General features: G+C 35.7%; 96 protein-coding genes and 2 riboswitches (2 of these 98 cut by a window edge). Of the genes, 14 read left to right on the plus strand and 82 right to left on the minus strand.

Features of this window, described 5'->3' with window-relative positions; translation table 11 throughout:
* The 3 genes from BKP37_RS09810 to BKP37_RS09815 all read right to left on the minus strand — a co-directional run.
* Positions 1-329, minus strand: the 5' portion of a protein-coding gene (locus BKP37_RS09810; RefSeq protein ID WP_071309432.1) for a cell wall hydrolase. 103 nt of this gene lie to the left of the window's left edge; only the first 329 of its 432 coding nucleotides appear in the window; the start codon lies at positions 327-329; the stop codon falls past the left edge of the window.
* A 400-nt stretch (positions 330-729) separates the two neighbouring features.
* Positions 730-873, minus strand: coding sequence for a hypothetical protein (locus BKP37_RS20100; protein WP_169823126.1), 144 nt, complete (start codon positions 871-873; stop codon positions 730-732).
* Positions 874-1443: 570 nt separating this feature from the next.
* Complete coding sequence (locus tag BKP37_RS09815; RefSeq protein WP_071309433.1) at positions 1444-3333, minus strand: ABC-F family ATP-binding cassette domain-containing protein; 1890 nt, start codon at positions 3331-3333, stop codon at positions 1444-1446.
* Between the two features lie 155 nt (positions 3334-3488).
* Between BKP37_RS09815 and BKP37_RS09820 the strand changes: the two genes are divergently transcribed.
* A complete protein-coding gene (locus BKP37_RS09820) occupies positions 3489-3809 on the plus strand; it encodes a DUF4870 domain-containing protein (RefSeq protein ID WP_071309434.1) in 321 nt (106 codons plus the stop codon).
* A 194-nt stretch (positions 3810-4003) separates the two neighbouring features.
* On the opposite strand, the gene BKP37_RS09825 is transcribed toward BKP37_RS09820, so the two are convergent.
* The 5 genes from BKP37_RS09825 to BKP37_RS09845 form a co-directional block, all read right to left on the minus strand.
* On the minus strand, positions 4004-4210 hold the full coding sequence (locus BKP37_RS09825; RefSeq protein ID WP_245712493.1) for a hypothetical protein: 207 nt from the start codon (positions 4208-4210) through the stop codon (positions 4004-4006).
* Positions 4185-5954 (minus strand): phosphomethylpyrimidine synthase ThiC, encoded by a 1770-nt coding sequence (gene thiC, locus BKP37_RS09830; RefSeq protein WP_071309537.1) that lies wholly within the window; start codon positions 5952-5954, stop codon positions 4185-4187. Before thiC ends, BKP37_RS09825 begins: the two co-directional genes overlap by 26 nt.
* 323 nt (positions 5955-6277) lie before the next feature.
* A riboswitch (TPP riboswitch) is annotated at positions 6278-6392 on the minus strand.
* A gap of 185 nt (positions 6393-6577) precedes the next feature.
* Positions 6578-7258 carry an LrgB family protein gene (locus BKP37_RS09835; protein WP_211271440.1) on the minus strand — a complete coding sequence of 227 codons (681 nt, stop codon included), beginning with the start codon at positions 7256-7258 and terminating at the stop codon, positions 6578-6580.
* A complete protein-coding gene (locus tag BKP37_RS09840; protein WP_071309436.1) occupies positions 7239-7631 on the minus strand; it encodes a CidA/LrgA family protein in 393 nt (130 codons plus the stop codon). The genes BKP37_RS09835 and BKP37_RS09840 overlap by 20 nt, the downstream gene beginning before the upstream one ends.
* 297 nt (positions 7632-7928) lie before the next feature.
* On the minus strand, positions 7929-9527 hold the full coding sequence (locus tag BKP37_RS09845; RefSeq protein WP_071309437.1) for an aspartate:alanine exchanger family transporter: 1599 nt from the start codon (positions 9525-9527) through the stop codon (positions 7929-7931).
* Between the two features lie 230 nt (positions 9528-9757).
* On the opposite strand from BKP37_RS09845, the gene BKP37_RS20105 reads away from it, so the two are divergent.
* The 3 genes from BKP37_RS20105 (at position 9758) to BKP37_RS09855 (ending at position 11516) form a co-directional block, all read left to right on the plus strand.
* Positions 9758-9916 carry a hypothetical protein gene (locus BKP37_RS20105; RefSeq protein ID WP_169823127.1) on the plus strand — a complete coding sequence of 53 codons (159 nt, stop codon included), beginning with the start codon at positions 9758-9760 and terminating at the stop codon, positions 9914-9916.
* 122 nt (positions 9917-10038) lie between these two features.
* Positions 10039-10686 (plus strand): futalosine hydrolase, encoded by a 648-nt coding sequence (locus BKP37_RS09850; RefSeq protein WP_071309438.1) that lies wholly within the window; start codon positions 10039-10041, stop codon positions 10684-10686.
* Positions 10683-11516: a 1,4-dihydroxy-6-naphtoate synthase gene (locus BKP37_RS09855; protein WP_071309439.1), complete on the plus strand. Its 834-nt coding sequence runs from the start codon at positions 10683-10685 to the stop codon at positions 11514-11516. The genes BKP37_RS09850 and BKP37_RS09855 overlap by 4 nt, the downstream gene beginning before the upstream one ends.
* 212 nt (positions 11517-11728) lie before the next feature.
* Here BKP37_RS09855 and cobA read toward each other — a convergent pair whose 3' ends face one another.
* The 4 genes from cobA to BKP37_RS09875 all read right to left on the minus strand — a co-directional run bounded on the left by cobA (position 11729) and on the right by BKP37_RS09875 (position 17821).
* A complete protein-coding gene (gene cobA, locus BKP37_RS09860; protein ID WP_071309440.1) occupies positions 11729-13201 on the minus strand; it encodes a uroporphyrinogen-III C-methyltransferase in 1473 nt (490 codons plus the stop codon).
* Between the two features lie 199 nt (positions 13202-13400).
* Positions 13401-13727, minus strand: a complete 327-nt coding sequence (nirD, locus tag BKP37_RS09865) for a nitrite reductase small subunit NirD (RefSeq protein ID WP_071309441.1) — start codon at positions 13725-13727, stop codon at positions 13401-13403.
* A 38-nt stretch (positions 13728-13765) separates the two neighbouring features.
* Positions 13766-16198, minus strand: coding sequence for a nitrite reductase large subunit NirB (nirB, locus tag BKP37_RS09870; protein WP_071309442.1), 2433 nt, complete (start codon positions 16196-16198; stop codon positions 13766-13768).
* 114 nt (positions 16199-16312) lie between these two features.
* Positions 16313-17821: a NarK family nitrate/nitrite MFS transporter gene (locus BKP37_RS09875; protein ID WP_071309443.1), complete on the minus strand. Its 1509-nt coding sequence runs from the start codon at positions 17819-17821 to the stop codon at positions 16313-16315.
* Between the two features lie 738 nt (positions 17822-18559).
* Between BKP37_RS09875 and BKP37_RS09880 the strand changes: the two genes are divergently transcribed.
* Entirely contained in the window at positions 18560-20005 is a 1446-nt protein-coding gene (locus BKP37_RS09880) for a D-alanyl-D-alanine carboxypeptidase family protein (RefSeq protein ID WP_071309444.1), read from the plus strand.
* Positions 20006-20141: 136 nt separating this feature from the next.
* Here the strand turns inward: BKP37_RS09880 and BKP37_RS09885 are convergent, their stop codons facing one another.
* The 8 genes from BKP37_RS09885 to BKP37_RS09920 all read right to left on the minus strand — a co-directional run bounded on the left by BKP37_RS09885 (position 20142) and on the right by BKP37_RS09920 (position 28725).
* The gene (locus tag BKP37_RS09885; RefSeq protein ID WP_071309445.1) at positions 20142-20363 is read right to left on the minus strand and encodes a YdbC family protein; all 222 of its coding nucleotides are present in this window, start codon (positions 20361-20363) and stop codon (positions 20142-20144) included.
* Between the two features lie 33 nt (positions 20364-20396).
* Positions 20397-21386, minus strand: a complete 990-nt coding sequence (locus BKP37_RS09890) for a sodium-dependent bicarbonate transport family permease (protein WP_071309446.1) — start codon at positions 21384-21386, stop codon at positions 20397-20399.
* A gap of 453 nt (positions 21387-21839) precedes the next feature.
* On the minus strand, positions 21840-22040 hold the full coding sequence (locus BKP37_RS09895; RefSeq protein ID WP_071309447.1) for a hypothetical protein: 201 nt from the start codon (positions 22038-22040) through the stop codon (positions 21840-21842).
* A 99-nt stretch (positions 22041-22139) separates the two neighbouring features.
* Entirely contained in the window at positions 22140-22739 is a 600-nt protein-coding gene (locus BKP37_RS09900; RefSeq protein WP_071309448.1) for a response regulator transcription factor, read from the minus strand.
* Positions 22736-23878 carry a sensor histidine kinase gene (locus tag BKP37_RS09905; protein WP_071309449.1) on the minus strand — a complete coding sequence of 381 codons (1143 nt, stop codon included), beginning with the start codon at positions 23876-23878 and terminating at the stop codon, positions 22736-22738. Before BKP37_RS09905 ends, BKP37_RS09900 begins: the two co-directional genes overlap by 4 nt.
* A gap of 162 nt (positions 23879-24040) precedes the next feature.
* Positions 24041-25111 (minus strand): Delta(5) desaturase DesA, encoded by a 1071-nt coding sequence (gene desA / locus BKP37_RS09910; protein ID WP_071309450.1) that lies wholly within the window; start codon positions 25109-25111, stop codon positions 24041-24043.
* 242 nt (positions 25112-25353) lie between these two features.
* On the minus strand, positions 25354-25899 hold the full coding sequence (locus tag BKP37_RS09915; protein ID WP_071309451.1) for a shikimate kinase: 546 nt from the start codon (positions 25897-25899) through the stop codon (positions 25354-25356).
* Positions 25900-26385: 486 nt separating this feature from the next.
* The gene (locus tag BKP37_RS09920; protein ID WP_071309452.1) at positions 26386-28725 is read right to left on the minus strand and encodes a bifunctional diguanylate cyclase/phosphodiesterase; all 2340 of its coding nucleotides are present in this window, start codon (positions 28723-28725) and stop codon (positions 26386-26388) included.
* A gap of 645 nt (positions 28726-29370) precedes the next feature.
* Here BKP37_RS09920 and BKP37_RS09925 point away from each other — a divergent pair.
* The gene (locus BKP37_RS09925) at positions 29371-30192 is read left to right on the plus strand and encodes a formate/nitrite transporter family protein (RefSeq protein WP_071309453.1); all 822 of its coding nucleotides are present in this window, start codon (positions 29371-29373) and stop codon (positions 30190-30192) included.
* A gap of 1195 nt (positions 30193-31387) precedes the next feature.
* On the opposite strand, the gene BKP37_RS20495 is transcribed toward BKP37_RS09925, so the two are convergent.
* The 7 genes from BKP37_RS20495 to BKP37_RS09955 all read right to left on the minus strand — a co-directional run bounded on the left by BKP37_RS20495 (position 31388) and on the right by BKP37_RS09955 (position 39341).
* Entirely contained in the window at positions 31388-31504 is a 117-nt protein-coding gene (locus BKP37_RS20495) for a DUF6254 family protein (protein ID WP_245712494.1), read from the minus strand.
* A 135-nt stretch (positions 31505-31639) separates the two neighbouring features.
* Positions 31640-32743: an ABC transporter permease gene (locus tag BKP37_RS09930; protein ID WP_071309454.1), complete on the minus strand. Its 1104-nt coding sequence runs from the start codon at positions 32741-32743 to the stop codon at positions 31640-31642.
* The gene (locus BKP37_RS09935; RefSeq protein ID WP_071309455.1) at positions 32744-34009 is read right to left on the minus strand and encodes an ABC transporter permease; all 1266 of its coding nucleotides are present in this window, start codon (positions 34007-34009) and stop codon (positions 32744-32746) included.
* 15 nt (positions 34010-34024) lie between these two features.
* Entirely contained in the window at positions 34025-34960 is a 936-nt protein-coding gene (locus BKP37_RS09940) for an ABC transporter ATP-binding protein (protein ID WP_071309456.1), read from the minus strand.
* 178 nt (positions 34961-35138) lie between these two features.
* Positions 35139-35774, minus strand: coding sequence for a response regulator transcription factor (locus BKP37_RS09945; protein ID WP_071309457.1), 636 nt, complete (start codon positions 35772-35774; stop codon positions 35139-35141).
* Positions 35774-36889, minus strand: coding sequence for a sensor histidine kinase (locus BKP37_RS09950; protein ID WP_071309458.1), 1116 nt, complete (start codon positions 36887-36889; stop codon positions 35774-35776). The genes BKP37_RS09945 and BKP37_RS09950 overlap by 1 nt, the downstream gene beginning before the upstream one ends.
* Positions 36890-37286: 397 nt before the next feature.
* Positions 37287-39341, minus strand: a complete 2055-nt coding sequence (locus tag BKP37_RS09955) for a sensor domain-containing diguanylate cyclase (protein WP_071309459.1) — start codon at positions 39339-39341, stop codon at positions 37287-37289.
* Positions 39342-39846: 505 nt separating this feature from the next.
* On the opposite strand from BKP37_RS09955, the gene BKP37_RS09960 reads away from it, so the two are divergent.
* On the plus strand, positions 39847-40788 hold the full coding sequence (locus tag BKP37_RS09960; protein WP_071309460.1) for a DMT family transporter: 942 nt from the start codon (positions 39847-39849) through the stop codon (positions 40786-40788).
* 300 nt (positions 40789-41088) lie between these two features.
* Here the strand turns inward: BKP37_RS09960 and thiM are convergent, their stop codons facing one another.
* Positions 41089-41892, minus strand: a complete 804-nt coding sequence (gene thiM, locus BKP37_RS09965) for a hydroxyethylthiazole kinase (RefSeq protein ID WP_071309461.1) — start codon at positions 41890-41892, stop codon at positions 41089-41091.
* Positions 41893-42282: 390 nt separating this feature from the next.
* Here thiM and BKP37_RS09970 point away from each other — a divergent pair, with 390 nt between their 5' ends.
* The gene (locus BKP37_RS09970) at positions 42283-43101 is read left to right on the plus strand and encodes a cobalamin-binding protein (protein ID WP_071309462.1); all 819 of its coding nucleotides are present in this window, start codon (positions 42283-42285) and stop codon (positions 43099-43101) included.
* An 86-nt stretch (positions 43102-43187) separates the two neighbouring features.
* Here BKP37_RS09970 and BKP37_RS09975 read toward each other — a convergent pair whose 3' ends face one another.
* The 11 genes from BKP37_RS09975 to BKP37_RS10025 form a co-directional block, all read right to left on the minus strand.
* The gene (locus tag BKP37_RS09975; protein ID WP_071309463.1) at positions 43188-43616 is read right to left on the minus strand and encodes a bifunctional adenosylcobinamide kinase/adenosylcobinamide-phosphate guanylyltransferase; all 429 of its coding nucleotides are present in this window, start codon (positions 43614-43616) and stop codon (positions 43188-43190) included.
* The gene (locus tag BKP37_RS09980) at positions 43571-44203 is read right to left on the minus strand and encodes a histidine phosphatase family protein (RefSeq protein ID WP_084034641.1); all 633 of its coding nucleotides are present in this window, start codon (positions 44201-44203) and stop codon (positions 43571-43573) included. The genes BKP37_RS09975 and BKP37_RS09980 overlap by 46 nt, the downstream gene beginning before the upstream one ends.
* On the minus strand, positions 44155-44916 hold the full coding sequence (cobS, locus tag BKP37_RS09985; protein ID WP_071309465.1) for an adenosylcobinamide-GDP ribazoletransferase: 762 nt from the start codon (positions 44914-44916) through the stop codon (positions 44155-44157). Before cobS ends, BKP37_RS09980 begins: the two co-directional genes overlap by 49 nt.
* Positions 44913-45464 (minus strand): bifunctional adenosylcobinamide kinase/adenosylcobinamide-phosphate guanylyltransferase, encoded by a 552-nt coding sequence (locus tag BKP37_RS09990; protein WP_071309466.1) that lies wholly within the window; start codon positions 45462-45464, stop codon positions 44913-44915. Before BKP37_RS09990 ends, cobS begins: the two co-directional genes overlap by 4 nt.
* Entirely contained in the window at positions 45461-46546 is a 1086-nt protein-coding gene (cobD, locus tag BKP37_RS09995; protein WP_071309467.1) for a threonine-phosphate decarboxylase CobD, read from the minus strand. The genes BKP37_RS09990 and cobD overlap by 4 nt, the downstream gene beginning before the upstream one ends.
* A 10-nt stretch (positions 46547-46556) precedes the next feature.
* Positions 46557-47555 carry an adenosylcobinamide-phosphate synthase CbiB gene (gene cbiB / locus BKP37_RS10000; protein ID WP_245712495.1) on the minus strand — a complete coding sequence of 333 codons (999 nt, stop codon included), beginning with the start codon at positions 47553-47555 and terminating at the stop codon, positions 46557-46559.
* Positions 47545-49023, minus strand: coding sequence for an adenosylcobinamide amidohydrolase (locus BKP37_RS10005; RefSeq protein ID WP_071309468.1), 1479 nt, complete (start codon positions 49021-49023; stop codon positions 47545-47547). Before BKP37_RS10005 ends, cbiB begins: the two co-directional genes overlap by 11 nt.
* 6 nt (positions 49024-49029) lie before the next feature.
* A complete protein-coding gene (locus tag BKP37_RS10010; protein WP_084034642.1) occupies positions 49030-50094 on the minus strand; it encodes a FecCD family ABC transporter permease in 1065 nt (354 codons plus the stop codon).
* A complete protein-coding gene (locus BKP37_RS10015; protein ID WP_245712496.1) occupies positions 50060-51049 on the minus strand; it encodes an ABC transporter substrate-binding protein in 990 nt (329 codons plus the stop codon). The genes BKP37_RS10010 and BKP37_RS10015 overlap by 35 nt, the downstream gene beginning before the upstream one ends.
* A gap of 214 nt (positions 51050-51263) precedes the next feature.
* Positions 51264-51457: riboswitch (cobalamin riboswitch) on the minus strand.
* 83 nt (positions 51458-51540) lie between these two features.
* Complete coding sequence (locus tag BKP37_RS10020; RefSeq protein ID WP_169823128.1) at positions 51541-52479, minus strand: sugar ABC transporter substrate-binding protein; 939 nt, start codon at positions 52477-52479, stop codon at positions 51541-51543.
* Positions 52480-52770: 291 nt separating this feature from the next.
* Entirely contained in the window at positions 52771-53673 is a 903-nt protein-coding gene (locus BKP37_RS10025) for an AraC family transcriptional regulator (RefSeq protein ID WP_245712497.1), read from the minus strand.
* A 178-nt stretch (positions 53674-53851) separates the two neighbouring features.
* Here BKP37_RS10025 and melA point away from each other — a divergent pair, with 178 nt between their 5' ends.
* Positions 53852-55177, plus strand: coding sequence for an alpha-glucosidase/alpha-galactosidase (gene melA, locus BKP37_RS10030; protein WP_071309470.1), 1326 nt, complete (start codon positions 53852-53854; stop codon positions 55175-55177).
* A gap of 420 nt (positions 55178-55597) precedes the next feature.
* Here the strand turns inward: melA and BKP37_RS10035 are convergent, their stop codons facing one another.
* The 14 genes from BKP37_RS10035 to BKP37_RS20505 form a co-directional block, all read right to left on the minus strand.
* Positions 55598-56158: a CBO0543 family protein gene (locus BKP37_RS10035; RefSeq protein ID WP_071309471.1), complete on the minus strand. Its 561-nt coding sequence runs from the start codon at positions 56156-56158 to the stop codon at positions 55598-55600.
* Positions 56159-56473: 315 nt separating this feature from the next.
* On the minus strand, positions 56474-56761 hold the full coding sequence (locus BKP37_RS10045) for a DUF3231 family protein (RefSeq protein ID WP_071309473.1): 288 nt from the start codon (positions 56759-56761) through the stop codon (positions 56474-56476).
* Between the two features lie 860 nt (positions 56762-57621).
* On the minus strand, positions 57622-58308 hold the full coding sequence (locus BKP37_RS10050; RefSeq protein ID WP_245712498.1) for a DNA alkylation repair protein: 687 nt from the start codon (positions 58306-58308) through the stop codon (positions 57622-57624).
* A gap of 322 nt (positions 58309-58630) precedes the next feature.
* Positions 58631-60100, minus strand: coding sequence for a sucrose phosphorylase (gtfA, locus tag BKP37_RS10055; RefSeq protein WP_071309474.1), 1470 nt, complete (start codon positions 60098-60100; stop codon positions 58631-58633).
* Positions 60101-60113: 13 nt separating this feature from the next.
* A complete protein-coding gene (locus BKP37_RS10060) occupies positions 60114-61070 on the minus strand; it encodes a carbohydrate kinase family protein (RefSeq protein ID WP_071309475.1) in 957 nt (318 codons plus the stop codon).
* A gap of 382 nt (positions 61071-61452) precedes the next feature.
* On the minus strand, positions 61453-63120 hold the full coding sequence (locus tag BKP37_RS10065) for a glycoside hydrolase family 13 protein (RefSeq protein WP_071309476.1): 1668 nt from the start codon (positions 63118-63120) through the stop codon (positions 61453-61455).
* Between the two features lie 24 nt (positions 63121-63144).
* On the minus strand, positions 63145-63825 hold the full coding sequence (locus BKP37_RS10070; RefSeq protein WP_071309477.1) for a YesL family protein: 681 nt from the start codon (positions 63823-63825) through the stop codon (positions 63145-63147).
* A gap of 22 nt (positions 63826-63847) precedes the next feature.
* Positions 63848-64666, minus strand: coding sequence for a carbohydrate ABC transporter permease (locus tag BKP37_RS10075; protein WP_071309478.1), 819 nt, complete (start codon positions 64664-64666; stop codon positions 63848-63850).
* Entirely contained in the window at positions 64666-65526 is an 861-nt protein-coding gene (locus BKP37_RS10080; protein WP_071309479.1) for a carbohydrate ABC transporter permease, read from the minus strand. The genes BKP37_RS10075 and BKP37_RS10080 overlap by 1 nt, the downstream gene beginning before the upstream one ends.
* 104 nt (positions 65527-65630) lie before the next feature.
* On the minus strand, positions 65631-66932 hold the full coding sequence (locus tag BKP37_RS10085; RefSeq protein WP_071309480.1) for an ABC transporter substrate-binding protein: 1302 nt from the start codon (positions 66930-66932) through the stop codon (positions 65631-65633).
* A gap of 1369 nt (positions 66933-68301) precedes the next feature.
* The gene (locus BKP37_RS10090; protein ID WP_071309481.1) at positions 68302-69258 is read right to left on the minus strand and encodes an aldolase catalytic domain-containing protein; all 957 of its coding nucleotides are present in this window, start codon (positions 69256-69258) and stop codon (positions 68302-68304) included.
* Positions 69259-69889: 631 nt separating this feature from the next.
* Positions 69890-70258: a hydroxyisourate hydrolase gene (gene uraH, locus BKP37_RS10095; RefSeq protein WP_245712499.1), complete on the minus strand. Its 369-nt coding sequence runs from the start codon at positions 70256-70258 to the stop codon at positions 69890-69892.
* Between the two features lie 7 nt (positions 70259-70265).
* Entirely contained in the window at positions 70266-70598 is a 333-nt protein-coding gene (gene uraD / locus BKP37_RS20500) for a 2-oxo-4-hydroxy-4-carboxy-5-ureidoimidazoline decarboxylase (protein WP_342707785.1), read from the minus strand.
* Positions 70562-70780, minus strand: a complete 219-nt coding sequence (locus BKP37_RS20505) for a 2-oxo-4-hydroxy-4-carboxy-5-ureidoimidazoline decarboxylase (protein ID WP_245712500.1) — start codon at positions 70778-70780, stop codon at positions 70562-70564. The genes uraD and BKP37_RS20505 overlap by 37 nt, the downstream gene beginning before the upstream one ends.
* A 470-nt stretch (positions 70781-71250) precedes the next feature.
* On the opposite strand from BKP37_RS20505, the gene BKP37_RS10105 reads away from it, so the two are divergent.
* Positions 71251-72678 carry a flavin-containing monooxygenase gene (locus BKP37_RS10105; RefSeq protein WP_071309482.1) on the plus strand — a complete coding sequence of 476 codons (1428 nt, stop codon included), beginning with the start codon at positions 71251-71253 and terminating at the stop codon, positions 72676-72678.
* Positions 72679-72948: 270 nt separating this feature from the next.
* Here BKP37_RS10105 and BKP37_RS10115 read toward each other — a convergent pair whose 3' ends face one another.
* The 4 genes from BKP37_RS10115 to BKP37_RS10130 form a co-directional block, all read right to left on the minus strand.
* Positions 72949-74064 (minus strand): RNA-guided endonuclease InsQ/TnpB family protein, encoded by a 1116-nt coding sequence (locus BKP37_RS10115; RefSeq protein ID WP_071309484.1) that lies wholly within the window; start codon positions 74062-74064, stop codon positions 72949-72951.
* 544 nt (positions 74065-74608) lie between these two features.
* Positions 74609-76030 carry a PTS transporter subunit EIIC gene (locus tag BKP37_RS10120; RefSeq protein ID WP_071309485.1) on the minus strand — a complete coding sequence of 474 codons (1422 nt, stop codon included), beginning with the start codon at positions 76028-76030 and terminating at the stop codon, positions 74609-74611.
* On the minus strand, positions 76023-77717 hold the full coding sequence (locus tag BKP37_RS10125) for a glycoside hydrolase family 13 protein (protein WP_071309486.1): 1695 nt from the start codon (positions 77715-77717) through the stop codon (positions 76023-76025). Before BKP37_RS10125 ends, BKP37_RS10120 begins: the two co-directional genes overlap by 8 nt.
* Positions 77718-78148: 431 nt before the next feature.
* A complete protein-coding gene (locus BKP37_RS10130; protein WP_071309487.1) occupies positions 78149-79141 on the minus strand; it encodes a LacI family DNA-binding transcriptional regulator in 993 nt (330 codons plus the stop codon).
* 283 nt (positions 79142-79424) lie between these two features.
* On the opposite strand from BKP37_RS10130, the gene BKP37_RS10135 reads away from it, so the two are divergent.
* Both BKP37_RS10135 and katG read left to right on the plus strand, forming a co-directional pair.
* Positions 79425-79844, plus strand: coding sequence for a response regulator transcription factor (locus tag BKP37_RS10135; protein WP_071309488.1), 420 nt, complete (start codon positions 79425-79427; stop codon positions 79842-79844).
* A gap of 977 nt (positions 79845-80821) precedes the next feature.
* Complete coding sequence (gene katG, locus BKP37_RS10140; protein WP_071309489.1) at positions 80822-83041, plus strand: catalase/peroxidase HPI; 2220 nt, start codon at positions 80822-80824, stop codon at positions 83039-83041.
* A 266-nt stretch (positions 83042-83307) separates the two neighbouring features.
* On the opposite strand, the gene BKP37_RS10145 is transcribed toward katG, so the two are convergent.
* From BKP37_RS10145 to BKP37_RS10215, 15 genes are all read right to left on the minus strand, one after another.
* Positions 83308-83514 (minus strand): hypothetical protein, encoded by a 207-nt coding sequence (locus BKP37_RS10145; protein ID WP_071309490.1) that lies wholly within the window; start codon positions 83512-83514, stop codon positions 83308-83310.
* Between the two features lie 226 nt (positions 83515-83740).
* Positions 83741-85126 (minus strand): 23S rRNA (uracil(1939)-C(5))-methyltransferase RlmD, encoded by a 1386-nt coding sequence (rlmD, locus tag BKP37_RS10150; RefSeq protein WP_071309491.1) that lies wholly within the window; start codon positions 85124-85126, stop codon positions 83741-83743.
* Positions 85127-85429: 303 nt separating this feature from the next.
* Positions 85430-86230 carry a hypothetical protein gene (locus BKP37_RS10155; protein ID WP_071309492.1) on the minus strand — a complete coding sequence of 267 codons (801 nt, stop codon included), beginning with the start codon at positions 86228-86230 and terminating at the stop codon, positions 85430-85432.
* Entirely contained in the window at positions 86231-86758 is a 528-nt protein-coding gene (locus BKP37_RS10160) for an RNA polymerase sigma factor (RefSeq protein ID WP_071309493.1), read from the minus strand. It abuts the gene before it with no gap.
* Positions 86759-86989: 231 nt separating this feature from the next.
* The gene (locus BKP37_RS10165) at positions 86990-87910 is read right to left on the minus strand and encodes a diacylglycerol kinase (protein WP_071309494.1); all 921 of its coding nucleotides are present in this window, start codon (positions 87908-87910) and stop codon (positions 86990-86992) included.
* Positions 87911-88182: 272 nt separating this feature from the next.
* Entirely contained in the window at positions 88183-89037 is an 855-nt protein-coding gene (gene ehuA, locus BKP37_RS10170) for an ectoine/hydroxyectoine ABC transporter ATP-binding protein EhuA (protein WP_084034644.1), read from the minus strand.
* A 37-nt stretch (positions 89038-89074) separates the two neighbouring features.
* Positions 89075-89743 carry an ectoine/hydroxyectoine ABC transporter permease subunit EhuD gene (gene ehuD, locus BKP37_RS10175; RefSeq protein WP_071309545.1) on the minus strand — a complete coding sequence of 223 codons (669 nt, stop codon included), beginning with the start codon at positions 89741-89743 and terminating at the stop codon, positions 89075-89077.
* A 3-nt stretch (positions 89744-89746) separates the two neighbouring features.
* A complete protein-coding gene (gene ehuC, locus BKP37_RS10180) occupies positions 89747-90394 on the minus strand; it encodes an ectoine/hydroxyectoine ABC transporter permease subunit EhuC (RefSeq protein WP_071309495.1) in 648 nt (215 codons plus the stop codon).
* Positions 90395-90521: 127 nt separating this feature from the next.
* Positions 90522-91391 (minus strand): ectoine/hydroxyectoine ABC transporter substrate-binding protein EhuB, encoded by an 870-nt coding sequence (gene ehuB / locus BKP37_RS10185; RefSeq protein WP_071309496.1) that lies wholly within the window; start codon positions 91389-91391, stop codon positions 90522-90524.
* 24 nt (positions 91392-91415) lie between these two features.
* The gene (locus BKP37_RS10190) at positions 91416-92861 is read right to left on the minus strand and encodes an aldehyde dehydrogenase family protein (RefSeq protein ID WP_071309497.1); all 1446 of its coding nucleotides are present in this window, start codon (positions 92859-92861) and stop codon (positions 91416-91418) included.
* Between the two features lie 23 nt (positions 92862-92884).
* A complete protein-coding gene (locus BKP37_RS10195) occupies positions 92885-93931 on the minus strand; it encodes a homoserine dehydrogenase (protein WP_071309498.1) in 1047 nt (348 codons plus the stop codon).
* A gap of 22 nt (positions 93932-93953) precedes the next feature.
* Positions 93954-95189 (minus strand): M20 metallopeptidase family protein, encoded by a 1236-nt coding sequence (locus BKP37_RS10200; protein WP_342707784.1) that lies wholly within the window; start codon positions 95187-95189, stop codon positions 93954-93956.
* Between the two features lie 16 nt (positions 95190-95205).
* A complete protein-coding gene (locus BKP37_RS10205; RefSeq protein WP_071309499.1) occupies positions 95206-96414 on the minus strand; it encodes a cystathionine gamma-synthase family protein in 1209 nt (402 codons plus the stop codon).
* Positions 96415-96435: 21 nt separating this feature from the next.
* Positions 96436-97404: a cyclodeaminase gene (locus BKP37_RS10210; protein ID WP_071309500.1), complete on the minus strand. Its 969-nt coding sequence runs from the start codon at positions 97402-97404 to the stop codon at positions 96436-96438.
* A gap of 3 nt (positions 97405-97407) precedes the next feature.
* Positions 97408-98601, minus strand: coding sequence for a M24 family metallopeptidase (locus BKP37_RS10215; RefSeq protein WP_211271441.1), 1194 nt, complete (start codon positions 98599-98601; stop codon positions 97408-97410).
* 371 nt (positions 98602-98972) lie between these two features.
* On the opposite strand from BKP37_RS10215, the gene eutB reads away from it, so the two are divergent.
* A complete protein-coding gene (gene eutB / locus BKP37_RS10220; RefSeq protein WP_071309501.1) occupies positions 98973-99965 on the plus strand; it encodes a hydroxyectoine utilization dehydratase EutB in 993 nt (330 codons plus the stop codon).
* An 83-nt stretch (positions 99966-100048) separates the two neighbouring features.
* The gene (locus BKP37_RS10225; protein ID WP_071309502.1) at positions 100049-101659 is read left to right on the plus strand and encodes a PucR family transcriptional regulator; all 1611 of its coding nucleotides are present in this window, start codon (positions 100049-100051) and stop codon (positions 101657-101659) included.
* 66 nt (positions 101660-101725) lie between these two features.
* Here the strand turns inward: BKP37_RS10225 and gatB are convergent, their stop codons facing one another.
* The 10 genes from gatB to pcrA form a co-directional block, all read right to left on the minus strand.
* Positions 101726-103159 carry an Asp-tRNA(Asn)/Glu-tRNA(Gln) amidotransferase subunit GatB gene (gatB, locus tag BKP37_RS10230; RefSeq protein ID WP_071309503.1) on the minus strand — a complete coding sequence of 478 codons (1434 nt, stop codon included), beginning with the start codon at positions 103157-103159 and terminating at the stop codon, positions 101726-101728.
* 15 nt (positions 103160-103174) lie between these two features.
* Positions 103175-104632: an Asp-tRNA(Asn)/Glu-tRNA(Gln) amidotransferase subunit GatA gene (gene gatA / locus BKP37_RS10235; protein WP_071309504.1), complete on the minus strand. Its 1458-nt coding sequence runs from the start codon at positions 104630-104632 to the stop codon at positions 103175-103177.
* A 14-nt stretch (positions 104633-104646) separates the two neighbouring features.
* On the minus strand, positions 104647-104937 hold the full coding sequence (gatC, locus tag BKP37_RS10240) for an Asp-tRNA(Asn)/Glu-tRNA(Gln) amidotransferase subunit GatC (protein WP_071309505.1): 291 nt from the start codon (positions 104935-104937) through the stop codon (positions 104647-104649).
* A 245-nt stretch (positions 104938-105182) separates the two neighbouring features.
* On the minus strand, positions 105183-106715 hold the full coding sequence (locus BKP37_RS10245) for a flotillin lipid rafts scaffold protein FloT (RefSeq protein WP_071309506.1): 1533 nt from the start codon (positions 106713-106715) through the stop codon (positions 105183-105185).
* A gap of 13 nt (positions 106716-106728) precedes the next feature.
* On the minus strand, positions 106729-107262 hold the full coding sequence (locus BKP37_RS10250) for an NfeD family membrane protein (RefSeq protein ID WP_071309507.1): 534 nt from the start codon (positions 107260-107262) through the stop codon (positions 106729-106731).
* A gap of 9 nt (positions 107263-107271) precedes the next feature.
* Entirely contained in the window at positions 107272-107943 is a 672-nt protein-coding gene (locus BKP37_RS10255; protein ID WP_071309508.1) for a PspA/IM30 family protein, read from the minus strand.
* A 249-nt stretch (positions 107944-108192) separates the two neighbouring features.
* The gene (gene putP, locus BKP37_RS10260) at positions 108193-109674 is read right to left on the minus strand and encodes a sodium/proline symporter PutP (RefSeq protein WP_211271442.1); all 1482 of its coding nucleotides are present in this window, start codon (positions 109672-109674) and stop codon (positions 108193-108195) included.
* Positions 109675-110197: 523 nt separating this feature from the next.
* Entirely contained in the window at positions 110198-111391 is a 1194-nt protein-coding gene (locus BKP37_RS10265; protein ID WP_071309510.1) for a CamS family sex pheromone protein, read from the minus strand.
* 127 nt (positions 111392-111518) lie between these two features.
* Positions 111519-113519, minus strand: a complete 2001-nt coding sequence (gene ligA, locus BKP37_RS10270) for an NAD-dependent DNA ligase LigA (RefSeq protein ID WP_071309511.1) — start codon at positions 113517-113519, stop codon at positions 111519-111521.
* Positions 113520-113579: 60 nt separating this feature from the next.
* On the minus strand, positions 113580-115343 hold the 3' portion of the coding sequence (pcrA, locus tag BKP37_RS10275; RefSeq protein WP_071309512.1) for a DNA helicase PcrA. The gene runs 477 nt beyond the window's last position; 1764 of the gene's 2241 nt are visible here — the last part of the coding sequence; its start codon lies off the right edge, out of view; its stop codon occupies positions 113580-113582.

The following is a 115343-nucleotide window of genomic DNA, read 5'->3' on the forward strand; positions in this document are numbered from 1 at the left end:
CATGGTCCATCTGGTCTAAAGAACCATAATGAGAATTCAGCTGGATGATGACGTTCCCCTTTAATTAACCTATCTACTAAACGCAATTCATGTTCTCGCGCTGGTTGGTAAAAGTAACCATGAAGGACCGCCTCAAATCCTCCTGGTGATTGAAATGTCATTTCCGGTACTGTTCTAATATGAACAAAATCAAGACATGTTGAACGAACACGATTAACCATAACATTACCCGCTTTAAGCATCCCTAAATCGCCTTCACCTTCAGCCTCGGCTCGTATTAGCCTTGCCAACATTTCGCGATCTTTTTGATTTACTTTAATGACTGCCATCTATTCACCCCACTTATCAAGTTCATATATAAAATATAGGGTTTTATCTAATTTTGTGCTTATTTTTTTAAAAAATAGGCTCCGTGAAGAAGGAGACGTGCTTTGGTCACGAGCAGCTGCTCCTGTGCCACTCCCGTTTGCTCGTTGCAAAGTAACTTCAAAGTAATGAAATGGCGGGCTTTGAAAGAAGCCGCTCTTTGGCTTCCGAAAAGAACTAAAGTAACCAAGCTCGTAGGCACTTGTGCTAGACAGTTTCCAAGTAAGAAATTTCCTTATTTCACAAAAAAAGCTACCTCTAGTGTTTATATCACCAGAGATTGCTTTTGTTTTATTACTTATTTTTTCCTCTTTAAAAATATATCAAGTATTTCCTATCAGAATTTTAGATAGATGTTATAACCTAACTATTATCTCTATTAGCATCTTTGTATTCTAAAAATTGCAGATCTGTAACTTTCATAAACCTACTGTCATCAGGAATGTACTTCTCTTTTATTTGTCGACAGGTTTCAACCATATTTTTTAACGTTAAATAATGTGTCAAACCTTTCACTCCTTAAGCTGAAACTTGCTAAAATTAGCTTAGATGATGCAAAGTAAAATCTACACTCGCTGACTGGTGTATCCTTTCCAATTTCATGGACAGGCACCATATTCATTTTTTTTCATAATATATATGAGGAGGAGACACCCACATGCCATTTGAATTATATAGGGAGGTTATTATATTAAAGGGTAGCTCATATATCCTTCATTTATAGCCTCCTGAATGCTCTATGTACAAGAATAAGAGTAGATCGACTTTCCCTTTTCGCAGTTCATAGGAAGGATTTACAATTTAAGACAAGCCCATCCTGTTACAAGATTTTATTTAGAAACAATTAAATTGAGTAAATATATCCGGTTTAAATGAATCATTTTTTTATACAATTTAGAGAACTAACGTTACGGTCTCTCATTAGTTTAGTATCAGAAATGATAAAGAGAATGAAACTCTTTTATTTTTATGGAACGAGATGTAAGACTGTTTCAATAAGCTTCAGTTTAATTAGGATACGCGCTAATGATTGCCAAAAGGGACCTAACCTCAGTTAGATCCCTACCCTACAAAATATCAACTATTCTCAATCTCTTCAACTAACAATGACAGCTCTTCCCACCGTTCCATCGCTAATTCTAGTTCAACTTCTACGTCTTTTTGTTTTGCAAACAATTCATTAATACGTCCAATGTCACTGCCTGCTTCAACAATTTCCGCTTCTAAATTTGATTTCTTTTCTTCTAAAGCAGCAATGCGGTCTTCGATAGTATCCCAATCTTGTTGGTCTTTATAGGATAACTTTTTCTTTCGTTCTTTCCGTGGTTGCTCCTGTTTTGTCGCCTGTGTGACTGCTGAAACCATCTCTTGTCGTTCTTTTTCCTTCTCCATGTATTCAGAATAACTTCCTTGAAAACGACTTATAGTCCCATTATTAAATACAAGCAAACGATCCACTACTCTATCTAAAAAATAGCGATCATGTGAAACCGTAATTACTACTCCAGGGAATCCTTCTAAATAGTCTTCCAAAATACTCAATGTTTGAATATCTAGGTCATTCGTAGGTTCATCTAAAAACAATACGTTAGGCTCAGTCATTAATATTTTTAACAAGTAAAGACGACGGCGCTCTCCGCCTGATAAACGACGAATATACGTCCATTGCATCGCTCTTGAAAATAAAAATCGTTCAAGCATTTGCTCTGCTGTAATAGTTTGACCATTTGAAGTATGAACAACCTCGGCAATTTCTTTAATGTATTCAACAACACGTAAATCACCATTCATCTCTTCGTCACCTTGAGTATAGTAACCAATCTTTACTGTTTCTCCTACTTCAAGCATCCCACTATCAGGCTCCAAACGTCCAGCAAGAATATTTAATAACGTCGATTTACCACTCCCATTTGGACCAATGATACCGAGCCTCTCTCCAGGTACAACTAAATAACTAAAATCATTAATAAGATTCGAACTCCCAAATGCTTTAGCTATTCTCTCGACTTCAATAACTTTGTCTCCAAGACGCTTCGAACCAATTGAAAATTCAACATTTTGTTTAGCCACAGGTCCTTTTTGTTCCTTCAGTTCTTCGACTCGATGAATTCTTGCTTTTTGCTTTGTTGTTCGAGCCTTTGCACCACGGCGTAGCCATGCCAATTCTCTCCGTAACGTATTTTGGCGTTTTTCTTCATTTTGTTCCTCAATAATTTCTCGTTCAGCTTTCTTTTCTAAAAAGACCTCATAGTTTCCTTCGTACGTATATAATTTCCCAAGATCTAATTCAAAATTTTGATTCGTGACTCGGTTTAAAAAATAACGGTCATGGGTAACTAACAGCATTGCACCTTTATACTGAGATAAAAAAACTTCCAACCATTCAATCGTTTCATTATCTAAGTGGTTTGTCGGCTCGTCTAATATTAGGAGATCAGCCTTTTGTATTAATGCTTTTGCGATCGCAACACGTTTTTTTTGACCACCCGATAATAGTGCAACGGATTTAGAAAAGTCGGTAATCCCTAGTCTAGTTAAAACCGTCTTTGCAACGGTATTTGCCTCCCAAGCCTCTAATTCATCCATCTTTTGTTGCTTTTGTAAAAGTCGCATTTGCAACTTTTCACTCTCTGGTTCTTTTTCTAACTCGGCAATAGCTGCCTCATATTCCCGCATCGCAACCATAATTGCTGAATCTCCAAAATAAATTTGCTCCAATACAGTCAATGAACTATTTAACTCCGGCTGCTGAGGTAAATATTCAATATGAAATTGATTAGCATGTGTGATCTTACCTTTGTCGTATGACTCAATTCCAGCTAATATCTTTAATAGGGTTGATTTCCCTGTTCCGTTTACTCCTATAAGACCAATTCGATCTCTTGATGAAATTGTAAAAGAAAGATCATCAAACAACGTTTTATCTCCATATGTTTTATGTAAATTCTCTACTGAAAGAATACTCATGAAACCATCCTTATCTATATACGTATATTAATCTAAATACAATAGTTCTATTATAGCAAATCTACATTATAAATGATGAGTAAGCAAAAGTATTTTAAAGAAAAAAGGTACATTAACTTATTTTATGAATAAAAATAGGTTAAGGAGGTGATTTAATGGTTGAAAAAGATGAGCGTACGTTAGCCATGCTGATTTACCTTATTAGCTTTTTCACAGCATTTATTGGCCCACTCCTCATTTGGTTACTAAAAAAAGACGAGTCACAATTTATCGATCACCATGGTAGAGAGTATTTTAATTTCTTAATTTCGTTTACGGTTTACTCAATTATTAGCGCGATATTAATCATTATCGTCATTGGTGCTTTTCTTCTGGCCATTGTCGCAATTGGTGCATTTATATTGACTATTGTAGCTGCAATTAAGGCCTATGAAGGGGATTACTATCGTTTTCCATTTATCTTCAGAGTATTATAAAGATTACATTACTAGTCTAATTAGAACCTTTCGTTTACCTTTCATAATCACTAACCGGTGGATAAAGCAAAAAACAACAGTAATTACTACTGCTGCTTTTTTGCTTTATCTTTTTAGTTTCCGTTAAGGTACTTATCCCATTCTTAAGGTAAAAAAGTTACTATCTCAAAATTTTAGAGAAACATTAAGAATATTTAATAATAAACACTTTCCGTCCATTTACATTTGCGACATTTTCGCATTAACTCTGTTTCAACAAAATCATGAGAACAATTATTTTGAATAGTTTTTAACTCATGTTGTAGCTGCTTCTTTTTCATATCTAGAATTTGAATTTCCGCATTAATTCTTTTTACCTGTTCAATATTGTTACTATTATTTATAGATCTTTGCTCCATCATTGAGGAACTCCTTTGCTTTAAGCTTCATTCCTTCGTCAATGATCTTAGCATCCGATTTTCCTTGTTCATTCGCAGAGTTTCTAATATCATGAGAAATTCTCATCGAGCAAAACTTTGGTCCACACATAGAGCAAAAATGGGCAGTTTTAGCTGCTTCTACTGGAAGAGTCTCATCATGGAATTCTCGTGCACGTTCTGGATCAAGAGAAAGGTTGAATTGATCATGCCAGCGGAACTCAAAGCGTGCTTTTGATAAAGCATCATCTCGTTTTTGAGCACCTGGATGGCCTTTTGCTAAGTCAGCTGCGTGAGCCGCAATTTTATAAGTAATAACCCCTTCTCGAACATCTTCTTTATTAGGTAACCCCAAATGTTCTTTTGGTGTTACATAGCATAACATGGCCGTTCCATACCAACCAATCATCGCCGCACCTATCGCTGATGTAATATGATCATAACCTGGAGCAATATCTGTTGTAAGTGGGCCTAATGTATAAAATGGTGCCTCTTTACAAATTTCAAGCTGCTTATCCATATTTTCTTTAATTTTATGCATTGGTACGTGTCCTGGACCTTCGATAATAACTTGAACATCATGTTTCCAAGCAATTTCTGTTAACTCTCCTAATGTTTCTAGTTCAGCAAACTGAGCATCATCATTAGCATCAGCAATTGACCCTGGGCGTAAGCCATCTCCTAAGGAAACAGCAATATCATACACTTTAAGAATTTTACAAATTTCTTCAAAGTGAGTATACAAGAAATTTTCTTCGTGGTGTGCTAAACACCATTGTGCTAATATTGAACCACCACGAGAGACAATTCCAGTCATTCGATTAACTGTCATAGGAATGTAGCGAAGTAATACTCCCGCATGAATGGTAAAGTAATCAACACCTTGTTCCGCTTGCTCTATTAACGTGTCACGGTACACTTCCCAAGTAAGATCCTCAGCAATCCCATTCACTTTTTCTAAAGCTTGATAAATAGGTACCGTCCCTACAGGTACTGGGGAATTACGAATAATCCACTCCCGTGTAGTATGAATATTTTTACCCGTTGATAAGTCCATAATAGTATCCGTACCCCAACGAGTTGCCCATGTCATTTTTTCTACTTCTTCTTCAACTGACGAAGTAACCGCAGAATTTCCGATATTAGCATTAATTTTCACATGAAAGTTCCGTCCAATAATCATCGGCTCACTTTCTGGGTGATTAATATTGTTAGGAATGATCGCGCGCCCACGAGCAATTTCTTCACGGACAAATTCTGGATCCAAATTTTCTCTAATCGCTACAAACTCCATTTCAGGAGTTATAATGCCTTGTTTTGCATAATGCATTTGCGTCACACATTTTCCATCTTTGGCACAAAGCGGTCGGCTACTTGTGTTTGGAAACCACTCAAGGTTTGCGCGTGGGTCGTTTTCTTTAAAACCATTATCTTCAGGTTTTATTTCACGCCCATCATACTCCTCCACATCATTACGCTCTAAAATCCATTGTTTTCGAATTGGGGGTAACCCTTTACGAACGTCAACTTCATAGCTCGCATCCGTATAAGGACCACTCGTATCATATACACGAACGGGGGGGTTCTCTGAATTCCCTGCAATTCCAGTAGTCGTTGAAAGCTCAATTTCCCTCATAGGTACTTGAATATCCTTTCTTGATCCTTCAACATAAACTTTTTTACTTGCTGCAAATTGTGACTTTAATTCAATAGACATTTCTTTTTGCATCGACAACGTAACTTCCTCCTCAAATTAAAATTTGTGACTGAAGATACACCAACTATAAAGGAAATGATTTTTCTATAAGTAAACTTAGCTATACACCAGTTTTTATTGGTAAAAGCCTTAGCTTCACCTATACTATTATCCAAATTTTATACTTTTTAATAGATTGAAATTCATAATCGAAAATTAACCTATTCAGCTAGATACAATATTGTGGCGTAAAATCTATAAGTATAAAATAAAAAATCGGGCTCTGAATACAGAACCCGATTGGATGTAAGAAAAATCAAAGAAAGCGACAAAAGATATACGTATTCCTGTCAACCTTCTTGTTTTTACTACTTCCCTCCGCTGGTATCATCCAGATCAGGTTCCAAGGGTCAAAGAATTTAACGCATTCTTTTCTCAATCCAAGCATTATGGACTCCCCTAGTAGACTTTTCACTATTATCATAACGTAATTCTTATAAAATTAATACCAAAACTTACTAAATTTCTAAAAAAAATTTAATTTTTTTAAAATTCACTCTACTAAAAGGATGCCATAATTTATAAATACGAACCACATAAATCTATATCTAGTTACAAACGCCCAAAATTAACTAGATACAGTATTCAGTAGGGGCTTATATAAATAACGGAATGATTATCGGAACAACGACAGAGGTAAAAATAGCCGCTAACCCCATAGCTACTCCAGCTACGGCACCTTGTAATTCTCCTTCTACAGCAGCTTGTGCAGTCCCTTGACCATGGGAAATCGTTCCAAGTGATAAACCTCTTGAAAGTGGGTGGTCAATTTTTGTTACACTCATTAACCACGGACCTATCATCGTTCCGAGTACACCAGTAGCAACAACAAATGCCGCTGTTAATGCAGGGTCACCCCCAATAAGCATTGAAATTTCCACCGCAACTGGCACTGTTACTGATTTTACACTTAATGAAGCTACCAACTCGCTAGAAAGCGTAAAAAGCTTCGCTAAAAATACAGCGGCTAAAATCGTTGACAGTGTACCTAAAATCATACCCACTAAAGCAGGACCACTATGTTTCTTAATAATTTCACGATTTTTGTATAAAGGGACGGCAAGGCCAACTGTTGCAGGTCCTAACAAAAAAGTCATGATATCTTTTGCTAATGTATAATCCTCAAATGTTAATCCAAAAGAAAGTAACACTACAATAATAACTGTTGTACTAAAAAAAACAGGAGTGGTAAAAGGAGATGGATACCTTTTTCCGACTTTTCTAGAAAGGAGATAAGCACCTACTGTAATTGCAATACTAAATAGGGTGACGCTCATGTTCAACATTTTCACCTTCCTTCTTCTTTGCTAGTGTCTGAGATATCATTCCTGTAACATAAATACCAATAGCAGCACTGCCAATTACAATGATAGCTAGAGTAATACCATGTTGTATAAATAGACTACCAAAACTCATCAATCCAACTGCAATCGGTATAAAAAAGAATGCTAAATGCTTAATTAATAAAGATGAAGCCTCCTCTACCCATCTTAATGAAACAACACCAGTCAATAAAAGAATAAATAACATTACCATTCCTAATACATTTCCCGGTATAGGCAAATTGAATGTATTCACTAGAAAATATCCTAACTCATTTAAGAGCCAAAGAAAAAATAACTGAACGATGACTATGAGTGCTTTTTTCATACAACAAAACTCCCCTAATAACGTTTAATTAAATTATTTTAACATATTTTATAAACCTAAAAAAACTTGGTTTTTCTAAATATTAAACGAGTGCGCTAAAGCTAGACAGTTTCTAAGTTAGAACTTTATAAATTCTTCTGTAAAAAAAATAAGAGACTAATTAAAATAGTCTCTAAATTTCGTGAAATTTCTGATTTTTCACGGTATATCTCTTATGGTTTCCAATTTTGGATAAGAGTACTCTTCTTCAAAATGTTTATTAGATTAGAAAAGTACTTGTCGAAAGTATTCATTCCCCTACAAAATCAATACTAATAGTTGTGAAGCTATCGAGATAAAAATTAAAGCAATAGGGTAAGCCGCAGCATAAGCAATCGCAGGATCCTCTGTATCTATCAAATTGTTACAAGCTCCTAACCCTGGTGTACTCGTCATTCCACCACAAATTGCCCCTAATGAATGGATAATACTTAAATGAAATAGTTTTTTTGCAATAATAAATGCTGTAATTAACGGAACAATCGTAATAATTGCACCACCAATAATTAATACAAAACCCTCTTTTTCAATGACTTCCACTAAACCTTGACCAGCAGTTGTGCCCGCTCCTGCTAAAAATAACACAAGACCAATATCCCTAATAACTCGATTAGAAGGTTGATAAAATCTCGCTTTTATTGGTCCTAATTTTCCGAAATGACCAATAATAATAGCAACTAATAATGGCCCTCCTGCGACTCCTAACGTCATAGTCCCTAGCCCGGGCAAGTGAATAGGAATCATTCCTACAAGAATACCGATTAATAAAATGATACTTATTGAGAAAATATGCACATTTACTTCTTGATGTTGCTTTGCCCCAAACAATTCCTGTACTGCTTTAATTCTTTCTGGACTACAAACAACAGATAGTACATCCCCACGTTCAAAGCGCCACTTTGAACTAGGATTAAATTCATATCCTCCTCTTTCTAATCTAGTAACAGTAACACTATATTTTTCTCGTAATTTTATTTCTCGTAGATTTTTCCCAATCATTTCTTGGCAATCAACAACGACACGATGCATCTTTAAGTTTTCTCTAAAATTAACATTAGATGTTACTTCTGAACCAACAGCCACCTCTAATTTAGATAAGTCCTCAGGGTAACCCACAGCAATTATTTCATCCCCCTTTAATAGAACTGTATCATTTCTTCCAAGAAAATTACGATCTCCCCTAATTACACGACTAATTACCGCATTACTCTTAATCATTGATTGTAGTTCTTTTAACGTTTTTTTATGGATATTATTTTTTTCTATAGCTATAGCCATTTTTTTGAGAGAACTTTTATGTTTAACAGGACTGAGAGTTTTGTGTAAATCTTTGCGTAAATCAACTTTTAAAACTTTCGGAAACAGTTGAACGAATAGGACAACAGCAATTACTCCAAAAGGATAAGCAATTCCGTAACCTACTGACACAATTGGGTCATTGGTCGCCTCTAGAGCCGCAGCTAATCCAGGAGTACTTGTCAAAGCACCAGTCATCAAACCAATTGTCAACGGTGCCGAAAGATTAAAAAGCTTACCTACTAAAATGGTCGTTAAACATGCTATAACAATAATTAAAAATCCTAAAATTCCAAATACTAACCCACTACTTTTAATCATCCGAAAAAATCTTGGTCCAGCTTGCAGTCCTACTGCAACTATAAACAAACTTAATCCTAGATTTTGAACGACAGCAGGGATTTGATATCCATAATGTCCTAACACCATACCAAAAAGCAATACTCCTGAAGCTCCCAAATTTATCCCCTTATACTCTACCTGCCCAATAAATGAGCCTATAAATAAAACGAAAAAGATAAGTATTAAAGGTTCTGATAACAATGATGATATGCCAAACATTTTATAACCCTCCAGGTTTAAAATTAAATTTGATTATACCGGTGATTAATTATAGCAGACCTACCAAATAATATTTCTATTTTTTTTTACAACTTAAGTACTTTTCCTTAATGTAAAGGTTTACTTTTCGAAATTGTAAAAATTATTAGTGAACACCTACCAGCATCTGGTTATATTTGTAAAACATTGGAGATCATAATTAATAGAAAAGTAGAAAGGATGTTTTTAATTTGGACCACTTTGATAAGTTAAGCAAAGCTGTTATGAAGGAAAAAATACACGAAAAGTTTCTCACCGGAAAAATGGCAACTGAGGAAATGGAAAAAGAAATTCGTAGCATTGGTGAAAGAATAAAAAACAGTAACAAACAACGAAAAAACAATTTGTAACTAAGTAAGAGATTTAGACGACATGTTTGTGGACTTAAGCCTTTACATGATGGAAAGAAATAAGATACCTTTATAGTGGGATGAATTCTACATACCAATCATTCCGAAGAAGGAGAAATTTTATGAATGGAAAAGTACTAATTATGACAGCTGTTAAAGCTGAACAAGAAGCTGTGTTACGTGGACTAAATGGTGACAGTAGGTTTGATGTTATTGTAGCTGGGGTCGGACAAGTAGCTGCAGCAATCACTACAACAAAAGCACTAGCAACTTCCAATTTTCATGTAGTAATTAGTGCTGGTATCGGTGGTGGTTTTCGTAATCAAGCAGAAACTGGTTCAGTTGTAGTAAGTTCTGAGATCATTGCTGCTGACCTTGGCGCCCAAACAGTTGATGGGTTTAGTATGGTTGAAGAATTAGGTTTTGGTTTTTCTCGGGTCTCAGTAGACCGGGAATTAGTTATTAATGTAACGGATACATTAAAGAATTCGGGAATGATTGTTAAAACAGGGCCCATTCTTACTTTATCTACTGTTACTGGAACCGAGGAAACTGCCCAAGAGTTAGCTGCGCGATTTTCGGGTGCCACTGCTGAAGCTATGGAAGGGTTCGGAGTTGCCTCAGCAGCTAAAGAATTTCACATTCCCTGTTTAGAAATTCGGACGATCTCAAATCCAGTTGGTCCTCGTGATCGAAGTGCCTGGAAAATAAAAGAGGCACTAGAAGCACTAGAAAAAGTAAGTTCAATATTACCGGAGGTGCTAAATTGAAGATTGTATTTTCACCTTGTCCTAACGACACCTTTATTTTTCACGCATTAGTACATGGCTTAATTCCAGGAACCCCTAAGTTCGATGTTACTTATGCAGACATTGATGTAACAAATAAACTAGCTGTACAAGAAAATGAATTTGATATATTAAAAATATCTTATGCCGCCCTACCGTGGGTACAATCTGATTATGCTTTGCTACCTTGTGGCGGGGCACTAGGACGTGGTTGTGGTCCTCTAGTTTTATCAAAAGATAATTCTTCTGACCCTTCCGTCCTTTCTGGTAAACGGGTAGCTGTCCCAAGTGAACGCTCAACAGCATATTTACTATTTCGATTATGGGCAGCCGAGAAAGTGCCTGGTGGTGTAAGAGAAATAGTTGTCATGCCATTTCATGAGATTATGCCGGCGGTTCGCAATGGATCGGTTGATGCAGGCTTAGTTATTCATGAAGCACGTTTTACTTATCAAACATATGATTTGTCACTCCTCACTGATTTAGGAGAATGGTGGGAAAACGACACTGGTTTACCTATTCCACTTGGAGCAATTATCGCCCGTCGCACATTAGATTTAGATGCTTTGGCTAACTCGATCCGCCAATCCGTAGAATATGCTTGGAAAAATCCCGATGCTTCTTTAGATTACGTCATGTTTCACGCCCAAGAATTATCTCCTGAAGTTGCTCAAGCCCATATAGATTTGTATGTAAATAAATTTTCTGCAAACTTAGGGAAAGATGGCTTCGCAGCTGTCGAAGCATTACTTGGTCGTGCTGCAAAAGAAGGGTTAGTTCCAGAGCTAGATTTAAAAGCATTAAAGGTGTAATTATAATTTTATAATTAAAGTGCATCCGACTATGGATCGCGCTTTTTTTGTCGTTTATAACTTAGCTCACTTTCTTGTTTTCGTAATTTCACCTTCGAGTTTCAAAGATTTACTGTCTAGTCCATTACAACGTCCACTCATCCATATTCAAACTATCATCTATTTATTAACTCAAACAGGAAAAAAGCATTGGCACAATGACCACTGCTCCTTTACTGCAATACTTTTTGAGATGTTAATGTTTTTATTAATTCATCGATAGAAGGCTTTGATAAACAGTCATCAACTTTCAAGCCCGCAACTTGTGCTGCTTGATAAGATTTTCCACCAAATGTAATGATTGTTTTATTAGCGAAATACTCCTTCGAATTAATTTTATTTTCCTGTAAAGTATTCATAAAAACTTCTACTGATTTTGTACTAGGAAAAATAACTGTATTCACCATTCTCTCCGCTTCAAGTCGGCGTAAAGTCTCTATCGACTGTTCAACAAATTTTGTTTGATGCAAGGCCAGATAGTCCAAACGTCTATTAAGTGGTACCGGTGCACGGTCACTTGTTTTACCACCAATCATTAATAAATTACTAGAAAATGATAGTTCTGAATCAGGTTGAGACGTACAACCATATTTTTTTAAAGCATTTTCAGTTTTTATCGATTTCGCAAAAAACGTTCCTTGTATAGAACGGATATCCATGCCATATAGTGAAAGTGCTTCAAAAAATAAATCTACACTTTTTGGACACGTAAATAAAATTTGCTTGTAATGAGTAACTTTTTGAAATTTTCTCTTCGTGCTTTTATCAAAAAGCAAAGACTGAGACTCGAAACGAGGAAATTGAAATACATCTGCACCAAGATTTGTTAATTTTTGAGCAACTTCTCCTTCTCCCGCTGTTGTTCTTGCTAAAACAATGCTTTTGCCATAAAGAGTTTTTTTCTCAAACCACTTCAGCTTCTCTCTTAGGGAAACAACTGAACCTACTAGTGTAATAGCTGGATTTTGAAAACTTTCCTCTTCTGCTTTTTGGCTAATTGTTTGTAGTGTGCCTTCCAATGTTTGTTGATGACCATATGTCCCCCATTGGATTAGGATGACAGGGGTTTGTTTAGATTTCCCATGTCTTATTAGTTGACTTGTAATATAGTCTAAATTACCAATTCCCATGTAAAAAGCGATCGTATCAATTCCATTAGCTAAACTTTTCCAATCAATATGAGGCTTTCCATCTTTTGACTTATCATGTCCAGTTACAACCGCAAAAGAGGTAGCATAATCTCGATGGGTGACAGGAATACCGGCGTACGAACTTGCGGCAATTCCAGAAGTAATACCTGGCACTATTTCAAATTCAATTTCATTTTGTGCAAGTACCTCAGCCTCTTCCCCAACACGTCCAAATACGCTTGGATCTCCACCTTTTAGCCTTACAACTGTTTTGCCTTGTTTACTTTTCGTAACGAGAAGTTCATTAATCTTCTCTTGTCTTACTATATGTTGTTTAGGAAGTTTTCCGCAATAGATTAATTCCACTCCTACTGGGGCTTCCTCTAATAACAATGGATTAACAAGCCGATCATATAAAATAACATCGGCCTTCTGAATACATTGTAACCCTTTCACTGTAATTAGTTGTTTATCTCCAGGTCCAGCCCCAACTAGATATACTTTTCCTTTATTCATTACGAGACACTCCCTCTAACATCTAGTAAACTCTTATTACATTTATCTTAGTCTTATTAATGTTTAATTATATTGAGGTAAGGCATGGTGGAAAAGCTTGTAATTACATATCCCCACCACGCCTTGATTTTCACATGAAAATCTACTAGTTTATTATTTTTCAACAATTATTGATAACATTAACGATTAACTCTATTTATTACAGTTGAATAAAAACGTCATCTCCCTTAACCGTTACTTCGAAAGTTTTTACACATCCCGTATCAGGTTTTTGAACAACTCCATCTTCAAGAGATAATTTCCGATCATGCAGTGGGCAAAATACATACTCCCCACTTACGATCCCTTGAGATAAAGGACCTTGTTTATGTGGACATTTGTTCTCTATGGCTTTTACATTCCCGTTAGCTAACTTAAATATTGCTATTTCATGTCCATTTACGATAACTTCTTTTCCTAACTGTACCGGCAGCTCTGATAGACTTGCAACCTTAATTTGACGATTATTTTTCACAACAGTTTCCATTTGAATATCCCCCCAAAAGTTTATAAAGGTACACTTTCTTATTGCAAAACTTCAATTCGTTTATTTTTAAACAGTTCATCCTTCAACGTTTCACTTTCAATAATTTCTTCCCATGGATCTTTAACTAACGTTGATAGTGTAACTTCCATTCTTTCTACCAACTCTGAGCGGAACTTGTCATCATTTAATATTTTTTCTTTAATATTCTCTAGTCCAACACGTTCAACCCAATGTGAGGTTCTTTCCAAATATCTCGCCGTTTCGCGATAATATTGGAGGAATGCAGCTGTAATCTCTATTACCTCTTCGGTTGTTGTTACTTTAGCAAATAAATCTCCTTTTCTTAAGGTTGCCCCTCCATTTCCAGCTACATGAATTTCCCATGCACCTTCTATTCCAACAATTCCAACATCTTTAATTCCTGATTCTGCACAGTTTCTTGGACAAGCAGAAACTGCCATTTTTACTTTATGTGGTGTGTTTAATCGTTCAAATTTTTTCTCAAGAGCAATTCCAAGTCCAATTGAATCTTGTGTTCCGAAACGGCAGAAACTTTCTCCTACACATGTTTTTACAGTTCTTAAAGTCTTCCCATATGCGTAACCAGATGGCATTCCTAACTCTTCCCAAACAGCAGGTAGATCTTCTTTTTTCACACCTATTAAATCAATTCTTTGCCCTCCAGTTACTTTTACTAATGGCACTTGATATTTTTCTGCTACATCAGCAATTTTTCTCAAATCAGCTGGATTAGTAACTCCTCCATACATTCTAGGTACTACTGAATACGTACCGTCCTTTTGTATATTAGCGTGCATACGTTCATTTACAAATCTAGATTCTCTCTCATCTTGGTAATTGGTAGGCTGAACCATCCCTAAATAGTAGTTTAGTGCTGGACGGCATTTTGAACATCCATCTTCTGTTTTCCACCCAAGAACATTCATTACTTCTCTTGTATGTGTTAACCCTTTTGCTCGAATTTCTTCTACTACTTCCTCATGAGATAAATCTGTACAACCACAAATTGTTTCTTTATTTGAAGCACTTGCTAATTCAGAACCAATCGTTTCAGCAAGTATCTCACCAACAATTGGTTTACAAGATCCACAAGAACGACCAGCGTTTGTACAGCTGCTAATCTCATTTACCGAACATAAGCCATCTTCTTTAATCGCCCGAACAATTTCTCCTTTTGTTACCCCATTACAGCCACAAACGGTATCTTGATCAGATAATGTGGTTGTAGAGCCTGCATCATCAGTACCGACATTTTGAATAATGTTTACACTAGATAATCCTGAAATATCATCCTGGGACTGTATCATGTTAAATAACTTTGTTCCTTCAGATGTGTCCCCATATAATACGGCACCGATGACTTTGTTATCTTGAATAACAACCTTTTTATATACACCAACAAATTCATCATGCACACGAATACTTTTGGATTCTGGCGTATTGAGAAAATCACCTGCTGAAAATACATTTACTCCTGAAACTTTTAGTTTCGTTGATAGAACTGAACCTTCGTAACCCACTTCTTGATGTTTTCCAGTAATGTGGTTTGCTAGTACCTTTCCTTGTTCCCAAAGCGGTGCAACTAGACCGTAAACCATATTTCGGTGCTCGGCACATTCACCAACAGCATAAATATTCTCAGCGCTAGTTTGCAAAAAGTCATTTACAACAATGCCTCGATTCACTTCAATACCACTTTCAACAGCGACTGCGATGTTCGGTTTTATTCCAACTGCCATGACAACAAGGTCTGCCTCAGTTTCAGTTCCATCTTTAAACTTCACTTTTTCAACACGGTCTGTACCACAAATCTCTGTTGTCATTTTAGACATTAAAAAGTTCATACCTTGTTGTTCTAATTCTTTGCGTAATAATCCTGATGCTACCTCATCAAGCTGCCTTTCCATTAAATATTCTGGTAAGTGGACAACATCGACTTCCATGCCTAAATTTAATAGTCCACGAGCGGCTTCTAATCCAAGTAACCCCCCACCAATGACAACTGCTTTTTTATAGGTTTTCGCAGCATCAATCATCGTTTCACAATCTTCAATACTTCTAAAAGCAATGACTCCTTTTAAATCTGCACCTGGAACCGGAAGAATAAAAGGATTAGATCCAGTCGCTAAAATGACATGGTCATAAGAAGTCTCTCTCCCTTTATCTGTATAGAGCACTTGGTTTTCTTTATCTACTCTAGTTACTTTTTCATTTACATATAATGAGATGTTATTTTCCTCATACCATTCTAAACTGTTTAGTTCGATGTCTTTCACCGTTGTATCCCCAGCCAACACTGCCGACAACATAATTCGGTTGTAATTTACGTGGGGTTCATCTCCAAAAATTGAGATTTCGAACTCTTCGTTCCCACCTAATTTCAAAATCTCTTCAATACAACGCACACCAGCCATACCATTACCAACTAAAACTAGATGTTTTTTTGCCATAATTTTTACCCCCTGCATAATTCTGTGTATCACTCAGCTTTTTTCTATAGTCAGAAGACCTTCTAACTTCGTCTTCGTTTGAAAATATAAAATTTTCAGTTAATTAATAGCAGATTAAAGAGCCTTTCTCTCTTCATATGTTTCGAGTGACTCTTTCGCATTCGTATCCTCGTCTACAGATGACGTATAATAATCGTCTGCAAAAGCATTTTCTGGCTCTTCTAAAAAGAAGAAACAAACGAGAAAGCTAATAAACGCTCCTGATGCTAAAATGAAGAAAAACTGTTGTGGTGTTACAAACGTATAAAGTGTTAAGTAAATCGTTGAACCGACATTCCCGTATGCACCAGCCATTCCAGCAATTTGACCAGTAATCCTTTTTTTGATCATTGGAATAACCGCAAACGTCGCTCCTTCTGCCCCTTGTATAAATACTGATGTTAAAACAGTAATTAAAATAGCTAAAACTAAAGGCCAACCTGAGTCTATGAAGCCCATTGCCACTAAGCCAATTGATATCCCAAACATATATACCAACATCGTATTTCTTCTGCTTCCCATACGATCGGATAGAATACCACCAAGTGGACGAGCTACAATATTAATAAAGGCAAAAGACGCTGCAATTAAACCTGCCGATGTTGGTGTAAGCGAGAACGTCAACTGGAAAAACATCGGTAGCATTGAAACAATCGCTAGTTCAGCCCCAAAGTTAGCAAAATAAGTAGTATTCAAGGCCGCTACATTTTTAAATTTATAACGATCATCCTTTGGAACTCCCTTCTTCAAGATCGGTACATTCACTTGAAGAATTTTATATACTTGATATACAAATGTTAAAAGTATAACTCCATAACTAACGTGCAAGGCAGTACTAGTGATAAACCCAAGTCCTTCTAATCTCCATGCTAATATTGCAAGTGCACCACCCAAAGGAATTGTCCAAAGGATTAGTTGAACCATGTCACCCCAACTACTAACTTCCATTGCTCCGTTTCGTTTTGGACGGATATACTCTTTACCGTCTGGTGTATCTTTAACAGAGAAGTAATAAATAAAAGCATAGATAATACAAAACAAACCAGATAAGGCAATTGCATATCGCCAACCATTTTCACCACCAAACATCGTTAAGGCGATCCACGGAAGCAACATCGCTGCCACGGCTGAACCAAAATTACCCCAACCACCGTAAACTCCTTCAGCAAATCCAATATCCTTTGGCGGAAACCATTCTGAGACCATTCTAATTCCAATAACAAAACTTGCCCCTATACTACTTATTAATAATCGTGAAATCATTAATTGCATCCAGCTATTACCGAAGGCAAAAGCAAAAGTCGGAATTGCCATTACAAGCAATAGTCCAGCGTAAACTTTTCTCGGACCATAACGGTCAAGTAATATCCCGATCACAATCCTTGCCGGAATAGTAAGTGCCACGTTTAATATAGCTAAGGATGCCAGATGTTCTCTCGTTAGCCAATCCATACTTTCTAGCATCGTTGTCGCTAAAGGAGCCATATTAAACCAAGTGAAGAAGGAAATAAAAAAGGCAATCCAAGTTAAATGTAATACTTTCATCCTTTCATCTTTAAATGTAAACAAACTACTAATCTTCATGTTTTTAGCCCCTTTAATTAGTTAATATGGTAAAGTTTAACTTCAAACCGTAAATAATTCCCAATTACTGCTTGTAAGTTGAACTTTTCGGACCCTCAGGGAAATACCCCATCTAGTCTTTTTTGTTTCTCTTAAGTTTTTATTTGGAAGTCTTAATGCCCCTTAAGAGATTGATGAAACGATAGTTATAGTTTTACACGCTTTGTGTCTTTTTTGTGAAATTTTGATAGAATATATAACAAAGGTTTTTAGACTTTTCTATTTATTATCTTTTTTATACTTTTTTGTTACAACGCAGTATAAATGCCTAAACACTTGATAAGATCACATGATTTCAAGTGTTTAGGCATTTATTTCTACTTAAATATTTCGTTTACTCTAATTTCATGGTTAACTATTGTACTTCAAGGGTTTACTTATTATTTGCAATTTTGACTCGGGTTTACTCGATTCACACTCCATTATGTTCGATCATCACTCCGTTGTGCGCTATGCTACACAGGTTATGCACGATACCACCTATTTTTTGAGTTTCTCCACTCCAACCACATATAACATAAGAATTTGGTAGCTGATCCATCGTCTTAATTTATTGTAAAAAATCATTTATCTAACTCTATTCGGGCATTTATATTTCTACTATAATAATTATTAAAGTATTATCATGGAATAACCCAAATTTACCTTCCATATATTCAATCAATCATAAATATGAGCTACTATTAGGGAGGCTGTTGAGTGAGAAAAGTTGTTGCTAAGATGATTTTTATTATTTTAACATGTGGTTTTATATCTACCCTTGTTCCAGAAGGTTTAGTTGTACAAGCGGCAAAAAAGGAAACTATCGTCGCTCAAGTGGAACCTTTTCTTATTGATAACAGTACTTCTAAACACCCACAGATTACTTATCAGGGCTCAACATTTTATCCCCTGTCAGAGTTCTTAACTATTTATAATGGTAAATTATATATCGAAAATTCTAAGGCTTCTTTTACGTTACCCTTGCAACTTAATAACGGTATTAATTCAACACCATATATTGACCCAACTAAAATAAGACCTATCGCAAAGCAGATAGATTTCAAAGAAACTGTTCAAGCTGAAGCTGCGATTATTATTGAGAACAGACCAGAAAATATATTTTTCTCAAAAAATAGCAATGAAAAATTATATCCAGCAAGTACTACAAAGATCATGACTGCTCTTCTTGCTTTAGAACTTGGAAATATTTCTGACACAGTTATTGTTTCAGAAGAGATTGAAAGTATTCCATTTGATAGTTCGAAAGCACATATCAGACCTGGTGATGTCTTAACTCTTGAACAATTATTATACGGATTAATGGTACCTTCGGGAAACGATGCTGCAGTTGCCGTTGCTTGCCATATTGCTGGTTCAGAAAAGAATTTTGTAAAAATGATGAATGAAAAAGCAATGGAAATCGGAGCTGTAAATACACAGTTTGTTAATTCACATGGTTATCATGATCCTGACCAATATACAACTGCTGAGGACCTTGCAAAAATAGGACTTTACGCTGCTCAATATAAAGATTTTCTTCCTTTAGTTAGTACTCCTACCTATAGGGCCAATTTTCACCGGGAAGATGGAGAAGTAGTCGTCCGTAACTGGAGAGCAACAAATCAACAAATAAGAAAACAGAGTCCATACTATGACGAGACTATCATTGGTGGAAAAACTGGGTATACAAGTGCGTCAAAACATACTTTAGTTAGTTTCGCTAAAGAAAATGGTTATGATTATGTAACAGTTATCCTTCAAGGCCACCCATATGAAAGATACGTAGATACTTCTAAACTCTTTGAAAGAGCGATTACAGAAAGAACGATATATAACGAAACAAACAAGCAAAGGATTACTATTGAAAATCTTAACTCTACTTTAACCTTTGGCAATAAAGTACTGGCTAACTATGAACATATTTTTATGTATAAAAATCAACTGTATGTTAATGAAAACGTATTACATCGTTTTCTAGATGAAGTAAACACAATTAATAAAATTAGGTACAATTTAATCCTACCTATGCTAAAAGACAATCTTTATTTACACAATGGTAAGTTTCCTTTGCAATTTCGATCAATCCATGGAATATATAATCATAGGTTAGATTTTTTTCAACAGAAAGAAAAAGACATTTTATCAACTGCGTTAAGTAGATAAACAGTTTACATTTCATAAATCATCATTTTTACAGCTTGGTTTTGGTAGTTATAAAATTCAATCAGTTAAATAATATTCCCTATGAAAATGGCGTATCAAACTGTGATTAGTTTGATACGCCATTGCAAGTTTATTTTTATAGTTCCATTTTATTCAAAATCCCTTTAAGTTCTAGTAGTTCTTCTTTAGATAAAGTAATTCCCTTACCCATTTTTTTATAATCGGAATCCCAATCCCGTAAATCATACTTTGGTTGACGATCATTCCAGCTTATTAAATTTAATTCTTTTTTCCAGCCTTTTGCGTTTTCAGAGACCTTACCAAATGTCTCAATAATTTCATACTTAATTTCTGCCATTATTTTTCATCCCCATATCCTTAATCTATCTTCTTAATATAGCATTGTAGCAACCCAATAAAAATATGGGATGCCTATAATTAGGTTGAATGGTAACGTTAACCCAAGTGCTGAGCCTAAATATATCCCAGAACTAGCTTTTGGAATAGCTTGTTCTATCGCGGCCGGAGCCGCTATATAGGACGCACTTCCCGTTAAAATTGCCAGAATAAAGGCACCACCCAAAGATAATCCAATAACGTTACCTACAAGTACACCTATCGTACCACCAATAATTGGTAGAATAAAGGCAAACATAAAAGAGAGTGGGTTTAATTTTTCCATTTGTTTAATACTTTGTGTCGCAATCATACCCATGTGTAATAGGAAAATACATAGGACCCCATAAAATAAGTCCCCGAATAGTGGTTGAATTTTTATTAGACCATCGGTATGAGCGACAAACCCTATAAAAATCCCCCCTAGTAATAAAAAAATACTTTTTCCAAAGAATGCTTCCTTTACAACATGTTGCAAACTCGAATTAGGATTGTTTGTTTCCTCCCCATTCTTTTGCACATACATTTTATAAAAAATAATCGCTAAAATAATTGCAGGACCTTCCATAATTACTAGTATCGCTGACATATAAGCTTCATAATATACAGCAACCTTGTCTAAAAAAGCTATACCTGCAACAAAAGTGACCGCACTTACTGAACCGTAGTGAGCAGCAATAGCCCATGAATTAACTATAGAAAACCGGAATAATTTTTTTACAACAAAATAAGCAATAAATAACATCAGTATACTTAAGAAAACCGCCGCAAAAATTGCAGGTAGCATTTCCGAAAATGAAACATTTCGTAGTTCAACTCCACCTTTAATACCAATTGTAAATAATATAATCATTGTATATCCAACATAAAAAGCTGAAGGAACTTTGAGATCAGAGTTTACCAACACTGCAAGAATACCCATCAAAAAAAATAAAATCATCGGCGATAATAAATTAGCGTAAGCAATTTCCACGATTTGCCCCATCCAAACACCTCTTTCCACTATTTTTTAACACCAAATGACTATTGGTATTGTTTACTAATATGAACTTATCATACGACCTTTTTTGTATTAAAACAATTTAATTGATTGGTTGAATTTCATAATTACCAAAACCGGGCTGCAAAATCTGCTCTTCAATCAGTAGGGTTTTAAGTAGGATAAATCTATTTCAACGTTACAAACCGTTCATTGTAACCAAATTCTTAATGGCGTGAATTATGAAAATTCATTTTTTTCATAATCCATTACAAACGGATAATTTTTATATCCATAACTTATCTAAATTTACGCGATTGAAATATAAGTATTGCCGTTACACCCTTTTTTACAATAATGTGACTTTACAATAGGAGAAAACCCTTATTTAGCTAATGACATAAATGCTAAACAAGGGTTACTACTGCTTATTCCTTTTTCTAATCAAGATAGAACCGCTTAGAATCTCATTTCATCACCGGTAATCATATATAAGAAAAACAAGCCAAAAACAAGTGTTAATGCTATACGTATTCCTTTAGAATAATGGCCAAATTTCCATAATGCATAAATCCCAACTGGTGGCATTAGAATTAATCCAGCCCAGGCAAACCACAGTTCTTTGTAAAATCTATTATCTTGGTGTTGATCTTGTCTCATAGTATCCTCCAACTAAAGGTGTTTGCCCTTATATTAAGTCATTTTCACTAAAAATACTACAAAGATAATGCAATATCAAAATATATATAATAAAAGTCTTTATTTAAACCAACCTTTTTCTTTGAAGCGAGTAATTGCCTCGATCCGGTTACTCACTTCTAATTTATCAAGGATAGATGATACATAGTTTCGCACTGTTCCTGTTGTAATGAATAAATTACTGGCAATCTCTTTTGTACTCTTACCTTCAGACATTAGAACTAGCACTTCACTTTCCCTGTCTGTTAATGGATTTTCTTCACTATAAACCTCATCAACTAATTCAGGTGCATAAATACGTTTCCCACTCATGGCACTTCTAATGGCACTAGTTAATTCATCACTTGGGCTATCTTTCAGCATATAACCGTATACTCCTGCCTTTAAGGCTCTTTCGAAATAGCCAGAACGCGCAAATGTAGTTAAAATAATGACCTTACAGCCAAATCCTTTTAGTTCTTCTGCTGCTTCAAGTCCACTTTTTCCTGGCATTTCGATATCCATAATACAAATGTCTGGTTTATGCTGTCGTATTAACTTTACAGCTTCTTCTCCATTTCCGGCTCTCCCTACAACTGTCATATCTTCCTCTAGATCAATTAATGCGCTAAGTGCTCCAAGTAGCATTTTCTGGTCTTCAGCAATGACAATTTTAATCATCCTTCTCCCTCTCCTTCTTTCATTTGCTTGAAAGCGTTAGGTACTTTGATCGTTACGGTAGTACCTAAATTTGAGTCAATATCTAAACTTCCGTTTACAAATTCGAGCCGCTCTCTCATACCCTGTAAACCGTTTCCGCTCATATTTTTAAGGGAATTTCCCATACCTACTCCATCATCTATTACTCTTACAACAAGTTCATTTTGTCTAGGTTCAATGACTACTGAACAGTTAGCAGCATTACTATGTTTAACAACGTTTGTAACTGCTTCTTTTATACACATACTCACTACATTTTCAGCAATGAGTGATGTGTTCGTTAATTTTGGATTTCCTTGTAAAATAAATTTTATTTCCGCAGCTTTTAATATCTGTTTGACACGAAATATTTCATCTTCTAACTTTGTCCCACGCATTTGTGTAACCATTTGTCTTACTTCCTTTAATGCAATTCTAGCCGTTTTATGAACGTCTTTCATTTCTATTCGAGCTTGCAATGGATCTTTATTAATTAATTTTGACGCAAGATCGCTCTTTAATCCAATTAATGAGAGCTTTTGCCCCAAAGTATCATGTAAATCTCGAGAGATTCTTTGCCTTTCTTCTAACTTAACTAATTCGGATATACGCTTATTAGCATCATTTAATTTCCCTTGAAGTTCATCTTCTTTATTTTTATTATAAGTACTAACCGGAAGAAGAATAACAGCTATTACACTAAGAACAACAAATGGCAGTTGTGTTATTAAGACTCGATAATGAGTTGTAACCAAACCATAATAAATAGTAGAAAATGTACTAATTAGTAAGATAATATATAGAACGATAAACGCAACTTTATTTTTAAGATTACCTGTAAAAAATGCTAAAAAGAGAAAGAAGTAAATATACCCAAATAGTAAAGCCATGGCAGCTGAAATACCAATTTGGACACTCGTCCCAAAGTAAACGAGCCATCCTTTAGACACAAAGGATAGCACATAGCATATAAAGAAACCAATAATCATAATAATTCCTATAATAATTTGTGGGGTTGATGAAGACTGAAAAATAAAATAAAAAGGGAGAATGTAAAAAACGACCCAAACATAAGGACTAAGTCCAGTATTTTCAAGAAATTTCTGTTTTAACGCTTTCACAAGTACTCCCGCCTTTATTTCTTATTTTTATTGCATTAATGAATTTCGTTATTAAGTATTCTCGCCACTAAGACGCTATATCTAGTTACTTAGAACCGTTCATAACTAGATATATATTCATGCGGCTCATTTTTGAAATTATGAAATCCAACAACACAACTGTTAATTTGTTTTCCTAGCAAATCGAACATCTGCTTTTTCATATTGTACTTTATTATTTTCTATCGTACCATTTTTTCTAAAAATATGTTTTATATCTTTAAAACTTACAAAGTTTTTACTTTCTTCGTCCCAGAGACGATAGCTTAATGATTTCAAACTAGTTTTAAGTGAAATAGTTGTTGCTTTTTGAAGTGGAACTGCTGCATTATGTGCTTTTTCTAAATTATAATTAGGAACACGAGGACTTAAATGATGAACATGATGAAATCCAATATTCCCAGTAATCCATTGCAGAAGTTTTGGCAACTTATAATAAGAACTTCCTTCAACTGCGGCTTGAACAAAACTCCACTCATCGTCATTTTCAAAATAAGATTGTTCAAATTGATGCTGTACATAAAATAACCATATGCCAAGTAATCCCGCCAGGAAGAAAATTGGCCCTTGAATCATCACGAACGCCTTCCAGCCAATTAACCAAACCAGAAATACATATAATGCTACAATTAATATATTTGTAAGATAAAGGTTCAATCTTTCTTTTCGTTTTGCACCTTTCCGATTAAAACGGTATTCAATTAAAAACACAGCAATTGGACCGATGCACAGCATAATAAATGGGTTGCGGTAAACACGATACGTAATTTTACGCCACAGTGGTGAAGCCATATATTCATCGACAGTAAGAACCCACATATCTCCAGTTCCTCGTTTGTCTAAGTTTCCACTCGTCGCATGATGTACAGTATGAGTATACTTCCATTGTTGATAAGGAACTAATGTTAATACTCCAGTAAGAGTACCTACTATATCATTAGCCGTTCGACTTTTGAAGAACGATTGATGGCAACAATCATGAAACAAAATAAACGTTCTTACCATAAAACCTGCAGCAACAATTAAAATTGGCATTGTCAGAAAATAGGATATAGAAAGACTCAAATATGCTACGTACCACAAAATAAATAACGGGCCAATTGTGTTAACGATCTGAATAATACTTGAACGTAGATCAATTTTCTCATATGGAGCCACATCTTTTTTTAAGGTTGCTATTTTTTTTACATTCATTTCATTATTCCCCCTCTAAACTCCGAACTTAACAACATAAACACTGTATTTATTATAAAAAACTAATGTCATAACATTAAGTCATAAACGTCAAGTAGTGGACATGACATTTGTCATATAGTATCACAGGTTAGAATTGGCTAATGAAGGGAAACTGTCAGTAAAATCTTTAGAAAACCCATCAAAGAAATTAGCTCATAAAAATAGAGAACAAGCGATTTAGGCATTGTTCTCTAAACTGGCTAATCATATAATTCAAACCCTAATTTTAAGGTTTCTACAATGTAATCAACTATTTCTTGAATTTCTTGGTTGTCCGTTTCTATCTTCGAATGATGTGCTAAATATATCTCCTGTCTATCATTAAATAGTTTTTCTATTTCCTCTATTGATTTCCCCTTTAAAACCGGACGACTATCAATAATTAAACTTATTCTTTCCTTCCAAGATTCCCATGATAAATCTAAGAAGAAAACAATACAGTTGGACAAGCATGTTTCTCTTATTTCTTCTTGTAAAAATGATCCACCACCAAGAGAAATAATCTTCAGCTTTTGTTTAGATAGGTTTATTATGACTTCTTTTTCTTTCTGTCTAAAGGCTTTCTCGCCAATTTTTCCGAATAATTCCGAAACCGGCATTCCATATTCTGCTTCTATCACTTGATCAATATCGATAAAATCACGGTATAGTTTTTTTGCAACAAGTTTTCCAATCGTCGTTTTACCTACACCCATAAACCCTATAAAGACAATACTCTTTTCTCTTATAGCCATGTTATTTGTCATTATTTCTACCCCACCTAATATATTAGAATGTATATAATAACCGTTCGAAATTTTCAATTTATTTAATAATCACTTTGTTAATAATAACTTAATTAATCCAGTAAAACTAGTCATATTAGCAGTTATCTTTGTGAAATATGTTGCGTCAAGAATTAGGAAAGATCAAATTGTACTAGCTATGGGTATCTATTTATTTTGAATGATGCTAATAAATCAAGAAAATTTTAATGTTAGTTGTATAAATTTTATCTATAAAAAAATCCCAATTTCAACCCGAAGAGATTAATTTCAATGTATTTACGCTTAAAAATCTTTTACAAAACTTAGCATTAAATAAATGTAGGTCTTATCGCGAAGTTAAAAGTGGGAGAATAATCAAAAAGCTGTTCCAAAAAGATGCAGTTACCTTAAATGATACGTTAATAGAAAATGGTACATTCTTCTATTAATATATTTTAGGCGACATTTCTTGGACAGCCTCTTTATTTATATCGTTTCCTTAAGTAATGCTTCAAGTTGATCAGATTTGACGGGTCTACTAATCAAATATCCTTGTACTTTATCGCAGCCTTGTTCCTGTAAGAATTTGATTTGATCTGGTGTTTCTACTCCTTCAGCAGTAGTAGCAATATTGATCGTTTTAGCCATATTGATTATAGTCGTAATAATGGTTTTGGCATTTTCATCGTGAAAAATTCCATTTACAAATGAACGATCAATCTTAAGTGTATGAATAGGAAACCTAGTAAAGTAAGCTAAAGATGAGTACCCGGTACCAAAGTCATCAATTGCAATACGAATCCCCATTTCTTTCAACTTCCTCATTTTTACTAACTTTTCTTCAACCATGGTCATAGCATTTGTTTCTGTAATCTCTAGTTCAAGAAACTGAGGTTGAACTGAAGTTTCCTCTAAAATGTTTTTTACCATCTCAACAAAATTTGGTTGATCAAATTGTATAGTAGAAAGATTTACCGAAACGAACATTGATGAGTGACCTGCATCATGCCATTTTTTCGTTTGAACTAACGCTTCCCTTAAAACCCATTTTCCAATATCAACAATGAAACCAGATTGTTCTGCGACTTCGATTAATTTAAGTGGAGAAACACTTTCAAATTGCTCGTGTTTCCACCTAATCAGTGCTTCTGTCCCAATTATCGAATTTGTTTTCATTTCAACAATTGGCTGATACACTAAATACAATTCCTTTTTTTTGATCGCATGATAGAGAGCATTCTCTATTTTTTGTTCTAGCTTGATCTTTTCATTAATTTCAAGATCATAAAACTGATAACGATCACCGCCCTGTTTTTTCGCTTGAGTCTTAGCGATATTCGCTTGATTGACAACATCTTCAACAGGAGTCAAATAAGTATCCATAATAGCAACACCAATGGAAATTTTTAAGTGATACTCATTTTCCTTAACTTTCATCTCGGTTCTACACTGAACCCATAATCTTTCAATTCGTTTCTCTAGTTTCTCTAAAGATTCTTCCCTTAATAATAAAATAAACTCGTCACCGAAATTCCTGCCTATTCCTTCACCAATTTCTATAAAACCTTGAAGTTGATAAGCTAACTTTTTAAGAACTAAATTACCACCTTTATAACCGCTTAAACTATTAATGCGTTTGAAATCATCAATTGAAATAACCGCAATGGCAATAACTAAACCTTTATCTTTTAGTTGTTTTACTTTATAAGGTAAATCTAATAAAAATCCATTTAAATTATATAAGTTAGTTAATGTATCATAGTATGTTAATTTTTTAATTTGCCTAAGCATTTTATTAAAACTTTTAGCTGCCATACCTATTTCATTATTTACATTTTCATTAGCAACTACATTTAAATTACCGGTTTCTGCTTTATCAAAAACTTGTTTTAGTTTAAGGATAGGTTTTGAAATAGAAGTCGCATAATAAAAAGCAAATATACTCATAGAGAAAATACCCAAAACAAAAAATAAAATGATCTTTAAACGAGCATTACTAATTTCCCCTAATACTTCTTCATTATTTATTGTTAGAAGTAACGTCCAATCAGGTGATCCTTCAATTGATTTGTAAAAAGTAAACATCTCTTTGCCATGAAAATCCCTATACTTAAACCACCCTGAATCTTCTTCCTGTTTTAAAATAACGTTATCGTTATTAGTAGGTGGTATCAGTTCTGAAATATGTCTATGATATCCAATTGATTGGTCATGATGTGCAACTATATTGCCCTCTTTATTAACAATCCATGCATAACCTGTTTCCCCTAGATTAATGCTTTGGACAACGTAATTAAGAAATTTATTAGATAGAACAATGTTAACTAACCCGACTAATTCTGCATTTCTTTTGACTTCGTGGGAAATGATGACAATTGGAACATCTCGATCTGCATAAGGACTAATAAAGGGTTGTGATATCCAATTGGGTCTACCTTCTAAAATAACTTTTTGAAATTGTTCTTGATCTGATATATCTATGTAGTCACCCTTTGTTGTCCAAGCATTACCATCTAAATCAGCAATGGTCATGTTTCTATGTTGCCCCTCAACGACTAAATGCGGCAAGTAATTTTGGATTTTTTCCAATTCCATTGATTGGATAATAGGAGATTGTGATATAATTTTCGTTTCAAAGAGGAACTTTTCTAGTTCTTTTTGAACTTCATCAGCTCTAGCTTTTGAAATTTCTTGAAATTGAACTAACATATTTTCGGGTAGTCTATTTAATTCTTTATCCACTACATATATTAAAAAACCAAACAAAATAAGCAATCCGACTAACAAATATATGAGCATTTGACTTCTAATCGATTTGATTATCACATTTGTTCTCTCCAATCGCTATAGTTTTTTAATATCTTATTGATTTCCCCTGCATTTATTAACATTTGATTAGTTTCATTATACTAGAGTTATGTGAATTTTTGTCGATATTTGCTCTTTTTTCCTCAAAATAAAAAAACAGTAGCACAGTTATTTTACTGGCTATCTGCTTTATTGCTTTTGATTTACCACGTTTGCTTGGTAGGGCCTTTGTGGTTTCTCTTCTTTTTTAATGGGTCTTGATCTCTTGCTTCAAAATGACTAGGGTCAATCGGTATAATGGCATCTCTAATAAATTCTTCATTGATCGCATTAAGAATTATGTGAGAGTTGATCTCTTCAATAATGTTTGTACCTTTTTGGATTGATGAAATTCATTCATTTAGGAAAGCTTTAAAAATGCTAACACGAGACTGTAAACTTCAAGAAACTAATTTAGTGCTTATTATTTTCAACTCCTTTTCATTGTTCACCTAACTTTAACAATGAAAGCGTTATGTATTTGAAGGGATTTTGAACCTTCAAAACTTTTGATTCCCTTAATGTTTTTTGTGTGATAAAGTAATGATTATCTTAAACCTATACCACTTTCCTTCATTAATGTAGAAGCGAAAGTTTAACAAAAAAAAGAAAGGTGAATATACAATGGAAATTGTCGCTCTTTCAAAAGTTGAGGAATTAGCATTAAAAAAACAAAAGGTTTACTTACAAAGTCGAATTCGCTATCTACTTAGATCAATGTTAGCTAGCCTTTTTATTGGTTTTGGAGTTATTGTCGCGTTTAAGACAGGAAACCTTTTTTATTTAGAAGGTTCGCCATTAACGTATCCAATGGCAGCCATTACCTTCGGTGGTGCAATCATTTTAATTGCCTATGGAGGTGGGGATTTATTTACAGGGAATACATTTTACTATACTTATACAGCACTCCGGAAAAAAATGAACGGAATAGATGTTGTAAAGTTATTAGCTATGAGCTATGTTGGTAATTTTCTTGGTGCAATTTGCTTTGCCATTCTTATTTATTTTACTGGTCTTTTTAATGACCATTCCGTTAATAGCTTTTTATTATATGTGACTGACCAAAAAATGAACACTCCTTGGCTAGAGTTATTCTTTCGTGGAATTCTCTGCAATTGGCTAATTTGTCTTGCATTCTTTATCCCTATGACGCAAAAGGATGAAGGGGCTAAAATTTTTACAATGGTTTTGTTTGTTTTTTGTTTCTTTATATCTGGTTATGAACATAGTATTGCTAACATGTGCACGTTCGCTATTGCATTAGTTTTAAATCATCCAGATACAATTTCATTAAACGGATTAATACACAACCTTGTTCCTGTAACTATTGGAAATATTATTGGTGGAAGCTTATTTATGGGCGTGTTCTATTATTACATGAATACTCCTAATCAAACCGAAGAAGTGGTACAACAAAGAAAAGAGAAGGTTAAAGGAATTATCTAAAATTAACTAGAAAAGCGCAAGCGCCCTTGCTCATCGACGTAATAAGCTGGACTGAGTCGAGCGAGATATAGGAGAGTCGAAAGTCGTTAGACTTTCGTTCTCGACTTATCGTAGACGAGACGAAGGAAGCTTTCTAGTCGATAGGGCGCTGAAGCTAGACAGTTTCTAAGTTAGAAATTTATAAATTCTGGTTATACAAAAAAAGAAAGAAGGTCCTTCTAATAGGTACCTTCTTTTTCGTTTCTTTAATGATAGTCATTTTTTTTATTAGCACTACCACTTGTTTTATGTTTATTTCCACTTTTTTGTTTCTTATTATTTTTATTATTATGGTTTTGCTTATTATTACTCATTCGTATTCCTCCTCCTTTTCCAATGAGCCTCATAGCCTTACTAATAACAAAGACGAATGCCACTTAAATTTGTAAAGAAGGATGATCACTGGTTGTGACCACCCTTCTTATTCAACCATACACCCTTAACATCTATTCAAAAATAATGATCTAGGGCCGTAACGATTTTTCTTTCCCGTAGACACCTCATTTCATAGAGTTTCTGAGTATTGAACGAAACTGTTCAATGTAATCACACACCCTTGAGAGATATTACGTTTCAAAAAATATTTACTTTCCTTACATCTGTTTGAATAGTTCATGGATTGTATGGTTATTCGAAAAGGACTCTGTCCTCTTCAAATATTATGATGTACAACTTTCAAAAGATTATTCATTTAAGACAGACAAGAACTGAGCAAATTTCATAATTACCAAAAATGAGCTACATAAACCTATATAAAGTATATTAGTTACAAGAATCATTAATGATAAAACTGAACTTCAATAAGTGATAGACACTAGTTATTAGTTTAACTTATACCACAGACAGGGAATAACTAATCATATCATCTGCTTTCACTGATGAAAGTTATTCTATGTCGGACCTTGAGTGGCCGTTAATCCCCCACCTAAACTTTTTCGATTTTCTTCCATTTTGAGGCAGCGGTTTACTGCTTATTGATCATCGACCAAAAAACCTACCAGTGCTTCACTAGTAGGTTAATCAAACTGGTTTGTACTTATGGGGCATTGACCCCACCTCTAAGCGTAGCGTAGGTGGGAGCCCCCATTCAGGTAGAGTTGAAACTCCATCTGAATTCCCGTTGTTCTAGCGAGGCTAGAACGAGTTCTCCCTTTGACTACTCTTTCTTCGCTTCATCAGCAAGCTTTTTAAAAGACTTTACTTTACCGTGGGGATTTTGCGCTTCTTTTCGTGCTCGAAATTGTCTAACTTCTTGTGATTTCGATTGTGTCACTGTAGATAAACTTCCTTTCAGAATGTTTTTTGTTTCTGAGTGTATTTTACCAAAAAACCTTTTACAATATTCCTATATTGTATTTCAGCTTGATTAATACTTTCACCACTTCCATAGCTAGTGAAATTTTAACTCTTACACCCGTTTTCTTTCCATTAAGTTTAGTCCTATCCCCATACAAATGATGCCCATTGCAAACAATACGGCTGCTGGATATAAAAATTGCTTAACATCCCACTGTAACAATGTTGCACCCTTTAACAGCTCCATCCCGTATGTTATTGGTACAAAGCTAGCTAACAAACGCATTGCATCTGATGTGACAATTTCAATCGGCCAATATGCTCCACCAAGCATCGCAAAGCTTACAGAAACAAGAGGAATGATTACATTTAATTGCTGATGATTTGTAGTTAAACTACCAATTAAGACACCTATTGAAACGATCGCAAAAATGTAAGGAATCACAACTATCAATGCCATAACAAAACCACCATAAAAATCTACATTGAATAGTAATTTAAATAACACGAACACGATGACCACTTGAATATAACCTAATATAAAGCTGAAGCCTAGATGCCCTGCATATATTTGAGATTTCTTAATTGAAGATAAAATAATTCGATCCCATATTCCCTCTTGTTTTTGAATTACAATCGTACTGATTGTAAACATCACCGAATAAATGACAAAAAACAAACTAAAGCCAAATAACGCTTGCAATCCTTGATCATATAAAAACGCAGAAGTGCCCTTGAACGTCTTTTCATTTACGGCGAGTATAGGGGTTTCCAGTGCCCCGACAAGCGTTTCTGTTAACATCTTTTTATCTTCTCCAAAATGTTCAGCCATTTTTGTAACGATAAATCGTTCTTGGTAAAAGGAAACAACATGTGAATGCAGCGCTCGACTATTTTGCGAATTTACTACTAATAAAATTTCAAAATCATTCTCCTTTAGTACAAGTGCCATTTCTGCAACGTTTTGTCTTAACTTTGCTTCGACCTTTTCTTGATCTTCAATTACTATGTTGAATTTTTCGTGTTGATTTAATTGCTCGCTAAATTGTTCGACTTGTTCATCGGTTAGCCCTTCTGTATATGCAGGTACGGAAGTGACACTGAAATCTCCTTGACCCAATACGGATGCAAAAGCAAAGGTTAAACCTATCATTCCTAAAATTAGCAATGGCTGATGCTTTATAGAATGGAGATGACTCCAAAATATCGTCCACATTTAACTCATCCTCCTTTTCGGGAAAATCCAAACTGAAACGAGAACGAGAAGTATGCTAAAAAAGATACTGCTAATCAATGCAGGTAGTGCACTACTTAATTCTCCACCTCTCATCACAAGTAAATAAGATTGTAACGCACTGCCATTTGGGGTTAAGCTTCCTATTTTCCAAAGGCTTTCCGAAAAAATATTTACAGGTGTAAAACTTCCTCCTAAAAATGCCATGATTGAAATAATTCCGCCAGAAAAAATATCAACTAATCTATTTGTTTCAAACTTGTAGCAAAGAGCAGTGACTAATACACCTAATGATCCTACAGATACGCTAAGAATGACCGTGACAACCAAGAAGTTTACTGGATTTGGCCAATGGACATTGTAAAAAACAGCGCTAACCCCAAATATGACACATAATTGGATAACTGCAATCAATGAAGTTGAGACCCATTTACTTAAACCGTAAACCCAGAGATTTATGTTGGCAAGAAGCATTCTGTCAAAAACAAAGGTTTGTTTCTCGGTATAAGCATATCCCGCTGCGTAAGTGGCAGCATAAAGGACAAACATGACTGCCATTCCAATCGTATAATAGTCGAATGATGTAACTGGTTTTAAATTTTCAAAATGAGTCGTTACACCTATGTTTTCAAATTGAAATTCGTTTGAGAAATTTGATTGTTCAAGGTCAGCTATTTTCTTTCCAAGAGAGGTATTAATGTTGAACTGTCGATAAAATGACTCAATAATATCTGAAATAATATTTGCTTGAAAAGCTTCCTCTTCATTTAAATATAAATCTAGAGCTAGTGGATTTTCCTCCTCTAAAAACATTGCCTTCCACGTAGTTAAGCGATAATCTTTAGGAAAATGAAGAATGGCTATTGTTTCACCTGTACTCTGTAAACCATCTAAACTAGGTTTTTTTTCTAGATTGATAAACTCTGAAAGTTCTTCTGTAAGGACACGATCAACTAGCATTTCAGGGATAGATAGCTCTTCGCTTAATTGGAGCAGAACCTCTCGTACTTCAATAGGAAGATTTATTTCTTCTAATAGTCTTTCAAATTCAATTCTTTGCTCATGATAATTCCCTTCATCTACAACGGCGATATCAATCGTAAAATCTGATACATTACCTTCAATCATGCCACGAAGAGAAAATCCAAGAATAGAAATTAATATGATCGGCATTAATAGTAGGATCACTAATTCCTTACGATCGCGGAGCAGCTGGAGTAAGTCCTTTTTTAATAAATTCCAAAACATTCTATTTTCACCTCTTTAATCACGAAGTTTTCGACCAGTAAGATGTAAAAACACATCTTCCAAACTTGGCGTCTGCAGTTCAAAAGATAGTAGTTTCGTCCTGGAATTTTTCGCTATTTCAATAATATCTTCCAGCAATTGAGCTTTTTTTGGAGCAATTATCGAGATAATTTGGTTGCTTATAGTAACAGATGAAATACCTGGGTAATTTCTTAATGATTGATAAAACATCTCTGAATCCTCTTCTACTTTTATATCAACGGTCTGTTCTTGTGATAGAATTCCTTTGATTTCTTCTTTTGTCCCCGATACAATAATTTCGCCACGATCCATAATGTATAGACGGTCACAAAGATACTCGACTTCTTCCATGTAATGACTTGTATAAAGTACCGTCATTTTTTTCTCGCGATTTAAATTACGAATCGTTTCAAGAATGTAATTGCGCGATTGTGGATCAATCCCAACTGTAGGTTCATCCATAATTATTATTTCAGGTTCATGAAGAAGCGCTACAGCTATGTTCAATCGACGTTTCATCCCTCCAGAATAAGTTTTAATTTGTTCATTTGACCTTTCAGTCAAACCAACTAATTCAAGTATCTCTTGGACCTTTCCGGTTAGTTTTTTTCCCCTTAGCCCGTAAGCTCTACCGAAGAAATACATATTTTCTTTTGCTGTAAATTCTAAAAAGAGCGCAATATCCTGTGGCACGACACCAAGAATCGGACGAATTTCATTTGGATCTTTCACAACTGATTTTCCCTTTACGAGGACATCCCCACTTGTAGGTTTTATTAACGAAGAAATCATTGAAATAATTGTAGATTTACCAGCACCATTAGGACCGAGCAATCCAACAATTTCCCCCTTCTCGATAAATAAATTGACTCCCTTCACCGCTTCCACATTTTTATAACTTTTAACTAACTCAACGGCTTCAATCACCATTTATGCCTCCCTTCACACTTTAAAGATTAAGATATTTGACTCATATATAATGTTTATCTAACTGAGATTATTTTAATTGAACTCTTTTTGAAAAAATAGTCCACTCCGTCACTAAAAGTAAGAAAAACCATGACGGAGGTCACATCCACTCCGTCATGGTTTTTTAAGAAATCTTCAATCACTTGATTAAATCATTTTTAACTGCAAATATAGCTAACTGGGTCCGATCACGGAGCTCCAATTTATCTAAGATATGACTAATATGGTTTTTTACTGTCCCTACAGATAAACAGAGTGATTTAGCTATTTCTTGATTGTTTCTTCCTTCTCCAACTAGCTTTACAATCGAATATTCACGTTTCGTTAAAGGGATTTCAACGTTTTGTTGTATCTCTTTTTTTAAGAGACGTGGTACAACTTTAGCTGCTACACTTTCGTCTAAAGTCATACCGCCCGATAAGGCACTTTCAATTGCCGCAATAAGCCGGCCGCCGTCTGTATCTTTTAGCATATAACCGCATGCTCCATATTTCAGTGCTTCAATTGCATATTCATCATCATCAAAAGTTGTTAACATGAGAATTTTTGCTTCTGGGTGGCGTATTTTAATTTGTTTTGTCGCTTCTAGCCCATTCATCTTCGGCATTCGGATATCCATAACAACGATATCTATACTTTTTTCATCAAACAATCGCACAGCTTCTTCCCCATTTGATGCTTCAAAAACCACTTTAAAGTCTTCACACTGTTCAATCATTAACTTTAATCCTTGTCTCACTAAATGCTGATCCTCAACAAGTAAGATCCTCTTCATCATCTTCCCTCCCTAATTGGAAAAGTTCCCGTTAAATAAAAGTATCCATTTATTTGATGAGCAATTAACGTTCCTTCAATAGCTTCAAACCGTTCTCTTAGTCCAGATAAACCAAATCCTTCCTTAAATGGGACATGATCATAAACACAGTTAGCAACCTCTAATTTCATTGTATGATCACCTAATATTTGTAATGTTACTGTTACTTCTCTTGATTGTGCGTGTCGCATGGCATTCGTTAAGGATTCTTGAATAAAGCGATAAATGACTACATTTTGGTCATTTGTTAACGGAGCTGATAAAACCCCTTTTTTCGTCGTTAAATGAACACGGATATGAGTTTCAGATTCCAATTTTCGAATTAGCTGAAAAACAGAACTCATCCCTCCTACACCATCAACCTGTAATACTTTTACAGCTTTTCTTGTTTCTTGTAGACTATCACGTGCCATTTCCTTCGCTTGTCTAATACCTTTTTTTTCCTTATCACCAACCGAATGTTCAAGAATTTCTAACTGCATCATTAAAGCCGTTAATTTGTGTCCAACAGAATCATGCATATCCCGTGCAATTCTTGTCCGTTCCTCAGCTCTTGCGCTTTTTTCCACTTCAAACGCTTGACGCTTTAATGCTCTATATTCTTTAAACATTTCATTATATAATTCATCTTTCTCGTTAAGATCACTCAACCTGTTATACATATACCATGAACTTGGTGCAATAAGAGAGACTATGATCATATGGTAGACTATCAAAAAATTTAATCCTGAAAAAAAATAAGGAAAAAAACTAATTAGTAGAGTTAAAACAATATAATAATGCCCTTGTTTATTTTTAATAAATATAGAAGGTTCAACTAATAAAAAATAATAAATAAACCAAGCAGAAATTGATTGAACTCCTAAATAACTGATATGTATTACTAAATATGTTACTAGTAGTAGGATATGGCTGAGCAGTTTTTGTTGTATGATTGGTCTAATAAAATAGATAAGAAAAAAAGAGCCTAATAAAAACATGAACCCCGCTTCACCTATTACAACATCCCAATAATCAAATAAGACCATAACCCAAATAGATAATAAAACAATGATTCTCCATAGAAAATTTGCCACATTTATTCAACTTCTTTCTATATTCTTTCTTCATTATACACAACTCATTAACAAACATTTCTAAAAATATGAAATATTCGATGTGATATATCGAGATATTTTCAACGATTATTTACTATTTGAACTCGGGCACTTATCAACGATTTCGTGGCCGTTTTCTTCTATTCACCCTATAGTAAGGTGTTTAATAAAAGGTTCAAATAAAAATAGAGACCAACTTGGTCTAAACTCGAAAAAACAGAGGAAAACTCAACAGTAACTCTTGAGTTTGTCCTCTGTTCATATAAAATATGATGCTAAGTAGTTTATTTATATAAAGCTAAAACTTCAATCAGTGGATGTCTTACTGCCCATTAAGAGCGGTAAAAAAAGGACTAACAGAGCTAATGTTAGTCCACTATTTTTCCTCAAAGAATTTCACAATATTCCGCCCACTACTTTTGGCATCATATAATGCCTGATCTGCTTTTTCAATTAACTCTTTAATACTAGCTCGTTTGTCCGGAATTGTCGTAGCAAACCCCACACTTACCGTGACAAACTCACTTACCTTAGAAGTAGAATGTGCGATTTGTAAATTTTCAATTTCTTCTCGAACTCTTTCAGAGACACAGCCTGCTCCCTCTACATTTGTTTCTGCCAATATAATAATAAATTCTTCACCGCCATATCGAGCTACTAAATCCCCTGGTCTTTTCAATATATTTTCCACAGTTATTGAAATTTTTCTTAAACACTCATCACCCTCTTGGTGACCGTACGTATCATTATAGGCCTTAAAGAAGTCTATATCAAAAAGAATGATAGATAACGGTTGTCCATTTCTTACATGTCTCTGCCACTCTTTTTTACAAGTTTCATCAAAATGACGCCGGTTTGCTATTTTAGTTAACCCATCTTTTCTGGAGAGTTCGTCGAGCTTCCTATTTGCTTCTTGTAGTTTATTTTCTGCAATTGTCCTTTCAGTAATATCTGAGATTGCCGCAACAACTGTAGTTATATTATGATTTTTGTCAAACAAAGGAGAAGCATTGATAGAAACAATAACTCGTTCTCCATCATTTTTAGTTAGGCCATGAACAATATTGTGAACTACCTTTCCTGTTTTCATTACTTGAAAAAATGGTAACTCCTCATCTGGAAATTCTCCTCCATCAAGCGAGGTTATACGCCACTCCGGATCATTATAATAGCGTTTCGTAATTTCATCCAAACTAATGTGTAGTATTTTCTTTGCTGTACTATTTGCAAATGTAATTTTCCCTTTGTTATCCAAGACAACTACACCATTCGGTATCGTTTCTACGATTAGACTTAAATAATCTTTGCTGTTTCTTAGTTTTTCTTCAGAAGCTTCTAAATCATGAATGGTCGTTCTAACTGTGACTGCCATTTCATTAAATACATCACAAAGCTTTCGAAACTCTTCCGGATTTTGCTTTATCGCATCCTTATCAATTTGCGCAACATAATTTTTGCTGCTAATTAGTTGTGCTCCACTTAATACATAATCAATCGATTGAGAAATCTTTTTATAAAGGACGACTATGAAAATATACGCTATTACTAAAATCGTTACGCTAATAAATATTGTATACAACACCATACGATAGAAAGAATTAAATACTTCACTTTTTTTAATTTCTCCAATTATTAACCAATTATCGTTATTTGCCCATTTATATGTTCCTAATACTGTTTCATCTTGATAGTTTTTATAATAATTAACAGCCTCATTATTTTGTGCTTTTTGTAAAAGCTCATAAGGAATTTGTATTTTATCACTTTGTTCTTCAAATAGTTCAACACTCTTTAAGCTATTTCGTCTATTAGTAATTAATGTACCATCTTTATCAACTATAAAGGTTTCCCCAGTATTCCCTATCTCAAGCCGGTTCATTAATTCATCGAGGGTGTCTAATACTACAGTCCCTAAAACTAACCCTTGGAAATTATCGTTTTGATTATAAATAGGTGCAGAGAAGACAATTATATTAGCCCCTGTGATGCGGCCAGTAAGGACAGCGGAAATGTGCTCATTCCCTTTTTTCCCCTCGATAAAATACTCCCGGTCAGAAACATCCGTATACGGTACCTCTTCTAAACTCGTATCAAATTCGGCAATACCTTCCATGTTCACATACAATAATGAGGTGAAATCTGCATTATTTCCAACAAACGTGTGAAAATATGGCTTCATATTTTCTTTATCAACTGCTTTTACAACCGGAGAAAAAGCCAGCGTTCGAATATCGTTTTCTCTTTCATCTAACCACTTTTCTATAAATAAATGTTGAAGGGCAATGACATTTTCTAAATTTTCAGCTGTTTCTCTTTCGTGTTTCTTTTTATCCATTGATAATGGAAGAAAACTATGAAATGCGATTAGTATAATAAGCAAGAAAACTCCAACTTCAAATAACCGCTTTAAAGATACATTATTTGAAAACATATTATCCCTCCTAACTAATGTAATAGCGCTCGAAAATTGATATATTTTTCCAAATTTAAAGTTTGCATAAAAAATAGAGGGCACCAGTTACTTAGTTTTTTGTGTAACTTTTTTATAGTATGCGCCGCACTTTGAAATGAAACTATACATTTTTTAACATTAGATAATACAATTGATAAACTAGATATTTATATTAGTAGCATTACTTTTGTATTATGATATTCATAAACTTAGTTTAATTTTATCACACTTCCAAAATTTATTGACAATATATTAACCAAGTAAGTTGAGAGAACTCGTTCTAGCTTCGCTAGAACATCTGAAATTCAGATGGAGTCTCAACTTCACCTGAATGGAAGTTCCCACCTACACTACGCTTTGAGGTGGGGGTCCATGACCCTTAAGTACAAATCAGTTTGATTAATACATTTTAAACTATTTAGAATTTTTAAGTATTCATGTAACATTAAGTGATGAAGAAAATTTAGGAATTGAGGTTTACTCTATGAACAAAATCTTAAAACAATCTCCGATTTTACTACTTATACTAGCTACAATGATATGGGGTGGAAATTTTGTAATTGGTCGGGCAATTGTTGATGAACTGCCACCTCTCACACTAGCTTTTTGGCGTTGGGTTGTTGCTGCGTTTGTATTCATCCCCTTCGTTTGGAAAGAAATAGTCGATAAAAAAGAAATTTTGCTTGAAAATTTAAAGTTTCTATTTTTAATGGCTTTAACAGGAGTGGCTGGGTTTAATACCTTATTATATGTAGGTCTTCATTATACGACATCCATAAATGCATCACTAGTTAATACGACAGCCCCTTTGATGATTGCTACACTTTCCTATTTTTTATTAAAAGAAAAGCTCAAGAAAAATCAACTACTTGGGATCATTCTTTCTTTCACTGGTGTCATGGTTATTTTTTCGCAAGGATCATTAGAAGTTCTACTAACTTTATCCTTTAATATAGGGGATGTTATCGTCATTATCGCAGTCATTCTATGGGCACTATATTCGATTACGATAAAGTACCATTCTAACAGGCTACCTCCACTTAGTTCTTTCGCTGTTTCTTTAGTCATCGGTATATTTATTTTATTCCCTTTTTTCTTATGGGAAAACGTAATTGTTACTAAGGAGACTGTCTGGAACATTAAATCATTTGGGACAATCAGTTATGTGGGTCTCCTTGCTTCCATCGTAGCTTTCCTTGCTTGGAATAGTGCAGTTAGTCAAATTGGGCCTGGAAAAGCCGGCATCTTCCTTCCACTAATTCCTGTTTTCACTACCGTTTTTGCAATAATTTTTCTAGGGGAAGTGTTAGTTTGGTTTCAAGTTTTAGGTGGTTTTATGGCTGTTTTAGGTATTTACCTTGCAACTCGAACTAGAGAAAGTCAGCAAAAAAAGAGAGGATATCTCAAAAGCGGAACAGCAAATTAGTTAATCTTCTTAAGTATAGAAAAATCGAGGGGGAAATCACCCTCGATTTCATCCTATAAATCGATCATCTTACAAGAAAAGCGCAAGCGCCCTTGGTCACGAGCACCTGCTCCTGTGCCACTCCGTTTGCTCGTCGCAAAGCCGCTTCGTAGTAATCCAAGTAGTAGCTTCACTGGGGCGGCCTTTTCGGAAGCCGCTCTTTGGCTTCCGAAAAGGACTGAAGTGACCGAGCTCGTAGGCGCTGGAGCTAGATACCTTTCCAACTCAAAAAATTTTATACTTTAGCTTTGAACAAAAATTCTATATAGATACATTAGCTTTTTCTTTAACATCTAATGCTGATGTTAAAGAAAGACTGTCCAAAAATTGAATTTGAAAGCTACCTGGCCTTGGAGTTTCAAGCGATTGAATTGCCTTTTCTGCCGTAACACCATAAAATGCACTAGCGCCCGCTGCCGCTAGTAAATAGTTTGATTCGATAGCTGCAAATGCGGCTATAACAGAAGTAAAAAGACAACCCGCACCAGTAACTTTTGTTAAAATCGGATGTCCATTTTCAATGATAATAACTTGCTTACCATCAGTAATAATATCTTGCTTGCCAGTTATCGCAACTACAAGCTCAAGCTTAGTTGCTGCTTTTTTCGCTAGTTCAACAATGTCTCCATTTCCAACACCTGCATCAACGCCACGAATGTGCCAATTTTCTCCGACTAGATTTGCAATTTCAGCAGCATTCCCACGAAGAATTGAAACATTTACCTCTTCTAAAATTCGTTGTGATACTGTTGTTCGATACGGGGTTGCTCCAGCTCCAACTGGATCAAAAATAACTGGAACATTATTTTCATTAGCTGATTTACCAGCTATGATCATAGCTTCAACTTCATCGGCAGTTAAAGTCCCAATATTTAATACTAAAGCACCTGCAATTTTGGCCATATCTGCAACTTCTTCTTTTGCATACGCCATTACAGGTGAAGCCCCCAACGAAAGTAATCCGTTTGCTACATAGTTGGTAACAACAACATTTGTTATATTATGAACTATTGGAGCACTTTGACGTACTTTATCTATTAATCCTGTCATCTGTTCAATCATCATGTGTTATTCTCCTTCCTATAAACCTTTAGAAAATCATATCGTTAAATGTTTTTGAATTCACCCTATATTTTAATATAAGGTGAGGGTGTATGTCATTTCTTGAGAATTTTTTAGCTAGCTCTGCAGAGAACTCGTTCTAGCTTCGCTAGAACATCGGAAACTCAGATCGAGTCTCAACTCCACCTGAATGGAAGTTCCTCCCCGCTACGCTTAGAGGTGGGGGTCTATGACCAGTAAGTACAAATCAATTTGATTATATGAGTTATGAGTTTTAAGTAAAAGCAATAATTACTATAAAGATGTTTAACATAACTATTACAATCTATCAAAGGTTTATGTAGAATGTAAGAAAGCTACATCATACTAAATTTACAAGGAGAAGTGTAAACATTGAAAATAGTATCAATTTGTCCAAGTAACACCGAATTATTATTATATTTAGGTCTAACTTCTTCAATAGTAGGAGTCGATGACTTTTCTGATTTACCGGAAGAAATTACTGAGTTACCAAGGTTAGGTCCTGATTTAAAAATCGACATGGAGAAAGTAGTGGCGCTACAGCCAGATTTAGTTGTAGCCTCTCTCTCTGTACCAGGAATGGAGAGAAATATCAAAGAGTTAGAGGAACGGAAACTCCCATATATTATTGTTCCTAATCCGAAATCATTAACCGATGTTGGAGAAAGTTTATTATTTATTGGAAAAGCAACGAATACATATGCAAAAGCACAACAGTTATACGATAAATACAACTGTATACTTGAACAATATCGCTCTTTAAAAAAACAAGTTACAGTACCTAAATCCCTGTATTGGGAATGGTGGGCCAAACCGATTTTTACACCTGGTGCTAACAATTGGTTAACCGAAATAAGTGAAATGGCCGGTGGTAAAAATGTGTATGGTGATCATGATCAAGAAAGTGTAAAAACAGATTGGGAAGATGTAAGAAAAAGGAATCCTAATGTCATTTGTGTTGCTTGGGTAGGCGTACAAAAAGAAAAAGTTAATCCGAAAGTTATTCTAAAACGACCTAATTGGGAACAGATGGATGCGATTAAAAACCAGCAATTATATATACTAGAAGAGCATTTGTTTTGTCGACCATCACCTCGATTATTAGTTGGATTGAGTAAGATCGCCAATATTCTTCATCCCCATATATATCCTGATCATAACGACCAAATCGATCCATTGCTAGGAGAATAAACCCCAAAAAATCCCACCTACAACGGGTTTAGGTGGGATTTTTACACATTAATAGATCGCGGCTCAATCATTCACTTTGCTCAGGCTTATTTTATTTTTTTAGATAACCCATGCCATACATATTGAACATCATTTGCATGATTAGCTACGTCCTGTAAAAGCCAACCTAATAAATCCCTTATCCTTCTTTCTTCATTATTAATAGGGACAATTCCTCTGCCTACTTCTAGCATAATGATGACAATGGTATCATTCCTTTTTTGCTCCTTTACCTTTAAATCAGTTATTAGGGATTGAAACTTTTTCCTTATCTCTAAATCATCGTCCATTTTTTTTAGCTCATTAGCTATCCAAATTTCCCACCCTTCCAAAATTAACGTTGAATTTTCAGCCCAGCTAGTTTTCCAATCGCACAATAAATCTCCTTCATAAGCTGTAATCCAACTTTGTTTTCTATATTGCGCTTTCACTAGTTTTCGCTTTCCTGAGTAGGCACCACCGACAACGAGTTGCATATCCATTCTCCTCTCTGCCAAATTAATGACAATTCTAACGCTTTTCCATGTTCAACAGGGAAATCCCAAAGAGTACGAGATGCATAAAATTTTAATAATAAATAACGAATAACACCACCGTGAGTCATTATTGCAATTGGAAACTTATTTTTCTGTTCTTTTTGAACTCGTTTTATTAATTCATCTAAAAACCAGTCTATTCTTGAAGTAAACTCAGACCACGCTTCACCATTTGGTGGAGAGGATTGTTCCCAATCATTTAACCACTCTTGATAATTAGCGTCACACTTTAGCTCATCATATGTTTTTCCTTCCCAATCCCCAAAGTTAATTTCTCGCAATCTCTCATCTACTATTACTGACATCTTTCCATTTAAATAATCAAGAGTTTCCTGACAACGTCGTAAATCACTAGAAAATACGTAGCTAAATGTTTGACCATATATTTGCTTTTTCAAACCATCTAGCGTTTCCAATTCACTTTGCAATAGACCAATATCTGTATGTCCTAAATAACGTTTTTGTTTGTTCCAATCAGTCACACCATGACGAATGAGAAGTAAATCCAAGCGATCGCAAGTCCCCATAGTTCTCCTCCTTCGATAGCCGTTCCTAATAAATCACCATTAATTCCTTTAAACACTTGTCTTACCCATACTCCGTAAAGCGCAATAAATAAAACGTAGGTTGGTAAAACAAAAAAATAACTTGGAAAGAAAACAAAAGCTGCACACATCGGTAATACTGCTATAAAAATGTCTAAACCACTTAAGTTACTTTTCCATTCCCAAGCTAAACCTTCTTTTTTGGCAGTAGGGAGAAAAAACAATAAGGACACTGCAGAAAATCGCGAAAAGGCGATAATGATCATACAGACGTAAATGAACTGATAGGAAATGTCTAACAGAAAGTATAAAAGGGTAGCCTTCCATGCGAGTAAAAATACGAGTGCCAAGATACCAAAGCTCCCCACATGAGGATCTTTCATAATGATCCACTTTTTTTCTAATGGAGCATTTGATCCAATTGCATCGGCCACATCCATCCAACCGTCAAGATGTAATCCACCAGTAAGCCAAACCCATAACGTAAGCACGAGTAACACTAGTATGGCTAAAGGTAAGTAGCTTTGAAGAAAAATAGTCACAAGACTAATTATTGTCCCTATTAATAACCCTACAACAGGATAATTTCTAAGTGCCCATTTACTCGTTTCTTTGTTCCATGGACAAGCGACCGGAATTGGTAACCGAGATAAAAATTGAACGGCTAATAAAAATCCGTAGATAAATTGTTTCATTTCACTTCCCCCTTCCAATAAACTGGGATGCCCGCAATCAATTGAATCGCCTGATCTACATCATTAATAATAAATTGGTGCAAACTTTCTAAATAATAAATATAATTATGAACACTTTTATATGGTAGAGGGTAGCCCTCATTTACATCATTAGAAACGATAAAGAAAACTATCTGTTTTTGCTTAACGATTTCCACCCAATTTCCAACTGTTTTCGTTAATTTTTCTATGTCATAATTTAAATCGAACATCATGTTACTTAACCATATCGTTAAACAATCAAGCAATATAACATCACCCTCTCTAGCAGTTAATAGAATGGAGAAAATGTCATATGGTTCCTCTAAGGTCTGCCAACAATTCGCTCTACTTTGCTGGTGAATTTGAATTCGTCGTTTCATTTCATTGTCCACTTTTTTAGCAGTTGCAATGTAGGTTAACTTTGATTTTGGGTCATTATCTTTCGAATTATTGTATGAAGAAAGTGCTTGTGTCTCCGCAAAACTACTTTTACCTGATCTTGCTCCTCCCGAGATAAATACAATCATTGCTCATTTCTCCATTTCTGAAGATAAAATAGTAACTGTTTATTCTCCTCTTCTGAACGAATAGCAATACGTAAATACTCCCCTTCAAGTCGCTTAAAGTTATGTGTATGTCTCGTTAAAATTCCATGTCGAAATAGATAGTGAAACAGTTGATCAGTTCTATTTGGATTAAGGTTGTCCCTAAGGAGAAAAAAATTAACTTTTGAAGTTGAACAATAAAAATCTAAATCAGTTAACTTATCGAAAAGATAAGTAGATTGCAGCTTAAGCCAGTGGTGTGTTTTTTCTATAAAAGTACGATCCTCTAGTAACCTAGGAACAACAGCATCTGCAAAAGCATTTATGCTCCACGGCATTTGTGCCTCTCGCATTTTTTCAATAACTTCTTTAGTAGCTAAGACATAGCCGAGTCTAAGTCCAGGAATCGTATACATTTTCGTTAAAGACCGAAGTAAAATCAAATTTGAATAAGAGGCTAACCATCGTGTTAAAGAAGGGATCGAAAAAGGGAGGAAATCTACGAACGCTTCATCGACAACTATATATGTTCCTGTGTTTCGACCTTCGTTTAATAACTGTTTCAAACTTTCTTCATCGACGACTGTTCCAGTTGGGTTATTAGGGCGACAAAGAAAGATAACATCCACTTCCTTCATTTTTTCAAAAATCTGCTGTAAAGGAAGTTGGAAATCACTTTTTTCATCTAAAAACACATCTTCTGTTACAATTTGATAATGAATACATGCTCGTTCATACTCTATAAAGGTAGGTTGAACAATAATAGCTTTTCTGCCTTCAAATAATTTTGCTGCTAAAAAGATAGCCTCTGCCCCACCATTCGTGAGCAAAATTTGACCATTAGAAACCCCTTCATATCCAGCGATACAACAACTACTACGAGAGTATGATGGATCGGGGTAACAAGTAAGACTATCTAGATTTTGTATGATCTCTTCCTTTAACCAGGTGGGTGGCCCTAAAGGATTTAAATTTGCGCTAAAATCAAGGATTTTTTTATCATTTTCTATATTACATAATTTTTTCATTGCTTGGGGCTGTCCACCATGACTTGGCCACTTCATTTCTTTCACCTCAACTCATTTTTTCAATTACAAGAACGATCATTATTAACATGACGATAAAACCGAACCATCCTGCGTGCATGTAAAGAATTGCATCCTTAATATGGTTACTCATCAACCTCATTAAAGGATCTCCCATTGTTGCACGTACAGACTTTTGACCATGATAGTAATTTACTCCACCTAGTTGAACACCAATTAAACCCGCAACCATTGCTTCTGGCCAACCGCTATTTGGACTTGGATGCTTTCTTGCGTCTCTTAAGGTAATCTTTAACCCATGCTTTATTTTTGAACCTTTAATAAAAAAGGAAGCGGTGATCATCGAGAAAGCAGTAAGACGTGCTGGTAACCAATTTGCAATATCATCTGTCTTTGCTGATGCCCATCCAAATTCTTTATAACGTTCATTTTTATATCCCACCATTGAATCCAATGTGTTAATCGCTCGGTAAACCATTGCTAACGGGGCGCCGCCAATCATTGCCCAAAAAAGCGGAGCCGTAATTCCATCTACTGTATTTTCAGCAATAGTTTCTACCGTTCCTCTTACGACTTCACTTTCCGATAAGTCTTTCGTGTCTCGCCCTACAATCATACTCAATTTCGTTCTCGCCTCTTTCAAGTTTCCTTGACTTAACGGTATATAAACTTCCAAACCAGCTGTACGAAGCCCCTTAATAGCAATAGTAGTTGAAATGAAATAGACTTCTACCAGTACCCCTACAAAAAAATGAAGTTGGTAGGCGAAACGAACAACCAAAAACGTAACGACAAAAACAATTGTAATTACTACCGCTGTAAGCATTACACCCTTTAATCTACGTTTTCCCCCTTGATTACATCTCTTTTCTAGAGCTGAAATAAGTTTTCCGATCTGAATAACAGGATGCGGTAGCCATCTCGGGTCACCTATTACTAAATCTACGATAACTCCAGCAACAACAATTAATAGTACGAAACCTAGAAGACTAGTTTCTTGAAACATGGATAGAGCATTAATCATCATTCTTTTTTACCCTTTCAAGATAGTTACATGTTGCTTCCTTCGTAGCTTGATAAACAACTTCTCCAATCGCCTTGCCCACTACTGTCCCTGAACCAGCATACGGTGTTCTTTCTCCATTTTGCGTAACAGCAATAAGCAAACTGTCAGTGGAAGTACCGGTAGCAAGTGTATTTGTATAGGGATCTTTGATTTGAAGGTCCAAAAGAGCCTTTACTTTCGCTTCCGTTGCCGACATACAAGCATTCACAAGAGCCCCATCAGTTAGGTGAGCATCAACAAAAACCATTATATTTATCGTTCCAATATTACTAGTCGTTTTCTTTTCTTGTTTTGCAGTAATATCGATAGCATTTCCGACACCTGATGTTACGACCGCCATGATGTCGATATCACCTAATTGTTTCGTAGTTATAACCATATCCTCTAAGGTTACAGCCGTCATCATTCCAACTGTTTGCTCGTAAGGAATATGATAGTCTGCTAGCCACATTTGAATATCTTTTTTCGGAGCAGGGGAATCGTAATTTTTTTCAACATGGAAGTTACAAAAATGCGTTTTCCACTGAATTCCATCCCCGATAACTCCATTGGAAATGGTACGTAGTGGTTGATTAAATTCAATATGGATCAATGTTTCGGTTTGTTTGATCGTAAACGATTGACTAAAGTCATTTAACCCATCTGTTGTTACATAATTCGGGATCATTAGAAGCTGAGGTTTGGGAACCGTTGGATGCGACTGTGTTTTTACTTGCACATCATAAACCTTTTGTAGCTGCTCTTCTTTTCGTAACGTATTAATATCACCAACTTCAAGTAATTGTCCATGATGAAGTAAACCAATTCGATCTGAATAAAGTGAAGCTACATTTAAATCATGCAAAATAGCAAAAACCGTTAGTTGCTTTTTTTTCTGCCACTTTTTTAATAGATCTAGCATTTCAAATGTATGTTTTATATCCAAATGGTTCGTAGGTTCGTCTAAAAGTAAAATTTCAGGCTCTTGGGCGAGTGCCTTCGCTAATAAAACTCGTTGCTTTTCTCCGCCACTAATCAGTCGAAATTGAGACTTTTGAAGTTGCTTCGTTTTTGTTATCTCCATGACATCTTCAATAACTTGCCAATCTAGAGGTGAAAGTTTTTTTAAGAAGCCTTTTTGATGAGGATAACGACCAAGGCTAATGATTTCTTCAACTGTATAATCAAAAGATACTTGCGCTTCTTGAGAAAGAACAGCCATATGCTTAGCTTTATCAAGGGATGAAAGGGAAGAGAGCTCTTTTCCTGCAATTAAGATATCTCCTTTTTGTAGAGGAAGCTGACCAGTGACCAACTTAAAAAGAGTCGTTTTCCCACTTCCATTTGGACCGAGTAACGTGAAGAATTCTCCTTTTTCGATACAAAGATTAATTCCTCTAATAATCGGTGTATTAGAATATCCACCTGCACTATTTTTTATCGAAATCATGATAACCTACCTTCCCTTTCCAATTCGTTCTCTTATTAACAGAAAAGCAAATACTGGTGCGCCTATTAACGCGGTAATGACACCAATTGGCAGTTCCTTCGGTGCAATGATTGTTCTAGCAACCAAATCAGCGAGAATAAGGAAAGCCCCTCCGGAAAATAGGGATAAGGGGAGTACGTGTCGGTGATTAGGACCAGTTACAAGTCTAACAAGGTGTGGAATAACGAGACCAACAAAGCCAACCGATCCCGAAACGGCAACTGCTGATCCAGTTAATAATGATGCACCTATCAGTATCATTGTTTTACCTCTATTTACATTCACACCTATATGCTCTGCAGCTGACTCACCTAAAGCCAGGGCATTTAACTCACGATAATGCATAAGTAAAATAAGTGTTCCAAAAATAAGAAAGGGTATGATTAATTGAACATGACTCCAGCCCCTCATACTCACGCTACCATATAACCAATAAATAATTTGTGTCATAGAATCCCGATCACCTAATGAAATAATTAAGGAAATAACGGAACCAATAAATGCGCTGACAATAATCCCAGCTAAGATAATTGTCTCAATTGCTAGACTTCTACTACTTAATCTAACTAAACCAAATACAATAAATAAGGCAATAAACCCACCCAAAATTGCAACTACTGGAAGTGTAAAGGTTCCCAATCCAACAATTGTCACTTGAAAAAACAATACAAGTACAGCCCCTAAAGCAGCTCCAGATGAAACACCAATCGTATAAGGGTCTGCCAACGGATTACGTAACAACCCTTGAAAAGCTGCACCCGCTAACGATAATGAGGCTCCCACAAAAAAAGCTAGTAGCACTCTTGGTAAACGAATATTCCAAATGATCATCTCGACATTCGTTGGAAGCTCCTCACCAAAGCTTAGGTTTAATACGTTTTTTGTAATAATCGTCAAAATGGTAGAAGGAGAAATACTAACACTACTTACTAATAAACCAAGGAGGGCTGTACAAAGTACAAACCCTCCGGTTACTATATAAAGCCAAATAACGTTACTACTCAAAAATTTCTGGATAGATGTACTTCGCAAGTGTTTCCACTCCTTCAATTAAACGAGGACCTGGTCTTATGACCGTATCACTTTCAACATCAAAAATTTGTCCATTTTTCACAGCAGATACGTCTGCCCACCCTTGACGCGATGTAATTTCTCCTTGAAGATTTTCAAGATGATAAGTTGTAATAATCACGTCTGGATTTAATTGAACAATCTCTTCTTCGGTTAGCATAACCCAGCCTTCTTGATCACCCGCAGCATTAATCGCTTCAATAGATTCAAGCATCTCATGCATAAATGTTCCTTTTCCAGTCGTAAAAATATCTGGAGCAGGAGAAACTTCTACCCATACTTTCTTTTGATCTGTTACAGCTTTTGCTTTCTCTTTCAGTTCTTTATGACGTTGTTTCATATCGGTAATAATTTCTTCTGCGTTTTTTGATGTACCAGTAGATTTACCGATTAATTCAATTGAATCATAAACTTCATCAAAGTTTGACTTACTACCAATGACAATCACGTTCATACCAACTTCTTCAAATTGGTTTAAGATTCCCTCATGATTTCGATGATGATAATCGGTTACTAGAACGATATCTGGTAATAATGTCAAGATCAATTCAGCATTCATATCTTGTCCACCAACTTTGTCAACAGAGAGTGCTTCTTCAGGATAATTACACCAATCAGATACACCGACCATTTTATCGCCCAAGCCAAGGGCATAAGAAATTTCTGTTATACTTGCTTGTATAGAAACAATCGACTTTGGTTCTTCCTCGATCGTTACTTCTCTTCCTGCATCATCAATGATCGTCACAGGAAAATTAGCTACACTATCATTTAGAGTTTCTGTAGTTGCTGCATTGTCTTCTGCATTCTCTTGTTGATTACCGCTATCTGTTGTACCACACCCTACTAAGATTGCCGCCATTAAAAATAATATAAAACATAGAAATCCAAAGCTTTTTAACATTTGTTTCGTCATTTTATCAATCTCCTCCTGCTTTTTCTTATACTTATTAACCCTTAAAAAATTAAGCTTTCTTAAAGTACAACAAAAAAACGCATTCCCAAAAGAAAAGCGTTAGTGTAAAAGCACAATATGTAGGCTATATCTAAATTAAAGATAGCACGACAGAGTAGTAATCTAGATTTATAGATTCCTATTATGTACTTTAAACATCCTTTTCCTCGAAGGAGCTTAAAAAACAGACTAGGCAGGTCTCCTGACTTACGCTTCAACAGTTAGCTACTCCTTCCCATGAATAAACACAGTGGAGATATGTTAGCTTCCCTCAACGATTACAGTGGCGGGACCGTGTTGGACTTTCACCAACTTCCCTTTTCATCTTACATTTTAAAAATGTAAGAAACCTAATTGTTTCATATTCGTTTTTTTGTTCTGAGAGTTATTATAAAGTAGTTATTAGTAGTTGTAAAGAATGCAGCTTCAATGTTTGCTAGATATTACCCTAACTACCTTAACAACCTTTTCTGAAATGCCAATCTTTCCTTTGCATTCCCTTTTATAATAATGTCTACACCACTATCAATAGTTCTTTCAATCGCTTCTCCCTCAAGTATATGCAATGCCGTTTCTACACTTTTATAGCCCATATCAAAAGGATTCTGCGCTACTGTTCCAGGTAATATTCCCTCTTCAATTAATTCAATCATTTCATTAATCCCGTCTGCCCCAATAATCGGTATATTAACCCCTTTTTTATTAATGGCTTGAAAAGCGTTTAATGCTATACCATCATCTGTAGCAATGATCCCTTTTACTTCAGGATGCTCATTTATTATCCTGACAACTGCACTCTTTACCTTTGAAGGTTCATTAGATAAATCAGTCACTTCAGCTACAACTTCAATCCCAACAGCTTCTAAACTTAGTTTTGCCCCTTTAATTCGATTAGAAGAAACCGAATTATTATGGTCTACTCCTATAATTGCCACTGCATTTCCTGGCTGTAATTGCGATCCCAATAAAGCCCCAGCCAATTTCCCTAAAGTAAAGTTATCTGTGCCAACATAAGTAGTTTTACCCTCCCATGGGATATCCGTATCCAACAAGATAACAGGAATATCCTTTTCTACAAATCTTTCTAAATATGGAATAATAGAATCTTGATGAATTGGAGAGATTATTACTATATCAGGGCTTTCTTTTAATACCTTCTCTAATAATCGAAGCTCTCCTTCAGCAGATACTCCACTAGGGTGTCCCACCACTTTTCCATCAATGCCGAACTCACCGAAACCCCTTTTTGCTCCTGCTTCAACAAGTTGCCAATATGCCGGAGCTAAATCCTTTAAAATAAGAGTTACTTCTAGTCTTTCGTCTATTGAAGCCTTCCAACCAAATCCTACTAAGCTACCAATTGTAATAAATAATATGACCAAAGTTTTCACCATTCATACTCCCACGATTTAGTATAATATTCGTTCATAATGAAATCTTCATTTACTTCGCTTAACTTACTTTATTAATTTAATTAATGAAGTTAACCTAAACAAATTTTATATGTTTTTTTTCTAAAAAACAACATACAATTAATGAATATTTCAAATAAAACTGAACTCCAATCACTGTGGGGGTTCTTCATCCCCCACCTGAACTTTTCGATTTTCTTACGTGTGGGTCTCACTGCCCCTTAAGAGTGGGATAAAAATAGTTTTTTTGATCAAACATATCTAAAGGCACTACTCTATAATTAAATGATCAATCTCAACAACATCCTTGCTATCACGAAACGTTCCAGCAGATACACCAACCGCTTTCCGAAAAACTTTATTAAAATAGTTTGAATTCGAAAAACCTACCTGAACAGCAACCTCTGTAACAGGTGAATTTGTTACACGAAGTAATTCTGCTGCTTTTTGAATACGAATTTTTGTAAGATATTGCATTGGCGTTAAATTAAGTTGATGTTGAAATTGTTTAATAAAATAATACCTAGAGAAACCTGATACAGTTGCTATGTCATCTAGCGCAATTGGTTCGTGATAATGCGTTTGAATAAAGGATATAGCTTTTGTAATCTCCTGTGAGAAACCTTTCGTTACTTTTTCTATATTTTTTATAAAGCGATAACACTCCATAATAAACTCATAGGCTTTTGAAGATGCGCAATATGCGTCTGTAATCTTCTGGTCCATCGTATCTTGATAAATTTTCAATAAAAGTTGAATTAACTTAGAATCCGGTGGTACTTTCAGTATAGGTCCACTCTGTTCCATCATATACCGCCAGCAAGCGGCTACTTCTTTTCCCACTAACGTAATAAATATAAATTCCCAACCTTTACTATCACTAGGAAAGTAATAACGGTGGTCACTCGGAATTTCAACAATAAACGCTTCCCCTGCCTCTAATGAATGAGTTGTACCATCTATGTCCAGTCTTCCTACCCCTGCCAAAGTATATTGAAAAACATATGTACCAACATCTTTCCGCTGTAAACCATGCCAATCATAACATTCATCTGGCTTTTTCACATCTCTACCAATCACCCACATATTCGCTACATTGCTTGGTAGCGAATCTTGAAAACGAAAACCGTATGTTCCGTAATTCCCATCCTCCCACTCACAAACTAAAGACAATATTTTACCCTCCAATCACACTAACTTACCATTGATGTAAATCTATAATCGTTTTATGATTATTTTAACAACAAAATATAAAAAAATAAATATCAGCTAACAATCAATATTTAGAGCAATTTTTTAACTTATCAGAAACACTAAAGCCATTTTTCATAATAAAATCAGGAGGTACGTTATGTCAAAAATTACATTTATCGGAGCAGGAAGTACAGTTTTCGCAAAAAATGTTTTAGGTGATTGCATGTTTGTTCCAGCATTAGCTGGGTTTGAGTTTGCTCTTTTCGATATTGATGAGCAGCGTTTAAAAGAGTCTGAAAGTATGTTAAGAAATTTAAAAGAAAGCTTACAAGCAACTGTAATAGTGAAAGCCTATACTGATCGAAAAGAAGCTTTAAGAGGAGCAAAATACATTATTAACGCTATTCAAGTTGGCGGCTATGAACCGAGTACCGTCATAGATTTTGACATCCCTAAAAAATACGGTCTTCGCCAAACCATTGCCGATACAATCGGGATTGGTGGCATTTTCCGATCACTTCGCACAATTCCAGTTATGTGGGATTTCGCGAAAGATATCGAAGAAGTTTGTCCAGATGCTCTGTTTTTAAACTATACAAATCCAATGGCGACATTAACAGGAGCAATGTTACGTTACACAAATGTTAATACAGTCGGATTATGTCACAGCGTGCAAGTTTGTACGGAGCACTTATTCGAATCTTTAGGTATGGATCATGACGGAATTGAAGAAAAAATTGCAGGTATTAACCATATGGCTTGGCTTCTTGAAGTCAAACGTAACGGTAAAGATTTATACCCAGAAATTAAACGCCGTGCAAGAGAAAAACAACAAACAAAACACGATGACATGGTTCGCTTCGAGTTAATGGATAAATTCGGCTATTATGTAACAGAGTCCTCTGAGCATAATGCTGAGTATCATCCATATTTCATTAAGGGAAATTATCCAGAACTAATCGAAAAATTTAATATCCCTCTTGATGAATACCCACGTCGTTGTGTAGAACAAATTGAACGTTGGGAAAAAATGCGCGATGATATCGTCAACAATTCACAACTCACGCATACTCGTTCTCATGAATATGGTTCTCGTATTATTGAAGCAATCGAGACAAATGTTCCATTTAAATTTGGAGGGAATGTTTTAAATACAGGACGATTAATTAGTAATCTTCCACAAAAAGCAGTTGTTGAAGTACCATGCGTGGCTGATCGAAGCGGCATTACCCCATGTTACGTGGGAGATCTCCCAGAGCAGTTAGCAGCACTAAATCGAACAAATATTAATACACAACTATTAACGATCGAAGCAGCCGTTACGAAAAATAGAGAGCATCTCTACCAAGCAGCAATGCTAGATCCTCATACTGCAGCTGAATTATCTATGGACGACATCATTGCAATGTGTGATGAGTTAATTGAAGCTCATGGTGACTGGATCCCTAAATTCGAGTCTAGCAAAATAGTTTCTCTAACATAAGAAAAGTGCAAGGCGCCCGACTATCGGCGACAAACACTGGAAGGTCGGCAAGTAGCGGTCTGCTCTTTGACCGCAATCTATGTGCTTCTGCGTCTGACAGCTTTGCTTCGAAGTAGGCTTCCTCGAAGCAAAGCTGCATGAAGCTATTCAGAGACGTTATTCAAGTAGTTATTGAAGTCCGTTGCTTGACTGAAGTGATCGAGCCGATGGCGCCTGGAGCTAGACAGTTTTCAAGTTAGAAATTTATAAATTCTGATTATAAAATAAAAATACAAAGAGCTAAAACCACATTTCGGTTTTAGCTCTTTGTATATCATCATAATTTCCATCTCCGGTTTTATATCTTCAAAAAGAAGAGCCTCTTTTAGTGGCAAGTGGCAATCCCTAAAAATACACTTTTTGCTCTAAATAACAAGTCAGTTATTGTGACGATGAATAACTTTCTAAACACTTCACCTTTATTAATAGCCATTTTAAAAATACCCCAATCAAAATATAAATAGGGAATGAATAAATATATTTCCAATTATTTAATTCGTAAATTTTTAACCATACGGTAAAGGGTTCAAAAACAAATGCGAAAACGGAAGCTGCTATTATCATAGCTGCTAAGAATGATTTCCACGTAGGAAAATATTGATAAATAGTCATATACAATACCGGCAGATGACCAACGTCTATTGCAAAAATCGGTGGTATTAAAGGTGTTAACATGTTCGGATATCCCCATAAAAGAAACGAAACTCCTATAACATCTAATAAAATCGCAATTATAGTGACAAATAATCCATATAGTAAAATCTCCATAATTTTAGATTTATCTACGATTACCCACCATATAACCCAAAATAAAATCATTGTAATAAGTAAAAACCACCAAGAAAATGAAAAAAAGTTTTCATTCAACCAGTATTGAACGTTTGTTTCTTTTAATATTTCTCGTAAATTTACGATTTCTTCCCAAGTTGGTTGATTACTCATAAAAAAACACACTCCTTACGGAATATAACGTGTTATTATTGTGCCTACCCGATAACATTATATGTAAAGATTTTTTGTATAATTTTACAGTTGATTTTAAAGTAGCTTCAAAGAAATCAACAATGTCTGACCGAGCAACTTTTGTTAATGATCGCCCATAATAATCAACGCACATTTGACACGTGCGATATACAAAGCTAAGTGCAAGTGAACTCGTTTCAGCAAGCTGAAACATCGAAAAATCAGGTGAAGAGTCTACTCCACCTGATTGGAAAATCCCACCTACGCTACGCTTAGAGGTGGGGGTCTTTTATCCTAAAAAAATTCAAATAAATCTGTAAGGAGAGGTGGAGCATTCATGTACACATCTTTGTCAGAGAAACCATCAGGAATTGGAAACTCCTCCTTAACAAAGAGTTCTTTTGTTTCCTTCAAACATTGTTTCGATGTAGTTAAAGCTTCTTCAACAATCGGTTTAATTTCGTTGCCTTGCATATGTTGTAAGAAATGTTCGTAAAAACAACCGAGAGCACTATTTTGAATATAAGTTGTCCACAATGCACCCATCTCAGGAGTAATGAGATTAATCTTATGTGTCTTCATTTTAACCTCCTAGATTTATTGAATTTCATAAAGATGAACTTCAATCAGTGGGGGTTTTCCTTCATCCCCCACTGATGATTAGTTATTCTATATCGGACCTTTAGGGGCAGTTAATCCCCTACCTAAACTTTTTGATTTTCTTAAGTTTTGAGGTGGGGGTCTTACTGCCCCTTGAGAGTGGGATAAATCTAATCTTTATTCTCGTCACTTAAGGTACTATATAGTTACGTTTGCCTGCGTATCTATATATAGTTTATATGACTTAATTTCGGTAGTGTAATTTCATTTTAATTTCCCCACTAAATTTATATCTATACAACCTCAAAATTAAGAAGACCTTTATGACTGAAAAAGCGCAAGTGTCTTTGCACTAATACTGGGTCTGCGCTAATCCGTTTGGATACGCAAAGCTGCATAAAGTAACTCATATTTAAGTCATTGCAGCTTAGATTGACTTAGTTGATGGAGATTTTAGGCACTTAAGCTAGACACCTTTCTAATTACAAAAAGTATGCTCTCATTGAAAAAAACTGTCTCCTCTAATAAGTAGAGAAAAACAGTTTTCCGACCACACACCTCAAATATGAAGCATATGGAGTCTAAGGAGATACGAATAACTAATTAAGTAAAAAGACACCAGCCCTAAAAAGCGAATTAAAAGAGAATTTAACGACTTTAGAACCTTTAGGAAACTTATCATTATATCGCCTCCTGATATTTATTTTGACCAATAAATCGTGATCTATTATGACACTGTCTTCGTTTAAAGGGTTTAAACTTTAGCCGAATGAAACTTAAAAAGTCTACCTCTGAAGTAAAAATATAATGAACAGTTCAAAATGAACTAGTAGTGGTTTTTATTATAAATATTTTTGCCCTTCTCTCCTACTTAAGTTTGATAAAGGGTGACTATTAATAAAAGCAGCAACTTCTTCCTTATTTGTTTTCGAATATTCTCTGAGGGCCCAGCCAATTCCTTTTTGAATAAAGAATCCATCATCATGTGCATTCTTTTCAATAATTTGAAACAATAGTTCCTTATCCGTTTTTTCTTTGTACTTCAACTGAAAAAGTATAGCTGTTCTCCGTAACCACATGTTCTCCGATACAGCCCACCTTACTCCATAATCAGTAATTAGATTTGGATACTTAGTAAAATGATATCCGACACATTTACTTGCTAGAATATCAACTGTATCCCACCAAGATTTCGTTTTGATAAGATACTCCAAAAACTGAATATCTTCTTCCACTAATACCTTTATATTTTTTTCTAAATAATCTAATGCAAAATACTGATATTCCCTCTCCGATAAGTCCCAAAGCTTCTTCACAAATTCAACCATCTGTTCCCTAGGAAATTTCTTAGCTTCCTTCATTAACGGTCGCATAATTTCCCTTCTTTCCGGCGCTTTAATACCTAAAAATTCAAATTTATTTTTCATATACCTTTTCATCAGAATAGCATTCTGATCATTTCTACTTTCTTCAAATAGTCGGATTACAGAAGCTAGAGCATTATCAACATTACCAGAATTCAAGTCCACAAATACACTCCCTTTTCCACTTTAAAACATTCGAGTTATTTCATTTACACTAATTAGAATACCATCTAATCCAAGCTATAACTTAAGTGAATTTCATCATTCCCAAACAGAACCGAATAAATTCATATCTAGTTACAAACGATTCAGCGTAACTGATATAGCATCTTAGTGACAAGGTGAAGACCCTGAATTTGGTGCAGCAGAAACTTAAAACTATATGGATAAATAGTAATCGTAAATAAAGTATCCTAAAAAATTCAATTAAAAAAAACGAGAGCACAAGTCTCTCGTTTTTTGATTAAATCACTATTGTTTTCAATAATTAAACAATATATTGAACTTCTTTACCATTTTCATCAATATAGTCAATGACTGTTTTGTTCGTATTAAGATCAATAAACAATGTGCAGTACTTATCATCTTTTTCCCAAGAAAGTCGTACTTCATCCTTAGCAGAATTTAAAACTGTAAATTCTCCATTAAATGCATCATATTCATTTCTAAATCTAATAAGCTCTAATAGCCTCTGCACTGTTTCTTTTTCTAATGATTGTTCGATTTCTTCAAGGGTATAGTTGTGACGGTTGATTTCACGTCCATCACCAGTTTCTTTAATATTTTCTTCGTCATTTTCCCCTGCTAGCAGACCTACATAATAAACTTGAGGTACTCCAGGCGCAAAAAATTGAATTGCTCTCGCTGCTAAGTATGCATCGTCATTACAATTAAGAACAGAGTAATACGTACATCTGATTTGATGAACATCAAACCCATCCTCAGCCTTATGCTCATCTGATAAAATCAGACTAAGATTTGAACCTCTTTCTAAACATACATCGACTAATTTTCTTGCCTCTTTTGTATCGATAAGATCATCAAGATCTGGTTTAACAGGAATACCGTCATGACAATCTAGCATTGTAAACTGCTTTTCAGGTCGATCTTTAAGATATTCACATAGATCAGTGCTCGACTTATTTACTAGTGTATCAAGGATTCTGTACGGTAAAATAAAATCATAAATCCAACAACCATGATCTGCCAACTTGTATTGGATTGAATAATGAGAATGTACTTCAGGAAGCAATTCAATATCTAACGAATCAGCTAACTCCTTAATCCAATCAAGAAATTCATAAATTTCTGGCTCAACGAAGAAGCAGCTTGTTCCAAGCTTTTTAATTACATACCCAACTGCATCTAGTCTGACAATTTTTACATTTTGTTCTTGGAAATTTGTAAAGAAGTCGACAAACAACTGTTTTACTTTTTCTGATTTTATATCAAAATCAATTTGCTCCGACGGATCCGTCTTACCAAATGTTGTCCATACTTTCTCTTCCTCACCAGTTTCTTCTATAGTAAAAGTTGAATATGGTAACGGTCTACGTAAGAACATTTTATCAATGTCTTCTTTCACTGGGTTTCCATCTTCCCAAACTTTATCTAAAGTTAGAAATAAATCAGCATATTCTGATTTACGTCCTTTTTTTAGAAAATCTTGGAAATAAGAAGATTGTTTTGAAATATGGTTAACCATTAAGTCAACTAACACATCAAAGTTTTCGCCTATCTCTCTTACATCTTCCCAAGTACCAAATTTAGGCTCAATTTCTAAATAAGTCAATGGAGCAAAACCTCTGTCTCCTGAAGATGGGAATGGTGGTAAAATATGCACACCACCTTTAAAAATGTCCGAAAAGTGATTTAAAAGCACTTGATTTAGTGTCTTTAAATCTCCTCCCATTGAATCTGGATAAGTGATAAGTTGTACTTGATTTTTTACTGCCATCTTCAATTACCTCCTATATTCCGTAGATTTCTTTAATTTCTTCTAACTTTGGTAAATCGACAACTGCACCTGTATATTTCAACTTATAAGCACTAACTGCAAAACCAAAATTTAACGCTTCTCTAATCGTGTATCCTTTTACTACTGCAGTATAAAAACCTGACCAAAATGCGTCACCTGCTCCTGTCGTATCTACTACTTCTGTTGCTAACGTGTTTAATTTAATTGTTTCTACTCCATTAGAAACAATAGCACCATCTTTACCTAAGGTCATAATGACAAGTTTCGCCCCAAGTTTTAAAAACTTCTCTATATGATTTTCATTAGTATCTTTTCCAAATAATCTTTCTGCATCATCCTCAGAAGGCTTTACAATATCAACTTTGCTAATGACTGATTTAACATATTCAATACCGTCTTCTCCCTTTTGCCAGATCATCGGATGATAATTTGGATCAAAACAGATTAACGTATTATTCTCTTTTGCTGTTTCAATAACTTTTTCAATCGTGGTACGAACTGGCATTCTAGATATAGGCCAACAAGAAAAATGAACGATCTTAGAGTTCATTAGTGCCTCTTCAAGTTGCGGAGTATATTCTAAATGATAGTCTGCCTCACGATAAAATATCGGGATAGGAGTATTCTTACTTTTTGAAACGACTACCATACTTGTTGCATATGGAACTTGTTGAACACATCTCGTATCCATACTAGCGTTATGCAATTGCTTAATTAAAAATTTTCCTAACCCATCTTCTCCTACTGCAGAAGCAACAAGAGAATGAATTCCTAATTTCTTTACATTCATAGCAATATTTGATGGGGATCCTCCAAAAAACTTATGAAACGTATCGCAATCAAAATCATCATCATAATCTGCAGAAATCATATCAATTAGAAGCTCTCCCACAGTTAAAATATCGTTGCTTTTATTTTGAAATTCTATTTTTTGATCAAAATTAAGCATCTTCATCCCCCATATTATTATTCTTCTTCACGCATTACAATTTCTAACACAACCCAATATCTATTATTCAAACAATAATAATCTATAAAACTCGCACATTTTTAAATCATTTCCACTTATTGAAAGTGCTTACGTATGTAATGTTACTACGGATCACCCACTATGTCAAACGTTACCACAAAATTTACTTAAATTTTTAGAAAACATCATGAATAAATAGCTATAAAACTTTAATTTTTCACGTTAATTACCATATGGTAACGTTAACCTTTATAAACACAAACAAAATAAGAAAACCCTCAGGGTATGAATCTCACGCTCCCGAGGGTTATTAATATATTATTAGCCCTTACTCTCCATACCCGAAATCAACAAGCTAAACTTAATCTAGTTCATATACCATACATTCATATGGACGTACCATTACCTCTCCATCCAACATCGGTGTATCCTCATAGTTTCCAATAACAATCTGTTTTGCTTTTTCATTCAAATCTAAATGTACGTCTTCATTTGAAAAATTAGTGATCACGAGAAGTTTTTGATCATTTAGTTGACGTAAATAGACAAAAACCTCTAAGTGATCTTTAAACAATTCCTCATAGTCTCCAGACATCAGCACGTCAACATAGGTCGGATTTTTGCGGAGCTTAATTAGATCTTGATAATAGTAAAACAGTGAATCTTTGTTTTCTAAAGCCTTTTTCACATTAATCTCTTTGTAATTTGGATTTACCTGCAACCAAGGGCTAACCTCTGAAAATCCTGCATTTTCTTTATCACTCCACTGCATCGGAGTTCTAGCATTATCACGGCTTCTTCTGTAAACAAATGACATCGCTTTTTCTTTTGAATATCCCGCTTCAAGAGCTGCATTATATTGATCAATTGTTGAAATATCATCATATGATTCGATGGTTGAATACTCGATATTTGTCATCCCTATTTCTTGGCCTTGATAAATATACGGCATACCTTTCAGGAAAAAGTACGACGTAGCAAGCAATTTCGCAGATCTTTCGTTTATATCCTCTTTCGGAATAGAACGATTTAACGAACGCGGTTGATCATGGTTCTCTAAATACAATGCAGTAGTATAATTCCCCTTAATCGCTTCCTGATTTTTTGATATTGCTTTTTTAAAATCAACAAGGCTCCACTTTTTATTTGTGTACCATTTTCCATCCTCAGCCAAGTCTAAATCAACGTGATCAAATCGAATAAGCATGTCAAAGTAACCGTCATCACCACTATATTCTGCTAATTGATCTAACTCAACACCCGGAGCCTCCGCTACGGTAAAAATATCATAATGTGCAAATGTTTTTTCCTTAAGTTCCGCTAAAAATTCTCCGACACCAGGTTGATTCGGTTTAACTACCCTTAATCCATCAATCCCATCTGAAACTTCTTCTATAAATTTCTCTGGTTTTTTAATAAATGTAATGGCATCTACACGAAAACCACCAATTCCTTTATCCAACCACCAACGAACCATACGGTAAATCTCTTCTCGAAGGTGGGGGTTTTCCCAGTTTAAATCTGGTTGTTTTTTAGAAAAGGAATGAAAATAGTATTGCCCAGTCCCCTCATCAAACTCCCAGCAAGAACCACCAAAAATCGAGCGGAGATTATTCGGAGAAGACCCACCCTCATTTCCATCACGCCAAATATACCAATCACGCTTAGGGTTCTCTCGACTGCTCTTAGATTCAATAAACCAACGATGTTCATCAGAAGAATGATTGATGACTAAATCCATAATAATTTTCATCCCACGATTATCGGCTTCCTCAATAAGACGATCCATCTCTTCCATCGTCCCAAATTCCTTTGAAATATTTTCATAATCAGAGATGTCATATCCGTTATCATCCATTGGCGACTCATAAACAGGACTTAACCAGATGACATCAATTCCTAACTCTTTTAAATAGTCTAATTTCTCAATAATTCCATTTAAATCCCCAATACCACCTTGATTCGTATCATTAAAACTTTTTGGATATACCTGATAAACAACTGAGTTATTCCACCATTTTTTATTCATACTTATAAACTCCTCCTAAATCTCTCATGACTTTTTTATCGAAAACAACGAATACATTTTTAGAAATAACGAGGTTGCTATGAAGGAAATAAACGAGAAACTAAAAAACAAAAGTAAAAAACGCAAATAATTTATACTCACAAATAAAATCATGGCTGTAACAATAATAAGGAACAAACTAATCTGCGGTTTTACAACTGAGAAAAGAAGCGCCTTTTTCATCACATCTAACACTCGTATGTTGAAGTGAGCCATCACAGAAAATGCATGAATCGAAACTACAAATAAAAGTAACCCTAAACCAATAAAAAAATACATAATAACAGGTATAGTATTCTGAAAATAATAGATATCTCCTATCGTAACGATCCACGCGATTGTTAGAACAACTCCGATTTTTACACTTGTTTTGTAATTTTCTTTATAATATTTCCAATAATTTTTTATAATATTGTCTTGATCCTGTCCTATTACCCAATCTCGACTTACTGCAAATAACGCTGTAGTTGCAGGAAACACCAATAATGGAAAACATAACGAAAGATACACGATAATTGGTAAGCTGAAAGAATACGAGTCAACTAGCACCACGTTCACAACAACAATCCCAAAAGGAAAAGTGAAGATCAACCATAATACATTCGCTACCGCAAACCTTGCGATCCACTCACTCACGTTATAGAAACCACTCATCATTTTTTCCATCGTTATGTCACCACCTAAACTATTACTTTACCGCCCCGTCTGAAACACCTTTGATAATCTGTTTTTGAGCAACAAAGTAAAAAATAATGACAGGTATGATTGCAATCGTCAAACCTGCTAAAGCTAAATGCCATTGACGTGTATATTGACCGAAAAACATAAACATTCGAAGAGGAATAGTCGCTTCAGCATCACTTAAAATAAGTGACGGCAATAAGAAGTCATTCCAAATCCAAATAACATTTAATATACCCACCGTTACAGAAATCGGCTTTAGTAACGGGAAAATAATGTGCCAAAACGTTTGAAATTTTGACGCTCCGTCAATTGTTGCTGCTTCATCGATTGTTTTAGAGATTGCTGTCATTGCCCCATGATAAAGAAAAATCGCTAAACTCGAACCGAATCCAAGATACATAAAAATCAACCCAACACGATTGAGCATATCAAATTGTCCAAATAATGAAATAAGCGGAATCATCACTGCTTGGAAAGGAATTAACATCGCAGCCACAAACACCATTAAGATGACGCCACTTAATTTACTCTTATTTCTAGCCAATGCGTAACCACCCATTGATGAAAAGAAAATAATAATCGCAATACTTACAACCGTAATGAATAGCGAGTTAAAAAACGAACTTACAAATTGTAAATCGATAAATGCTTGAACGAAATTTTCAAATGCAAATTCAGAAGGTAAACCAAGCACATCTGAAAAAATTTCACGTTTAGTTTTAAATGCGTTGACGACCATTAAGTAAAATGGAGAAATCCATAGTAAACCTAATAATATTGCAAATACCTGAAGCCAAATTAATTGTCCTTTTTTCTTCTCCATTATAAGTCCACCTCTCGTTTCTTATTGTAGTAGACTTGAGTAATAGCAATTGCTGCTACAAAAACAAAAAATATAATTGCTTTTGCCTGACCGTAAGCCATTTGATTACTAGTAAATGCCGTATGCACAATATTCATCGCTATCATCTCTGTAGAATTATAAGGCCCACCGTTCGTTAATGATAAGTTTTGATCATATATTTTAAATGACGTTGAAAGAGTTAAGAACATACTAATCGTAAAAGCTGGCGCCACAAGCGGGAACGTAACATTTAAGAAACGTTGATATGAATTAGCACCATCCACCTCAGCTGCTTCTATTAATTCTGTTGGTATATTTTGTAGATAAGCAATGTAAATAATCATGATATACCCACCCATTTGCCAACATGTCAAAATCACAAGGCCCCAAAAACCAGTCGTCGGTGTCGATAACCAGCCTGTTAATCCAGATATACCTAGGGAATGACCTAGATCTGAGAAAACACTAATGAAAATAAACTGCCATATAAACCCTAATATTAATCCACCAATTAAATTTGGCATAAAGAAGACTGTACGAAGTAAGTTACTCGATTTAAATTTCCTAGTTACTAATAAGGCTAATCCTAAACCAATTATATTTAATAAAACCACAGTTACGATTGAAAAACGCACAGTAAACCAAATTGAGTTAATAAAACGATTATCTTGAAATAAACGAACATAATGATCAAATCCAATAAACTGATTATAAGAAAGCCCATTCCAATCAGTGAATGAATAATACAATCCAAATAACAATGGAATAATGACTACAAAGCTTAAACTCAATATGACAGGTGTTAAAAACAACCAGAATGAAACATCACGATTCCTCACTTTTGTGTACCTCCTCAATAAATAATCTGAATAATCAGACTGAAGTTAATGTGAACAGCTAACAAAACACATTTTGTTAGCTGTTTAACTAGAAAACCAAAATGCTATCTTCTCATGTTCTCCCACTCATTCACAGAATCTTCCACAACCTCTTCCCACGAACTTTGTCCACCGATATACTTTTGTATGTTTGCACCTAAAACGTCACCCCATGGATTTGGATAGCCCATAAATACCCAGCCTACAGTATTACCTTTAGAAGAATATTCATATATTTCTCTCGATAACGGATCAGCAATTTTAGACTCATCAAAGCCTTCATACGCCGGGATGAAATTCAATTCTGTCAAGACCGTTTCTTTCCCAACTTCTGATGTATATAACCAGTCTAAGAAATCTTTAGAAGCTTGTACGACTTCATCATCTTTGTTCTTGTTCACAACCCAATAGTTTGGTACACCAACAGGTAAATGCCCTTCATAACCTTCCATAGGAATAGGAAGAATACCAATTCCATTCTCTGCAAATTCAGGGTCCATTTGATACACCGACGGGAAAATCCAGTTTCCTTGTTGAATCATCGCTACTCTTTCTAGCGAAAAATATCGCTCTACTTGTTGGGAGTAATCGACACTTAATGATGGTTGGACAGCATAATCATTTTGAAGGTCAACCATTTTTTGTAATTCTTCACTTTTCTCAAACGTTAAAGTATTGCTTTCAAAAGCTTTTGTTACATCATGATCAAATTCAGGAGCAATAAATACATTGGATAAATGATTTCCCGTAACCCATAGTTCACTACCAGCTAAAGCAAAAACAGCATCAATGTCTAATTCCTCTTTTTGCTCGTCAATCGTTTGTACAGCTGTTTTTAAATCTTCATATGTGAGGATTTCATCAGGTTTAACCCCTGCTTCTTCAAAAACACGTTTATTATAAATAAGTCCGTATCCTTCTAAATTAAACGGAAGGCCATAAACACCATTTTCATCTGATATACCTTCTAATGTTCCTTCTAAAGCTAAAGAAGCTGCTTGTGTATCAGAAACATCTGCTAGATATTGTTTGTAATCGACAAGTTCCGAAGGACCTGCAAGACTAAAAATCTCTGGTTCATCACCTGAAGAAAACTTAGACCGTAATGATGTAAAATAGTCAGTCCCACCACCTACTGCCGCGAAATTAATTTTGACATTCGGATTTTCTTCTTCATACTGTTTTGCTAATTCCATAAATTGATCTCTAAACTCTACCTTTCCTTGAAATATATTGATGGTGATTTGTTCTCTGGCATCTACATTCGCATTTTCTGTATTTTCATTTTTGGGATTATTGCCACACCCTACTAACAAAACACTTAATATTAACGCACTAAACCAAAATAATAGTTTTTGTTTACTCATAACAACAGTCTCCTTTTTTAATGTATTTTGAGTATTTAAGTAACTAACTGACCCTTCATGGTACCGGTTTCAAACCATCAGATACTAACCCCTCCTCTAAAAGCTAATAAAGTAGTAAAAAATCAAAATTTTCAACACACCAAACCGACTGGTATCGTTACCACATTTATTTAAAAAAATAACAATACCATAATGTCCTAAAGTTTAATACACCAACGTTGATCGACTTATTCATATTATAAAGGAATATGGTAACGGTTTCAATAGTTTATTCAAAATTTTTTTAGCTCACGACACACATAATCAGTTTCACTTGTACGAATTTTACATACGAAAAACTTAATTTAAACTTTTGTCTACGTCAAATATTTACTCTATTAGCACTAAGAAAAGCGCAAGCACCTTGGTCACGAGCAGCTGCTCCTGTGCCACTCCGTTTGCTCAAGAGCAAAGCTGCTTCGTAGTAATCCAAGTAGTAGCCTCACTAGGGCGACCTTTGACTGAAGCCGCTCTTTGGCTTCTTACGTTTACGTGCTTCTGCGTCTTCAAGTACTGCTTCGTAGTAAGCTTCCTCGAAGCAGTGTTTTGTGCGACGAGTAACCGCAGGAGCAATTGTTTTCCGTGCGACGAGTAACCGCAGGAGCAAAGCTGCATGAAGTTAACCAACGAAGGATTTCAAGAGGTAATTGAAGTCAGTTGCTTGATTGAAGTGAACGAATTCGTAGGAGCTGAAGTTAGACAGTTTCCAAACAAGAAATTTTATACTTTTTAACATATAAAAAAGGTACCTCAAGTGATTGTAACGGGTTCCGTTTGCTATCGCAAAACCATAAATGGCAAAAGAAAGTGCAGCTAAAAACGTATAACTAATTGCACCGCATTTGCGGTGCTTTTTTGTATCGTAATATAAAAAAAAATAGATCAATCATCAATTCGATTGAACATTCCATATTTTTGGGGCTGTTTTCGTATACCTTGTTGTAGGTACTTTTCCTCTTTTTCCCGCAGGAGTCAAGTGCTGCCTTCCGCTCCATTCCACTATAGTCCTGGAAATCCAATCACAACAACACTTGTGAAAACAGCCTAGTTTGAATATCTGATTGAATTATCGCCGCATTAGTCAGTGCAATCCTTCAGCAACTTTATGAAGGACACTTAGCACTCGTTTCAGCCTAGTTTTGGCCTTCAGCAGCTCTGGCTAGTGTCTATGGACAATTTTTGTATAAAATAATTAGCAAATCCTTTTATATCAACAAAAATTGACCGTCAAATTAGCATAAAATTTGACGGTCAATTAATAATACATTTTTAATGTTTGCGATAGGTAACGGAACCCGTTAAAGTGATTGGGTACCTTTTTCAATTTCAGCTATTTTGATGCAGGACTTATAGAAGCTTCTGGTGATGTTACCTTGTCATAGAAATTAACGAATTGATCCCGTTCGTCACTAGCACGGTAAGCCATTGCAACTCGCGGATGTTCATTTAGTGTACCTGAAACCATGTAGGGAATGATATAACCCCACTCCCATTTCTGACGCATCTCTAACATGTGCTTTTCAATAACACCAAGTACTGGTTTAAGCTCATAGCTAGATTTTTTTATATGGCTAACGAGAAGCTCTGTATTACAGTTACCTGCTGCACGTCCCATTCCATAAACGGAAGAATCTACAAACGTAACTCCATTGCGTAGAGCAGTTAATGTGTTGGCGAATGCTAACTGCATATTATTATGTGTATGAATTCCGAGCTGTTTATTAGGTAGCATTGCTTTGAACTTTTTCACTTGGTGTTCAATATCTGCCGGATCTAAACTTCCAAAAGAATCAACGATATAAACAACATCTACAGGGCTTTCTTTTACCAATTCAAACGCTTCAATAATTTGGTGTTCAGGTACACTTGATAAAGCCATAATGTTAAGTGATGTTTCATATCCCATATCATGAAACATTTGTACAAGCTCTAAACCTTTATCTACTTCACGGATGTAGCATGCTACTCGGATCATATCTAACACACTTTGTTCACGAGGCAAAACATCATTTGGATCTACACGTCCAATATCTACAAGAGCAGATAACTTCGTGAACTTTTTCTCAGGGATAATTTCTTTAAGGAAATTATCGTCAAGGAATCTCCATGGATTAGGCTCAGTCGCATTAAGTAATTTAGCCGAATTTTTGTAGCCGATCTCCATATATTCCACACCAGCAGCACTAAGGCCATTATATAAATCTTGGACAAATTCTACGCTAAAATCCCAATTATTAATTAAACCCCCATCACGAATGGTACAATCTAAAATCTTGCAATTTTTCATGGTAAGACACCCTCCAACAATTCTTTTATTAGTTTATATCAAATCCTAAAACTTTAACACTTTTATGCTTTTATGCTTTTATGCATTAAATTAAAATACGTTATAATGTTTGTACCATGATTTATGGGTAACTGTCAATCTATTTTCCGAAAATTCCACTAATTAATTGTAAAATTATGTTTGCTAAACAATTAATTTTAAAGGAGGCCATCAGCACCTTTTAATGTACCTTACACCAAGAATTTCACCTAGTCAACACCATGGAACCTTTCACTCACAAAGAATTGTTTTTACGTGTTTTTTCACTTTCTAGTCATCAAAATAAATGAACATGTAAACTCATTTCTTATATTTGTGAGTTCCATAATTTCAGAAAATATAAAAAGGAAAACAGATATAGAAGGAATATTGTATCTCCTCCTGTACTGTTTCCCCTTTTCGTCAAACTACTTATTGATTCGTATTATTAAATGGTTCCATTTACCCAAAATATCTCCAGCTGGTCCATAGGAACTTAGATTTTTGTCGCTCCTGCATAAACCATACATATTATTATAGACTAATTCTCCGCCATTGTTCAAACGTTACGATATCTTTCATAGAAGTTAACATGTTAGCCTCTTCTTTTTTTCTAGCTTCCGCGATACGTACTGTAGCCACCTGGAGCAATAAGCAACGGAACATGGTAATGCCCTTTAGCCGCAACTCCAAAACGGATAGGGACCGTACCTAAAAACAATAGCTCTTCTTGATTCCTTCCATTGTTTTTAAAATAGTTACCTACATGAAATACCAACTCATATGTTCCGATTTTCATATTTTCAGTTTCTAATAACGGCTTATCAACTCTTCCATTCTCATTCGTTGTAAATGTACCAATTAATGTTCGGGTATTTGTAGAATATAATTGCCATAGCTCTATTAAAATATTAGCTGCTGGTTTGCCGCAACTTACATCAAGAACATGTGTAGTTAAGCTTATTTTAGTCTCCTTTTTCAAATTTTTTTCAGTTTACATCGTATGTTGAAATCAAGTCATCCAAACGAAATTTGGCAATTTTATAAACATGTATAAGTGCCGCTTCGATTTCTTCCTCATAGGAAAAATTTATCCTTTCCTTCATACAGGCCTTAATTGTTTCTTTATCTTTCCCTTTAACAGCCATAATAAAAGGAAACCCAAACTTTTCAATATACTTCTTATTTAATGAAGAAAACTCTATATACTCTTCTTCTGATAATCCACTTAGCCCAGCATTTATTTGTTCTTTATTAGAATCTTTCGTTAATTGAATTCTTGTTCCTAGCCTAGATCTGGATGCGCGTTTAGAAGTGCCAATTTCTTTTCATGACTGGCTTCAGTAACTCCCACTACCATTTTTCCAAACATATCTTCTAAATGAACGAAAGGACGTAAATTGATTAGATTTTCTGCAACCCATGGAGAATGTTCAAAGACCGAACCTATTATCCGCATGAATTCAACCTGACTCATATTATTTACTTCTCGAATCGAAAACATATCGTTTCTCCTTTCGTGTTAAAGAAAATGTTAACTTAATTTGATTTTATTAGAGCTAATCAGTTTTTATTTTCTTCCTTACTTTTATTTTGTACTATATAATTCATTTCTTCGTAAAATCGGATAGAAAATATAACACATAAGTTATGTAAAATATGAAAATTGTGTACATTTAAAACACCTATACAGATTCGAATTGAAAAATCCTAGGAAAAATTCCGGTTAAGAATCTCTGAGATTGTCATTCACTGTAAGGAAATTAGGAAGGGAAAAATTTCATTTCCACTAAATGTTTTTCAATCTTATTATTGAATTTCATTACTCTCGTTATATCAAGTTACACTGAACCGTTCGAAACTAGGTATAGAAAGGTATATGTGGGTCGGTTTTGGTCATTAAGTAATTCACTCCATTGAAAATGAATTTTATCCAACGTTACGAAATGGACAAAGTTGAAAGGGATGAATGAAATGAACATAGAAACCTTAAAGCAGCAAGTAAAAAGAGATCTTTCCTACCTTGCCTACGGAGGTAAAGACTGGCTTCAGCCATTCACACGCGATGAAGGGCATGTTTATGATGTTGTGATTATTGGTGGGGGACAAAGTGGGTTGGCTACAGCCTTTGGGCTTTTACGCGAGAGAATTTCAAACATCATCGTAGTCGATGAGAACCCTGAAGGATTTGAAGGTCCCTGGGAGACTTATGCACGGATGGAAACATTACGTACACCAAAACAATTAACTTCCATTGATTTTGGTATTCCTTCATTAACTTACCGCTCATGGTGGAAAGCTCAATTTGGACCAAAAGGTTGGGATTCAATCGATAAAATCCCACGTAGCGACTGGATGAACTATTTGCGTTGGTACAGAAAAGTACTAAACTTACCGGTAATGAATGAGGTGAAAGTAGAACTACTCGAACCAACAGGAGAGGATATTCACCGGCTTCATATTTCAGGAAACAAAGCCCCAACAACCACCCTACTTACCCGTAAAGTAATCTTGGCTACTGGTATTCAAGGCGGTGGTGAATGGCATGTGCCAGCTTTTATTTCTAAAAAATTACCACGATTTCTCTATGCTCACACTTCAGAAGATATTGATTTTGTAGCACTCAAGAACAAGAAGGTTGCCATTTTAGGTGGGGGAGCGTCTGCCTTTGAAAATGCAAATTTCGCACTAACTAAAGGCGTTTCTGAGGCTCACATATTTGTCCGCCGTAAAGAATTACCACGGGTCAATCCAATACGCCAGCTCGAAGGTTCCGGTATTATCGAACGCTATCACACTCTTACAGATGCAGAAAAATATGCTACGATCGCTCATTTCTTCCATTACAACCAACCGCCAACAAATGATACTTTTCAGCGCTCCTCTTCTTGGCCGGGATTCCATTTACACTTAGGTGCTCCATGGCTGAATGTTGAAGCTACAAATGAAGGTGCATTGGTAACTACTCCACAAGGACATTTCACCTTCGATTTCTTAATCATCAGTACCGGTCTATTGACTGATCCAGCATTACGACCAGAGTTAAGCCTTATTGAAAAACATATCACTAGGTGGCGCGATCGCTATAAGGCACCAAAAGAAATAGCCAACCCTTTAGTTGACACTCACCCTTACCTTAGTCCTGGCTTTGCCTTTACAAGTCGTGATAATGTCGGTGAAAAATTATTACATGGTATTTTTAATTTTAATTATTCTGCTTTAGTTAGTTGTGGGATTTCAGCATCTGCACTTTCCGGTTTAAAGTATGGTTTACCTCGACTCATATCAGCGGTAGCCGATCAGCTTTTCTTAGACGATCGAAACGAAATATTAAGAAACTACTTCGATTATAAGGAACCAGAGTTTATAGGCGAATGGCCAAAATCAAAACTTAAACTTTAGCTTATGCAGATTATCAATCTCTCACTTGGGTTCAATAGTTAATCTGGATTTAATTTTTAGAGGAAAAGCCCCTCTTGTCAACGACCCACCACTTAACGACCTTGCGGTCTGTTTGAAGTGGGGGCTTGCGTCTGTCAGAGTTTTACATTGCTTCTTATCCTCGCAGAGAACAACTACGCTTATTCCTCCCCAGTAGTGCGAACGAGCCATGCTCTCCTACCTTAGCGTGGTGGAACATAAGGACGGTTGACTTCGCCCCTACCGCAAGAGTTATACTCCTGTGGTAACTACACCAATATGTTCAATTCCCTTACGGTGTAGATTCATTGCACCAATACGATCATCATTTGATTGATATTGGCAATTTTTACATTTGAATGTGTGTAGTTTTTTATTGCGATTTGCTTTTTCAACGTGTCCACATTTAGGGCAAGTTTGAGAAGTGTATTTTGGGGCTACTACAATTACCTTCTGTCCATTCAATTCAGCTTTATACTCAAGCATTTGACGGAACTGATAGAAAGCCCAAGACACCGAAACATAGCGATTTTTCAATCGTACTTTTTCTGTTGCAGAACGAACACCTGTTAAGTCTTCTAAAACAAACATCGTACCTCTAGGGTGTTTATCAACGAGTGCCTTTGTAATTTGATGGTTTACATCAGTTACATAACGGTTTTCTCTTGAACCGATTTGTTTTAGTTTCTTACGAGCAGATGGCTTTTGTCGCATTTGTAACTGTTTGCGAGTAGCTTTAAATGCACCACGCTTATGCTTAACAACATTTCCGTTGTAGAAAGTAGTTTTACCTTGACTATCATAAGTAGTCGCAAGAAAGTTAATGCCTAAATCAACACCAACGATATTGTTTACATTTGCAAAATCTAGCGCTTGATACTCTTTTGTCATGGGGATGTGTAAGAACCACTTCTTGTACTTATGCACTAATTTAGCAGTACCGAATTTCCAAGTGCCATTGAAGTATTTCTTCATAGCCTTTCGCTCATAATTTAGCTTTAAACGAGCATCAAGTGTATTCACGCTAAATTGATTTTGGGTTAGTGAGTAATCACGATTCCACACAAGGTCATATTCTGGAAGTTTAAATTCGATCAAAGACCATTCATGTCCATTCGATTTAGCCGACTTGTAGCAAGCTATTACAGTTTTCATCACAGATTGAGCCATTTGACTTTTTAGATCAAATAGATTGCGTAGTTGTTTATAGTACAAATCGTTAAGTTTTACTTGATTTAGATTTTTCGTTTCGAATATGTGTTTCGATAACCAGTTACAAGCCTTACGATAAGCATTAGTTGTTATTTTTAGACTTTCAGTTTGATTGTCAGAAACATAGATTTGTATTTTTGCAGTAATTGTAGACATTATCTTCACCACCTTTCACTAACTAAATTATACCAAAACTTTAGTGAAAGTTAAATAACTGAAATAGAGAAAGGAGTAACAAGGTGGAAGTTTCAGATACTTAATATGGTACAAAATCTTACGATTTTAACGTACCATACCGTATCTGACGGCAATTTCTCCCCCACTTATCGTTGGGCTATGCCCTTCACACGATTGAAGTGGGGGTATCCTTGCCGATTTTAGATGAATGGAATAGTTTTTATAGATGAGGACGCATGTGAATGAATTAATGGGTTTAAATATAAAATTACGTAGTGAACTCGTTTAAGCAAGCTGAAACATCGGAAAATCCCACCTTCGCTACGCTTAGAGGTGGGGGTCTTTTACCCTAAAAAAAATTCAGATAAAAAAGGAAACGCAAAGAACTAGTAATGTTCTTTGCGTTTTTTCTATCCTAATAGAGTAAGTGATGGCTATTTATGTTATCCTTCCAACTACTTTTCTTCTTCAATGAGAACATTGAAACAAATCCATCATTACACACTTAATTGTTTACTTTCTGTTATTGATCCTCTACCATGACTTCTTTAGGAACAGCAAAGAAATAGGTAATGATTAAGGCAGCAACAAATATAATGACGGACACCACTAGATAAGCAAAGAGTTGACTCCAATCATAAATATACATTAATGGAGAAAGAACTACAGCTAATCCATATGAATTCGCTTGAACATTTAATAAAGAGAGAATAGCTCCACCAACAGCCGAACAAGAAATCATAACATAAAGCGGTTTCATACTATACCTCATAACAACACCAAACAAGGCCGGTTCACTAACACCAAGTAATTGGGTAGCAGTTGCACTCGCTCCTGTAACCTTTACCGTACTCTTTTTCGCTTTTATTGTTATTCCCAAACAAGTACCAGCATTGGCGAATCCGTACATTGCACATAGCGTAATAAGTGGATTAAACCCAGTATTTGCTAGCAACGTTGTTTCAATCATGATAAATAAATGATGCATCCCCGTCATAACTGCTAATGGATAGATAAAACCAATTAACAGTCCGCCAATACCAAGAGGGAAATCAATTAATTGAGTTACAACCGTAACCAATCCCATTTCCACAAAATGTAACAAAGGTCCTAAAATAAGTAATCCAGTAATCATCATAGTTAATAAAACAAAGAATGGCGTAAAGATTAAATCTAATGCATTTGGCATAACCGCACGCAACTTCTTCTCTAGTCTCGCTCCAAGGATACCAACAATAAGAGCCGTTAATACACTTCCTTGATAGCCAACAACCGGGATAAAACCGAAAGCCATAATCGGATCTACTCCACTATTAATATCTGCGACTGCATACGCATTAGGTAAGGCAGGAGAAACAAGCATTAACCCAAGTACAAAACCAATAATCGGCATACCGCCAAAATTTCTAAAAGCAGACCAACATATTAAGGCTGGTAAGAAAGCAAAAGCCGTGTCTGTCAAAACTGAGATAAGTGTCTGAAGATAATCAGGAATATCGTTATTACTCATGCCCATTAACCCTAAGAACGCATCACTGAACAAAACACCTTTCAAACCAAGGAATAGACCTGTCGCAGCAATAATCGGGATAATCGGAATAAAGATATCCGCTAACGTTCGTACCGCTTTTCTAATTCCTTTTTCCTTATTAGAGGAGGAAGAATCCTTTTTCACAGGATCATCCTCTTGATCAGGTTGTCCTCCTCTTAAAGCTGTGTAAACCTTATTAACTATACCAGCACCTAAAATGACTTGATACTGGCCAGCATTATAAAATACACCTTTAACTTCATCAATTTTTTCAATTGCCTCATCATCAATCTTTTCGCGATCTTTAACAGAGAACCGCAACCTTGTCGCACAATGAACATACGATTCAATATTATCTTCACCAATGACTTGAACAATTTCTTTTCCTATACGTTCGTATTTATTCTCACTCATGATAACTCGCTCCTTTCTTTTTAAGAATTAATGCTTGATAAGGTTTTAATAAACACTCCTTATCTAATATTGTTTCTTTTTCTTCATTGTAATTGTTTAATAAAACATCATAATGATTATGATCTAATTCAACTTTTTGACCCTCGGCTGAAAAATTGAAATAGCAAACGACTTCATCGTCATTCAACCTTCTTTTATAAGCAATAACCGTTGGATGGTCCTCTAAAATTGGCTCAATCTCTCCATAAATTAAGCATTCACTTGCTTGTCTAACTTGAATAATTTTTTTATAAAAATTTAAGATAGAATTCGGATCCTGCTCTTGTTGTTCCACATTGATCGTATCGTAATTTTCATTCATCCCCAACCAAGGTTTCACTTCAGAAAAACCACCATATTCCTTATCATTCCAATGAAATGGCGTTCTTGAATTATCACGACTTCGTAAGTTGATAAAATGAAGTGCTTCTTCTGCACTATAACCTTCATCCATAGATCGATAGTATTGATCAATACTCGAAATATCATCAAACTCATCTATACTTTTACGTTCAAAGTTCGTCATGCCAATTTCCTGCCCTTGGTAAATAAAAGGTGTCCCTCTAAGATAAAAAAACATTGCTCCAAGCATTGTTGCAGAATAAAAGTTTCGCTTCTCTTCTTCTTTTATATATTTACTTATTGACCGGTTCTGATCATGATTTTCTAAAAAGTTCGCTCCCCAGCCTGCTTTTTGAATTTCTTTTTGACTAGTAAAGATTAATTTCTTTAAATCTAATACATTCCAGTCAATTCGCTTAAACCACTCACTTCCAGAAGCCACATCAAGATCAGCATATCTAAAATCAAAGATCATTGAAAAATAGCCATTGTCCCCAATGTAATCGCCGTATTGTTCATAAGGTACTCCAGGCGCTTCACCAATCGTCACACAATCATATTTCGAAAATGTTTCATCTTTAAGTTCATGTAGGAATTTTTCAATCCCCGGTTGATTACGAGCTTTCTTTGTACATTTTACAAGTCCATCGACTCCATCTGCTGGGAGATTTTCATAGCTTTGATCTTTCTTAATAAACGTTATTGCATCTACTCGAAATCCAGCAATTCCTTTATCCAACCAGTAATTCACCATTTTATATAACTCTTCTCGGACTTCTCTGTTTTCCCAATTTAAATCAGGTTGTTTAATATCAAAAGAGTGGAAATAGTACTCATCTGTATTTTTCAGAGGTTCCCAAACGCTACCACCGAAAACAGAGCGCCAATTTGTAGGTGGTTCGCCATTGTTACCAGATTTCAAAATATAGTACTCTCTATACTTGCTAGTCTTAGGATTTTTCAATAAATCTTGGAACCATGGGTGTTCATCTGATGTATGGTTTATCACTAGATCAAGGACAATCTTAATCCCTTTTTCTTTTGCTCGAGCGATTAATTCGTCGAGATCTTTCATATCTCCAAACTCAGGGTTTAATTGATAATAATCTGAGATATCGTATCCATTATCAGCCATTGGAGATTGATAAATAGGACAAATCCACACCATCGTAATTCCTAAAGACTGTAAATAATCGAGCTTTTCTGTAATTCCCCTTATATCTCCTACCCCATCATTGTTCGAGTCATAAAAACTTTTCGGGTAAATTTGATAAATCACTTCTTTTTGCCACCAGTTCTTCTCCATGCTATTCCCTCCATTAGTTAATAAACTATATTTAAGATCATTTCATAAATAATATCTCCTGTGTTACTTTATGGTATCGTTCCCATAATTGTTTAAAAAAAAGTAAAAAGATACGTTCATTTACCAGTAAAGAAAAGAAACGTTTTTTCCTTGAATACCATACAAAACAATCATCAACAATAACGTGGTATCGGTTCCACATTACGTGAAAAATATGTCGAAATCGTTATAAGTTTATTATATTTTCATTTTTGTTTCCTGTCAACGCTTTCTTTATATTTTTTTATCTACACTATATAGTATAACGAAATGAAATATCATACTATAACATGAAAAAAAACTAAGCTTTTCGTTAAATTATTAGAAACAAAAGCCTAGTTTTCAACATAAAAACAATCAGATTTCCTTGTCTTCACATAATAACTTCATAACTAAGTAGATTGGCGAACAATTAATTCTATCGGCAATTCATAACTTTTTATTTCCGTTTCTGGATTGTCTAGTATATTAAGCATTACTTGTATTGACTTTTCCCCCATCTGATCGACTGGTTGGCGAATCGTCGTTAATTTAGGATCTAGTATCTCTGCAATTGGTTGGTCATCGAAACCAACAACTGCTAAATCTTGAGGTATCGCTAATCCCTGCTCTTTTGCTTCAATGATTATTCCACCAGCTACTTCATCGCTTCCGGTAAAAATAGCCGTTGGACGATCATCCATTTCTAGTATTTGTTTCATAACTTGCTTACCATCTGCAATTGTATGCTGATCTACAAAAATCCATTTCGGATTGATCTTAATTCTAGCTTCATGTAATGCTTTTTGAAAACCATGATTGCGGTCTTTACCTTTACCCTCCTCATCGAACAATCCACCTGTACAATAAGCAATTTTTTGGTGACCTTTATCAATTAAATGTTTACCCCCTAAATAGGCCCCTTTCGATTGATCTAAACGAATCATAGGAGCAACCGTCTGGTTTACGTAATCATTACATAACAAAATAGGCCCATATTCTTTATATGACTCAATCATCTTCCAATCATTTTCAATTGAAGTCATAATAACTCCATCTACTTGCTTTGTTTTTAACAAGTTTAAAAATGCTATTTCTTTTTCCTTATCTTCATAACTTTGGAAAATTAATACTTGGTATCCCTTTTTATAAGCAGCCTGTTCTATAGAATTAACTAAATGCGAAAAAAATGGATTTACAATTCTAGGTACAATGACTCCTATAGTTGTCGTTAACTGGCCTCTTAGCCTTCTAGCAGAAGGGTTCGGTGTATATCCAAGCTCTTTCATTGCCTTCAATACTTGTTTTTTCTTCTCTTCGGAAACATACGGATGATTATTTATCACACGTGAAACAGTCGTTTTCGATAACCCCGATAATCTTGCAACATCTAATATAGTAGCCACTTGTCAATCACTCCAATGTTAATATAAACATGAAATCAGTTTCATATTTATTTTACTTTAGTAAGGAGACATATTGCAATGGCGGATAGTTTATTATGTTTAATAACTTTAACTTTGTACCGCCTATACCAAAAAGTTCACAAATCAATTCATTGATTTCCAATTTACAACAAATCAACATAATAAGTTGTAATTTTATAAAAATTCACTTATATTGAATACGTCAGACTTGTAATAATTAAAAGCAGATAAAGAATTAGTTTAAATAAGGAGAGGATATTCCTTGAACTTCATAGAGAAAGACACCCAAACGGTTGCACTGGTAGAAGATGAACCGTCACATGCACTATTAATTAGCTATAACCTTGAATTAAGGGGAATAAAAGTTTCACTATTTGAAAGTGGAGAACAATTTCTGAATAGTAAACAAGATCCCTTTGATTTAATCATCACTAATGTAAACCATTTTGATGTGGGTGGACTTCAGTTATATTCGGAAATTAGGAATAAAGGAATAGAAACTCCAATTTTATTTGTTACGACAAACCCTTCAATAAACAATTATTTATGTTCAGATAAAGCACTTGAACTTTTAATAAAACCATTCTCAATTAAAGAACTAGTTGTTAAGGTAGAGCACCTATTAAATAAAGACTTAAAAAAAACTGAGAGTGAAAGATTATTTAACGAGCAAAAAGCATAGGGACAATGACAGAGAAATTCCTTGTCCCGTTACAAAAAGTAATAAAATGAAATTGTGAAGTGCTTATCCACAGTACTTTCGAAGTTTTTTGCTACAGGAAAGTGGTTTATCATTTTATTAACAGTTACTGATGTTGAAATAACGTTTTTAAATGTAATATTATGAACCATAAAAGCAATCCCCGAAAACAACATGGACCGAAAATTGGATGTTACTTTTTCTGATTTGAAGAAGGCTCATAAATTAAATGAAAGAGGAAATAAATAACGAAAAAGTTCATAGAACATATTGATATAGTTGAAAAAGAATTATATCGAAATAAGAAAAACAGATGGTATTTTATTACCAAATTCTGCGGACAAATTTGTGGCGTAAGATAGTTGTTTTTGAAAAATCACACTTCGATTGTCATGATACTAAGATAAACGCTAATACCTGATAATGTGGATAAAACAGCTAAGAACATTATTTTTTCTTAGTTATCCTCTCAAATTCTTTCTTCAAAACACATATACCAATATCCTAAGCCTCCTTCCTTACAAAAGACTTGCCTCACTTCATTTACCGTATTTATTCCAAATTGATATGCCGATACCTCCTCAATTTCAATCCGTATCAAAATAACGATATACCATTAGAACATTCGATTTTTGAATTTATTCTTTAGTGTCACCGAATTTTAAGGTATAGCTTTGTCACAATAATTTATGAAATCAAGGAATATTCTTGATGGGTGTTGCCTAATATTCCTTCTCATTTGTTATGATGGGGATTGTATTGCAACTCAAAAAATTTTATTGTCAACAAGATTTTTTAAGTTGAAATAATTCTTCTTAACCTAAAGACTTAAATGTATGATTCTTACAGTCTTTTATTGTAAATGTAAATAATAGTTTATTATAATTACAATAGACATATATATCTTAGAGACCATAATTGTTTACTACTTAATTTTTTACAAAAGAGGAGGAGAAAATATGGACGCGAAAGATCATGCTAACGTTGGAAAATGCCCGTTTAACCACGGTGGTGCTACTAGTAACAATTCTAGCGGTACGTCAAATCGAGACTGGTGGCCAAACCAGTTAAACTTGAATATTCTACATCAACATGACAGAAAGTCTAATCCTACGGGCGAAGAATTTGACTATGCAGAAGAATTTAAAAAGTTAGACTACGATGCTCTAAAAAAGGATCTTTACGATCTAATGACAGACAGTCAAGATTGGTGGCCTGCTGACTATGGACATTATGGTCCACTCTTTATCCGAATGGCTTGGCACTCTGCAGGTACATATCGCACAGGTGACGGACGTGGTGGTGGTGGAACTGGTGCACAGCGCTTTGCCCCACTTAACAGTTGGCCTGACAACGGCAACCTTGATAAAGCACGCAGACTTCTTTGGCCGATTAAGCAAAAGTATGGCAACAAGATCTCTTGGGCAGACTTGCTCGTTCTAGCAGGTAATGCTGCTATTGAATCAATGGGTGGCAAAACATTTGGTTTTGGTGGAGGACGTGAAGACATTTGGCACCCAGAAGAAGACATCTACTGGGGTAATGAAACACAATGGCTAGATGATAACCGTTACAAAGGTGACCGTGATCTTGAGAATCCACTTGCTGCCGTTCAGATGGGTCTTATCTATGTCAACCCAGAAGGGCCAAACGGTAATCCTGATCCCCTTGCAAGTGCTCGTGACATACGAGAAACCTTTGCACGTATGGGAATGAACGATGAAGAAACAGTTGCACTAATAGCTGGCGGTCATACTTTTGGTAAAGCACACGGTGCAGGAGACGCAGCTCATGTTGGTCCAGAACCAGAAGCTGCTCCTATTGAAGCGCAAGGATTAGGTTGGTTAAGCACACACGGCAAGGGCATTGGTCGTGACACAATCACTAGCGGTATTGAAGGTGCTTGGACTGCTAATCCAACACAGTGGGATAACGGTTACTTTGACCTATTGTTTGGATATCAATGGTGGCTTACAAAGAGTCCAGCAGGTGCATATCAGTGGCTTGTTGTAAATCCTGATGAGAAGGACCTTGCACCCGATGCAGAAGATCCATCTGTTCGTGTTCCGACGATGATGACCACCGCGGATATGGCATTACGTTATGATCCAGATTACGAAAAGGTTTCTCGGCGCTTCCATGAGAATCCAGAAGAGTTTGCAGATGCATTTGCTCGTGCATGGTTTAAATTATTGCACCGTGACATGGGTCCTCGTGCAAGATATTTAGGTCCAGAAGTTCCAAAAGAAGAACTTATCTGGCAAGATCCTGTACCATCTGTTGATTATGAATTAACAGATAGAGAAGTAGCAGAGCTTAAAGTAAAGATCCTAGACTCAGGACTTACAGTTAGCGAGTTAGTTACAACTGCTTGGGCTTCAGCTAGTACCTTCCGTGGCTCCGACATGCGTGGTGGCGCTAATGGTGCCCGCATCCGTCTTGCTCCTCAGAAGGATTGGGAAGTTAATCAGCCACAGCAACTTACAAAAGTACTAACTGTACTAGAAGACATTCAAAATCAACTAGAAAAGAAAGTCAGCATTGCTGATTTGATTGTACTAGGCGGTAGTGCCGCAGTTGAAAAAGCTGCACGAAATGGCGGCTTTGATGTAACGGTACCTTTTGCTCCTGGACGTGGTGATGCCTCGCAAGAGCAAACGGATGTAGAAAGCTTCGAAGTGCTAGAGCCGATCGCTGATGGTTTCCGCAACTATCAGAAGAAGCAGTATAGTGTAAGTGCAGAAGAGCTCCTTGTAGACAAGGCACAACTCTTAAGCCTTACCGCACCAGAAATGACTGCACTTATTGGCGGTATGCGTGTTCTAGGTACAAACTACGGTGGCACTGAGTACGGTGTATTCACTGATCGTGTAGGCACACTCACTAACGATTTCTTTGTTAACTTACTTGACATGGGAGTAGAGTGGAAGCCTGTAGAAGGAGGCATATTTGTTGGACGTAACCGCAAGACAGGGGAAGTAGTGCGTACAGCAACAAGAGTTGACCTCGTATTCGGTTCCAACTCCATTCTACGTGCCCTTGCAGAAGTTTATGCGCAAGACGATAATAAAGAGAAGTTTGTACGTGACTTTATAAATGCCTGGGTCAAGGTAATGAATGCAGATCGCTTCGACCTTAAACCGTCTGACCTTAAGAAAGCTCAATTAACAGGCAATTAAATGTAATAGATAACCGCCGTCAGTTTTTCAACGGCGGTTTTTTATGGAAGAAACACAACAATAATAACAAAATACTTTTAACACGGATATTAGCATAGAATTATTATTTCTTTGGAAAGCACTCAAGTCAATCGTCAGTAATTTACCTAATTTAGGGGCGAATTAGTATGACAATATTACTAGTAAAAGTGTGTATTTTTGAATTCCAAATTCAACTCTATCAACGCGACCGTCTTAACGTGCATCTCTTATATTTTTACTATTTATCATTCTTTTCCTTCTACTTTTTTAAACTTGTTTACATGATTATTCAATTCATTGACTATTTCTTGATTTTGATTAACTTCCCCTGCTATACTTGTCATCGACTCTAGTAAATTATTAGTGTTTTCACTAGAATTAATTACAACATTCACACTTTCCTCTACCGATGGATTCCACCAAAGATCATAAAGAATAACCGTATCCGCCACAGTTTAAGTCCTGTATTTCCTGCTCCATTCCGATCATCGTCCCTTTATTAAATTATAAGGAATTAAGTTGTTTTTTCTATTTTTCTTTTTAAGTTTCACTACTGGACATTATCCGTCCCTTGCGTAATATAAGTGTTATTCCTCAATCTTTCCTGTTTGCTGAACAATTGCAAACAAAAGAACAGACCATTAAATTTTAATTAAATGGTCTGTTGAAGATCAACGATTATTCCTCATTATTTAATTCAATCCTAGCAACCGCCTCACAATGTGTCGTATGTGGAAACATATCCACCGGCTGCACTTCGACCGTCTTATAACCACCATCTTCTAACACTCGTAAATCTCTCGCTAATGTTGCCGGATTACATGATACATAGACCACTCGCTTTGGTTTCATTTTGATAATCGTATCAAGTAAAGCTTCATCACAGCCTTTTCGTGGTGGATCAACAACGATGGTATCGGCTCTAATTCCTTGGGTGTACCACCATGGGATAACTTTTTCTGCTCCGCCAACGGCAAAATCGACGTTCGTCATTCCGTTTAATTTCGCGTTTCGTTTTGCATCATCAATTGCTTCTGGAACTATTTCTACACCGTAAACATGACGAGCTTTTTGTGCTAAAAATAATGAGATTGTTCCGATTCCGCAATAAGCATCAATCACCGTTTCACTACCATTTAGCTTGGCATATTCTAATGCTTTATCATAAAGGACCTTTGTTTGTCCTGGGTTTACTTGATAAAACGAACGGGCCGAGATGGCAAATTTCACATCACCAATCGTGTCATAGATATATTCTTCTCCCCATAATACATCAGTTTGATCTCCAAAAATGACGTTTGTGCGTTTTGTATTAATATTTTGAACAATTGAAGTTACGTTTGGAAGCTGTTCTCTAATACCTTCTATTAATTTCGTTTTATTTGGCAGTTCTTTTGATCTTGTCACTAATACAACCATTAATTGGCCTGTGTTTACTCCATAACGAGCAACAACATGGCGTAATGTGCCTTTATGTTTTTTTTCATCATAGCCACGAACACCAAATTTACTTGCAACTTCTTTTACTGCTTGGACGACTTTATCGTTTTCTTCGTGTTGGATTAAACAAGCGTTCATATCAATAATTTCATGGCTTCTTTCTTGATAAAACCCTGCAATTAAACCTCCTTCACGCTCTGCGAACGGAACTTGCGCTTTGTTTCGATAACGCCAAGGATCGCTCATTCCCAATGTCGGATGAACGGTCACATCTGTAATTTTTCCGATCCGCTCTAAAACATCTCGGACTTGTTTTTGTTTTTGCTTCAATTGTCCTTCATAGCTTAAATGCTGCAGTTGACAACCGCCACAGTTTTGAAAAATAGGGCAAGGAATATCATCAATCCGCTCATCGCTTTTTTCTAATACTTCGACGAGCTTTCCAAATCCATAACCTTTATTTACTTTAATGACCTTTACCCTCGCTCGTTCACCAGGAAGTGCTTTTGGAATAAAAAGCGCATACCCATCAATTTTGGCAACTCCTGCTCCTTCATGGGTTAAATCTTCTATTGTAACTTCTACTATTTCATTTTTAGTAACTGGTGCAATTCCTTTTGTCATTTTTCATTTCGACTTCCTTTACGTTCTATTTATACTAGTGTTGATTTTATCATAAAAAAAACAAGAAATGCCAACTGAGTAAATTTCAAAATTTAGTAGCCAAGAAAAGCGCAAGCGCCTTGGTCACGAGCGATAGGCACTGGAAGGCCTTTTCGGAAGCCGCTCTTTGGCTTCCGAAAAGGACTGAAGTGACCGAGCTCGTAGGCGCTGAAGCTAGACAGTTTCCAAGTTAGAAATTTATAAATTCTGATTATGGAACAAAAAAGAGTAGAAATATTTCTACTCTTTTTTGTTAGTTTGTTATTATTCGACCACTTCAACAATTTTAAATTCATTTAGCATATGATCAAATCTCATACCATGGCCTTCAGCTGCTTCAAGGAAGAATTTTTGTTCGATAATAAAGCTACCTTCTTTTTCGTTTGAAACAATGTACACTTGAGTTACTGGACTATTCCATTCGTACCCATCAATCGCATGAATGAATAGGCCATCAACCGGCTCAGTGACGTTAGTAATTTCATCAACAGTAGCAAACGATTTTTTTAACTCAGAATGAATTTCATCTGCTAGTTGTTGTGGCGTCTTATCTTCTACTTGTCTGATTGACATTGATACTTCCGGATATCTTTCGTCTAATTCCTCTTTAAAGACAATTGTATCTACACCATTTTCTTTGACCATTTCATATCTTTCGGCATCTATATAAATGATGTATCCAGTTTCCCCTTCTTCTAACACTACTTCTTTTTCTTCTGGCATACCTTCCATTTCTTCGACTACTTGTTTTTGTGGTGCAAAATATTCTCTAATATTATTAACAAAAGCCTGACCTGTATCTGTAGATGTTGCAAAAATCCCCAGTAACAACGCAGCCGCAACCGTACCTGTTACCCAACCTTTTGACTTCCTATTCTTTCTTACATTTTGTTCAGTTTTCATGTTGTTCTCCTCCATGTTAGTTATTTTATTTCTATTATTCTCTTCACTAAAATCGAGTTTCTTCTCAATGTTTTTCCAAATCTCAGCTTTCTGCTGAAGAGATTCATCTGTATTTTTTAGTAAGCTTTCTTTTATTTTTTTATCGACGTTTTTATCTTTCATTTAGTTCGCCTCCTTCTTGGCTTCTAAAAACTGTTTCAGTTTTTGTCTTCCTTTAAACAATCTTGATTTAATTGTGTTCACGTTTTCCTCTAATATATTTGCGATTTCTTGTTCTTTAAATCCATTTAAATACTTTAAAACAATCGGTATTCGGTTGTGTGGTTCAAGTCCTTTAATGGCATCGTATAAATCTTCGTATTCAACGAAGTCATGATCTGTTTGCGTTTGTTCACGTTCAATAATTTCAGCTACACTAACTACCTTTGAGTTCTTTTTCAAAATTCGATTACATTCATTTATTAAAATTTTATAAAACCATGGTTTAAACGGTCGGTCTCCCTCATATAAGTGGATATTTTGATAAACACGGATAAAGGTTTCTTGGACTGCATCACCAGCGTAGGTTGCTTGACGGTTCATGACGATCGTTGCTACGCGAATCGCATAATCGAAATATTTGTCATATAAATCTTTAAAGGCAGTTTGGTTGCCACTTTGTATTTCTTTAATCAATTCTTGTTCACTCATTCTTTCGACTCCTTTCTGTATTTTGTTTTAACCAACACTTATAAAACTTTCTGAGACGGACAGCATAGGTAAGTCTTGACTGTACTTAAATCATCAATCATGTTAACTTTGTTCTTTCACTTTATATACCCACACATTTATAGAAAAGTTTTTAAAAACCAAAAATAATTTTATCCAAAATTACCCTCTTAAAGTTTCTCAAAATAAAAAGGACTATTACATTTTTTGTAATTAGTCCTCAAGTTCTTCGTATTTTCGAAAGCGTTTTTCTGGTACGAAAAGTTGAAAGTGATGCCTTAAGTTAACAAACTCTCCTGGTAGTGTGCCACCATATTCTCCATCTAAATTTAGATGAACTACTTCTTCTGCCACATAAACTTTAATTCTATTTGCTTGTACATAGACGACGGATGGGTCATTAATGTGTTCACCACGAACAGCATTACTCACCAATCGAACGAAGTCTGCTAAAGTTGTTTTTTTCAAAATGATTAAGTCAAACATCCCATCATTTAATGATGCTTTAGGTGCAAGCTTTTCGAAACCACCTACTGAGTTTGTATTGGAAACGAGAAACAACATAATCTCGTCCTCAAAAAGTTTACCATCGTACTCAATTCGAGCTTTAACCGGATGAATTTTCGGAAGCTTTTCAATTCCTTTTGCATAATACGCAAGTTGACCAATCATCGTCTTTAGCTTACTAGGTACTTCATACGTTAATTCGGTTAGTGTACCACCGCCAGCGATGTTAATAAAATAATGGTCACCTACTTTACCAATATCAATCGGCATTTCAAAACCTTCGCAAATCACATCACACGCTGCTTCTATCGATTTCGGTACTTCAATCGCTCTAGCAAAATCATTCGTTGTTCCTGCAGGAATAATTCCTAACTTAGGTCGGTACGACAATTCAGCTAAACCGTTAATCACTTCATTAAGTGTGCCATCTCCACCTGCTGCAATAACTAGATCAAATTTTCGCTCAGCAGCCAATTTCGCAGCTTTTGTTGCACAACCAGGACCCGTAGTAGCATGAGCCGACGCTTCATAACCTACTTTTTCAAGTCTCTCTAATATATACGGCAATTGTCGTTTTACTTGTTCTCTACCTGCAGACGGATTATAAATTAAACGTGCCCGTTTCATAAACAGTCCCCTTTTATTTATATCAAATAGTAAATCCATCATTTAACATTACGATTTCATTTTAACCTATATACGTAAATATTAAAAGCGACAGTATAGAACTACTTGAGTTACTTTCCTATTAACTTAAATCCCCATTTGTAATTACGCAAAAAAACTATCCCACTAACTGTACCATTACCTCAAACCGCAAATGAAACTGCAGTTAAAGTAATACGTACTTGATAGTTCGGGATAGTCTCTTCTATAGGATACGAAAATACTACGTGACATTAATGATCACTAGTTTGACATGTACATTGGGAATGGAAACGACTAAGAAAATCTTTTGTGCGTTGCTCTTTTGGCTTTTTGAACAGTTGTTTCGGTGGTCCTTGTTCAACAATGCGTCCGTCTGCCATGAACACTACACGGTCTGCAATATCACGGGCAAAATCCATTTCATGTGTAATTAGTAACATTGCCATTTCCCCTTCATTGGCAATATCACGAATGACTTGTAACACTTCTCCAACTAATTCTGGGTCTAATGCTGAAGTTACTTCGTCAAATAACATAATTTTTGGTTTCATAACGAGTGCCCTTGCAATAGCAACCCGTTGCTGCTGCCCACCTGACAATTGTAGCGGATAAGCATCTAATTTTGAATCTAAACCAACTTTTGTTAGCATTTCAATCGCATTTGCTTTCGCTTCTTCTTTAGGAATTTTTAACACATGTACTTGAGCTTCCATAACATTACGTAAAATCGTCATGTGTGGAAACAAATTATATTGTTGAAAAACCATACCAATTTTCCCGCGAACCTTTTGGAAGTGCTTTTCATCTGCTGGAACTAGCTTTCCTTTTACTTCTTTATGCCATAATTGTTCACCTTCTACCTCGATTGTACCTGCTGAGGGATTTTCAAGTGTCATCAACATTCTTGCTAGGGTCGTTTTACCAGATCCACTAGGACCAATAATCGCAACCTTCTCCCCAGGATAGATATTAAAATCAATATTTTTTAAGATTTCAACATCACCAAACGATTTACAAATATCCCGATATTTAACAATCGGTGTTCCTAATAACGGCTCTTCTACACCTGTTTCTTCAAAATGACGAATGGATAATAGTTGACTCATATATATATCGACCCCTTTACTTATTTTTTGAAAAAACTTATGAAATGACTCGCCCAAATCGTTGATTCGTTTTTTTCTCAAGATACCGAATAGCTAAAGAAGCAGGGTAACTTAGTAATAAAAACAAAATACCGACAATTGTAAATGCTTCTAAATATCGAAATGAACTAGAACCTATCATTTTAGCCATTTGCATCATTTCAACTAACGTAATTGCTGATAATAAAGGTGTTTCTTTAAACATGACAATAAAGTAATTTCCTAGCATCGGAATGATTGGGGGAACAGCTTGAGGTAAAATAATTCTAGTAAACATTTTAACCTTTGAAAAATTTAAAGCTGCACTTGCTTCCCATTGACCTTTAGGAATGGCATCTAATCCCGAGCGATAAACCTCGGCTAAGTACGTACTATAATGCAAACCTAACCCTAAAACACCGGCACTAAAAGGTGATAACGCAATACCAACACTAGGTAATACGTAAAAGATAAAAAATAACTGAACTAACAATGGTGTACTGCGAACAAATTCGACGATACAAGTAACAACGATTACGAGCGGTTTAAATGATGATCTTTTAGCGATCGCCCAAACTAAACCTAGAATTGCCGCGATAAAAAACCCGACTATCGTTGCTGCAATTGTAATTCCCATTGCCTTAAGTAATTGCGGCATAATTGATACAGCAAATTCCCAATCCCACATCATCTAGACCCTCCCTACTGATATTTTTTTCTCAAACCAACGAACTCCTAAAGTAATTGGATAAGCAATGATAAAGTAGAACACGAGTAACATCGTGAAAATCTCAATTGTTTGCATCGTTGCAGTTCGTAAGGCCATCGCTTGGAACGTTAAATCTGATAAAGTAACGAGTGATACTAAAGCTGTTCCTTTTAATAATTCAATTAATAAATTTCCAAAGGTTGGAACCATTAAGAGCAAAGCTTGAGGTAAAATTACATATCTCATTCGTTGAAAAGGGGTCATATTAAGAGCAATTGTTGCTTCCGTTTGTCCTTTTGAAACAGATAAAATTGAGCTTCTTACAACTTCTGCACCATAAGCACCGTAATTAAGTCCAAGCGCTAAAACCCCTGCTGTCATCGCAGCTAAACTAATTCCCAATACCGGTAATGCAAAATATAGCCAAAATAATTGTATGAGTAATGAAGTTCCTCTGAAAAACTCGATATATACACTTGCAAAAAATCGTACAATTTTAGATTTCGATAATTTCATAAAGCCGAACAAAAACGATAGAATAAACGCTAGAATAGTAGAATAAAACATCACTTGTAACGTTACACTAGCACCACTTAAAAGTGGTTTAATAAAATCTGTCATAGAGTACATAGTTTGATCCCTCACTTTCTTTCATTTCAAAGGTAACAGTGTTAAACCTTTATACTTTATTCTACTTTTCTATATAGGTCAGGTGATGCCTGTCACCACCCGACGATTAATAGATTTTATCGAAAATTTATTTTGTTAAAGAATCTACAGTAGCATCACCTGGAAGTTCTTGCTCGGTAAAGCCGAATTGTTCTAAAATTTCTAGTAGTTCTCCTGATTCTTTAAGTTTCTCAAGCTCTGCATTAAAGACGTCAACAAAATCTGTTTCACCTTTACGGAATGCTGTTGCACCGTATCCACGAACATTTACTCCATCGATGACAGGTTGAACAAAATCCATCACTCGTTCAACTCGATCATTATTCGCTGCATCCAAAACAGCTTGTAATGATGGCCCTGTCATAGCTATGACATCAACTCGACCAGCGATAAGTGCGTCTAGGGCACTTGGATTATCAGGAACGATATGAATTTGACTTTCTTTCACACCTACACTAGTTAAATAATTAAATTGAATGGCACCACCCATAACAGCAACTTTAACGTCACTATTATTTACGATATCCTCGTAGCTTTTTATATTTATTGGGTTTCCTGCTACAACAGCAATTCCTTCACCAATGCTATACTCAGGGTTAGCAAAGTCAACTTCCTTGGCACGATCAGCAGTAATGTACATACCAGCGGTAATCATGTCAAAACGGTTAGCCTTTAAACCTGGAATAAGAGAACCAAACTCTGTGAGGACTCCGTTCATTTCTTCAATCCCTAATCTTTGTAAGATTACTCGGGCAATTTCCACTGCTTCACCCGTTAACTTTCCATCTGGTGTCGCATACGCGTACGGTGCTTCATTTGCAAAACCTACCGTGACAAAGCCTTCTCTTTTTACTTTTTCAAAGGTTGTTTCTTGTGTCGCTGCTTCTTCTGAAGATCCACATCCTAGTAAACTTACAAGTGAGATTGCTACTACTATCGACAGTAACCATTTCTTCATTTTTCATTTCCCCTTTACATCTTGTTATGAATATTTCGAAAGTTTAAAGCAGACAACCTTTGGTTCCGTCATTTCATGGACAGAAAATTGCACTCCTTCTCGACCAAGTCCTGACTGCTTTACCCCTCCAAAAGGCATCGCATCAATGCGGTAATCACTACTATCATTAATCATAATGCCGCCAACATCCATCGACTTGATGGCACGAAATGCTTGATTTATATCATTCGTAAAAATTCCTGCTTGCAGACCATATTGAACGGCGTTTGATTTTTCAATCGCTTCATCTAATTCTTTGACACAGTCTAAAAGAACAACTGGTCCAAAAATTTCTTCGCGTGTGATTTCACTTTCTGCTGGAACATTTGTCAAAACAGTTGGCATATAATAAGCACTAAACCTCTCTCCACCACATAAGCACGTTGCACCAAGTTTTCGTGCATCATTTACTAGCCTTTCAACTCGTATCGCTTCTTTTTCAGTAATGAGAGGCCCCATATCCGTTTCTTCCAAAAGTTTATCTCCGACTCGGTATTGTTTCGTACGAGCAACAAGCTGATTTGTAAATGTTTCATATATCCCTTCTTGTATATAGACACGCTGAACACCTAAACAGTTTTGGCCAGCTGCCCAAAACGAACCAGACGTAATCGCTTCAACCGCATCTTCCAAATTTGCATCTTCAAGAACGATACAAGGTGAATTAGAGCCGAGTTCCATACCCAGTTTCTTTAATCCTGCTTTTTTGGCGATCGCCTCACCTGCGTTTACTCCACCTGTAAAAGAAATCATCCGAACAGCCGGGTGGGTGACAAGTTCGTCACCGATTTCTGAAGCATTACCAGTAATTACCGACAGTACTTTCTTTGGAAGTCCCGCTTCCATAAACGCTTCGGCTAACAGAAAAGCACTTAACGGTGTCACTGTCGCTGGTTTAACGATCACCGCATTCCCACCAGCAATTGCTGGCCCTATTTTATGAGCAACTAGATTTAGGGGGTCGTTGAATGGCGTGATTGCAACAATTAAGCCAATTGGAAATCGGTAATAATAGCCAACTCGATCTTCACTGCCTGGCATTTGATCAAATGAAATTGTTTCTCCGTGAAGTCGTCTTGCTTCTTCTGCACTTAAACGAATCGTTTGAATGCAACGCGATACTTCTTTTCTTGCTTCACGAATCGTTTTGCTTCCTTCTTTAGCAATCGTATCAGCAAAAAGGTCATGCCTTTTTTCAATCCAATTAGCAGCTTTTGTTAAAATTGAGATTCTTTCATGTGTCGATAAACTGGCAGCTATTTTTGTACCTTCTATCCCAATTTCAATCGCCCTTTTCACATCTTCTACACTTGCAGCCGGTACTTTCGCAATCACCTCAGCGTTTTTTGGATCGATTACGTCAATCGTTCTCTCACTTGTCACCCATTCCCCGCCAAGAAGCATACTTTGCATGACCATTGTACTTGTCATAATCGCCCACCTTTCTTTCCTTATTAAACTTTTTGATAGACTTGTTCAACGTTAAGTAAATCGATTAATATCGAAAAAGCTGTTTCTACTTTTCCAGCACCAGCGCCTTGAAGAGTAACTGGTCCTATCAAATCACACTCATAAGTAATTGCGTTCGTTGCACCACTTACGCCTGCAAGGGAATCTTTTAAAGAAATCATTTCAGGACCTACCGAAGCATAGCATTTTCCACCTTCTTGCTTAACTTGAGCAATTAACTTCCAGCGCTTCCCTTCTACATTTGCAAGTTCTATGTCAGCTTCCGTGAGATGAGATATTCCTCTTCTTTTAACTTCTTCTGTTTTTAATGGGTAACCCATAATCACATTCGCCAAAATGACAATTTTGTATAATGCATCAAAACCTTCGACGTCACTTGTCGGATCGGCTTCAGCATATCCTAACTGTTGTGCTTCTTTTAATGATTCATCATAAGAAAGACCTTCTTCCATGCGAGTGAGCATATAATTGGTCGTTCCATTTAAAATCCCTTTGATTGCTGATATTTCATTTCCAGCTAAAGATGTCATCGGCATTCGTAACGCTGGTGTTCCACTCATCACTGAACCTTCAAAACCCCAGAAAACACCTTGTTTTTTCGCTAATATTTGTAATTCTTCGTAGGCTAGAGCTACTGGTCCTTTGTTACTCATTATGACATTTTTTTGATTTTCAAAAGCAAATTTACAATGATCAATCGCCGGCTGCCCCGTCAAAACATCTGTAAAAGTCACTTCGATAATCGTATCGGCATTTGTCTTTTCAATCGTTTCAAAGCTATTCAAACCCCGGATTAATCCAGGTTGTTCGGGATAAGCATGTAACGAGCCTGTTTCATTGATAACTTTGACTACGTCCTCAATTGACAGTCCATCTGGATGATAAAGAGCTCCTTTGAATAAATCACTAATCGCAACAATCGAAATGTCTTTGCCATACTTTTCTTGTAATAGGTCTTTTTTTTGTAAAATAACTTCTGCAAATCCTTGGCCAACAACACCAAATCCAAGTATTGCTACACGATGTGTCAACGTACAATCCCCTACCTTTCTACTATTCACTCATTATGAAATGCTCTTTATTCGGTAAATCATAGACTCCTTCAAGAAATTTCAATACGGTATACGCTACAATCGAAGCCCCAATCGGTAAGCATCGTTCATCAATATCAAAAATTGGTGTATGTAACTCTTTTTTCTTGCCATCTTGAGTTGAACACCCTAAGAAAAACATCGCACCCGGAACTTCATTTGTCATATGTGAGAAGTCCTCTCCACCTAAACCAAATGGAATCTCATATTTTTTTATCTCTGGAAATAATTGTTTTACCGTTTCTCGAAATGCTTGATTTACTTCTGGATTGTTATACAAAGCTGGTTCTCCTTTGTTGACAGTGAAATCATAGTTTCCACCAAACGTTTCAACCACTGAAATTGCCCTTTCTAATTTTGTTATTAACTCTTCTCTAACATGGGGAGAATAACTTCTTAATGTCCCTTGTAAAAATACGTCACTAGGTATTATGTTACTTGCAGATCCGCCTTTTAATTCACCAATACTGATAACAGCAGCGTCAAGCGGTGAAATATTTCTTGCTACAATTCCATGGATGGCTTGTAAGACCGGTCCTAACATCCAGATAGGGTCTGTTCCAAGATGAGGATAGGCCCCGTGCCCACCCGTCCCTTGAATCGTTACCTGAAAAACATCGACATTTGCCATACTATAACCGTCATGAATAAGAACTTCTCCAACCGCATGCTCTGGACTTACATGTAATGCGAGGATACAATCTACATCTGATAACACACCCGCTTCAACTAAGTACTGAGCACCTGTTTTTCCTGTTTCATTTGTCGCTTCTTCCGCTGGTTGAAAAATAAATTTCACCGTTCCTGGAAGTTGGTTTTGAACAGATGCTTCACTTAAAATTGTCGCTACAGCTAAAGCGATCGCAGTATGCGCATCATGACCACACGCATGCATGACTCCTTCTCTTTCAGATTGATAGTTATGAGTCGCTTCTTCAACAATCGGTAAGGCATCGATATCCGCTCTTACGGCAATCGTCGGGCCACTACCACCAGAAATTGTCGCAATGACTGCAGTTTCCCAGCCTACACCTGTTTCAATATGAACGTTCGGAAGACATGCAAACTTCTTTTTTATAAATAGTGCTGTATCATATTCCTGAAAGCTTAGTTCAGGATTCTTATGAAGATGACGGCGCCACTGTATCATCTCTTCTTTTAACTGATGAGCACGTGCTAGGATCCAGTTCTCACTCACGATAAATCACCTTCTTTTATAAACTCAGTGAAACTTGCTTCTTTTTTAATGCTTCAAAAGCTTGCTCTAAATCTTGAATTAAATCTTCAGTATCTTCAATTCCAACAGAGATTCGAACAAGACCTTCAGGAATTCCCATTGCTGCTCTTTCTTCAGGGGTACACTCAACATGACTTGTTGTTCTTGCTGGACCATACGTTGTTTCAACTGCTCCTAGGTTAGCGGCACGATTAGCATATTGTAATTTTGGTAGCAAAACTTTTACTGCATCCATGCCACCTTTTAACGAGAAGCTAAGCATTCCACCGAAACCTTTCATTTGCTCTTTAGCAATCTCATGGTTTGTATGTGTTTCTAAGCCAGGATAAAACACCGACTCAACACTTTCTTGAGTTTGTAAATATTTCGCAATTTCCATTGCGCTTTTTGCTTGTTGCAAGACTCGTAATTTTAATGTTTTCATTCCACGCAATAATAGATATGCTGCCCACGGATCAAGTGTAGCTCCATTAATTTCGCGATAGTGATAAATTGAGTGAATTAGATCCTTAGGTCCACAAATGACACCACCTAGCGCATCCGCATGTCCACCTAAAAACTTAGTCGCACTATGAAGGACTAAATCAGCCCCTAGCTCCAAAGGATTTTGATTAATCGGTGTTGCAAACGTATTGTCAACTACGACAATTGCTCCTACCGCTTTCCCTGCTTGTGCCACTCGACGGATATCTGTAATTTTTACTGTCGGGTTTGTTGGCGTTTCTAAATACAAGATTTTACAACCTTTTGCAACTTCTTTTTCAATTGCATCATGGTCCCCTGTGTTACAAAGCGCAACTTCCACATTGATATTCGGTAAAAATTCGGTGAAAATTTTATTCGTTCCACCATACGTATCTTTAATAGAAACAATTCGATCTCCAGGCTTTAAAAATGTATATAACGTATTACTAATTGCAGCCATACCTGTTGAAAAACTCGTAGCTGCTTCGGCCCCTTCTAAAATTCGAACTTTTTCTTCAAAAGCTTGCACTGTCGGATTCGTATTTCTTCCATATATATGACCTTGTTTTTTCCCGACAGCTACATCGTACCAATCATCCATATCATCGTAGTTATAAGCAACACTAACTACTACTGGTACTTGCGTCGCACCGTGTACAAGAACCTCTTTTTCTCCTGCCCAGACTGTTTTTGTTCCTACTTGCGCTTCTGTGTTTTTCATAATAATTCCTCCTGCTTCAGTTTATTTTTTACTTTTTATTAATTGGTCGTAAGCAAATCTAGCAATCACTGTATCTTGGACGCCAGTTCCCGTTAAATCACAAACGGTAATTTGCTTTTCGTGTTCTCTACCTATTGTTTTTAAAGAAGTTAGCTCTCCTAACTCTATGATTGATGAATCTTCATTTAATAGAATGCCTTGTTCTTGAGCATAGTGTAATTCTCCTAGTCGAAAACATTGTGACTTTACATCACAAGCAACGACGTCAGCTTTTTTAAAAATTAACGGATCTAACTCTTGCTTATGTTCGGCATCTGATCCCATCGCTGTAATATGAAGCCCCGGATGTAACCACTCTGCTTTAATTAGTGGTTCAGTAGAAGGTGTCGTTGTTACAACAAGCTCACTTTCTTTTACGACATGTTCCGGGGTTGAAGCGATTTTGACATGTACACCAAGAGATTTTTCCATATCTTTTGCGTACAATTTAGCAGCTTCCTCAGAACGTCCATACACGGTTATCGTTTGAAATGGACGAACACAATAAAGTGCCTCCATTTGATACCTCGCTTGCGTACCTGTACCAATCACTCCTACGTAATCAATTTTTGGTTTTGCTAAGTGCTTTGCACTAATCGCGCCAGCAGCCGCTGTTCTAACATCCGTTAAATAACCGTTATCTAGTAATATTGCTTCTGTAAGACCGGTTTTTGTTTGAAATAAAATCATCATTCCACTTAAGCTTGGTAAGCCTAACGATTTGTTGTTAAAAAAGCCGGATGATATTTTAATTGCAAACGTATCTAACCCTTTAATATGAGCGGTCTTTACATCGACTTCTCCTTGATGCTCTGGTATATCGATTCTCATGATTGGCGGAAGTGTTACATTTCCTTTTGCTAGTTCCGAGAAGCCTGCCTCAACCATTTCTATGGCAGTCAAATTCACTTGTACTTGTTTGCGAATCTCTTTTTCTTGAAAAACAAACATGATTTAAGCCCCTTCTAACAAATTTGTTTCTTTAATAATTAATTGTCTTGGAAAATCCGCAAACACTTCACAGCCTGTTTCTGTTACTCGTAACGATTCACTAACCTCAACTCCGTAATGATCAAGCCAAATTCCCGGAATTAAGTGAAACGTCATATTTGGTTGTAAAATCGTTTTGTCCCCTTGACGGAAACTTGCTGTATGTTCGCCCCAATCTGGTGGGTAATTAAGCCCCATCGCGTATCCAATACGTGATTCTTTCACGAATCCACTTTTAGCAATCGTTTTTCTCCATACACTTTCTACTTCCTCACACGTTACCCCAGGTTTGACCGCATCCAAGGTAGCATTTAACCCTTCGACAACAACATCCGCTAAATATTTAACCTTAGGATCTGGTTCACCGATAAACACCGTGCGTGCTAACGGTGAATGGTAACGTTTATAACAACCAGCTAGTTCTAAAATGACAGGATCACCAGCTTTATACTGTTCATCCGTCCATGTTAAATGTGGAGTCGATGTTCTTTCACCAGAAGGTAACAGAGGAACAATCGCAGGATAATCTCCGCCAAACCATTCTGTTCCACTAATTTGAGCGTGATAGATATTTGCGACTACATCACACTCACGAACTCCCTCCTGAATAGAGTTAACACCTTCCCACATCGCTTTTTCTACGATTCTTGCAGCATTTCTCATATATTCAATTTCCTGATTAGACTTTATAATCCGGACATAGTTAACAAGGTTTGTAGCATCTTTAAACTTTGCACCAGGAAGGCCTTTTTGCAGCTGTGTAAAACATTTCGCCGTAAAATAGTACGTATCCATTTCTACCCCAATCGTTAAATGCGTTTGTCCCATTTCCTTTAAAATGTTACATACAAAGTCCATTGGGTGCTTCACTGTTGATTGAACATAGTCATCTGTATAAGGAATGATATGATTCTCATCTAACCATGTTGTTACTTTTGCACCATTGGCATCTTGACCTCGCCCAATCCAAAATGGTTGTTCTTCATCAATGAAAACCATTACTAATTGATGTACGTAAAAGGACCACCCATCGTACCCTGACAAATAATTCATATTTGCAGGATCTGTTAAAAGAAGAACATCAATCCCTTCCTTTTCCATTCTTTGTTTCGTTTTTGTAATGCGTTGTTGAAATTCTGTAATCTCAAATGACAACATGTTTACTTGACCTCCCTTTTTACGTAACGTTAGTTAACATTTCGTTGGACTCATTGTAATCTCTTGAGGATTAAAAAAACTATTACACAAAGTGTAAGAAATTTATTTGCTTTTTTCTGACAAATTTAACAATAGTCCACACAGAAGCCTGGCAAACATACTGATTTTACTGACTTTTTTACATAGTTGTTAAAGAATATCTAGGATATGAACACTCATTTCGTGTAAGGATATCTACCAAAGAAATTAGTATCAATTTCAAAAATGGTATTATACACAAAAATAAACATTTTTAGTTCGTTGATGTTGCGAGGTAATCTAACATACAAAAGCAATATTTATATTCAGAATGTAACGGAGGAGTTTTTATAATGAAAACAAAAAAGAAAATAAACCAATCTTTAACCACCCAAGATATTTGGAAAGCAAGGAAAGCGATTCAACCTTATATAAAAAAAACACCTTTAGTATACTCACCTGTACTTTCTAAACAGTACAATGCAAATATATATCTGAAATACGAACACCTTCACGAAAGTGGCGCCTTTAAGATGCGCGGGGCCATGAACGCCATTGCTAGTTTAACAGATGAAGAAAAACGTTATGGGGTTGCCACTTTTTCTACTGGTAATCATGGATTTGCAGTAGCACTTGCAGCAAAAAAATTAGGCATAAACGCTACGGTATGTGTATCAAAACGAGTGCCTGAAGTAAAAATCGAAGCAATTAAAAACTTAGGCGTAAACTTAGAAATATATGGCGAAGGACAAGATGATGCCGAAAAACGTTGTTATGAACTAGAGGAACAACAAGGCTTGACCGTTATTCCACCATTTGATGATTTTAACGTAATTGCTGGTCAAGGTACGATTGCTCTTGAAATTTTAGAAGACTTACCACAAGTGGATTGTGTTGTTGGTGGATTATCTGGTGGTGGACTTCTTTCTGGGATTAGCCTTGTTATGAAAGCTACGAATCCTGCAATTAACGTTGTTGGACTATCAATGGAAAATGGGGCTGCTATGTACGAAAGCTTAAAAGCCAGCCACCCTGTTTTAGTTTCAGAGTCTCCTACTTTAGCAGATAGTTTACTAGGTGGGATTGGACTAGAAAATCAATATACATTTGATATCATCCGGAAAAATATCGATCAGGCCATCTTAATACCAGAAGAAACGATTGCAAAAGGAATGGCGTATCTATATAAACAACATCGAATTGTCATAGAGGGCGCAGGTGCAATTGCGGCTGGGGCTTTGCTAGATGAGATGATCCCGACTAAATTTTCTACTCTTGTAATAATAATTAGCGGTTGTAACGTTGATTACCATTCACATGCAAATGCTATTCAACCATATTTATAGCTATTGGACTCACGAAGTCACAATTGAATAGTAGTTACTTTCTTTACGAAATGACAAAGACTACTATCTTGGAGGTAGGAAACATGCATTTTACTGTTAACCATTTATTAGAAAACCCAATTATGGAGCAAGCTTCTGTTTTAGCTGGGGATTCAGCTATATCAACTTGTCAAATAGATTCTGTATCTGTCATTGAAATACCCGTAGAAGATTTTGTTAGGAAAAATGAGTTTGTTTTATCAACCGCCATTGGCTGCAATGCCAATCCTTCTCTATTTTTATCATTTGTCCGAGATGTCCATGAATCAGGAGCGTCTGGATTAGCAATCGCCGTTGGTAGGCATGTTGAATCTATACCTAAAGAAGTTATAAACTATTCAATTGACCATAACTTCCCTTTAATCGAGCTTCCCTGGGAAATTCGATTTTCAGATATTACGAGAACAATTTTTGAAAAAGTTCACGAATGGCAACAAAATTCCTTCCAAAAAACAGATCAAATTCAACGAGAACTTCTCCAGTTATTTTTGGACGGTGAAACACTAGATCGTGCATTACAAGTTTTATCAACTGCTTTTGGCACTAGAGTGTATATTTCACGGCCAGAAATGGAACCTATTTTTACTCCTTCCTTTGAAGAGACTAGTAACAATCCATTTCCCTACCCAAATGAGCCTTCGATTATTTTAACTCAAGACGGAGCACGGCTTCAAATTACGCCAATTCAAATGTTTAACAGACAAATCGGAATACTTGTTTTAGAGTCAACCTTACCTTCAACACCACCTATCGCTTGGAATATTGTTGAGCAAACGATTACGACACTACATTTATGGTTTCAAAAAGAGCAATCCGTTATTGATAAAAAAAATAAAGAAAAAGAAAAATTTATTGAGATGTTAACCAATGGAGAATGGACATCGTGGGAAGATATAGAAAGACAAGGAAATTCTCTTGGGCTCGACATTACCACTTCGTATGTATGTATCGTAGGAACTATTGAAAGTATTGAAGAAACTACGATGACAGAAATCACAAAAAATTCATTACGTGAACGGTTTGTTAAGAAAACTTTAGAACTGTCAGAAGTTTGCGCAGACTCCATTTTGAAAAAGATTATTTGTTCATTTCAACGTGACCATATTATTTTATTTTTAGAAGCTACTAAAGATGAAGCACGTGCAACCACCTACCATTTTTTAGATATGATTGAACAACAATTAGAAGTACAAGGTGGAACTCCACACCTTATTTCTTGGGGCATTGGTGAAAACCACGCCGGTTATCGATCTTTTCACCAAAGTTACAAAGATGCGCGAATCGCTTTAGAAATTGGTAGAAGTTATAATGGTCCCGGTTATCGTAGTACATACGCAAACACTGGTATATTTAGGCTTTTATCGACTTTAGCACAAGACACTTCTACAAACGAAATGGTTCAAACAACCATTGGCCAACTAGTTAATTATAGTCGCAATCGTAATCTTGATTTACTGCAAACACTCACTACCTACTTACAATGTCAAGGAAATGTTAGTCAAACATCACGTGCACTAGCTCTACACAGACAATCATTATTATATCGCCTTCGCAAAATCGAAACATTAACCGGAAGGTCACTTACAGACCCTGACGACCTTTTTTTACTACAACTATGCAGCAAGTTATGGAGCCTTCGCTTTAAAGGGGTCTGACCCCCACTGATTTAAAGCGTTAAAAAGGGTCTGACATCCACATTTGGATGTCAGACCCTTAAAATTTTATCTTGTATTTATTTCTTCTAGTAATATTTTATTTACTAGTTGTGGGTTCGCTTTACCTTTTGAAGCTTTCATGACTTGTCCGACTAAGAAACCGATAGCCTTTTGTTTCCCTGCTTTATAGTCATCAATCGAAGGCTGATTTTGGTCTAAGATCCCAATAATCATTGATCGAATTTCACCTTCATCGGAAATTTGAACAAGACCTTTTTCTTTAACGATTGCTTCTGGATCGCCACCGTTTTCGATTAACTCTTTGAAAACATCTTTAGCAATCTTAGAAGAAATTGTTCCTTTTTCGATTAAAGCGATCATTTTCGCTAGTGCCTCAGGTGTCAAAGGTACATTTTCAATCTCTTTATCGGCTGTTTTTAAATACGCATTTACTTCACCCATTAACCAGTTAGCAAGCTGTTTAGCTGGTGCCTCGAACGTAAGTCCTTTTTCAAAAAAGTCAGCCATCGCCTTAGACTGAGTTAATACCCCAGCATCATAACTAGATAAACCTAACTCACTAATGTAACGTTCCATACGAGCATCTGGAAGTTCTGGAATTGTCGCACGTACTTTCTCTTTCCATTCATCATCAATATGGAAATCAACTAAGTCAGGATCTGGAAAATAACGATAATCCTCAGAACCTTCTTTTACACGCATTAAAATCGTTTTCTTGCCATTATCGTCCCAACGTCTCGTCTCTTGCTCAATTATGCCACCAGACGTAATTACCTCTTCTTGGCGAACCTCTTCATGAGCTAAACCGCTTCTCACGTGAGCAAATGAGTTTAAGTTTTTAATTTCTGCTTTTGTACCAAATTCCTTTTGCCCTACTGGTCGAATAGAAATATTAGCATCACAACGAAGTGAACCTTCCTCCATCTTACAATCAGACACTTCTGTGTACTCAAGAATTGCTTTTAATTTTTCTAAATAAGCATACGCTTCTTCTGGAGTACGAATATCTGGCTCTGATACGATTTCAATTAACGGTGTTCCGACACGGTTAAAGTCGACTAATGAATAATCACCGTACTCAGAGTGAGTTAATTTCCCCGCATCTTCTTCTAGGTGGATACGAGTAATTCCAATCCGTTTCTTTTCACCGTTTACTTCAATATCAATCCATCCGTGCTCTCCAATTGGCTTATCAAACTGAGAAATTTGGTACGCTTTTGGGCTATCTGGATAAAAATAATTTTTACGATCAAACTTAGTAATCGTAGCAATTTCACAATTAAGTGCCATTGCAGCTTTCATCCCATACTCTACTGCTTGTTTATTTAACACCGGTAAAACTCCAGGGTGTCCTAAACAAATTGGACATGTGTGGGTATTTGGTGGTGCACCAAACTCAGTGGAACAACCACAAAAGATTTTCGAATTTGTTTTTAATTCTACGTGGACTTCTAATCCAATAACCGTCTCAAAGTTCATGCGCTTGTCCCCCCTTTACAATTGTGGTTTAGCCTTATGATGTTCAGTTGCTTGCTCGTAAGCGTGGGCAACACGATACACTGTAGACTCATCAAAGTGTTTACCGATTATTTGTAGACCAACTGGTAAGCCATTTGATAAACCACAAGGAACAGAAATGGCTGGAACTCCTGCTAAATTGACAGGAATAGTTAATATATCATTTGCATACATCGTTAATGGATCATCAACTTGCTCACCAATTTTAAAAGCAGTTGTTGGTGCAGTTGGTCCAATAATAACATCAAACTTTTCTAATACATCATCAAAATCTTTTTTAATTAATGTACGAACTTGCTGTGCTTTTTTGTAATAAGCATCGTAGTAACCAGAGCTTAATGCAAACGTACCAAGCATGATTCTGCGTTTTACTTCGTCACCAAAACCTGCACTACGGCTTTCTTTATACATTTCAATTAAATTAGCTCCGTTATCTGAACGAACACCATAGCGAACACCATCAAAACGTGCTAAGTTTGCAGATGCTTCTGAGGAAGCAAGTAAATAATACGTAGCTACTGCGTATTTCGAATGTGGTAAAGAAACTTCTTCCCACGTAGCTCCTAATCCTTCTAACACCTTTAATGCATCTAAAATTTTATTTTTAACATCTTCATTAACGCCTTCAGCTAAATATTCTTTTGGAACAGCAACTTTTAAGCCTTGAATGTCACCTGTTAAACTAGATAAATAATCTGGAACGTCAACATTTGCACTTGTTGAATCCATATGATCATAACCTGAAATAACTTGTAATAAATACGCATTATCTTCAACAGATCTTGTAATTGGTCCAATTTGATCAAGAGACGATGCAAAAGCTACAAGTCCGAAACGAGATACGCGGCCATATGTAGGCTTAAGTCCAACGACACCACAGTAAGAAGCAGGTTGACGAATGGAACCACCTGTATCAGAACCTAGTGAAAACAATACTTCTCCTGCAGCAACACTTGCTGCGGACCCACCACTTGACCCACCTGGAACATGATCAAGATTCCATGGATTTCTCGTACGGAAAAAGCTAGAGTTTTCTGTAGAAGACCCCATAGCAAACTCATCCATGTTTAATTTTCCGATCATAATTGCTTCAGAAGAACGAATTTTCCCCATAGCAGTTGCATCGTGTACAGGTTCAAAATTCCCAAGAATTTTACTAGCACATGTTGTTCTTAAACCTTTTGTAATGATATTATCTTTAATTCCAATTGGTAAGCCGTAAAGCAGACCTTTTTCTACTCTTTCTGGTAATGCTTCATCTAACTGTTTAGCATAATTACGAGCAGTTTCTTCATCAAGAGTAAGAAATGCCTTTACTTTATCGTCTACTTCTGCGATACGTTTATATGATGCATCAACTAAATCAGATACGGTAATTTCTTTATCACGTAATTGTTTATGTAAAGATGAAACATTTTGTTCTAGTAATGACAACCTAAAAACCTCCTTTACTCCATAATTGATGGTACTTTTACTTGTCCATCTTGTTCATCTGGTGCATTCTTTAATACTTCTTCATTTTTTAAAGATTCTTTGACAACATCTTCACGTAAAACATTTTTAATGTCTAACACATGTGTTGTCGGTTCAATTCCTTCTGTATTTAATTCATTCAATTGTTCTGCGAAGCTAATTATCTTGTCAAGCTGCTCTGTAAATTGCTCTACTTCCTCTTCAGTAACTGAAAGACGAGCTAAGTGAGCCACGTGCTTTACTTGATCTTTTGTAATTCGAGCCATCATTCCACCTCCACAATTTATCCAATTAAAGTAATCCATTATCACAATATATAGATAATACCAAACAACCCCTCTTTATTCAATAAAGCCTAGATGTTTCGAGTAATTAAACGTTTAATTTTTAAATATAATAAAGCTTCCTTAATTGGAATCTAATCAACTGGGCAGAACTATTCCATTTAACCGAAAACTATCTCAAATATACAAAGTAGAAAAACCAGCAATTTCTGCTGGCTTTCTACTAATTATTTTTCTTTTTTATTTTCTCTTATAGTATTTTTTGCTAGATCTGTTGATAACTGATCAATGCTTGCCTTAACATTCCCTTTTCCAGAGAAATTTTCAATTAATTCTTTTACGTCTATACCCGAAGAGGCTTTAAGTGATTCTTGCAATGTAGACATTAGATTTGTTGCATAGCCAGTAACTTTATTTGCTCCTCCATTTTCGCCACCTGAACCTGTATCAACAACTGTAATTTTATCGATATTTGATAATGGACTCGCAACTTCCTTCGCATAAGACGGAAGCATTTTTAGAATCATATCTAACGTTGCAGCTTGGCCGTACTTCTCAAATGCTTCAGCGATCTTTTCTTTCGCTTCTGCTTCAGCAAGACCTTTTAAGCGAATAACTTCTGCTTCTGATTCACCTTTTGCTCTTTGGGCTTCTGCTAAGGCAAGACCGTCAATACGTACTTTTTCAGCTTCTGCTTTTGCCATTGCTTCAATACTATATTTCTTAGCATCTGCTTCAGCAAGCTTTCTTCTTTTTTCAGCTTCCGCGGATTGTTCGACCGCATAACGATCAGCATCTGCTTTTTTCTTAACTTCAGAGTCGTACTGTTTCTCACGACGGGCAATCTCTTTTTCTTCTAATTCAATTTGCTTTTGACGCTCAATAATTTGAATTTGCATTTGTTGTTCCATAACTTCTTGTTTCGAACGCGCTTCTTCTAAGTGATACGCTTGGTCGGCTCTCGCCTTCATTACATCTTGCTCTCTACGAAACTCGGCAACTTTTAATTTATTAACCTTTTCTGCTTCTGCAATCTCTGTTGCTCTTTCTAATTCTGCACGTTTTGCTTCTTTATCAGCTTCTGCTCTTCTAATTCTTGTTTCTTTATCTGCTTCTGCTGTCGCAATATCAGCATCACGCTTCACTTGAGCAATTCGCGGTTTCCCTAACGATTCTAAGTAACCATTTTTATCACGTACGTCTTTAATCGTAAATGAAACGATGACCAAACCCATTTTTGCTAAGTCTTGAGAGGCTACTCGTTGTACTTCTTGAGAGAATTTTTCACGATTTTTATAAATTTCCTCTACTGTTAAAGAACCTAAAATAGAACGTAAATGACCTTCTAATACTTCTTTCGCTTCGTTTTCACGATCTGCTTTTGTTTTCCCTAAAAATTGTTCTGCAGCCGTGGCAATCTCACCGATCGAACCACCAATTTTTATAATAGCAGTTCCATCTGCCATTACAGGTACGCCTTGCTCGGTATACACTTCAGGAGTAGATACATCAATTTTACTAGATAATAGACTTAAAGATTCTGCCTGTTGGAATACCGGTAATACAAATGTACCGCCACCACGAACGATTTTTATTCGGTTCCCCGCTTCATCAATGTTTACATTTTTGCCACCTAAATAACTTCCTGTGACGATCAAGGCTTCATCAGGGCCTGCAGTTCGATACTTCGAAACAAAAACACCAATAAGCGCAAGAGTTAAAACAGCTACAATACCTAAAACAATCCAAATAAGTTCCATAAAAACCTCCAAATTAATCTAATTTCTCATGTGGGAGTACATGTAATACCCCATTTTTCACTTCAATTACCAATACATCCTCATCATACTGGATCGCTTTTTTCTCAAAGCTAACCGCAGACTTCGAAATATTTCCACCCTTACCTTGAATAAGAACTTCTCCGAATCCATCCTCTGGGATTGAGATAATTACCTTTCCAACTCTTCCCCGCAAATCTTCATCAGAGTAAGCTAGTGTCGCCTCCGCTTGTGATAATGGAATGAGAACAAACACATTTAATAATGTGACTAAAATAAGTGCCGTCACAAGTGAGACAATAAATATAATAAGGCTATGAACGGTTGTAAACTTCTCCATTAAATAAGCCATCGAACTAAAAATAGTAATAAAAGATAAAATAAGTGTCGGGTTTATAGGACCTTCTGAAAAGCTTTCGAAGATCCCTTCTACTAAATCACCAAATAAAATATAGAGTAAGGTTAAACTTCCACCAATAATAAACCCGAACAAATAAACCGTTTCTAAAGAATACCCGAAAAGCTCCATCAGTTACCCTCATTCATCTTTTAATTTTTCTTTTAAACGTGCCAACTCTTTATCTATACTATTCTCTTGGTCGAGTGACTCAAGCTCTTGATCTAAGCTTTGGTTAGAGAGTCTCAAATCCTCACTAGCCTCAGCCTCTGCTTCTAATTGCATCACCTTTTTTTCCATTCGTTCAAAACCTTGCTTGGAACCTTCGTTATTCATCGATGATAGTGATCGGTTCATTTGCCCTTTTGCCTTTGCTGCTCCAGCTTTACTTTTCAACGTATCTCGCTTTAATTCCATTTCTCTAAATTCCGATTTCATTTGCTTCAATTTTTCTTTTAACTCTTCTGCCTGAAGCACAACATCTCGATGTAATGCTTCTAATTGTAAAAACTCTTTTGCTACTCTATTTTTATCCTCTAAGGCTCGTTTCGCTAAGTCTTCATTACCTGCCTTAAGTGCTTTTAACGCTTGTTGCTCACGTTTCTCAACCTTCTCTTTAGCATCTTGGACTTTCTTACTAAATAATTTTTCTTCAGCAATCATTTTTGCCGTAGCCGCTTCTACCTCCTTAATTTCACTAGCCATTTCTCTTACATACTGATCTAACATCTTTTCTGGATCTTCTGCTTTTTCTAGCATGTTATAAAGCTCAGAGCTTACCACTGTTTTTACGCGCCTGAAAAATTCAAACAAATTTATCCCCCCTAAAATAGATGATATTAAAAAAATAGAAAAATAATGATTTTTTTCCTTATTCAGTAATTATTTACGTGTTTTCTTTTTATTAAGTTTCACTGTTATTGTATTTTTTTAAAAATTTTCTACCAAAGATCTAAACGCATGTAATTGAATGTTAGACAGCTTACTACCTTCCAAAAATTTCATATATGGTAACATAGTAAAAAAAATCAGTAGCTCATAGGCCACTGATTTTTTCCTTACTTAGATCTTACTTGTTTTTACACTATCAAACTCTTCTTGAATTTCTTTTGATGGCTCTTTATCGATGAAGCTCACTACCATAATCGCAATCCAACCGAAGAGGAAACCTGGGACGATTTCATAAACGTCAAATAAACCACCTGAAAGTTCACTCCAAATAAAGACTGTCACCGCCCCCACAATCATACCAGAAAGGGCACCGTTACGAGTCATTCGCTTCCAGAATAGAGAAAGTATAATAACTGGTCCAAAAGCTGCTCCAAAACCGGCCCAAGCGTAAGAAACTAGATCTAATACAGTACTTTCTGGATTATATGCTAATATAATCGCGATAACTGCAATAACAATAACACCAAGTCTACCTACCCAAACAAGCTCCGTTTGGCTTGCATTTTTTCTGAAAATTGATTTATAAAAATCTTCTGTAATCGCACTTGATGATACGAGTAGTTGCGAATCAATGGTACTCATAATAGCCGCTAAAATCGCTGCTAGTAAAAATCCTGATACCCAAGGATTAAATAAAATTTGAGTAAATAAAATAAAGACAGTTTCATGAGCCCCATCGGCTAACGGATCAACACCAGGACCAAACTCTGAGAAGTAGGCAATTCCTACAAATCCTGTGAAAATAGCGCCCATTAAAGCAAGTACCATCCAGGACATTCCGATTAATCTCGCTTTCGGAATTTCTTTTGAAGATTTAACTGCCATAAAGCGAGTAATAATATGAGGCTGACCAAAATAACCTAGCCCCCATGCCGCAAGCGAAATAATCCCAATTCCTGTCATTCCAGCAAAGACATCTAATTGTGAAGAATCAATATTTCCAACTGCATTAACAGTTTTACTCCAGCCACCCATCTCAGAAATAGCTACAATTGGAACGATAATTAGAGCTAAAAACATTAAGATCCCTTGAAAGAAATCAGTCCAACTTACTGCTAAAAATCCACCTAAAAACGTATATGAAATAATAACAATGGCGCCAATCCATAAAGCTTGTGTATACGATAATCCAAACGATGCTTCAAATAATAGTGCACCACCAACAAGTCCTGATGAAGTATAAAAAGCAAAGAAAATTAAAATAACAAAAGCAGATATAACTCTTAATACCTTTGATTTATCGTGGAAACGATTTTCTAAAAAGTCAGGGACCGTTATAGAATCACCAGCAATCTCGGTATATTTACGTAAACGCGTTGCTACGAACTGCCAGTTTAAATAGGCACCTACAGCTAAACCAACAGAAATCCAGATAGCTTCCATACCAGCGACATACGCATATCCTGGTAAACCTAATAGTAACCAACTACTCATATCCGAAGCTCCAGCACTTAATGCAGCTACTCCTCCCCCTAATCTTCTTCCACCTAAAACATAATCTGATAAATTACTAGTAAGTCGGTAGGCTACTAAGCCGACCGCTAACATCCCTATTAAATATACAATAAATGTAACTAACGTTGCAGGTTGCAAATTTATTCTCTCCTCTCAGTAAAGTAAGTAATAACAGATAAAACAATCAATAGTGGCATCGGTACAAACAACCAAAACCAAGTAGCTGCTGTTAGTGTGTGTTCCATTTTCTTTACACCACCTTCCTTACATTTTCTCTAAGCTATTCGATCTTTCTAATATTCAACTTTATTCATTAGATTGAAAATTCAATCTACACTAAAAAATCCCTAAAACGAGCTAACACTTGATACTATAACACAAAATAATAAACCGAACATTCTAATTATTATTTAAATGAAGTTTACTTGAATTTTTATTCAACATCCCCGTATAATAAAGCGCTTTCTCTTATATATAGGAATATATATTCATGAAATATTATTTAAATTAATTTGAGCTTTTTTGAATTTTGTTATTTTCTTAGTAAATTCCTTAATAAAAACACATTAAATTTTAATTTTTTATATATATTCTTTAACGAAAAAGTTAGAAGTGCTAAACAATAATAATAGGTGCAAAAAGAACCCTTCAAAAAGGGTTCTTAACGATAAATATGAACAAATGGCTGTTCGTTAGGATGACTGACAATGATACTCTCGGCACCTTCCAATGAGGAAATATACGCTTGAACTGTTAAATCAGGTGGAAAATACTTATTCATTCGATCAGTTACATATTGTGTCATCGCAATTATTTCAGCTTTCCCATTTGTTTGTAAATTAATTTCTATTGTAAGTTCTTGAATTTGATCATTTTTGTACCTTGCTTTTCCAACAACTCCAATATAATTATCAAAAAAACCATCTATATCTTGTTTAAAATTATCAAAACGGTTGGCGTCTTCGCGGTGCATAGAAGTTGCTCTACTAGAAGGGAAGAAAAAGTGAGCATCACTGATTTTTTCCCATTTATCAATTCTTTTGCCTGGCTCTACCACTGTCAAAGCGATAAAAGTTCCAGGTACGATAGATTGGCGTCGTTCTTCTTGATATAAAGCAATGATAATTGGTACATTGGCAAGATTATCTTGTTTTCTAACACGTTCAAGAACCTCTCCTGCTATTCTTTTACCCTCTTCAAAAACCTCATCATCATCAAGAGCCAAATCAAATACAGCCCCGTAGTCTTCAGTTCTATAATAGTATACCGAACTTAATGAAATACCTAACACTAATCCCCCTAGTTCAATAGTGCCGTTATCCGCTTCTCGTAAATAATTATGTTCCATTATATGAGATAAATATGATGGCTGACTTTCATGACGGTTTCGTTCATAACGTACTCGTTCCCAGTTTTCCATTTTATCTAAATCTTTTGTAATTTCTGGTAAAGGTGGGTTTAGCCCTTCCATATGATCTTTTCGATCTTCATCATACCTTCGTAACCAGCCATTAATTACTGAGCTTTTTAAATACTGTCCTTCTTGAAAGAAGTATCCGTCTTGAGGAAATCTTGTGGATGCTAATTCCATTAAACCAATTTCTAATTGATTAATATCAATCCGATTATTAATTGCATGCGGTACTAAACCTCTAGCCTCACTATATCGATACCTACCATCAAGCAATACCGTTTGGTAATAGTTTTCAGGGGTGTTTAAGTTAGGACTAATAATTACGTGCTCATTTTCTTCCGGATCTTCAAAAACCATTACTTCTTCTTCTTTAACCAAGACATTTAAACAGCCAGATAAAATAAAAATAAAGACCAGTAATAAACCGAATAATTTTTTCATAAAAAACAACCCTCCTCTTGTAGAAAAGCATAGAAACTGCAGAGCTAAGCTAAAAAAGCGTACCATGCAAATTAAGATAGAAGAGTTACAAAAGGAGGCCCAATTACATGGACCGACACCCGTTTCGTTATTTATTTAACTCTTCTACTAACTTCGCTTCATCCCAAACCTCAATTCCTAAGCTTTCAGCTTTAGTTAACTTTGAACCAGCTTTTTCCCCAGCAATCAAAAGATCTGTTTTAGCACTAACGCTACCAGTTACTTTCCCACCTAATAATTCTATTTTTTCTTTTGCTTCTTCTCTTGTTAAGATTTCTAGCTTACCTGTTAATACTATAACTTTATTTAAGAAAATGGAATCACCAGTTATTTCTAATTTCTTTCCTTTGTACTCAGTATTTACTCCTAACGATTTTAATTCGTTAATTAAGTTAGTAACCTCGGGCTTTTCAAAATAACTATAAATTGAACCAGCCATTTTTACTCCAATTTCATTTATGGCTGTTAACTCTTCTTCTGTAGCTGCTTGAATTCCTTCTATCGTTTCAAAATGTTGTGATAACGTTTTGGCCGCTTTTGCTCCGACAAACCGAATTCCTAGTCCAAACAATAATTTCTCTAAAGAATTCTCTTTTGAAACCTCAATAGCATTTAAGAGGTTTTCTACTGATTTTTCACCCATTCTTTCTAACTTTAGAAGTTCATCTCTCTTTAGTTTATAGAGGTCTGCAACATCTTGGATCAATCCATGGTCAAATAATTGCGTAATTACTCTTTCACCTAACCCATCGATGTTCATTGCATTTCTTGAGACAAAGTGAATTAAGCCTTCACGAATTTGGGCTGGACATTTCGGGTTAATACAACGTAATGCCACTTCTTCTTCTAATCGTACTAACTCACTTTCACAAGCCGGACATTGGGTTGGCATATGAAACTCTTCTTCTGCCCCTGTCCTTACATCTTCTAATACATTAACAACTTCAGGAATTATATCCCCTGCCTTTTTAATAACAACTTTATCACCTATTTTAAGGTCTTTTTGGCGAATTAAATCTTCGTTGTGTAATGATGCTCTTTTCACTGTTGTTCCAGCTACTTGAACAGGAGTTAATAAAGCGGTTGGTGTGACTACCCCAGTACGTCCTACACTTAATTCAATTCCCTCAAGAGTTGTCACAACTTCTTCAGCTGGGAATTTAAAAGCAATTGCCCACCTCGGGCTTTTTGCTGTAAACCCCAACTTTTTCTGCGCTTCAAGAGAGTCTACTTTGATGACAATCCCATCAATTTCATAGGAAAGATGAGGGCGGCGATCTAACCAACCCTCTACATATTCAATGACTTCATCTATATTATTACAATGCTTTGCTTCTTTATTTGTTTTGAGGCCAAGTTTACTCATATACGCTAATGCCTCGGTATGAGACGGTAACACTTTTTCTTTAATCTGAGCTACTGAATAAAGAAAAATATCTAAGTTTCGTTTCGCTGCTATTTTCGGATCTAATTGACGCAATGAACCAGCTGCAGCGTTTCGTGGATTAGCAAACGGTTCTTCACTAGCTTCTCGTTTTGCTTCATTTAACTTTTCAAATGATTGCTTTGGCATAAAAGCTTCTCCACGAACTTCTATGTCAACTTCTTCCTTTAAACGCATCGGTATTGAGCGAACAGTTTTTAAATTATTCGTGATATTCTCTCCTGTTGTCCCATCTCCTCTTGTTGCGCCAAGTATAAATCGACCTTTTTCATATTTTAGGGAAACAGCAAGACCATCAATTTTCAATTCACATGCGTATGAAACAGGTTCTCCAACACCTTCTGTAACTCGTCGATCGAAGTCACGAAGATCTTGCTCATTAAATGCATTTCCTAAACTTAACATAGGAATTTCATGCTCAACTTTTTCAAAATGAGGTAATGGAGCTCCTCCCACACGAACAGAAGGGGAGTCTTCTGTTATAAGCTCAGGGAACTCGTTTTCAATCGTAACGAGTTCTTGCATCATTTTGTCATAGTCAGCATCCGACACGATTGGGTTGTCCAAAACATAATAGTGATAACCGTATTCTTCAAGCTTGTCCCTTAATTGACTTAATTTTTTTTCAGCTTCAATACGATTCATTTTACTCGTCCTTCCTTATCGAATGTAGATTGTTTTTTAACACCATTCTACATTTTTCATTTATACTTTATTAATTGGGGCAAATTTGGCTACTAAGCGTTTAATTCCAATCGGTTGTGGGAAGGCAATATCTAGCTCAACATTTTCCCCTGATCCTTTCATACTGACAACCGTTCCAATTCCCCATTTTTTATGTTCAGCTTTATCTCCGACTGACCAAGTAAATTGATCTCCACCTGTTGTTGTCATCTGCGGTTTTGAAACAGTAGACATCCTCTGCCTTTGCGGTGCTGTAAAACTACCGCCAATAGCAGAGCGAGAAGTGTTCATCCTCGTTGGCTCTTCTTTTTTCTCGTTTAGAGATTCTAATACTTCACTAGGAATCTCAGTAATAAATCGAGATTGTGGATTGGTATTTGTACGGCCAAATAAAGTTCGCATTTTTGCACAAGAAAGATATAAACGCTGTTCAGCACGGGTAATTCCAACATATGCAAGTCTTCGTTCCTCTTCCATTTCTTCTTCTTCAAACAAGGAACGACTATGTGGGAAGACTCCTTCTTCCATACCAATTAAAAATACGACAGGAAACTCTAATCCTTTTGCCGAATGAAGTGTCATTAGTAATACTCGATCTGAATCTTTTTGATCTTCCTCCTCTTCATCTACCTTATCGATATCAGCAATAAGAGCTAAATCTGTCAAAAAGGCTACTAACGACTTATCATCATTTCTTTTTTCAAATTCTGTTGTAACAGATAGAAATTCATCGATATTCTCGAGTCTGCTTTGGGCTTCAATTGTTTTTTCATTTTTGAGCATTTCACGATAGCCTGTTTTTTCTAACAATTCTTCTACAAGTTCAGTAACAGATAAATATTCTTCTAATTCAACCCATCCTCGCATTTGGTCGATAAACAACGCGAGTTTATTTGTAGCGCCTTTGCTTAATCCTAGTTGTTCAACTTCATGTAACGCTTGAAAAATAGAGATTCCTTGAGAAGCTGCAAAATCAGCAATTTTATCAATTGTAGCAGCACCAATTCCTCGTTTTGGTACATTAATGATTCTTCGTAACGAAATATCGTCATCAGGATTTGCTACTACGCGTAAATACGCTAAAACATCTTTGATTTCTTTACGGTCATAGAACTTTGTCCCACCAACAATGTTATAGTTAATATTTGATTTTACTAAGAGTTCCTCAATGACACGAGATTGGGCATTTGTACGATATAAAATAGCCATATCTGAAAGTTTATAACCGTGTTCGTTCATTAACTCTCTAATTTTCCCTACAATGAAATATGCTTCATCATGTTCAGTATTGCCAACAAAACAAGCGATATTTTCGCCTTGTTGATTCTCTGTCCATAACTTTTTCGGTTTGCGACTAGAGTTGTTGTTTATCACTTCGTTAGCTGCTCTAAGAATCGTTTTCGAGGAGCGATAATTTTGCTCAAGCATAATTGTTGTCGAGTTAGGATAGTCATTTTCAAATGATAAAATGTTGGTAATATCAGCACCACGCCAACGGTAAATGGATTGGTCAGAATCCCCTACAACACAAATATTTTTAAAACGTTCAGCAATCATTCTCACTAACATATACTGAGCCCTGTTAGTGTCCTGGTACTCATCAACGTGAATGTATTGAAACTTTCTTTGGTAAAACTCTAATACTTCAGGAACCTGTTTAAATAACTGAATGGTTGACATGATTAAGTCATCAAAGTCTAACGCATGGTTTTTACGTAATTCTTTTTGATATTCTTCGTATACATCTGCCACCGTTGATTCGTAGGGTCCATTGGCAACCTTGAC

The sequence above is a fragment of the Anaerobacillus alkalilacustris genome, from assembly GCF_001866005.1.
Taxonomy (GTDB): Bacteria; Bacillota; Bacilli; order Bacillales; family Anaerobacillaceae; genus Anaerobacillus; species Anaerobacillus alkalilacustris.

Bases quoted from the DNA above. Each gene is read 5' to 3' on its own strand.
- BKP37_RS09815 (WP_071309433.1), bottom strand. From the start codon at position 3,333: ATGAGTATTCTTTCAGTAGAGAATTTACATAAAACATATGGAGATAAA.
- BKP37_RS09820 (WP_071309434.1), top strand. From the start codon at position 3,489: ATGGTTGAAAAAGATGAGCGTACGTTAGCCATGCTGATTTACCTTATT.
- BKP37_RS09825 (WP_245712493.1), bottom strand. From the start codon at position 4,210: ATGATGGAGCAAAGATCTATAAATAATAGTAACAATATTGAACAGGTA.
- thiC (WP_071309537.1), bottom strand. From the start codon at position 5,954: ATGCAAAAAGAAATGTCTATTGAATTAAAGTCACAATTTGCAGCAAGT.
- BKP37_RS09835 (WP_211271440.1), bottom strand. From the start codon at position 7,258: ATGAGCGTCACCCTATTTAGTATTGCAATTACAGTAGGTGCTTATCTC.
- BKP37_RS09840 (WP_071309436.1), bottom strand. From the start codon at position 7,631: ATGAAAAAAGCACTCATAGTCATCGTTCAGTTATTTTTTCTTTGGCTC.
- BKP37_RS09845 (WP_071309437.1), bottom strand. From the start codon at position 9,527: ATGTTTGGCATATCATCATTGTTATCAGAACCTTTAATACTTATCTTT.
- BKP37_RS09850 (WP_071309438.1), top strand. From the start codon at position 10,039: ATGAATGGAAAAGTACTAATTATGACAGCTGTTAAAGCTGAACAAGAA.
- cobA (WP_071309440.1), bottom strand. From the start codon at position 13,201: ATGAATAAAGGAAAAGTATATCTAGTTGGGGCTGGACCTGGAGATAAA.
- nirD (WP_071309441.1), bottom strand. From the start codon at position 13,727: ATGGAAACTGTTGTGAAAAATAATCGTCAAATTAAGGTTGCAAGTCTA.
- nirB (WP_071309442.1), bottom strand. From the start codon at position 16,198: ATGGCAAAAAAACATCTAGTTTTAGTTGGTAATGGTATGGCTGGTGTG.
- BKP37_RS09875 (WP_071309443.1), bottom strand. From the start codon at position 17,821: ATGAAGATTAGTAGTTTGTTTACATTTAAAGATGAAAGGATGAAAGTA.
- BKP37_RS09885 (WP_071309445.1), bottom strand. From the start codon at position 20,363: ATGGCAGAAATTAAGTATGAAATTATTGAGACATTTGGTAAGGTCTCT.
- BKP37_RS09890 (WP_071309446.1), bottom strand. From the start codon at position 21,386: ATGGGGCAAATCGTGGAAATTGCTTACGCTAATTTATTATCGCCGATG.
- BKP37_RS09895 (WP_071309447.1), bottom strand. From the start codon at position 22,040: ATGAGACAAGATCAACACCAAGATAATAGATTTTACAAAGAACTGTGG.
- BKP37_RS09900 (WP_071309448.1), bottom strand. From the start codon at position 22,739: ATGATTAAAATTGTCATTGCTGAAGACCAGAAAATGCTACTTGGAGCA.
- desA (WP_071309450.1), bottom strand. From the start codon at position 25,111: ATGAATGTAAAAAAAATAGCAACCTTAAAAAAAGATGTGGCTCCATAT.
- BKP37_RS09915 (WP_071309451.1), bottom strand. From the start codon at position 25,899: ATGACAAATAACATGGCTATAAGAGAAAAGAGTATTGTCTTTATAGGG.
- BKP37_RS09925 (WP_071309453.1), top strand. From the start codon at position 29,371: ATGGAAATTGTCGCTCTTTCAAAAGTTGAGGAATTAGCATTAAAAAAA.
- BKP37_RS09930 (WP_071309454.1), bottom strand. From the start codon at position 32,743: ATGTGGACGATATTTTGGAGTCATCTCCATTCTATAAAGCATCAGCCA.
- BKP37_RS09935 (WP_071309455.1), bottom strand. From the start codon at position 34,009: ATGTTTTGGAATTTATTAAAAAAGGACTTACTCCAGCTGCTCCGCGAT.
- BKP37_RS09940 (WP_071309456.1), bottom strand. From the start codon at position 34,960: ATGGTGATTGAAGCCGTTGAGTTAGTTAAAAGTTATAAAAATGTGGAA.
- BKP37_RS09945 (WP_071309457.1), bottom strand. From the start codon at position 35,774: ATGAAGAGGATCTTACTTGTTGAGGATCAGCATTTAGTGAGACAAGGA.
- BKP37_RS09955 (WP_071309459.1), bottom strand. From the start codon at position 39,341: ATGTTTTCAAATAATGTATCTTTAAAGCGGTTATTTGAAGTTGGAGTT.
- BKP37_RS09960 (WP_071309460.1), top strand. From the start codon at position 39,847: ATGAACAAAATCTTAAAACAATCTCCGATTTTACTACTTATACTAGCT.
- thiM (WP_071309461.1), bottom strand. From the start codon at position 41,892: ATGATGATTGAACAGATGACAGGATTAATAGATAAAGTACGTCAAAGT.
- BKP37_RS09975 (WP_071309463.1), bottom strand. From the start codon at position 43,616: ATGCAACTCGTTGTCGGTGGTGCCTACTCAGGAAAGCGAAAACTAGTG.
- BKP37_RS09980 (WP_084034641.1), bottom strand. From the start codon at position 44,203: ATGGGGACTTGCGATCGCTTGGATTTACTTCTCATTCGTCATGGTGTG.
- cobS (WP_071309465.1), bottom strand. From the start codon at position 44,916: ATGAAACAATTTATCTACGGATTTTTATTAGCCGTTCAATTTTTATCT.
- BKP37_RS09990 (WP_071309466.1), bottom strand. From the start codon at position 45,464: ATGATTGTATTTATCTCGGGAGGAGCAAGATCAGGTAAAAGTAGTTTT.
- cobD (WP_071309467.1), bottom strand. From the start codon at position 46,546: ATGAAGTGGCCAAGTCATGGTGGACAGCCCCAAGCAATGAAAAAATTA.
- cbiB (WP_245712495.1), bottom strand. From the start codon at position 47,555: ATGATGATTAATGCTCTATCCATGTTTCAAGAAACTAGTCTTCTAGGT.
- BKP37_RS10005 (WP_071309468.1), bottom strand. From the start codon at position 49,023: ATGATTTCGATAAAAAATAGTGCAGGTGGATATTCTAATACACCGATT.
- BKP37_RS10015 (WP_245712496.1), bottom strand. From the start codon at position 51,049: ATGACGAAACAAATGTTAAAAAGCTTTGGATTTCTATGTTTTATATTA.
- melA (WP_071309470.1), top strand. From the start codon at position 53,852: ATGTCAAAAATTACATTTATCGGAGCAGGAAGTACAGTTTTCGCAAAA.
- BKP37_RS10035 (WP_071309471.1), bottom strand. From the start codon at position 56,158: ATGAGTAATCAACCAACTTGGGAAGAAATCGTAAATTTACGAGAAATA.
- BKP37_RS10045 (WP_071309473.1), bottom strand. From the start codon at position 56,761: ATGAAGACACATAAGATTAATCTCATTACTCCTGAGATGGGTGCATTG.
- gtfA (WP_071309474.1), bottom strand. From the start codon at position 60,100: ATGGCAGTAAAAAATCAAGTACAACTTATCACTTATCCAGATTCAATG.
- BKP37_RS10060 (WP_071309475.1), bottom strand. From the start codon at position 61,070: ATGCTTAATTTTGATCAAAAAATAGAATTTCAAAATAAAAGCAACGAT.
- BKP37_RS10065 (WP_071309476.1), bottom strand. From the start codon at position 63,120: ATGAATAAAAAATGGTGGAATAACTCAGTTGTTTATCAGGTATATCCA.
- BKP37_RS10070 (WP_071309477.1), bottom strand. From the start codon at position 63,825: ATGGAAAAAATGATGAGTGGTTTCTATAACGTGAGTGAGTGGATCGCA.
- BKP37_RS10075 (WP_071309478.1), bottom strand. From the start codon at position 64,666: ATGGAGAAGAAAAAAGGACAATTAATTTGGCTTCAGGTATTTGCAATA.
- BKP37_RS10085 (WP_071309480.1), bottom strand. From the start codon at position 66,932: ATGAGTAAACAAAAACTATTATTTTGGTTTAGTGCGTTAATATTAAGT.
- BKP37_RS10090 (WP_071309481.1), bottom strand. From the start codon at position 69,258: ATGAAAAATTGCAAGATTTTAGATTGTACCATTCGTGATGGGGGTTTA.
- BKP37_RS20505 (WP_245712500.1), bottom strand. From the start codon at position 70,780: ATGTTTTCGATTCGAGAAGTAAATAATATGAGTCAGGTTGAATTCATG.
- BKP37_RS10105 (WP_071309482.1), top strand. From the start codon at position 71,251: ATGAACATAGAAACCTTAAAGCAGCAAGTAAAAAGAGATCTTTCCTAC.
- BKP37_RS10115 (WP_071309484.1), bottom strand. From the start codon at position 74,064: ATGTCTACAATTACTGCAAAAATACAAATCTATGTTTCTGACAATCAA.
- BKP37_RS10120 (WP_071309485.1), bottom strand. From the start codon at position 76,030: ATGAGTGAGAATAAATACGAACGTATAGGAAAAGAAATTGTTCAAGTC.
- BKP37_RS10125 (WP_071309486.1), bottom strand. From the start codon at position 77,717: ATGGAGAAGAACTGGTGGCAAAAAGAAGTGATTTATCAAATTTACCCG.
- katG (WP_071309489.1), top strand. From the start codon at position 80,822: ATGGACGCGAAAGATCATGCTAACGTTGGAAAATGCCCGTTTAACCAC.
- rlmD (WP_071309491.1), bottom strand. From the start codon at position 85,126: ATGACAAAAGGAATTGCACCAGTTACTAAAAATGAAATAGTAGAAGTT.
- BKP37_RS10155 (WP_071309492.1), bottom strand. From the start codon at position 86,230: ATGAAAGATAAAAACGTCGATAAAAAAATAAAAGAAAGCTTACTAAAA.
- BKP37_RS10160 (WP_071309493.1), bottom strand. From the start codon at position 86,758: ATGAGTGAACAAGAATTGATTAAAGAAATACAAAGTGGCAACCAAACT.
- BKP37_RS10165 (WP_071309494.1), bottom strand. From the start codon at position 87,910: ATGAAACGGGCACGTTTAATTTATAATCCGTCTGCAGGTAGAGAACAA.
- ehuA (WP_084034644.1), bottom strand. From the start codon at position 89,037: ATGAGTCAACTATTATCCATTCGTCATTTTGAAGAAACAGGTGTAGAA.
- ehuD (WP_071309545.1), bottom strand. From the start codon at position 89,743: ATGTGGGATTGGGAATTTGCTGTATCAATTATGCCGCAATTACTTAAG.
- ehuC (WP_071309495.1), bottom strand. From the start codon at position 90,394: ATGTACTCTATGACAGATTTTATTAAACCACTTTTAAGTGGTGCTAGT.
- ehuB (WP_071309496.1), bottom strand. From the start codon at position 91,391: ATGAAGAAATGGTTACTGTCGATAGTAGTAGCAATCTCACTTGTAAGT.
- BKP37_RS10190 (WP_071309497.1), bottom strand. From the start codon at position 92,861: ATGACAAGTACAATGGTCATGCAAAGTATGCTTCTTGGCGGGGAATGG.
- BKP37_RS10205 (WP_071309499.1), bottom strand. From the start codon at position 96,414: ATGAAAAACACAGAAGCGCAAGTAGGAACAAAAACAGTCTGGGCAGGA.
- BKP37_RS10210 (WP_071309500.1), bottom strand. From the start codon at position 97,404: ATGTTTGTTTTTCAAGAAAAAGAGATTCGCAAACAAGTACAAGTGAAT.
- BKP37_RS10215 (WP_211271441.1), bottom strand. From the start codon at position 98,601: ATGTTGTCATTTGAGATTACAGAATTTCAACAACGCATTACAAAAACG.
- eutB (WP_071309501.1), top strand. From the start codon at position 98,973: ATGAAAACAAAAAAGAAAATAAACCAATCTTTAACCACCCAAGATATT.
- BKP37_RS10225 (WP_071309502.1), top strand. From the start codon at position 100,049: ATGCATTTTACTGTTAACCATTTATTAGAAAACCCAATTATGGAGCAA.
- gatB (WP_071309503.1), bottom strand. From the start codon at position 103,159: ATGAACTTTGAGACGGTTATTGGATTAGAAGTCCACGTAGAATTAAAA.
- gatC (WP_071309505.1), bottom strand. From the start codon at position 104,937: ATGGCTCGAATTACAAAAGATCAAGTAAAGCACGTGGCTCACTTAGCT.
- BKP37_RS10245 (WP_071309506.1), bottom strand. From the start codon at position 106,715: ATGGAACTTATTTGGATTGTTTTAGGTATTGTAGCTGTTTTAACTCTT.
- BKP37_RS10250 (WP_071309507.1), bottom strand. From the start codon at position 107,262: ATGGAGCTTTTCGGGTATTCTTTAGAAACGGTTTATTTGTTCGGGTTT.
- BKP37_RS10265 (WP_071309510.1), bottom strand. From the start codon at position 111,391: ATGAAAAAATTATTCGGTTTATTACTGGTCTTTATTTTTATTTTATCT.
- ligA (WP_071309511.1), bottom strand. From the start codon at position 113,519: ATGAATCGTATTGAAGCTGAAAAAAAATTAAGTCAATTAAGGGACAAG.